The organism is Nostoc sp. 'Peltigera membranacea cyanobiont' 210A (genome assembly GCF_002246015.1).
Classification (GTDB): domain Bacteria; phylum Cyanobacteriota; class Cyanobacteriia; order Cyanobacteriales; family Nostocaceae; genus Nostoc.
Window position 1 is genome coordinate 1 of record NZ_NOLJ01000004.1, and the last position, 115,343, is coordinate 115,343.

107 protein-coding genes, 1 tRNA gene and 4 pseudogenes (1 of these 112 running past the window's edge) are annotated in these 115,343 nt (G+C 42.2%); 59 read left to right on the forward strand and 53 right to left on the reverse strand.

Going from position 1 to position 115,343, the window contains the following annotated elements:
* Positions 1 to 337 precede the first annotated feature (337 nt).
* Positions 338 to 418: pseudogene (locus CDG76_RS36130) on the reverse strand (bleomycin hydrolase); the annotation flags it as partial.
* A gap of 147 nt (positions 419 to 565) precedes the next feature.
* On the opposite strand from CDG76_RS36130, the gene CDG76_RS12875 reads away from it, so the two are divergent.
* The 3 genes from CDG76_RS12875 (at position 566) to CDG76_RS12885 (ending at position 2,910) form a co-directional block, all read left to right on the forward strand.
* Positions 566 to 1,183, forward strand: a complete 618-nt coding sequence (locus tag CDG76_RS12875; RefSeq protein WP_094349981.1) for a phycobiliprotein lyase — start codon at positions 566 to 568, stop codon at positions 1,181 to 1,183.
* Positions 1,180 to 1,725, forward strand: coding sequence for a hypothetical protein (locus CDG76_RS12880; protein WP_094349417.1), 546 nt, complete (start codon positions 1,180 to 1,182; stop codon positions 1,723 to 1,725). The genes CDG76_RS12875 and CDG76_RS12880 overlap by 4 nt, the downstream gene beginning before the upstream one ends.
* A gap of 417 nt (positions 1,726 to 2,142) precedes the next feature.
* Positions 2,143 to 2,910 (forward strand): phycobilisome rod-core linker polypeptide, encoded by a 768-nt coding sequence (locus CDG76_RS12885; protein WP_094349418.1) that lies wholly within the window; start codon positions 2,143 to 2,145, stop codon positions 2,908 to 2,910.
* 241 nt (positions 2,911 to 3,151) lie between these two features.
* Here the strand turns inward: CDG76_RS12885 and CDG76_RS12890 are convergent, their stop codons facing one another.
* The 3 genes from CDG76_RS12890 to CDG76_RS12900 form a co-directional block, all read right to left on the reverse strand.
* A complete protein-coding gene (locus CDG76_RS12890; RefSeq protein ID WP_094349982.1) occupies positions 3,152 to 4,069 on the reverse strand; it encodes an RluA family pseudouridine synthase in 918 nt (305 codons plus the stop codon).
* A 368-nt stretch (positions 4,070 to 4,437) separates the two neighbouring features.
* Complete coding sequence (locus CDG76_RS12895; protein WP_094349419.1) at positions 4,438 to 4,788, reverse strand: DUF952 domain-containing protein; 351 nt, start codon at positions 4,786 to 4,788, stop codon at positions 4,438 to 4,440.
* Positions 4,785 to 5,267 (reverse strand): KGK domain-containing protein, encoded by a 483-nt coding sequence (locus CDG76_RS12900; RefSeq protein WP_143854082.1) that lies wholly within the window; start codon positions 5,265 to 5,267, stop codon positions 4,785 to 4,787. The genes CDG76_RS12895 and CDG76_RS12900 overlap by 4 nt, the downstream gene beginning before the upstream one ends.
* Before the next feature lie 375 nt (positions 5,268 to 5,642).
* Here CDG76_RS12900 and CDG76_RS12905 point away from each other — a divergent pair, with 375 nt between their 5' ends.
* Positions 5,643 to 6,176 carry a DUF4352 domain-containing protein gene (locus tag CDG76_RS12905; protein WP_094349421.1) on the forward strand — a complete coding sequence of 178 codons (534 nt, stop codon included), beginning with the start codon at positions 5,643 to 5,645 and terminating at the stop codon, positions 6,174 to 6,176.
* A gap of 89 nt (positions 6,177 to 6,265) precedes the next feature.
* Here CDG76_RS12905 and CDG76_RS12910 read toward each other — a convergent pair whose 3' ends face one another.
* Both CDG76_RS12910 and CDG76_RS12915 read right to left on the reverse strand, forming a co-directional pair.
* Entirely contained in the window at positions 6,266 to 7,780 is a 1,515-nt protein-coding gene (locus tag CDG76_RS12910) for a thioredoxin-like domain-containing protein (protein ID WP_094349983.1), read from the reverse strand.
* A gap of 363 nt (positions 7,781 to 8,143) precedes the next feature.
* Complete coding sequence (locus CDG76_RS12915) at positions 8,144 to 8,617, reverse strand: hypothetical protein (RefSeq protein ID WP_094349422.1); 474 nt, start codon at positions 8,615 to 8,617, stop codon at positions 8,144 to 8,146.
* 378 nt (positions 8,618 to 8,995) lie between these two features.
* Here CDG76_RS12915 and glsA point away from each other — a divergent pair, with 378 nt between their 5' ends.
* Positions 8,996 to 9,910 carry a glutaminase A gene (gene glsA, locus CDG76_RS12920; RefSeq protein WP_094349423.1) on the forward strand — a complete coding sequence of 305 codons (915 nt, stop codon included), beginning with the start codon at positions 8,996 to 8,998 and terminating at the stop codon, positions 9,908 to 9,910.
* Here glsA and CDG76_RS12925 read toward each other — a convergent pair.
* Positions 9,887 to 11,590 carry a hypothetical protein gene (locus CDG76_RS12925; protein WP_094349984.1) on the reverse strand — a complete coding sequence of 568 codons (1,704 nt, stop codon included), beginning with the start codon at positions 11,588 to 11,590 and terminating at the stop codon, positions 9,887 to 9,889. The two genes, glsA and CDG76_RS12925, sit on opposite strands and share 24 nt — an antisense overlap.
* A gap of 537 nt (positions 11,591 to 12,127) precedes the next feature.
* Here CDG76_RS12925 and psaA point away from each other — a divergent pair.
* From psaA to CDG76_RS12950, 5 genes are all read left to right on the forward strand, one after another.
* Complete coding sequence (psaA, locus tag CDG76_RS12930; protein ID WP_094349424.1) at positions 12,128 to 14,386, forward strand: photosystem I core protein PsaA; 2,259 nt, start codon at positions 12,128 to 12,130, stop codon at positions 14,384 to 14,386.
* 120 nt (positions 14,387 to 14,506) lie between these two features.
* On the forward strand, positions 14,507 to 16,738 hold the full coding sequence (gene psaB / locus CDG76_RS12935) for a photosystem I core protein PsaB (protein WP_094349425.1): 2,232 nt from the start codon (positions 14,507 to 14,509) through the stop codon (positions 16,736 to 16,738).
* 621 nt (positions 16,739 to 17,359) lie between these two features.
* Complete coding sequence (locus CDG76_RS12940; protein WP_094349426.1) at positions 17,360 to 17,566, forward strand: hypothetical protein; 207 nt, start codon at positions 17,360 to 17,362, stop codon at positions 17,564 to 17,566.
* Positions 17,566 to 17,913 (forward strand): type II toxin-antitoxin system PemK/MazF family toxin, encoded by a 348-nt coding sequence (locus CDG76_RS12945; protein WP_094349427.1) that lies wholly within the window; start codon positions 17,566 to 17,568, stop codon positions 17,911 to 17,913. The genes CDG76_RS12940 and CDG76_RS12945 overlap by 1 nt, the downstream gene beginning before the upstream one ends.
* Positions 17,914 to 18,154: 241 nt before the next feature.
* Positions 18,155 to 19,060: a DNA-methyltransferase gene (locus tag CDG76_RS12950; protein ID WP_094349428.1), complete on the forward strand. Its 906-nt coding sequence runs from the start codon at positions 18,155 to 18,157 to the stop codon at positions 19,058 to 19,060.
* A gap of 97 nt (positions 19,061 to 19,157) precedes the next feature.
* Here the strand turns inward: CDG76_RS12950 and CDG76_RS12955 are convergent, their stop codons facing one another.
* Together CDG76_RS12955 and CDG76_RS12960 are read right to left on the reverse strand one after the other, a co-directional pair.
* Positions 19,158 to 19,370, reverse strand: a complete 213-nt coding sequence (locus tag CDG76_RS12955) for a hypothetical protein (RefSeq protein ID WP_094349429.1) — start codon at positions 19,368 to 19,370, stop codon at positions 19,158 to 19,160.
* 205 nt (positions 19,371 to 19,575) lie between these two features.
* Positions 19,576 to 19,764, reverse strand: a complete 189-nt coding sequence (locus tag CDG76_RS12960; RefSeq protein ID WP_094349430.1) for a helix-turn-helix domain-containing protein — start codon at positions 19,762 to 19,764, stop codon at positions 19,576 to 19,578.
* 556 nt (positions 19,765 to 20,320) lie between these two features.
* Between CDG76_RS12960 and CDG76_RS12965 the strand changes: the two genes are divergently transcribed.
* Positions 20,321 to 21,376 (forward strand): SGNH/GDSL hydrolase family protein, encoded by a 1,056-nt coding sequence (locus CDG76_RS12965; RefSeq protein WP_094349431.1) that lies wholly within the window; start codon positions 20,321 to 20,323, stop codon positions 21,374 to 21,376.
* A gap of 114 nt (positions 21,377 to 21,490) precedes the next feature.
* The gene (locus tag CDG76_RS12970; protein WP_094349985.1) at positions 21,491 to 21,847 is read left to right on the forward strand and encodes a DUF4864 domain-containing protein; all 357 of its coding nucleotides are present in this window, start codon (positions 21,491 to 21,493) and stop codon (positions 21,845 to 21,847) included.
* Positions 21,848 to 21,872: 25 nt separating this feature from the next.
* On the opposite strand, the gene larE is transcribed toward CDG76_RS12970, so the two are convergent.
* Together larE and hrmK are read right to left on the reverse strand one after the other, a co-directional pair.
* Entirely contained in the window at positions 21,873 to 22,700 is an 828-nt protein-coding gene (larE, locus tag CDG76_RS12975; protein WP_190240865.1) for an ATP-dependent sacrificial sulfur transferase LarE, read from the reverse strand.
* Positions 22,701 to 22,865: 165 nt separating this feature from the next.
* The gene (gene hrmK / locus CDG76_RS12980; protein ID WP_094349433.1) at positions 22,866 to 24,704 is read right to left on the reverse strand and encodes a hybrid histidine kinase/response regulator HrmK; all 1,839 of its coding nucleotides are present in this window, start codon (positions 24,702 to 24,704) and stop codon (positions 22,866 to 22,868) included.
* 208 nt (positions 24,705 to 24,912) lie between these two features.
* On the opposite strand from hrmK, the gene CDG76_RS12985 reads away from it, so the two are divergent.
* Positions 24,913 to 25,779, forward strand: a complete 867-nt coding sequence (locus CDG76_RS12985) for a branched-chain amino acid ABC transporter permease (protein ID WP_094349434.1) — start codon at positions 24,913 to 24,915, stop codon at positions 25,777 to 25,779.
* A 21-nt stretch (positions 25,780 to 25,800) separates the two neighbouring features.
* Here CDG76_RS12985 and CDG76_RS12990 read toward each other — a convergent pair whose 3' ends face one another.
* Entirely contained in the window at positions 25,801 to 25,938 is a 138-nt protein-coding gene (locus CDG76_RS12990; protein ID WP_094349435.1) for a photosystem I protein PsaX, read from the reverse strand.
* A 189-nt stretch (positions 25,939 to 26,127) separates the two neighbouring features.
* The gene (lipA, locus tag CDG76_RS12995; protein WP_094349986.1) at positions 26,128 to 27,054 is read right to left on the reverse strand and encodes a lipoyl synthase; all 927 of its coding nucleotides are present in this window, start codon (positions 27,052 to 27,054) and stop codon (positions 26,128 to 26,130) included.
* A 234-nt stretch (positions 27,055 to 27,288) separates the two neighbouring features.
* Between lipA and CDG76_RS13000 the strand changes: the two genes are divergently transcribed.
* From CDG76_RS13000 to CDG76_RS13015, 4 genes and pseudogenes are all read left to right on the forward strand, one after another.
* Positions 27,289 to 27,933, forward strand: a complete 645-nt coding sequence (locus CDG76_RS13000; RefSeq protein WP_094349436.1) for a response regulator — start codon at positions 27,289 to 27,291, stop codon at positions 27,931 to 27,933.
* Positions 27,934 to 28,434: 501 nt separating this feature from the next.
* Positions 28,435 to 29,106 (forward strand): annotated as a pseudogene (locus tag CDG76_RS13005) (ATP-binding protein); the annotation flags it as partial.
* A 1-nt stretch (position 29,107) separates the two neighbouring features.
* Positions 29,108 to 29,503: pseudogene (locus CDG76_RS13010) on the forward strand (GAF domain-containing protein); the annotation flags it as partial.
* A 63-nt stretch (positions 29,504 to 29,566) separates the two neighbouring features.
* On the forward strand, positions 29,567 to 29,686 hold the full coding sequence (locus CDG76_RS13015) for an ATP-binding protein (protein WP_094349438.1): 120 nt from the start codon (positions 29,567 to 29,569) through the stop codon (positions 29,684 to 29,686).
* Here the strand turns inward: CDG76_RS13015 and CDG76_RS38285 are convergent.
* Positions 29,684 to 29,809, reverse strand: a pseudogene (locus CDG76_RS38285) (terpene synthase); the annotation flags it as partial. The gene CDG76_RS13015 and the pseudogene CDG76_RS38285 overlap by 3 nt on opposite strands.
* A gap of 654 nt (positions 29,810 to 30,463) precedes the next feature.
* Between CDG76_RS38285 and CDG76_RS13020 the strand changes: the two are divergent.
* The 3 genes from CDG76_RS13020 to CDG76_RS13030 are packed head-to-tail and all read left to right on the forward strand — an operon-like array spanning position 30,464 to position 34,027.
* A complete protein-coding gene (locus tag CDG76_RS13020; protein ID WP_094349439.1) occupies positions 30,464 to 31,783 on the forward strand; it encodes a hybrid sensor histidine kinase/response regulator in 1,320 nt (439 codons plus the stop codon).
* A 42-nt stretch (positions 31,784 to 31,825) separates the two neighbouring features.
* A complete protein-coding gene (locus CDG76_RS13025) occupies positions 31,826 to 32,977 on the forward strand; it encodes an FIST signal transduction protein (protein WP_094349440.1) in 1,152 nt (383 codons plus the stop codon).
* A 6-nt stretch (positions 32,978 to 32,983) separates the two neighbouring features.
* A complete protein-coding gene (locus tag CDG76_RS13030) occupies positions 32,984 to 34,027 on the forward strand; it encodes a sensor histidine kinase (RefSeq protein ID WP_094349441.1) in 1,044 nt (347 codons plus the stop codon).
* Between the two features lie 224 nt (positions 34,028 to 34,251).
* On the opposite strand, the gene CDG76_RS13035 is transcribed toward CDG76_RS13030, so the two are convergent.
* On the reverse strand, positions 34,252 to 35,364 hold the full coding sequence (locus CDG76_RS13035; RefSeq protein WP_094347467.1) for an IS630 family transposase: 1,113 nt from the start codon (positions 35,362 to 35,364) through the stop codon (positions 34,252 to 34,254).
* 707 nt (positions 35,365 to 36,071) lie between these two features.
* Between CDG76_RS13035 and CDG76_RS13040 the strand changes: the two genes are divergently transcribed.
* On the forward strand, positions 36,072 to 36,614 hold the full coding sequence (locus CDG76_RS13040; RefSeq protein ID WP_094349442.1) for a methanogen output domain 1-containing protein: 543 nt from the start codon (positions 36,072 to 36,074) through the stop codon (positions 36,612 to 36,614).
* 86 nt (positions 36,615 to 36,700) lie between these two features.
* Positions 36,701 to 38,089 carry an ATP-binding protein gene (locus CDG76_RS13045; RefSeq protein WP_094349443.1) on the forward strand — a complete coding sequence of 463 codons (1,389 nt, stop codon included), beginning with the start codon at positions 36,701 to 36,703 and terminating at the stop codon, positions 38,087 to 38,089.
* 89 nt (positions 38,090 to 38,178) lie between these two features.
* On the opposite strand, the gene CDG76_RS13050 is transcribed toward CDG76_RS13045, so the two are convergent.
* Positions 38,179 to 39,783 (reverse strand): NAD(P)H-quinone oxidoreductase subunit N, encoded by a 1,605-nt coding sequence (locus CDG76_RS13050; RefSeq protein WP_094349444.1) that lies wholly within the window; start codon positions 39,781 to 39,783, stop codon positions 38,179 to 38,181.
* Positions 39,784 to 39,786: 3 nt separating this feature from the next.
* Here CDG76_RS13050 and CDG76_RS13055 point away from each other — a divergent pair, with 3 nt between their 5' ends.
* Positions 39,787 to 40,011, forward strand: a complete 225-nt coding sequence (locus CDG76_RS13055; RefSeq protein ID WP_094349445.1) for a hypothetical protein — start codon at positions 39,787 to 39,789, stop codon at positions 40,009 to 40,011.
* A 305-nt stretch (positions 40,012 to 40,316) separates the two neighbouring features.
* Here the strand turns inward: CDG76_RS13055 and CDG76_RS13060 are convergent, their stop codons facing one another.
* The 8 genes from CDG76_RS13060 to prfC form a co-directional block, all read right to left on the reverse strand.
* Positions 40,317 to 40,589: a hypothetical protein gene (locus tag CDG76_RS13060; RefSeq protein WP_094349446.1), complete on the reverse strand. Its 273-nt coding sequence runs from the start codon at positions 40,587 to 40,589 to the stop codon at positions 40,317 to 40,319.
* Between the two features lie 78 nt (positions 40,590 to 40,667).
* Positions 40,668 to 41,726, reverse strand: coding sequence for a WD40 repeat domain-containing protein (locus CDG76_RS13065; RefSeq protein WP_094349447.1), 1,059 nt, complete (start codon positions 41,724 to 41,726; stop codon positions 40,668 to 40,670).
* A gap of 111 nt (positions 41,727 to 41,837) precedes the next feature.
* Positions 41,838 to 42,809, reverse strand: coding sequence for a CobW family GTP-binding protein (locus CDG76_RS13070; protein ID WP_094349448.1), 972 nt, complete (start codon positions 42,807 to 42,809; stop codon positions 41,838 to 41,840).
* 474 nt (positions 42,810 to 43,283) lie between these two features.
* The gene (locus tag CDG76_RS13075; RefSeq protein WP_094349987.1) at positions 43,284 to 44,198 is read right to left on the reverse strand and encodes an alpha/beta fold hydrolase; all 915 of its coding nucleotides are present in this window, start codon (positions 44,196 to 44,198) and stop codon (positions 43,284 to 43,286) included.
* Positions 44,199 to 44,306: 108 nt separating this feature from the next.
* Entirely contained in the window at positions 44,307 to 44,747 is a 441-nt protein-coding gene (locus CDG76_RS13080) for a SufE family protein (protein ID WP_094349449.1), read from the reverse strand.
* 489 nt (positions 44,748 to 45,236) lie between these two features.
* Complete coding sequence (locus CDG76_RS13085) at positions 45,237 to 45,749, reverse strand: RNA recognition motif domain-containing protein (RefSeq protein WP_094349450.1); 513 nt, start codon at positions 45,747 to 45,749, stop codon at positions 45,237 to 45,239.
* 631 nt (positions 45,750 to 46,380) lie between these two features.
* Entirely contained in the window at positions 46,381 to 48,663 is a 2,283-nt protein-coding gene (locus CDG76_RS13090) for a M48 family metallopeptidase (RefSeq protein ID WP_094349451.1), read from the reverse strand.
* Positions 48,664 to 48,860: 197 nt separating this feature from the next.
* The gene (gene prfC, locus CDG76_RS13095) at positions 48,861 to 50,489 is read right to left on the reverse strand and encodes a peptide chain release factor 3 (protein WP_094349452.1); all 1,629 of its coding nucleotides are present in this window, start codon (positions 50,487 to 50,489) and stop codon (positions 48,861 to 48,863) included.
* Positions 50,490 to 50,613: 124 nt separating this feature from the next.
* Here prfC and CDG76_RS13100 point away from each other — a divergent pair, with 124 nt between their 5' ends.
* The 4 genes from CDG76_RS13100 to CDG76_RS13115 all read left to right on the forward strand — a co-directional run bounded on the left by CDG76_RS13100 (position 50,614) and on the right by CDG76_RS13115 (position 53,179).
* Positions 50,614 to 50,973, forward strand: coding sequence for a DUF4870 domain-containing protein (locus CDG76_RS13100; RefSeq protein ID WP_094349453.1), 360 nt, complete (start codon positions 50,614 to 50,616; stop codon positions 50,971 to 50,973).
* A gap of 378 nt (positions 50,974 to 51,351) precedes the next feature.
* Entirely contained in the window at positions 51,352 to 52,332 is a 981-nt protein-coding gene (hemB, locus tag CDG76_RS13105) for a porphobilinogen synthase (RefSeq protein ID WP_094349454.1), read from the forward strand.
* 179 nt (positions 52,333 to 52,511) lie between these two features.
* Positions 52,512 to 52,766, forward strand: a complete 255-nt coding sequence (locus tag CDG76_RS13110) for a hypothetical protein (RefSeq protein WP_094349455.1) — start codon at positions 52,512 to 52,514, stop codon at positions 52,764 to 52,766.
* On the forward strand, positions 52,763 to 53,179 hold the full coding sequence (locus CDG76_RS13115) for a type II toxin-antitoxin system VapC family toxin (protein ID WP_094349456.1): 417 nt from the start codon (positions 52,763 to 52,765) through the stop codon (positions 53,177 to 53,179). Before CDG76_RS13110 ends, CDG76_RS13115 begins: the two co-directional genes overlap by 4 nt.
* A gap of 67 nt (positions 53,180 to 53,246) precedes the next feature.
* On the opposite strand, the gene CDG76_RS13120 is transcribed toward CDG76_RS13115, so the two are convergent.
* Entirely contained in the window at positions 53,247 to 53,471 is a 225-nt protein-coding gene (locus tag CDG76_RS13120) for a type II toxin-antitoxin system HicA family toxin (protein ID WP_094349457.1), read from the reverse strand.
* On the reverse strand, positions 53,464 to 53,691 hold the full coding sequence (locus CDG76_RS13125) for a type II toxin-antitoxin system HicB family antitoxin (RefSeq protein ID WP_094349458.1): 228 nt from the start codon (positions 53,689 to 53,691) through the stop codon (positions 53,464 to 53,466). The genes CDG76_RS13120 and CDG76_RS13125 overlap by 8 nt, the downstream gene beginning before the upstream one ends.
* 524 nt (positions 53,692 to 54,215) lie before the next feature.
* Between CDG76_RS13125 and CDG76_RS13130 the strand changes: the two genes are divergently transcribed.
* The 5 genes from CDG76_RS13130 (at position 54,216) to CDG76_RS13150 (ending at position 58,895) form a co-directional block, all read left to right on the forward strand.
* Positions 54,216 to 55,199, forward strand: a complete 984-nt coding sequence (locus tag CDG76_RS13130; protein WP_094349459.1) for an alpha-ketoacid dehydrogenase subunit beta — start codon at positions 54,216 to 54,218, stop codon at positions 55,197 to 55,199.
* Positions 55,200 to 55,360: 161 nt separating this feature from the next.
* Entirely contained in the window at positions 55,361 to 56,773 is a 1,413-nt protein-coding gene (gene secD / locus CDG76_RS13135; protein ID WP_094349460.1) for a protein translocase subunit SecD, read from the forward strand.
* The gene (gene secF, locus CDG76_RS13140; protein WP_094349461.1) at positions 56,770 to 57,759 is read left to right on the forward strand and encodes a protein translocase subunit SecF; all 990 of its coding nucleotides are present in this window, start codon (positions 56,770 to 56,772) and stop codon (positions 57,757 to 57,759) included. The genes secD and secF overlap by 4 nt, the downstream gene beginning before the upstream one ends.
* A gap of 72 nt (positions 57,760 to 57,831) precedes the next feature.
* Complete coding sequence (locus tag CDG76_RS13145; protein WP_094349462.1) at positions 57,832 to 58,245, forward strand: hypothetical protein; 414 nt, start codon at positions 57,832 to 57,834, stop codon at positions 58,243 to 58,245.
* Positions 58,246 to 58,424: 179 nt separating this feature from the next.
* Positions 58,425 to 58,895: a GNAT family N-acetyltransferase gene (locus CDG76_RS13150; RefSeq protein WP_094349463.1), complete on the forward strand. Its 471-nt coding sequence runs from the start codon at positions 58,425 to 58,427 to the stop codon at positions 58,893 to 58,895.
* Here CDG76_RS13150 and CDG76_RS13155 read toward each other — a convergent pair.
* The 6 genes from CDG76_RS13155 to CDG76_RS13180 form a co-directional block, all read right to left on the reverse strand.
* Entirely contained in the window at positions 58,858 to 59,799 is a 942-nt protein-coding gene (locus CDG76_RS13155; RefSeq protein WP_094349464.1) for a sensor histidine kinase, read from the reverse strand. The two genes, CDG76_RS13150 and CDG76_RS13155, sit on opposite strands and share 38 nt — an antisense overlap.
* Before the next feature lie 97 nt (positions 59,800 to 59,896).
* A complete protein-coding gene (locus CDG76_RS13160; RefSeq protein ID WP_094349465.1) occupies positions 59,897 to 60,505 on the reverse strand; it encodes an L-threonylcarbamoyladenylate synthase in 609 nt (202 codons plus the stop codon).
* Between the two features lie 63 nt (positions 60,506 to 60,568).
* On the reverse strand, positions 60,569 to 61,459 hold the full coding sequence (prmC, locus tag CDG76_RS13165; protein ID WP_094349466.1) for a peptide chain release factor N(5)-glutamine methyltransferase: 891 nt from the start codon (positions 61,457 to 61,459) through the stop codon (positions 60,569 to 60,571).
* Between the two features lie 25 nt (positions 61,460 to 61,484).
* Positions 61,485 to 62,303: a Tic22 family protein gene (locus CDG76_RS13170; protein WP_094349988.1), complete on the reverse strand. Its 819-nt coding sequence runs from the start codon at positions 62,301 to 62,303 to the stop codon at positions 61,485 to 61,487.
* Between the two features lie 595 nt (positions 62,304 to 62,898).
* Positions 62,899 to 62,972, reverse strand: a tRNA-Pro gene (locus CDG76_RS13175).
* A 308-nt stretch (positions 62,973 to 63,280) separates the two neighbouring features.
* The gene (locus tag CDG76_RS13180) at positions 63,281 to 63,832 is read right to left on the reverse strand and encodes a GNAT family N-acetyltransferase (RefSeq protein ID WP_094349467.1); all 552 of its coding nucleotides are present in this window, start codon (positions 63,830 to 63,832) and stop codon (positions 63,281 to 63,283) included.
* A gap of 493 nt (positions 63,833 to 64,325) precedes the next feature.
* Between CDG76_RS13180 and CDG76_RS13185 the strand changes: the two genes are divergently transcribed.
* Both CDG76_RS13185 and CDG76_RS13190 read left to right on the forward strand, forming a co-directional pair.
* Positions 64,326 to 65,045: a hypothetical protein gene (locus CDG76_RS13185; protein WP_012410214.1), complete on the forward strand. Its 720-nt coding sequence runs from the start codon at positions 64,326 to 64,328 to the stop codon at positions 65,043 to 65,045.
* A gap of 115 nt (positions 65,046 to 65,160) precedes the next feature.
* Positions 65,161 to 66,078, forward strand: coding sequence for an alpha/beta fold hydrolase (locus CDG76_RS13190; RefSeq protein ID WP_094349468.1), 918 nt, complete (start codon positions 65,161 to 65,163; stop codon positions 66,076 to 66,078).
* Positions 66,079 to 66,113: 35 nt separating this feature from the next.
* Here the strand turns inward: CDG76_RS13190 and tsaD are convergent, their stop codons facing one another.
* The gene (tsaD, locus tag CDG76_RS13195; RefSeq protein ID WP_094349469.1) at positions 66,114 to 67,163 is read right to left on the reverse strand and encodes a tRNA (adenosine(37)-N6)-threonylcarbamoyltransferase complex transferase subunit TsaD; all 1,050 of its coding nucleotides are present in this window, start codon (positions 67,161 to 67,163) and stop codon (positions 66,114 to 66,116) included.
* A gap of 325 nt (positions 67,164 to 67,488) precedes the next feature.
* Between tsaD and CDG76_RS13200 the strand changes: the two genes are divergently transcribed.
* The 3 genes from CDG76_RS13200 (at position 67,489) to CDG76_RS13210 (ending at position 68,970) form a co-directional block, all read left to right on the forward strand.
* The gene (locus tag CDG76_RS13200) at positions 67,489 to 67,983 is read left to right on the forward strand and encodes a Photosystem I reaction center subunit III (protein ID WP_094349470.1); all 495 of its coding nucleotides are present in this window, start codon (positions 67,489 to 67,491) and stop codon (positions 67,981 to 67,983) included.
* A gap of 39 nt (positions 67,984 to 68,022) precedes the next feature.
* Positions 68,023 to 68,172 carry a photosystem I reaction center subunit IX gene (gene psaJ, locus CDG76_RS13205; RefSeq protein ID WP_094349471.1) on the forward strand — a complete coding sequence of 50 codons (150 nt, stop codon included), beginning with the start codon at positions 68,023 to 68,025 and terminating at the stop codon, positions 68,170 to 68,172.
* Positions 68,173 to 68,448: 276 nt separating this feature from the next.
* Positions 68,449 to 68,970 (forward strand): photosystem I reaction center protein subunit XI, encoded by a 522-nt coding sequence (locus CDG76_RS13210; RefSeq protein ID WP_094349472.1) that lies wholly within the window; start codon positions 68,449 to 68,451, stop codon positions 68,968 to 68,970.
* 73 nt (positions 68,971 to 69,043) lie between these two features.
* Here CDG76_RS13210 and gmk read toward each other — a convergent pair whose 3' ends face one another.
* From gmk to tyrS, 6 genes are all read right to left on the reverse strand, one after another.
* On the reverse strand, positions 69,044 to 69,643 hold the full coding sequence (gene gmk, locus CDG76_RS13215; RefSeq protein ID WP_094349473.1) for a guanylate kinase: 600 nt from the start codon (positions 69,641 to 69,643) through the stop codon (positions 69,044 to 69,046).
* A 166-nt stretch (positions 69,644 to 69,809) separates the two neighbouring features.
* Positions 69,810 to 70,076: an extracellular matrix/biofilm regulator RemA gene (gene remA / locus CDG76_RS13220; protein ID WP_041233849.1), complete on the reverse strand. Its 267-nt coding sequence runs from the start codon at positions 70,074 to 70,076 to the stop codon at positions 69,810 to 69,812.
* A gap of 261 nt (positions 70,077 to 70,337) precedes the next feature.
* On the reverse strand, positions 70,338 to 70,787 hold the full coding sequence (locus CDG76_RS13225) for a DUF29 domain-containing protein (protein ID WP_223265230.1): 450 nt from the start codon (positions 70,785 to 70,787) through the stop codon (positions 70,338 to 70,340).
* A 42-nt stretch (positions 70,788 to 70,829) separates the two neighbouring features.
* Entirely contained in the window at positions 70,830 to 71,510 is a 681-nt protein-coding gene (locus CDG76_RS13230) for a hypothetical protein (protein WP_223265231.1), read from the reverse strand.
* Positions 71,507 to 72,238, reverse strand: coding sequence for an orotidine-5'-phosphate decarboxylase (pyrF, locus tag CDG76_RS13235; protein ID WP_094349474.1), 732 nt, complete (start codon positions 72,236 to 72,238; stop codon positions 71,507 to 71,509). Before pyrF ends, CDG76_RS13230 begins: the two co-directional genes overlap by 4 nt.
* A gap of 14 nt (positions 72,239 to 72,252) precedes the next feature.
* Positions 72,253 to 73,443 carry a tyrosine--tRNA ligase gene (gene tyrS, locus CDG76_RS13240; protein WP_190240866.1) on the reverse strand — a complete coding sequence of 397 codons (1,191 nt, stop codon included), beginning with the start codon at positions 73,441 to 73,443 and terminating at the stop codon, positions 72,253 to 72,255.
* Positions 73,444 to 73,616: 173 nt separating this feature from the next.
* On the opposite strand from tyrS, the gene CDG76_RS13245 reads away from it, so the two are divergent.
* The gene (locus CDG76_RS13245; protein WP_094349475.1) at positions 73,617 to 75,542 is read left to right on the forward strand and encodes a transglycosylase domain-containing protein; all 1,926 of its coding nucleotides are present in this window, start codon (positions 73,617 to 73,619) and stop codon (positions 75,540 to 75,542) included.
* Positions 75,543 to 75,650: 108 nt separating this feature from the next.
* Here CDG76_RS13245 and CDG76_RS13250 read toward each other — a convergent pair whose 3' ends face one another.
* Together CDG76_RS13250 and CDG76_RS13255 are read right to left on the reverse strand one after the other, a co-directional pair.
* Positions 75,651 to 75,974 carry a DUF1825 family protein gene (locus tag CDG76_RS13250; protein WP_094349476.1) on the reverse strand — a complete coding sequence of 108 codons (324 nt, stop codon included), beginning with the start codon at positions 75,972 to 75,974 and terminating at the stop codon, positions 75,651 to 75,653.
* Positions 75,975 to 76,100: 126 nt separating this feature from the next.
* A complete protein-coding gene (locus tag CDG76_RS13255) occupies positions 76,101 to 77,033 on the reverse strand; it encodes a DnaJ domain-containing protein (protein ID WP_094349477.1) in 933 nt (310 codons plus the stop codon).
* A 226-nt stretch (positions 77,034 to 77,259) separates the two neighbouring features.
* Here CDG76_RS13255 and CDG76_RS13260 point away from each other — a divergent pair, with 226 nt between their 5' ends.
* The gene (locus tag CDG76_RS13260) at positions 77,260 to 77,634 is read left to right on the forward strand and encodes an NINE protein (protein ID WP_094349478.1); all 375 of its coding nucleotides are present in this window, start codon (positions 77,260 to 77,262) and stop codon (positions 77,632 to 77,634) included.
* Positions 77,635 to 77,648: 14 nt separating this feature from the next.
* A complete protein-coding gene (locus tag CDG76_RS13265) occupies positions 77,649 to 78,182 on the forward strand; it encodes a helix-hairpin-helix domain-containing protein (protein ID WP_094349479.1) in 534 nt (177 codons plus the stop codon).
* Between the two features lie 79 nt (positions 78,183 to 78,261).
* On the opposite strand, the gene lepB is transcribed toward CDG76_RS13265, so the two are convergent.
* Positions 78,262 to 78,834: a signal peptidase I gene (gene lepB / locus CDG76_RS13270; RefSeq protein WP_094349480.1), complete on the reverse strand. Its 573-nt coding sequence runs from the start codon at positions 78,832 to 78,834 to the stop codon at positions 78,262 to 78,264.
* Between the two features lie 1,589 nt (positions 78,835 to 80,423).
* Here lepB and CDG76_RS13275 point away from each other — a divergent pair.
* Positions 80,424 to 81,332 carry a polysaccharide deacetylase family protein gene (locus tag CDG76_RS13275; RefSeq protein WP_094349481.1) on the forward strand — a complete coding sequence of 303 codons (909 nt, stop codon included), beginning with the start codon at positions 80,424 to 80,426 and terminating at the stop codon, positions 81,330 to 81,332.
* A 284-nt stretch (positions 81,333 to 81,616) separates the two neighbouring features.
* Here CDG76_RS13275 and CDG76_RS13280 read toward each other — a convergent pair whose 3' ends face one another.
* On the reverse strand, positions 81,617 to 86,311 hold the full coding sequence (locus CDG76_RS13280; RefSeq protein WP_094349482.1) for a glutamate synthase-related protein: 4,695 nt from the start codon (positions 86,309 to 86,311) through the stop codon (positions 81,617 to 81,619).
* Positions 86,312 to 87,092: 781 nt separating this feature from the next.
* Here CDG76_RS13280 and CDG76_RS13285 point away from each other — a divergent pair.
* From CDG76_RS13285 to CDG76_RS13325, 9 genes are all read left to right on the forward strand, one after another.
* A complete protein-coding gene (locus tag CDG76_RS13285) occupies positions 87,093 to 89,171 on the forward strand; it encodes a phosphodiester glycosidase family protein (protein ID WP_094349483.1) in 2,079 nt (692 codons plus the stop codon).
* A 268-nt stretch (positions 89,172 to 89,439) separates the two neighbouring features.
* Positions 89,440 to 89,859, forward strand: a complete 420-nt coding sequence (locus tag CDG76_RS13290; protein ID WP_094349484.1) for a cupin domain-containing protein — start codon at positions 89,440 to 89,442, stop codon at positions 89,857 to 89,859.
* A gap of 250 nt (positions 89,860 to 90,109) precedes the next feature.
* A complete protein-coding gene (locus tag CDG76_RS13295; protein WP_094349485.1) occupies positions 90,110 to 90,436 on the forward strand; it encodes a HesB/IscA family protein in 327 nt (108 codons plus the stop codon).
* 129 nt (positions 90,437 to 90,565) lie between these two features.
* A complete protein-coding gene (rpsL, locus tag CDG76_RS13300) occupies positions 90,566 to 90,949 on the forward strand; it encodes a 30S ribosomal protein S12 (protein WP_012410236.1) in 384 nt (127 codons plus the stop codon).
* Positions 90,950 to 91,485: 536 nt separating this feature from the next.
* On the forward strand, positions 91,486 to 91,956 hold the full coding sequence (gene rpsG, locus CDG76_RS13305; RefSeq protein WP_069070112.1) for a 30S ribosomal protein S7: 471 nt from the start codon (positions 91,486 to 91,488) through the stop codon (positions 91,954 to 91,956).
* A 136-nt stretch (positions 91,957 to 92,092) separates the two neighbouring features.
* On the forward strand, positions 92,093 to 94,171 hold the full coding sequence (gene fusA, locus CDG76_RS13310) for an elongation factor G (protein ID WP_094349486.1): 2,079 nt from the start codon (positions 92,093 to 92,095) through the stop codon (positions 94,169 to 94,171).
* Positions 94,172 to 94,194: 23 nt separating this feature from the next.
* Positions 94,195 to 95,424 carry an elongation factor Tu gene (gene tuf, locus CDG76_RS13315; protein WP_094349487.1) on the forward strand — a complete coding sequence of 410 codons (1,230 nt, stop codon included), beginning with the start codon at positions 94,195 to 94,197 and terminating at the stop codon, positions 95,422 to 95,424.
* 184 nt (positions 95,425 to 95,608) lie between these two features.
* Positions 95,609 to 95,926: a 30S ribosomal protein S10 gene (gene rpsJ, locus CDG76_RS13320; RefSeq protein WP_008232935.1), complete on the forward strand. Its 318-nt coding sequence runs from the start codon at positions 95,609 to 95,611 to the stop codon at positions 95,924 to 95,926.
* Between the two features lie 310 nt (positions 95,927 to 96,236).
* Positions 96,237 to 96,884, forward strand: coding sequence for an LON peptidase substrate-binding domain-containing protein (locus CDG76_RS13325; RefSeq protein ID WP_094349488.1), 648 nt, complete (start codon positions 96,237 to 96,239; stop codon positions 96,882 to 96,884).
* Positions 96,885 to 97,011: 127 nt separating this feature from the next.
* Here the strand turns inward: CDG76_RS13325 and pheA are convergent, their stop codons facing one another.
* Positions 97,012 to 97,887, reverse strand: a complete 876-nt coding sequence (gene pheA / locus CDG76_RS13330) for a prephenate dehydratase (RefSeq protein ID WP_094349489.1) — start codon at positions 97,885 to 97,887, stop codon at positions 97,012 to 97,014.
* Positions 97,888 to 98,454: 567 nt separating this feature from the next.
* Here pheA and CDG76_RS13335 point away from each other — a divergent pair.
* Complete coding sequence (locus CDG76_RS13335) at positions 98,455 to 99,042, forward strand: DUF1997 domain-containing protein (RefSeq protein ID WP_094349490.1); 588 nt, start codon at positions 98,455 to 98,457, stop codon at positions 99,040 to 99,042.
* Positions 99,043 to 99,216: 174 nt separating this feature from the next.
* Here the strand turns inward: CDG76_RS13335 and CDG76_RS13340 are convergent, their stop codons facing one another.
* The 4 genes from CDG76_RS13340 to CDG76_RS13355 all read right to left on the reverse strand — a co-directional run bounded on the left by CDG76_RS13340 (position 99,217) and on the right by CDG76_RS13355 (position 106,171).
* Entirely contained in the window at positions 99,217 to 99,876 is a 660-nt protein-coding gene (locus CDG76_RS13340; protein WP_094349491.1) for a ribonuclease HII, read from the reverse strand.
* Positions 99,877 to 99,884: 8 nt separating this feature from the next.
* A complete protein-coding gene (locus CDG76_RS13345; protein WP_094349492.1) occupies positions 99,885 to 102,026 on the reverse strand; it encodes an Rne/Rng family ribonuclease in 2,142 nt (713 codons plus the stop codon).
* 940 nt (positions 102,027 to 102,966) lie between these two features.
* Complete coding sequence (locus tag CDG76_RS13350; RefSeq protein WP_094349493.1) at positions 102,967 to 105,693, reverse strand: TIGR03936 family radical SAM-associated protein; 2,727 nt, start codon at positions 105,691 to 105,693, stop codon at positions 102,967 to 102,969.
* Positions 105,694 to 105,841: 148 nt separating this feature from the next.
* Positions 105,842 to 106,171 carry an STAS domain-containing protein gene (locus CDG76_RS13355; RefSeq protein ID WP_094349494.1) on the reverse strand — a complete coding sequence of 110 codons (330 nt, stop codon included), beginning with the start codon at positions 106,169 to 106,171 and terminating at the stop codon, positions 105,842 to 105,844.
* A gap of 471 nt (positions 106,172 to 106,642) precedes the next feature.
* On the opposite strand from CDG76_RS13355, the gene CDG76_RS13360 reads away from it, so the two are divergent.
* Positions 106,643 to 106,843 carry a hypothetical protein gene (locus CDG76_RS13360; RefSeq protein ID WP_094349495.1) on the forward strand — a complete coding sequence of 67 codons (201 nt, stop codon included), beginning with the start codon at positions 106,643 to 106,645 and terminating at the stop codon, positions 106,841 to 106,843.
* 612 nt (positions 106,844 to 107,455) lie between these two features.
* Here CDG76_RS13360 and CDG76_RS13370 read toward each other — a convergent pair.
* Positions 107,456 to 107,821, reverse strand: coding sequence for a hypothetical protein (locus CDG76_RS13370; RefSeq protein ID WP_190240841.1), 366 nt, complete (start codon positions 107,819 to 107,821; stop codon positions 107,456 to 107,458).
* A gap of 295 nt (positions 107,822 to 108,116) precedes the next feature.
* Here CDG76_RS13370 and clpS point away from each other — a divergent pair, with 295 nt between their 5' ends.
* From clpS to CDG76_RS13400, 7 genes are all read left to right on the forward strand, one after another.
* Positions 108,117 to 108,398, forward strand: a complete 282-nt coding sequence (gene clpS / locus CDG76_RS13375) for an ATP-dependent Clp protease adapter ClpS (protein WP_104907504.1) — start codon at positions 108,117 to 108,119, stop codon at positions 108,396 to 108,398.
* A 65-nt stretch (positions 108,399 to 108,463) separates the two neighbouring features.
* Positions 108,464 to 109,288: a CPBP family intramembrane glutamic endopeptidase gene (locus CDG76_RS13380; RefSeq protein WP_094349497.1), complete on the forward strand. Its 825-nt coding sequence runs from the start codon at positions 108,464 to 108,466 to the stop codon at positions 109,286 to 109,288.
* 140 nt (positions 109,289 to 109,428) lie between these two features.
* Positions 109,429 to 109,896: a hypothetical protein gene (locus CDG76_RS13385; protein ID WP_094349498.1), complete on the forward strand. Its 468-nt coding sequence runs from the start codon at positions 109,429 to 109,431 to the stop codon at positions 109,894 to 109,896.
* A 3-nt stretch (positions 109,897 to 109,899) separates the two neighbouring features.
* Positions 109,900 to 110,070 carry a hypothetical protein gene (locus tag CDG76_RS37275; protein WP_190240842.1) on the forward strand — a complete coding sequence of 57 codons (171 nt, stop codon included), beginning with the start codon at positions 109,900 to 109,902 and terminating at the stop codon, positions 110,068 to 110,070.
* Positions 110,071 to 110,323: 253 nt separating this feature from the next.
* Positions 110,324 to 111,262 (forward strand): S1 RNA-binding domain-containing protein, encoded by a 939-nt coding sequence (locus tag CDG76_RS13390; protein WP_094349499.1) that lies wholly within the window; start codon positions 110,324 to 110,326, stop codon positions 111,260 to 111,262.
* A gap of 142 nt (positions 111,263 to 111,404) precedes the next feature.
* Positions 111,405 to 111,632 carry a type II toxin-antitoxin system VapB family antitoxin gene (gene vapB / locus CDG76_RS13395; RefSeq protein WP_094331172.1) on the forward strand — a complete coding sequence of 76 codons (228 nt, stop codon included), beginning with the start codon at positions 111,405 to 111,407 and terminating at the stop codon, positions 111,630 to 111,632.
* Complete coding sequence (locus CDG76_RS13400) at positions 111,629 to 112,063, forward strand: type II toxin-antitoxin system VapC family toxin (RefSeq protein WP_143854083.1); 435 nt, start codon at positions 111,629 to 111,631, stop codon at positions 112,061 to 112,063. The genes vapB and CDG76_RS13400 overlap by 4 nt, the downstream gene beginning before the upstream one ends.
* Here the strand turns inward: CDG76_RS13400 and CDG76_RS13405 are convergent.
* From CDG76_RS13405 to CDG76_RS13420, 4 genes are all read right to left on the reverse strand, one after another.
* Positions 112,038 to 112,271, reverse strand: a complete 234-nt coding sequence (locus tag CDG76_RS13405) for a hypothetical protein (protein ID WP_094349500.1) — start codon at positions 112,269 to 112,271, stop codon at positions 112,038 to 112,040. The two genes, CDG76_RS13400 and CDG76_RS13405, sit on opposite strands and share 26 nt — an antisense overlap.
* A gap of 70 nt (positions 112,272 to 112,341) precedes the next feature.
* Positions 112,342 to 112,980 carry a pentapeptide repeat-containing protein gene (locus CDG76_RS13410; protein WP_094349501.1) on the reverse strand — a complete coding sequence of 213 codons (639 nt, stop codon included), beginning with the start codon at positions 112,978 to 112,980 and terminating at the stop codon, positions 112,342 to 112,344.
* Entirely contained in the window at positions 112,977 to 114,374 is a 1,398-nt protein-coding gene (locus CDG76_RS13415) for a DICT sensory domain-containing protein (RefSeq protein ID WP_094349993.1), read from the reverse strand. The genes CDG76_RS13410 and CDG76_RS13415 overlap by 4 nt, the downstream gene beginning before the upstream one ends.
* 87 nt (positions 114,375 to 114,461) lie before the next feature.
* A protein-coding gene (locus CDG76_RS13420; protein WP_094349502.1) for a photosystem II high light acclimation radical SAM protein crosses the window boundary here: on the reverse strand, positions 114,462 to 115,343 show its 3' portion. Its footprint extends 711 nt past the window's final position; the window shows 882 of its 1,593 coding nt (coding positions 712–1,593); its start codon lies off the right edge, out of view; the stop codon is at positions 114,462 to 114,464.

Sequence of the window (115,343 nt, forward strand, 5' to 3'; positions counted from 1 at the left end):
TCTGAATGGCAAGGCTTACACTTGCATCTGACCGAGAGTTCAGCCTTTTGATGACAGTAATCTGCTGTCAGGCTGGCTTAGTTATGTACGGACTGATTACCGTGATTCACTAGGCAACGAATCGCACAAATCCTCCAAGTTCAATAATTACGAATTACGTTAGCGAGTACTCGAGCGTCATTACGAATTACGAATTACGAATTACGAATTACGAATTATTAACAACAGAGGGACTCTTGGTCAATCACTCAACCTAATACAGGCAAAGCAACAGACTCAGAGTCCCTGAGTTTTAGAGTATGACGATCGCTCGTCTACGTCTAGTCAATCCCTATTACTATGAAAGGGAGTTGATTACGTAGTCAAGAAGAGAGCGGAACTCAACTAACGCTTGAGGAGACAAGTCGCGAGGAGAGCACACCTCTATATATCCCTTTTTAGGGTGTTTATTGAAGCTAGCCGCTAATCGCTGTAATGTTTAGAATGTTTATATACCAACTACTCTAAAAAGAAAGAACTCGTAAAACATCATCCGCAGGAGCAATAAGTAGGAGTCAGAAGATTGATAGACGCAATGGAATTTTTTCAGCTAAGTGCTGGTAAGTGGCGATCGCAACGTGCAACTCATCATCTGGCGTTCAAGCGCTCAGAGATAGGAGAATCAGATATACAGGTAGAAACTCTCGATGCCGATCATCCAGAAATCATTGAACTGTGCCAGTATCATGAGATTGACCCCAGCCTTTCAGTCGGTGGTTCGCGTGTGCGTTGGCTAGGAACAATGGCTTGGGATCGAGAGGGTGAGGAGAATCATCAGGGGAAAACCATATTTGCGATCGTGCCTGATGGTGATAATCCAAGGCAAGGCAAATTACTCCGCGAAAGAGGCTACGCCGAAATAGTGCCTGTAGTCGGTCTTTTTCACATGGATGATGAAGATGGACTGGTGTTGACAACCGAATACGAAACAATGAGTTCCATTGAGCGATTCTGGTTCGCCAGCCCAAATATGCGACTACGAACCAGTACAGTCAAACGGTTTGGTGGCTTTAGCACGGCATCATTTTGTAGTGAAAGCCGCATTGAAACTTCTGTTGAGGTTTCCAGCCCAGAAGAAGTCACAGAAAAACTTGGGACGGATGTTTTGGAAAAAAGACAGTTTTATTCAGTTTTGGGCTGGTGAACTATCTCAAGCAGAGCGATGCTTTTACTCGTGGGCAAGATTATCTGCGTCTGGTACAGGGACTTGCCCTAGAACCGGGTATGGTGGATGTGTTTGATAACCTGCGCGATCGCATCCCCATTTGCACTTGGATCGGCGAAAATATTAACGCCGTAAACGCTCAGATCAACGCCTATCTAGAAGTTTGTCATGAGTGCTTTCATCCCCAAGAGCGTCGCCAAATCCAAATTTTTGCAGTCCCCATAGCTCAATCCTTCGGCATAGATGGGCTATGCAACATTCTCACAAACCCAATCACTATTCTGGTAGATGTTGGTCGAGTTGCACCTAGAGACTGGTTTGGTGTAGTCGTCCATGAATACGCCCATGCCCATCTAGGAGAGTTTGGTCACAATGAGCAGTTTGCTAGTATCCTATCTCATCTATGCTTAGGGCTGGGATTGGAACCACCCTACTGGGAGGCAGGAATGGAAGCAACTTTGCGTAGCTGGCCTTACTGTAAATCAACCATAGATCCTCTGGAATTTTGGATAGGTCGTTGAGTCGCTGAGGGAGGCAGAAGGCAGGGGAGCAGCACTTTGGCTACGCTCAGTGACCGAGGAGAAGTTGCAGTAAATTTTCCCCTCTGCCTCTTATGCCCAATGCCTCATTAATTTCTTTTGCTAAATGTTAAAAATTATTGCTTCAGTTCAAAAAGGTGAAACTGAATCTCTTAATCTAAAATATGTGAATAAAATTTTTTAGTCATTTACGTAGTCATTAAGCTGGAAGCCTGAATCCCTTTTATTGATTAGCTATGGGTTGAATCCAGCAGACTAATCATTTATCCTACGAATACTTACAATTCCCCTTAGTTAAGTTTCGTGAAATTTTATCAGAATCTGAAGTTCTGATACAACTACTCCCTTAATATGTGATTAAAAGTTGTTAACTTTAATTAAGAACATGGAGGCTTTAGAGTGCCACTTCCTCTGTTAGAATATGAACCTTCAAGTCAAAATCAGCGTGTAGCTGGATACGAAGTACCTGGTGATGAACAACCCAGGATTTTCACTACAGACAATATACTTTCTCCGTCAGATTTAGGCGATCTGATTGAAGCAGCATATCGTCAAATTTTCTTTTATGCCTTTGCTGCCGATCGCGAAACATATTTAGAGTCTCAACTCCGTAATGGACAAATTACAGTACGGGACTTTATTCGTGGGTTGGTACTTTCCAATACCTTTAAGAAAAGCTTCTACGACCTCAACAATAATTATCGCTTTGTTGAGCAAGTAATTCAGCGGGTTCTAGGACGCGATCCATACAACGAACGGGAAAAAATTGCCTGGTCAATTGTAGTCGCTACCAAGGGTATTGTAGGCTTTATTGATGAAGTGCTTAACACTGAAGAGTACCTAAGCAATTTTGGAGACTCTACAGTGCCTTATCAGCGCCGTCGGATACTGCCATCCCAATCTGCGGGTGAGTTGCCATTCAACATCAAATCTCCGCGATACGAAGATTATCACCGTGCTAAACTGGGTTTCCCCCAAATCATTTGGCAGGTCGAAGTACGCAGATTCCTTCCACAGGAGAAAAAGCCCAAGGCTGGCGATCCAGCTTTATTCTTGTCTATGGCACAAAATATCAATGCAACTGGCAATGCTCCACAACGGATCTCGTCATACAACATCGATATCGAAAAGTCTGTACCTTATCGGCAACTGGCAGGAATTAGATAACGATTTTTAGTCGGTGGCTGGCTAGTACATCCATTTGATCGTTTTATAGCGTGCATAAGTCTTGGGTTATGTAGGAGTTTTATTTAGATATAACTAAGTGAAACAGACTCTATCCCATGTCTAATGCACGCTAGTTGTTAATTGGTATTGGGCATTGGGAATTGGGCATTGGACATTGGGTATGGTTTTTTATCAATGCTCAATGTGTTTAAAATTGGGGTAGTTTCAGGCGTGGACGAGGTTAAAGTGTAGTTCGTCTTTTTAGCATCTCTAAAAGTTTTGTAAAGTGGGCGGGAGGAGTAGCTGTCACTTCAATCAACTCCTCAGATAGGGGATGCTGCAATTTGAGTCGCCAAGCGTGTAGTGCTTGACCAGGCAAATTTACTCCCACTGAATGGCCAGAACTATAAACTGGGTCGCCGACAATGGGATGACCAATTTTGCTGCTGTGGACGCGAATTTGATGGGTGCGTCCAGTTTCTAATTGAAAGTGAATTAAGGTGAAGTTACCAAGGCGTTCTAATATTTTCCAGTGAGTGACGGCGATTCGTCCGCCTTGTTCAACAGGCATAACAGCCATTTTTTTGCGGTCTTGGGGATGGCGACCAATAGGCAAGTCGATAGTGCCACTTTCAGTTTTTGGCGCACCGTAAACTATGCCCAAGTATTCTCGTCGTGCAGTTTTTGCTTTGAGTTGTGCTTGTAGATGATGATGGGCAATATCTGTTTTAGCGATCGCGATCGCTCCTGTTGTATCCTTATCCAATCGATGGACGATTCCTGGACGTTGGACTCCGCCAATTCCTGGTAAATTGGGACAGTGAGCCAATAAGGCATTTACCAGAGTGCCATCTGGATGACCGGGCGCAGGATGGACAACTAAGCCTGCTGGTTTGTTGAGAATAAGTAACTGATCGTCTTCGTAAAGGATATCTAAGGGGATGTCTTCTGCTTGCAGTTCTAAAGGTTGAACTTCTGGTATTTCGAGAATGATACGATCGCCTACCTTGACATTGATCTTCTTAGATGTACAAACTTTGTCGTTAAGTTGGACGTTACCCTGTTCGATTAACTGTTGGATGCGGGAACGAGATAAGTCTGGTAATTCTTGAGAAAGGTAACGGTCGATGCGATCGCCTTTGGTGTTGACACAGTGTATTGTACTCTTAAGGGGAAGCAAGCTAGGTGTAGCATCCTCAAGTGGAGTTGAGAAGCGATCGCCCTTGGCGTTGGCGAAGCGATCGCTATTTTCTTGGATTTGTAAATTAAATTCGGTCACAATTGCTCTAGATTAATTCCCGTTCTTTAAGTAAAGCGCGAAATACTTTAAAAGGGCGTTATAAATCGCGTCTACCCAAGCAAAACCTTGATTATTACCTTAGCGAACGAGAGTTCGTGTACCCGCGAATTTTATTACCTTAGCTTCATTTTTACTCAAATTTGAGATGTAGCAAATGCTCTAACCAAAAAGCGATCGCTTAAATTATCTCCATCTCTCCTCCGTGTCCTCTGCGCCTCTGCGGTTCGTTATTCTAAATCTATAACTTCTTGCGGCAACTCAAATAAACCATCTTCCCCAGCTTCAAAATCAATCACTTGATACACAGCATCAATATTTAACTCACCATAAATATGAGGAAATAATTCGCCTATTTCAGCAGGTTCATAGCGAATTTCAGCTTGGACTTTTTCAGAATCAATAAAAAGTAGTACCAGTTCTTTTTGATTATCAAAAAATCTTTTTGCAACTTTGAGTATTTGCATTGATTTTGAACAGTGGATAAAGCCTTCAGTGTCGAGTGAATCAGCGCGATAGCTGCCCAAATCTTTTGCTTTTTCCCATTGTTGGCGTTTCGTGATATGTAGGATAGTATTCATGTTGCTTGTATCATTTTACGAAGATCATCTAAAGGCGATTCAGTTTTATTAGGATTATCAGGATAAAATTCTAACACTACAGTAATGTTCAGTTGGCCAGTTTTAAATTTCCTCGTAACTGAACCAGGGAGTTTTTCTAGGTATGGAGGACTAATTTCTGTAGATACTTTTATTCTGAGTTTCCCTGCTTCCCAATCTGTAGAGCCAACTTTGAAAAGTTGACAATCTATGCCTTCGCTAGAAGATTGCCATGTGATATCTTCAGCTTGAAAATAGACTTCGTTTATGCATAGCTTTTGCAAACTTTCTGAAACAGTGACCTGAGCATTCTCTAATCTTGTACGAAATTTCTGCCTAAAATTTTCAGATATCAATTCTTTGAATCTGCTAACGATATATGTATCTTTATTAAATAACAAAACATCAGCATCAAAGTCTAATAGTTGGCATATCTTGTTCATATTAATCTTAGTAGTCAATGTAAATTAGTAATTGTCAGCATTATAGTTTAAAGTAATCAACTATTTTAATCGGCAATTATTAACATCAATTCAGTGATAGTACTGATATTCAAGCTGCTCAAGATAGTTTAGCAATCCTAAATAAGTTACGAACAAAAAGATCCCCGACTTCTTTAAGAAGTCGGGGATCTGAGTCTCTGGATGTTTGCAAATCAAATAGGATTGCTATAATGCGGCTGTAACTTTTGACTGGCTTGGCTTCTTCTCAAAAATTAGAGGTAGTTCAGCTTATTAAATTTGATCAGTTGTTAACGTTGGTTAATTTTTGGGAATTATAATAACGAACCTCTCAAAAGGGTAAAAGAGGTTTAAATATACAACCATAGTGCAACTATGAATAAATTGAAATACTTATCTATTGCAGCATTGTTACTGATAAATTCTGCCTGTACACCTTCTCAGCAAGCCAAATTAGAGCCTTCATCATCTCAAGCAAATGCCGCTGATACTACTAACATTGAACCAGTTTCAAAAGCAGTTAGCGGTAAAGTTAATCGCAAAGGTTGGGAAGTTAGCGTAACAGGCGTTAAATATACAGGGCAGAAAATTCAAGGAAAGTACACAACATACGAAGCGGCTGAAGTTTGGACAGTGGTTCCTGTAACTGTTAAAAACACAAGTGGCAAAAGACAACGAGAGGATGATGCATGGTTCCATCTTTTCTCCTCAAAATTAGTTGATTCAAAAGGTAACAAATATGATTTGAAAGACAGGGAAATAAAATATGATATCGATTTGTTAAATAAACCTTTCTCTTCAGGTGAATCTCGTTCTGTAGATTTACTGTTTGATACACCTAAAGGTATCAAGGCAGATAAATTTATAATTGGGGATGAAAATTTTAAACCTATGCCTTTCAAAGTTTAACCGACAGTAGCACTATTTAATTTACTCTCTTTAAAATCTCACGCAAAGGCGCAAAGAAGAACTCTGTGTCTTTGCGTGATATTATCATTCTACAAATTCGGCGGAATACAAACATCTGGCGCACATAAATCAGGAAATTGAAGCGTTGTCACCTCAAAGCTATCCAAATCTACGCAACGAATAGCATGATTATTGGTATCAGCAATATATAAATAAGAACTCAAAGCGCTCAATCCCGAAGGTTCAAAAAAACGAGTGTTCTTTCCCTGGCCATCTTGTAAACCCGCAGAACCATTTCCCAAAACTGTTTGGCAATTCCCACTGGGACTAACTAATTTAATTTTATGGTTATAGGTATCTGCTACCCACAAAAAATTCTGAGCGTATTCCACTCCTAAACAGTGTTGTAAACGGACATCTTCACCTTGTCCATCTACATCACCAAAACCAAATAAACCGCCACTACCGCAAACAGTTCTTACTTGATACGGTTCGACAATTCCAACACCACGAATTGAACTAACTTCACTGTCAGCTATATATAATTCTTGCCCATTATTAGTAATACCACTAGATTGAGCAAAAGCAGATTCAGTAAGTGAACCATCAATACACGCTTCTGCACCAGTACCAGCATAAGTTTTGATGATGCCAGTTTCTAAATCCATTTGCCAAATTTGATGCGGCCCAGCCATTGCAATAAATAGCGTATTTCCTACTTTCACTAAATCCCAAGGTGAATTCAGTGCGGTTTCTAAACCAGCACCGCCATGAGGATGGATATTGCGACTTTGTTCACCAGTTCCCGCAATAGTTTTGACTACCTGGCGCTTTAAATCAACTCGCCGCAGTGCATGATTTTCTGTATCAGCAACGTAAAGAATCTGATTTTCGGCATCATAAGCCATTCCTTGCGGTGCAAAAAATTGCGCTTCGTTAAAAGCACCATCAGTTAAGCCAGATTGTCCAGTCCCAATTAACTGTAAAATTTCTCCATCAAAGCTACTCATAACCAGGCGGTGATGTCCAGAGTCAGCGATAAACAAACCTGCTTGAGTAGCTAGAACTTTACCAGGAAAAGCTAAAGGTGTAATTAATGGTTGACGCTGTTTTTCTAAAGTTAAGCTTATTTCTTGGAAATTAATTGTGCCTTTGTCTTGGTGTTGCTGAATTAACTTTTGAATCAACTCGTCTAAAGTGTCACGGTTTCCTTCACCAGAAATCTGGCCAATCACGTAACCTTCTGGATCAATAATTATTAACGTAGGCCAAGCACGCACAGCATACTCTTCCCAAATCCGAAAACCTCTGTCAACTACAATTGGGTGTTCAATGTCGTAGCGCAAGATAGCTTGGCGGATATTTTCTGTTTCTTTTTCATTTTCAAATTTGGCAGAGTGGACGCCGATAATAGTAAGACTATCTTTATATTTTTGTTCTAAATATTTTAGGTTTGGCAGAATATGCAGACAATTGATGCAACAGTATGTCCAAAAGTCTAAAATTACGACTCTACCCTTGAGTTGTTTAAGAGACAATGGTTTATCGGTATTGAGCCAAAAGTAATTTTGCGGTAATTCTGGCGCTCTGACACGGGGAATCATACTAATTGGTAATTCGTAATTAAGCTCGACTTTATCCATTTTCTAGCAACTCGATACTCCTGCGGAGTCGTTGCACGAACGCTAATGCTAAAACCTATATCGGGTATTATTTTTACTTTTTAGATTTCACCGTGAATCAGTAACATAGAAAAAATTTTTGCTAAAAAGTTAGGGTTTTTGCTCTATTAAGGAGAACCAAGTTCTTAATTTTGGATAAAGTCGAGTTAACAAAGATGTTTGAAAAGCTTCAAATTATACCACCATAAACGCCACTTTCATTTCTCTCAAAGCATCGATAAGATGCCGCAGGCGGTGGGGTTATTTCTATGTAGCTTCATAAAGAAATGGTATAAACAAGGCAGCTTATCTGTTGGTATTTGTTGACCATACAGGAACATTATCACCTCTATAAATTACCAAGTTTCCATCATCTTGAACTTCGAGACGACAATTAGAACCAAGCCCACCTGTATTACTTGCCCACACAGCGTTTCCACTATAATTATAACTGACTAAATTGCAGTCGGTTTGCATGAGAGTGTAGTAAACTGATGTGTCAAGAACGTTTGATGCCCACAGAGGAGTACTGCCAGCATAAAGAACAAAGTTTCCATCAGATTGCTGGATAGCTTTATATACCCCATTAGGTGAAATCAAGTATTGATTAGTGGCAGCGAATAAGTATTCGCCTGTATAAAGTACAGATTTAAGAGATGTAAGGATAGATATATCAATATCCGCTAGAGCCTTGTTTTGTTGAATCAGCAACGTAGCTTGTGATGAAATTGCAAATGCTGTTGTTAAACCTAGAATTTTAGACAGTTTAGATAATTTCACAAACCTACCTCCAATACAGTTCTGTTGTTTAGAAACAATGCTGAGGTGTGATAAGTAGTAGTGTAAAATTAAATACGGGGCTTCCCGACCTAGTGAGGTACGTTTTTAAAGCTGCTTATTTTGTGAGAAAAGATTTAGGTGTACCTCAGTTACTTAGGAAACGCTATATACATTTGTCATTGTGAATTAAGCGAAGCAAAATGAGACAATTCGCTTACGGTTGGGAATTGTTTCTCTACGAGACGTTACATTTCATGCCGCTTGCAATGACATAAATAATTTAATTTTGCGTAACCACTTAGGGGTAAATTCAGCCATTAATATCAGACTATACTGTTAGTTGCCGTTTAAAAAATAAATTGTTAAAAAGTTTACACTTTGAAAGGACTTGAAAAACTAACTACTACGAAGTTATCAGCCTGGGTGCAGCTAGCTCAAACCCAAGTTGAACGAGGACAAGTTGCCGATCGCATTCCGCAATTAGCTAAAGCTTATCCTAGTTGGTTTGCAGTTCACATCTGCTGTAAATCGGGTAAAACCATCAGTTTTGGGGATACAGCTTGTGTTTTCCCGCTAATGAGCGTGATTAAGACATTTTCCCTACTTTATTTGCTAGAACATCTCGGAGCAGAAACAGTTTTTGGCTGGGTTGGGGTGGAACCATCGGATGCACCCTTCAATTCTTTAGAACAATTAGTTAGCGATCGCGGCCATCCCCGCAACCCGATGATTAATAGTGGAGCAATTACTCTGTCTGATAAATTACCAGGAAATGACGCTAATCATCGCACTCTCTTATTTTGTCAATGGCTCAACCAATTAGCAGGTTGCCAACTAAGTTTAGATGAGGAAATGCTGGCTTCAGTGCGATTAACCCGTTCAACAGCTAATGAAGCGATCGCTAATTATCTCACCCAAGCTGGTCATCTAGAAAATATTGAAACAGCACTTGACACTTACGAGCAAATATGCTGTATTTCTGGGCAAGTTGAAGATTTAGCCCTGTTAGGAAAACTCTTAGCTTTTGACAATGGCTGTATATCACCACAAAACCGCCGAATTGTCAATGCTGTAATGTCAACTTGTGGACTGTATGAAGCTTCTGCCCAGTTTGCAGTCAGAATTGGTCTACCAATGAAATCAGGGATTGGTGGTGGACTTGTAGCAATAGTACCAGGAGAGGGAGCGATCGCTTGTTACAGTCCTAGTTTGGATAATATCGGAAATCCTGTAGGTGCGATCGCATTGGTTGAAGTTTTAGCGCAAGAGTTACAGTTGAGTATTTTTGGTTAATTCTGGTTTTTCTGGATCGGGAGCGGTTGTTTTAGATAACGGCATAGATTCAGAATTTGGCGTTACCTCTGGCTCTGGTTCTGCTGGTGGCGTAATTATTTTTGGTACAGGAGACTCAATAATCTCTGGCAGTGTGGGTGACGAACTAGGAGATGGTGCAATTGTTACTTGTGGAGTAGGTGTCTTACTCGTTAGACGATTAAAAAATCCGCCAAATCTAGATTTTGTTGGCTGAGGCGTTACTTTTTTGGGTAACGGCGTAGATTCAGGAGTTGGTGTTACCTCTGGCTGTGGTTCTGGTGTTGGCGTAATAATTTCTGGTACAGGAGACTCAATAATCTCTGGCAGCGTGGGTGGCAAACTAGGAGATGGTGCAACAGGTGCTTCTGGGGTAGGCACTTTACCAGCCCCACGGTTAAAAAATCCACCAAATCTTGGTTTTGTTGGCTGAGGCGTTACTTTTTCAGGTAAAGGCGTAGATTCAGGAGTTGGCGTTATCTCTGGCTGTGCTTCTGGTGCTGGCGTAATTATTTCTGGTGGTGTCGGAGACAAAGTGGGAGATGGTACAGCCGTTGGAACTTCTAATTTTGGCTGTTCTGGCTGTATTTGGGATTTTTCTGGAACTTCAGTTTCAGGAATAGGCTGTTTTTCTACCTTCGGTTGTATTTGGGGTGTTTTTTCAACGGATGGTGTGGGTATGGGTTTAGGTGCAAGTTTATAATTCGGGTCTACAATACCGCGTACCTCAGCTGCTGTGAGTTCTCCTCTGACAATTCTCGACAGAGTGTCTTTGCCCTTTGGCTGGTAGTCAATCAATCTAACTGTAGTATTAAAAGCATTTTTGACAGCATTTCCTTGATTATCGAGAAATTCTAGCTTTACCCAGTTTTTCCCTGCGCGGAAGCCTTTAAGGTAAACTGCTTGCCAGCGATCGAAAATAAAGCTTTCACCATTAATAGTGGAGCGGATGCGCCAATCACTGAACTCGTCGTTGGGGTTTTCCTTACCAACGAGATGCAAAGGAGCGTTAGTTAGGTAAAAGTCCAGTAAGATTGGTTCTGCTCCGTAGCTGCTTTGAGGACGGCTGTAAGTTAACAGCGGGAATTTAGGATCTGGGGTGTTGTCGTCGGTTTTAGTGAAGACGTAAAATGTTGTTTGGGCATAAGCACCTTCATTCTTAAAGCTTTCATGCCAAGGACGAGAGGCAAAGACGCGCAGGGTATGACTACCTGGAGACAAGTCTGGCAATACCAAGGGCTGATTCAGGTCGTAAACAGGTATATAAGGTTGATTATCCAGAATTACGTGTAAATGTGGCCCCAGTTGTAATTGTGGGTCTTTAAATATTGGTAGATCCTTAACCTGAAAACTGGCTGTTACTTTGTTGTCTTGAAGAACTTCATCAAATTTTGGAGTAACAATTGTCACTTGTGGCTGATAAACTTCCAAAATTGGACGCAGTTCTTGAATAACAGATGGAGGGGAAACTTCCGAAAATTGCTTTGAAATTTGAGAAATCTTTGGGGAGTTTTCTTTATAGCCAGTAGATACTTCCTGGCTGTCGGCTTTCTCGCCGCAACTGGTCAAGCTTAATACCAGCACTAATATCATTACCCACCTGAGAATCGAGAACCTCTGAGGGAGGAGCTTCTCTAACACCCTTTTCTGCCACGAGTTCATGCGTTGCATCCAGTGATAGTCTTCGACAATTGACAGATTATTTTGGCTTAAACTGTCCATCTGGAACTATAGCCCAAAAGGTGAAATCTGCCTCACATCACATAAGTTTTCCTTGGTATGCTCATAAAATTTTAAAAGAAATCATAATCTTTACAGCGTTTTACTTGCAAAAATTGAAATATGACATAAATGTTCATGAGTAATAGCAGTAAAAGTTGGGACATGGGCTACATACAGCCAAACCATAAATTTTACGAATTGTTATTCTTTGTAAATTAAATAGATAAACTATTGACTTTTGGACAAAAAGTTTGAAGTTAAAAGCCAGTTAAGGCATGAATTCCAGCAATATTTGAGCAAGTTTGAATTATTGTTAAAATATCTCTAACAATGTACAAGTGAAGACTCTATAATTCAACGAGAAACAACAATCCACATAGGTCTTCATCGCGGCTTCAGTAAAGTTCTGGAATTTGCGGTAATGGTTAATTTTGTGGTATTCATGATTCCTCATTCCTTATCAAGAGAGGAGGTCGAATGACAATAAGTCCTCCGGAGCGAGAGGAAAAAAAGGCAAGAGTAATCGTCGATAATGACCCAGTTCCAACCTCATTCGAAAGATGGGCGCAACCTGGACACTTTGACAGAACCTTAGCCAGAGGTCCCAAAACCACCACATGGATTTGGAACCTGCACGCACTCGCCCATGATTTTGATACACATACAAGCGATTTAGAAGATATATCCCGCAAGATATTCTCAGCCCACTTCGGCCACTTAGCCGTAGTGATGGTTTGGTTGAGCGGGATGATTTTCCACGGCGCAAAGTTTTCTAACTACGAAGCTTGGTTAAGCGACCCGTTGAACGTTAGACCTAGTGCTCAAGTAGTTTGGCCCATTGTGGGACAAGACATTTTAAACGGTGATGTTGGCGGTGGTTTCCACGGTATTCAAATCACCTCCGGTTTGTTCCAAGTATGGCGTGGCTGGGGGATCACAAATTCCTTCCAACTTTACGTAACTGCGATCGGTGGCTTGGTATTAGCAGCATTATTACTATTTGCCGGCTGGTTCCATTACCACAAACGCGCTCCCAAACTGGAATGGTTCCAGAATGTGGAGTCGATGCTGAATCACCACTTGCAAATATTGCTAGGTTGTGGTTCCTTGGGATGGGCAGGTCACATAATCCACGTATCCGCACCGACCAACAAGCTTTTGGATGCAGGCGTTGCTCTCAAAGACATACCCTTGCCCCACGAGTTCATCTTGAACAAAGACTTGTTGACCGAGCTGTATCCTAGCTTTGCTGCTGGTTTAGCACCTTTCTTCACCTTGAACTGGGGTCAGTATGCTGACTTCCTCACCTTCAAGGGCGGTCTAAACCCAGTAACAGGCGGCTTGTGGATGACTGATATTGCTCATCACCACTTAGCGATCGCAGTTATCTTTATTATTGCTGGTCACCAGTACCGTACCAACTGGGGTATTGGTCACAGCATTAAAGAGATCCTGGAAAACCATAAAGGTCCTTTCACCGGTGAAGGTCACAAAGGTCTCTACGAAAACCTGACCTCATCTTGGCACGCTCAGTTGGCTACTAACCTAGCCTTCTTGGGTTCGCTGACCATCATCGTCGCGCATCACATGTACGCGATGCCTCCCTATCCATATTTGGCAACTGATTATGCTACACAGTTGTGCATTTTCACCCACCACATGTGGATTGGTGGATTCTGTATAGTCGGCGGTGCGGCTCACGCTGCCATATTCATGGTGCGGGATTACGATCCGGTTGTGAACCAAAACAACTTACTGGATCGGGTGCTTCGTCACCGAGATGCGATTATTTCTCACCTTAACTGGGTGTGTATCTTCCTCGGCTTCCATAGCTTTGGACTTTACATCCACAACGATACAATGCGTGCCTTGGGGCGTCCCCAAGATATGTTCTCTGATACTGCAATTCAGTTGCAGCCAGTGTTTGCTCAGTGGGTACAAAACATCCACACCCTAGCTCCTGGTGGCACTGCTCCCAATGCGCTAGAACCCGTTAGCTATGCTTTCGGCGGTGGGATTTTGGCTGTAGGCGGTAAGGTAGCGATGATGCCTATTGCTTTGGGTACGGCGGACTTCTTAATCCACCATATTCACGCATTCCAAATACACGTTACTGTCCTAATTCTGCTCAAAGGTGTACTGTTTGCCCGTAGCTCTCGTCTGATTCCAGACAAGGCAAACCTGGGCTTCCGCTTCCCCTGCGACGGTCCTGGTCGTGGCGGTACTTGTCAAGTCTCTGGTTGGGATCATGTGTTCCTCGGACTTTTCTGGATGTACAACACAATATCCATTGCAATTTTCCACTTCAGTTGGAAGATGCAATCAGATGTGTGGGGAACCGTAGATGCAGATGGTGCTGTGACTCACATCACCGGTGGTAACTTTGCCCAAAGCGCCATAACCATCAACGGTTGGTTGCGAGACTTCTTGTGGGCACAAGCTACACAAGTCATCAATTCCTATGGCAGCGCGCTATCTGCCTATGGTCTACTCTTCTTAGGCGCTCACTTTGTCTGGGCATTCAGCTTGATGTTCCTGTTCAGTGGTCGCGGCTACTGGCAAGAACTGATTGAGTCCATTGTTTGGGCGCATAACAAACTGAAGGTAGCACCAGCAATTCAGCCTCGCGCTCTGAGTATTATTCAGGGTCGGGCTGTAGGGGTAGCTCACTACCTCTTGGGAGGAATTGCCACAACTTGGGCATTCTTCCATGCACACATCCTTTCAGTAGGGTAGCAATCAGTTATTGAGTGCTGAGTACTGAGTGCTGAGGCAAAACTCAGAACTCAGGACTCAGAACTCAGGACTCTAGACGCTGATATTTGATGGCTAAAGGTCAGAGGATTTATTAAACCTATGGCGACAAAATTTCCGAAATTTAGCCAGGATCTCGCACAGGACCCGACGACTCGTCGGATATGGTATGCGATCGCTACAGGCAACGATTTTGAAACCCATGATGGCATGACGGAAGAAAATCTTTACCAAAAGATTTTCGCAACTCACTTCGGTCACTTGGCAATCATCTTCCTGTGGGCATCCAGCCTCCTGTTCCACGTAGCCTGGCAAGGTAACTTTGAACAGTGGATTAAAGATCCCATTCATATCCGTCCCATCGCCCATGCGATTTGGGACCCCCACTTTGGTAAACCAGCGATCGAAGCTTTTACCCAAGCGGGCGCTAGCAATCCGGTAAACATTACCTACTCTGGTCTCTACCATTGGTGGTATACCATCGGTATGCGGAATAACGGCGAACTGTACAACGGTTCAGTGTTCTTGCTGTTATTCGCTGCTGTATTACTGTTTGCTGGTTGGCTGCATTTGCAACCCAAGTACCGTCCTAGCTTGGCATGGTTTAAGAGCGCTGAACATCGCCTAAACCACCACTTAGCAGGTTTGTTTGGTGTTAGTTCATTGGCTTGGGCTGGTCACTTAATTCACGTTGCTGTCCCCGAATCTCGCGGTCAGCACGTAGGTTGGGATAACTTCCTATCCACCCCACCCCACCCAGCAGGTTTGACACCATTCTTTACAGGCAACTGGGGTGTTTACGCTCAAAACCCTGACACTCCGGGGCATATATTCAGCACATCCCAAGGTGCAGGGACTGCGATTCTGACTTTCTTGGGTGGTTTCCATCCCCAGACAGAAGCTTTGTGGCTGACTGACATGGCTCATCACCACTTGGCGATCGCAGTTATCTTTATAGTTGCCGGTCACCAGTACCGGACTAACTTCGGAATTGGTCACAGCATCAAAGAAATGCTGAACTCCAAATCCGGTTTAGTACCTGGTACAAAGAGTGAAGGTCAGTTCAACCTGCCTCACCAAGGGTTGTACGACACCTATAACAATTCACTGCACTTCCAGTTGGGTATTCACCTAGCTGCTTTAGGAACCATCACCTCTTTGGTGGCACAGCACATGTACGCCATGCCTCCTTATGCATTTATTGCTAAGGACTACACAACTCAGGCAGCGCTGTACACGCACCATCAATACATTGCTGGTTTCCTGATACTTGGTGCTTTTGCTCACGGAGCTATATTCTGGGTACGTGATTACGATCCAGAACAAAACAAAGGCAACGTCCTTGAGCGCGTGTTGAAGCACAAAGAAGCGATTATTTCCCACCTCAGCTGGGTATCTCTTTTCTTAGGCTTCCACACCCTTAGCTTGTACGTTCACAACGATGTAGTGGTTGCTTTCGGTACTCCTGAAAAGCAAATCCTGATTGAGCCAGTGTTTGCCCAGTTCGTCCAAGCTGCTCATGGTAAAGTACTCTACGGTTTAGATACCTTGTTGTCTAACCCAGATAGTATTGCCAATACAGCATGGCCCAACTACGCTAACGTTTGGTTACCAGGCTGGTTAGATGCCATCAATGCTGGTACTAACTCCTTGTTCTTGACAATTGGCCCTGGCGACTTCTTGGTACACCATGCGATCGCTTTGGGTCTGCACACCACCACCTTGATCTTGGTCAAAGGTGCTTTGGATGCCCGTGGTTCTAAGCTGATGCCCGATAAAAAGGACTTCGGCTATGCCTTCCCTTGTGACGGCCCCGGTCGTGGCGGTACTTGCGACATCTCAGGTTGGGATTCCTTCTACCTCGCTACATTCTGGATGCTCAATACCCTTGGTTGGGTTACCTTCTACTGGCATTGGAAGCATCTAGGTATTTGGCAAGGCAACGTAGCTCAGTTCAATGAGAACTCTACATATCTCATGGGCTGGTTCCGCGATTACCTCTGGGCTAACTCTGCTCAGTTGATTAACGGTTACAACCCTTACGGCGTGAATAACCTGTCTGTCTGGGCTTGGATGTTCCTATTTGGACACCTAGTTTGGGCTACTGGCTTTATGTTCTTAATCTCCTGGAGAGGTTACTGGCAAGAGTTGATTGAAACCCTTGTTTGGGCACACGAACGCACTCCTCTAGCTAACCTAGTTCGCTGGAAAGATAAGCCCGTTGCTCTGTCTATCGTTCAAGGTCGTGTAGTTGGTCTAGCTCACTTCACTGTTGGCTACGTCGTAACTTACGCAGCATTCTTGATTGCTTCTACGGCTGGTAAGTTCGGTTAATTCGGCTGCTAGTTTTGTAGATAAGTAATAAAAATCCCCTGCCGCAATGGTGGGGGATTTTTTGTAGAATTAGTTAAGTTTAAAATTACAGTAATAGAAGTTGAAGGTGCTATAAAAATAAATGGAAAGAAAATGCAATTCCAACAAAAATCTATTATCAAAGAAAATTGGTGGCTGATGTAGTGTAGTTTTCCTAACTTAAATTGGGCAAGGTTAAGAACCTACGATGATTTACAGCAGTTTTCTTTTGCATGAGGTACAAAGTCACTGGTTTTGAGGCAGGAGGCAGATCGCTTTTAGCGTCTCCCCTTGGGAGAAGGCAGGAGGCAGGAGGGAGAAGAATAATTTGATTTGTGAATCCTTCCTTGGTTCTGTACCTCATTTAGCTGCAAACTGCTGTATCCACTGAGATATTAGATTGTGATGGTTCTAAATACACATTTTCTAATGAACAAGAAGCACGTTACTTCTTAATGGAGGATGAATTCACCCAATTTGAATTACTTGACCAAGAAGATGAACAAGAACTCGGTATCTCGTTGTGCCTCATACAGATACCAAAAGGAAAAAACGAAAAGGAATTAATAGAAAAAATGTATGTAAAACAAACCGAAATCTGAAATGAACACTAAACTTGTTGAATCACTGTTGCAAGTTATCCTATCTCTCTCTGATGAGGAGCGATCGCTTTTGGAAGAAAAACTATTTTTCGATTCATCAGAGCCTTCAACTCGTGATTTAATGCTATTTGCCCAGACTGGAGGAGCCTTTAACTTTCTTGAAAATGAACCAGACATATACTCCCTTGACGACGGGGAACCTATCTAATGTCTCTTCAAAAAGGTGATATCGTCTTGGTTCCATTTCCATTTACAGACTTGAGTGGAACAAAGCTACGCCCTGGTTTAGTTTTATGGATAGACACCATAGGCGATGATGTCACTTTATGTTTTATTTCATCTCAAAATACAAGTAGTTTGAGTCCAGAAGAGTTTATTTTAGAACCTTCAGATCCAGATTTTACTAATACTGGATTACGGGTTGCTTCTAAAGTTAGGGTGACTCGAATAACTACCATAGAGCGTAGACTGATTACCAGAAGGATAGGTAAATTAGGAGCAAATCAATTACAGCAGTTGAATACAGTAATGCTTCAAGCTTTGAAACTGATATAATCTCAAGTCTCTTATCAAGCTAGTGAAAACCGCAAATTTTTTAAACCTCTGTACTGACTTGTCACCAAATATTTCAGGAGTATATTCTCATGTACAGAGATACAAATTTAATATAGTCCTCTGCGTTACTTTGCGCTTCTCTCTGTGTCCCTCTGCGTTAAAAAAATAACTTTTAAAATTAAATCCTTGAACAATACCAAAACAAGTTATAACTAGAAAAAATGAGATGATTTTATAACTCTTGCAAGAAGAACCAATAACGCCACCAAAAGAAATAATTTTTAATCCTTTTTATACCCAGCATAACGGAGCAGCATATTTAGGTGATAGCCTTAAACTTATTAAATTTATTGATGATAATAGTATTAATTTAATTATCACATCACCTCCATTCGCACTGACCCGAAAAAAAGAATACGGTAACGAAACTGCTGAAAAATATATTGAGTGGTTCCTACCTTTTGCATCCGAATTTAAAAGAGTTCTCGCAGATAATGGCTCATTCGTAATAGATTTAGGCGGCGCTTACCTACCTGGTAATCCCGTGCGGAGTATCTACCAATACGAACTTTTAGTCAGATTATGCAAAGAAGTAGGTTTCTTTCTGGCTCAAGAATTTTACCACTATAATCCGGCTCGACTGCCAACCCCTGCTGAGTGGGTGACAATCAGGCGGATTCGTGTCAAAGACTCAGTAAACACAGTTTGGTGGTTGTCTAAAACACCGCATCCTAAAGCAGATAACAGAAAAGTTTTAAAGCCCTATAGCCAAAGTATGAAACAGTTACTCAAAAATGGCTATAAAGCAAAAATACGTCCTAGTGGACATGATATTTCTGATAAATTTCAAAAGGATAACCAGGGTGCAATTCCGCCGAATTTGCTAGAAATTGCTAATACTGAATCGAATAGTGCTTATTTACGACGCTGCAAAACAGCAGAAATTAGACCCCATCCAGCACGGTTTCCTCAAGGTTTCGCCGAGTTCTTCATCAAATTCTTAACTGATGAAGGTGATATAGTATTAGACCCATTTGCAGGTTCTAACACAACCGGCTTTGTCGCTGAAACTCTGCAACGCCGATGGATATCTTTTGAAATTAATGAAAATTATGTAATGGGAAGTCGTTATCGATTTAGCCAATAACCAAATTAAGTAAAGAGTCAGGAGTGAGAAGTTAAAATTGATAACCCTTCGGCAGGCTCAGGGCATCGCTTATAACTCTTAACTCATAGCTACTCAATTAAATTTCTCCATTTACCTGCATTTGATGAACTTGATCGGCTAGCTCTTGACGACCTCGATCATCTAGTTTATCAATAGCTAACATCCCCATCAGAATAACTTCTTTCAGGGTCAAACGTGTGGAATGTGCCTGTTTTTGCACAATCTCCTTAATAATGGGACTGACACCAATCGCTGTACTAGCTCTTGCCACAGAATAAAAGGAAAACACTAATGATTCAGCCTAAATCTTAGCACTTTCAATGAGGTTATTCTCTAGAGTTAAAACTTAATTTAAATGTGTTTCAACTCATACTTCAATTAGTAAACATAAATTTTAAATTACGTCTATTGAGTTATCAAATTCTCAGTATGGCAAATCTGATACTTGCTCATTGAGGACACGTTATCGTATGATATCAATAATCTCAACAATCTCAACAGTTAGAATTTTGCCTATTTTTTTCCAAAATTTCTACTAAGTCCTCAATCGTCATATTAAAGATATGAGCTAATTTGGATATAGCAGAAAAGTCAACTTTTGTCATTTTGTGACTATGCGCATAAATTGTAACTGTGCTGCAAATTACCCCACAATGCTCAGAAATTTCTTTTAGTGACCACATTTTCACTTGTGCTACTTCTCGACGCTTTAATCTGAACTAATCACATATTTAATAACTGGTGCATTTGCACTGCTTAGTTTCACATGACAAAACGAAAAATCTAGACGTATTTGCATCTTGTAGAGAAACGGCTTGTAGAGCTAACTTTTATGCGATCGCGACAATTGACTACAATCTAGAAACCTAAAATCTGATGCTTATTTCACATATTAGCAACATCAAAAGCAAAAACCTTTGTCCTGAGATCCTCAAAATCACTCACTAATCGCCTAGTTTGCAAACACTTTCAATATTTGTGACAACTGAGTTATGAAAAGTAGTCGACTGAAGAAAACAGTGCCCTCAGTAGAAGTATTCGCATAAACGAGACTTGTATACCACCGGGAAAACCGTACTTTAAAGAGATCGTAAATTGTCAAATATAATCTCATGAACACGCTTTACAGAACTATACAGCGTAAATAAGAATAATAACTTAACCGAAGTAAAATTTTCCTGAATACAGGCAATTAATGCCGTCATAAGGAAAAGCAGTGAGTAGAGGAGAGAGAAAGCGATGAGGGACCCTTATCTGTTGGCAGCAGGCTTGTTAACAGGATTAGCAATACCAGCATCGGCTCTTCCACATCTGTCAATTGTCCTGCCAGAAAGTTCTAGATTCCTGTGGGATTTAAAACAAGGTTCACAGACAATAGTCAGTACAAAAATTATCAAGAGCGTTGATCTCTCCTTACCCGAACTCAGCGGCCAAGCGTTCCAACCCCTAAAAAGTTCGCAGCCAATAGTAAGTGAGAAAAACGTCCCTAGCGTACCAGAATTCAGCAGTCAGGGATTACCAGTATCAACAGAGTCATCACTCAACCCCAGCACCCAAGCAACTAGCCTCTTATTGACATCTGGAAATCAACTTTACTACCAAAGATTGGCAGCTCTGAAAACAGGTCAGATTTATACACGCGTAAATAGTGATAATTTGCAATCATTGTGGGAGTCGATCAAGAAACGTCAGCTAACTTATGATGACTGGAAAAGTTTATTAACTTTAGAAGCTAGAGCGATCGCTCAAGGTCAAGGTGCCAATCATCTAAGTATTTTAGTTGGTGATTCTTTGAGTATGTGGTTTCCGAGAGAAAAACTGCCTGCTGGTAAATTGTGGCTGAATCAAGGTATATCTGGAGATACTTCTAGTGGCGTTTTAAAAAGATTGGGGGCATTTTCAGCAACGCGCCCAGATGTTATTTACATCATGGCTGGGATTAACGACCTACGAAAAGGCGCTAGTGATGAAACAATTTTGCATAATTATCGCCGGATTGTCCGGCGTTTACGCCAGACTCACCCCAAAGCTCAAATCATTGTCCAATCAATTTTGCCTACTCGTCTACCAAAAATTTCTAATAGCCGTATTCGTCATCTCAACATCCAACTAACCGTGATTGCCAAACAAGAAGGCGCTAATTATCTCAATATTTATAGCTGGTTTACGGATATGGAAGGCAATTTGCGCCCAGAATTAACCACAGATGGGTTGCACCTGTCTCAAGAGGGATATGATGTCTGGCGAACGGCACTACAGCAGATAGAATACACACTCACTCAGCGTGAGAATTGAGCGATCGCTTTGCCGACACTTGGAGCGATGTCTACGATGGTCACTGAGCTTATTGTACTGAGCGCAGTCGAAGTATGCCGAAGTGCGGGCTGCGCCTACGCAATTTTTAAATTTATGGAAGTTACTGATACTGATGCCATCAATATACGTTCTGTAATTGAATACCAATTGGCAGCCTTTAAAAAAGATGATGCCCAAAGCGCTTTTGCCTTTGCTAGTCCAGCAATTCAGGCGCAATTCGTAACCCCAGAAAATTTTATACAGATGGTAAAGACAAGCTATCCAGCAGTATACCGTCCTCGTTCTGTCTTTTTTGAGAAGATAACAACCATCCAGGAAAATATAACTCAACCAGTGCTGCTACTTGCTCCTGATGGAGCTCCCTTGAGGGCTTTATATTTTATGGAAAAACAGCGCAATAATATCTGGAGGATTAACGGTTGCTTTCTAGTTTCTGTAGAAGGTAAATAAACTTTATATTTATAGAACTAAAATCCTATACTTTAACGCCCAAGGCTTCCCTATTTAAAACCTGATTTAACTTACCGCTACGATAACCTTCTAAATCTAAGGTTACGTAGATAAATCCAAAATCTTGAAATGCCGAAACTAATGTTTGTAAATCGTTAGTCAACACAAACTCTTTGATTTGTTCTGGTGGTAATTCAATACGTGCTGTATCCCCTTCCGATCGCACGCGTAAATTCTGCCAACCTAGCTTTCGCAGATAAATTTCTCCTCTGCCAACTCGTTGCAACTTAGCGACAGTAATCTCTTCACCGTAAGGAAACCGGGAACTGAGGCAAGGTTGAGCAGGTTTATCCCACCAAGGTAAACCGAGTTGTTGCGAAAGTTGGCGAACTTCAACTTTGGTGACACCTACTTCTGCTAAAGGCGATCGCGCTCCTCTTTCCTTAGCCGCCTGAATTCCTGGGCGATAATCATGCAAATCATCAGCATTCACCCCATCCACCACGTAAGGATAACCCAACTGTAAAGCTAAGGGTTTGAGAGTGTCGTGCAACTCACTTTTACAGAAATAACAGCGATTAACCGGGTTAGAAGTGTAATTGGGATTTTCCATCTCGTGAGTCTGGACGATTTTATGAGGAATCCCAATGGTTGCAGCTTGAATTTTCGCGTCTTCCAATTCTTCTGGTAATAGCGAAGGAGAAACAGCCGTGACAGCTAAAGCGCGATCGCCCAACACATCATAAGCAATTTTGGCAACCAAAGTGCTATCAACACCACCAGAGTAGGCAATCAACGCCTGCTCCATTTCTCTAAATAAGGCTCTCAATTGCTCAAATTTTTCTGTCAGCATCATTTTCCAATCCTGCCAAAACCCTATAGCACCCAACAATTTATATTGTAGTCATTTGTTATGGGGCATTGGGCATTGGGCATTGGGCATTGGGCATTGGGTTATTTATTCTCCTCGCCTCCACTGCCTCCCCTGCTTTCTGATCTCCCCCTGCTCCCTGCCTCTCTATATTGCCGGTTTGCTGTACTTGGCTACCAGACTGGCTAAAAGTGGTAAATCAATTGGTTTAGAAATATAGTCATTTACTCCGGCATTTAGACAGGTTTCGCGATCGCCTTTCATCGCCATTGCTGTTTGAACAATTACCGGAATCTTCCGATATTGCTGATTTTCTCGCAGTTGTTGCACCAAGTTAAGACCATTTCCATCTGTCAGACAAACATCCATTAAAATTACTGCTGGATCTAACTGTGTTAGAGCTTCCCACATCTCGGCAGCATTCTTAACCCAAGTCACTTGATATCCCAAATTACGTAGATAAATTTGCATCAAATTGGCATTGGGTAAATCATTTTCTACCAGCAAAACTTCTACAGAATAACTAGGTGTCAAAGGCAGAGGAAATGAGGAAAATTCTGCTTCCCCTGCTTCCTCATCTTCCTCTCCACCCTCATCTCCTCCTACTCCCAGTTCTTGCTTAAGGGGAAGTACAAGAGTAAAACGGGAGCCACGATCTATTTCCGATTCTACTTTCACCGAACCACCGTGAATTTGGGCGAGTTTCTGAGTCACTGCTAAACCCAAACCAGTACCTTCAATACCATCTGCTACGGCCTTGGCAATTTGGAAATATGGCTGAAACAGTTGAACTTGGTCTTCTTGGGAAATGCCAGTGCCAGTATCCCAAACTGTAAAATGCACAAATACACCTTTGGAAGCAATCTGTAAGCCAACACTTCCTTTACTGGTAAACTTTAGGGCGTTGAAGAGTAAATTCAACAACATTTGCTTGAGTCGTAAGGGGTCAGCTACTAGGGTTGTAATATCAGGTTCAAGTTCTAGGCACAGTCTCAAACCCTTATTAGCGGCTTTCTCTTTCACCAATGCTAAAACATTGCTACATAGCAGTTGCACATCTACTGTTTCCCACTGTACTTCTAGCTGATTTGCTTCAATTTTAGAGAGATCCAAAATATCATTAATCAGAGCTAGTAAGTGTTTACCGCTAGACTGAATGATATTTAAATACTCTTGCTGACGTTCTTTACTTGGTTCGTACCCTGGAGCTAAAAGCAGATGGGTAAACCCAATAATGGAACTAAGCGGTGTGCGAATTTCGTGGCTGGTGTTTGCCAGAAACTGATTTTTCAGTTGATTAGTGCGCTCCAATTCTTGATTAGAGTTACTTAACTGTTGACACCGTTGCGGCCAAGACAAGATGTGTCTAAGTTGTACCAAGGCTGTAGTACACTGCTTGGCAGACCTTGCCATCAATTGCGATCTGAGTTGAGCTTGCGATTCTATGAGCGACTCATGATGAGAACTTAGGGGCGGTGTGGCGATAATTAGCCAGCCTATAACGCTGCCAGAATCATCCGCCAACCGCCAAGCGCTTGGTAGTTGTTGATTCTCAAGCTGTTGCAGATCTTCAAGTTTTATCACCTCTTGCAATCTCAACAGCAGCTTGTTTTCTGCTGTCAGCACTTCTAGAAATAAAGGCGCTGAATGTGGGGACGAAGAACGGGAAACATAGCAAACTGTGGCAACAGTTTCTTGTGGTTGACACATAGCGATGCCTACGGCACATTCTGTAAGTGCCAGATTACTGCTATTAACAGCACTGTTAATCTCGTTAACCACGGTTTGGAAAATTTCCGCTTGTGCTGCTTCTGGCTGTGGGACCGTGTTACAAGCAGAAAGCAAGCAATCATTAAGGCGACTTTGCAACTGGTTTAAGCTGCTCTCCAGCCACAGCTGCGCGCGAAGTTGCTCAATTGTTGTCAAAAGTTTTGGCGTTACATCTATCAGTGAGTTCTGGTCTGGTAAGCTTGAATACTGCTGCATGGTCAACTAGACCGTTGAACAAGTTTAGCTACGCATAAAAATCCCAACAGGATTTTATGTATATTAGCGGACAATTCTTTTTTATTTATAAATTACAACTTATGTTGTTATAAACCATAACTTATGATGTCGAGTTTAGCAGCTACTCCAAAAAAAAATTATTGTATGAACCACTAACCTAAAATTTTTTAAACCCAACTGAAGACTTATGGATACACAATTAGCCCAACTAATCGTTAATGGGATTGCGGTGGGGAGCATTATTGCTCTAGCCGCAGTCGGACTGACTCTTACCTATGGAATTTTACGGCTATCTAACTTTGCTCATGGTGACTTTCTCACTTTAGGAGCCTATCTCACCTGGTTGATAAACACCATTGGAGTCAATATTTGGCTGTCGATGATCCTAGCTGCGGCGGGAACAGTAGCAGCAATGCTGTTATCGGAAAAGTTACTGTGGTCAAAGATGCGCTCTATTCGTGCTACTTCCACTACGCTGATTATTATTTCTATCGGACTTGCCTTATTTCTTCGCAATGGGATTATTTTTCTCTGGGGTGGCAAGAACCAAAATTATAATTTACCTGTTACTCCGGCTTTAGATATTTTGGGTTTAAAGATACCGCAAAATCAATTATTGGTATTAGGATTGGCGGTGCTAGCAATTTTGGCGCTGCATTACCTGCTGCAAAATACCAAAATTGGTAAGGCGATGCGAGCAGTTGCGGACGATCTGGACTTAGCCAGGGTTTCAGGTATCAATGTTGACCGAGTAATTTTCTGGACTTGGCTAATAGCTGGCACTCTTACATCATTGGGCGGCAGTATGTATGGATTAATTACAGCCGTGCGCCCGAATATGGGATGGTTCTTAATCTTACCATTATTTGCCTCAGTAATACTCGGTGGAATTGGCAATCCCTACGGTGCGATCGCAGCAGCTTTTATCATTGGCATCGTCCAAGAAGTCAGCACTCCTTGGCTGGGTTCCCAGTATAAACAAGGTATCGCACTGTTGATCATGATTTTGGTGCTGCTCATTCGTCCCAAAGGTTTATTCAAAGGAACGATTTGAGCAGCACCACTCCACTTCTAATTATTCAATAATGTGGAAATAGTAGGCTGCTACCAAGAAATTGATCGCTAATAAGAACAGTGCCCAGCCTGTGCGAAAGGCGTAGGGAGGTTTAGCTCCACTGTCGGCAACTGGTAAATCTTTGCTTTTAGCAGTCATAATGCGATTCTCCTAATGTCAGGACTTTTTAAGAAATACCAAACTGGCGTACCAAATACTCAAATTCTTCAAGAATATTTGTGTGAAGTTGGGAATTGAGAAGAGGCAGAGGGGCAGGGAGCAGGGTGAAGAGGGAAAAGAGGTAATTTTTTATTCTCCCCCTTGCCCCCTGCCCCCTGCTCCCCTGCTTCATCCCCACTCCCCACTCCCCACTCCCTCCTCTCCAGCATGATAGGAACTGCGAACCAGAGGCCCAGAACGAACGTGGTTGAATCCCATTTCCCATGCTAATCTGCCAAGCCGATCGAATTCCTCTGGAGTCCAATATTTTTGGACTGGCAAATGTTCTAAAGAAGGACGCATATACTGCCCAATAGTCAAGCGATCGCATCCCACAGCCTTTAAATCAGCCATTGCTTCAAGAACTTCATCAAGTGTTTCTCCGTGTCCCAGCATCAAACCTGATTTGGTGGGAATTGTCGAATCGATTTCTTTAACCATAGCCAGCACCAAGAGCGAGCGATCGTATTTGGCTCCCCGGCGCACTGGGCCAGTTAACCGCCGCACTGTCTCAATATTGTGATTGAAACAAGCTGGTTTGGCTTTCACAATCATCTCTATCCGCTGGCGTTGACCTGACTCCCCAACACCAGCACCACCCCAAAAATCTGGGGTTAGCACTTCAATTTGAGTCTCTGGGTTCAATTGGCGGATAGTCGCGATCGTCTCTACAAAATGCCCTGCACCTTGATCGGGCAAGTCATCACGGGCTACAGAAGTCAGCACCACATAACGCAATCCCAAAAGCTGCACCGCCTGGGCAACCTTTTCAGGTTCCTCTAAATCAAGAGGCATTGGTGCATGACCTTTATCTACTTGACAGAAAGCACAAGAGCGTGTGCAGGTAGGCCCCATTAGCAAAAAAGTTGCAGTTTTTTGGGCATAGCACTCCCCCCGGTTAGGGCAGCGTCCTTCTTCACAAATCGTGTGAATTTGGCGCTGCTTAATAATGCGTTGTACGGTAGAGATTTCACTGGCTTTACCAATTGGGCGACGTAACCAGCTAGGCATTGCCTTAATTTCAGACTTTAGTTCGGCTTGTTGTGACGAAATCATAGACATCCAAGCAAGATGCGGATATAGATGTAGTGGTCTGTTGATTAAATATCACAATGACACAAATTTAAAAGAGCGCAAGCAAAAGTTTTGCAAAACACCTCTAACAATGTCATTTATACCGAAATATACTATCCCCCAATTGCTAGAAATTATGTATATAGTGGGAGGATTCTCAAGGACAATCGGCAAAACCGCTATTTACACTTATAGTTTCTGTTAGAGCAAACAGTCGTGGCAAGCAACAAGATTTTAGTTATCGATGACACTACAGTTGTCAGGGTAAAAGTACGAGAAATGTTGCCTCCGGGCAATTTTGAGGTACTAGAAGCAAAAGACGGTTTGGAAGGACTAAATTTCATCCTTCAGGAAAAACTCAGCCTGATTATGCTGGATTTCCTGTTGCCTAAAATGAGTGGCTGGGAGGTTTTCCAGAAAGTCCAAGCCGATCCGGAGTTAAGGAAAATTCCTTTAGTGATCATGTCTGGTCGCAAGGAAGAGGTGACTGAGAAAATCACAGAACCATTTGAATATTTTGAATTTTTGGGCAAGCCTTTTGATCAGAAACAACTAATTGGCGCTATTAAGTTAGCTATGGCTAAGGCGAAACAGCCACGCCCAGAACTAGTCGCAGTAGGAGCAGGAGTTTCCGTAAAAAACAGCACGTTATCAACCTCTGCTGTCGCCAATGGTACGGTAGTAGCCCCTAGCGTTGCAACCTCTAGCGTCGCAACCCCCACAACCCCCAGTAGTGGAGGAGTCTCCGAGGCAGAAATTAATGCATTGAATGAGAAAATTGTCAAAATGCAAGCAGAAATTGATGGTTTGAAGAAACAGCTAACTCAGGTTGTGACTTTTATTAAACAAAAAATCAAGTAGTATTTGTGCTCGTTATTATTATCGCAGCCAAAAATACACCATATATCCTGGTGTCCGATTAAAAGCGGATAAAAATAGTTAGTTCAAAAACACTTATGTTGACAAATCATCATTATTTAGTGAGGTACAGCTTTACCGGGCTAAGGTCAAGCTGTGCTTTATCTTCCCTCTTCGTAAGTTCGGAGAGGGGTTCTGGTTGAGGTTTTAATATGTACTTAACTTAATGAGGAAACGCTACAATTCAAGATTCAGATATTTAGTAAAAAAATATATTAAAAGTCATATTTTCTAATACATATTTTCTAATACAAATTAAACAAAAAATCCTATTTTATGATGAGGATAGTCTTGGCGCGGGAATAATAAGCCATAGAAACAATAATTATGAGCATAATCCGCAATGTTAATAGTATTGGATACATTATATTCGTTTCCTGGTTATCGCATTACTGAACTATCTGGCAGCGCTGCCCAAAATCGTTTCAATTTATTGTTTCAAACCAAAAAGTTTTGAAACTAGCTGCCTGTATTGGGAATTAATTTGACTTAAAAACTCTGGCGATCGTTAATGAAAAATATGTAGTAGATACAGCATCAGACTTGTGGCAAGCATTACTTGATGGGCTAGTTTTACCACAGACTGAAAATTACAACATTTTTTCAAAAGATAATACTAATCAAGAATTCATTGTTGATGGAATAGAATCTACACAATTTTCAAATTCTAATTTACAGCTACCTAAGTATAAATTTGTCCATGACCGAGTGCAGCAAGCCGCTTATTCTTTAATTCCTGAAGAACAAAAAAAGCCAATTCACTTAAAAATTGGGCTACTGTTATTGAACAATATTCCTGTTGCAGAACAGGGAGAAAAGATTTTTGAGCTTGTCAATCAGTTTAATATCGCAGTAGAATTCATCTCTCCTCAAGCTAAACGAGATGAACTGGCCCAGATGAATTTAATTGCTGGACGAAAAGCTTTAGCATCAACAGCTTATCCCGCTGCTGTTAAGTATTTAACTATCGGCATCCAATTGCTGGCAAGTGATAGTTGGGAGACTAAATATCAACTAATCCTAGCTTTGTATGAGACAGGAGCAGAGGCGGCGTATCTAGCTGGCGACTTTAGGCAAATGGAGCAATTAGTAGAAGTAGTGTTGGCACGAGCAAAACTACATTGAGTTTCCATCAACTTGCCTTGAATCAAGCTACGATGTTCCCATTACTTTGATTAACTATGTTAAACGCTCTAGAGAAATCTTGGTTATTGATGATCCAATAGCTGTTTCTTTTCTAGCAAGTGATAGTTATATAACTAATGAAGAACCTAAGAGCTTATTGTCTATACCTCTTCTAAATCAAGGTAAATTGATTGGGATTCTTTACCTAGAAAATCGTCTGACAACAGGAGCATTTACACGCGATCGCATAGAAGTCCTCAAACTTCTTACCACTCAAGCAGCAATATCCTTAGAGAATGCTATTCTTTATAAAAACTTGGCACAAGCTAAAGAAAGCTTGGAGGAATACAACCATACCCTAGAGAGAAAGGTTCAGGAAAGAACCCAATAACTCACTGAACTAACAGATTCTAATACGGCGATAATTCGGATTACTGATAACGGTTATGGCATGACAAAAGCCGTGCGGCAGAAAATATTTGACCCGTTTTTTACCACTAAATCAGTAGGAAGTGGTACGGGTTTAGGGTTGTCGATTAGCTACCAGATTGTCGTGGAAAAACACAACTGATTCATTTGCCAGTAGGTTAAAACGAGTTACCCATTCTAGAGCATACTCTTCTAAAACATCAACATGCTTATTGATATGCGATGAAAATGGGCAATATAAATCAGAGGAAAGTAGTTCCTTCATAAAAACATATTAGTTAGAAGCAGCGAACATTAATTACAGGAGAACAAAATCAAGAGACTCACGGAGAGCCTATGACAATTTTTTGAAAAAACTTAACTTACTAAAACACAACATGTTATACAGTGCGTAAATTATATTTACGTCACTGTAGTGGTGTCTAAATCTAGATGAAGGTTTTCAAACTTAAGTAATATTGTTCAATATTTTTTTAAATAAATAACCGTAATTATCTGTGACTATATTTTTTTATAAAAGTTTTATAAAAAAAATTACATTTAGGGATACTCATGGTAAACACTGTTGACTAACTGAAAATATTAACTTAGAGCATCAAGAAGATTATTCTTAGCTAGCGTTAATTTTCTAATAAAACAAGGGTGAAAATAACTAATTTCAGAGCGATCGCCTTCATAAAAGAGGATTTTCTACTTTGGTGAAAATTAAAATTGGTGATTGATGTCCATTAGCGATCGCCCCAACCCAAAGTTATAGGCAATTTAGCGTGAAAATGTTGCTGTTATCAGAGTTTTTGGGAACTATAGGATTGTCAGACGATAAATTTGCAGTCTGTCTACCAATAAAATAGAGGGGACTTAGCGGCGATCGCAGGGCAAATAGGGAATAACTAACAATGAATAAAATTAATTTAAATATATGAATGAACAACCAGATGTAAAAATACTTTATACCCCAGAAGATAGTTTAATCTTAGTTGTAGATGATACTACTACTAATTTAGAAATTGTTTTTGATATATTAACTAATGTCGGCTTTAAAGTTATCACAGAAAATGATGGAAAAAGAGCAATTAAGCAGCTTGAATTCCAGCTTCCTGACTTAATTCTATTAGATGTGATGATGCCTGGAATAGATGGGTTTGAAACTTGTAAAAGACTGAAAGAAAATTCAGCTACTTGTGATATACCCGTAATTTTTATGACAGCTAATTCGGATACTCCTAGTAAGGTAAAGGGTCTAAATATAGGAGCAGTTGATTACATCACAAAACCCTTTCATGAAGAAGAATTATTAGCTAGAATTAAAACCCATCTTCAATTACGAAATCTCACAAAAACTTTAGAAAAACGAGTTTTAGAAAGGACATCAGCATTATCTAGGGCATTAAAAGACTTACAAGAGTCTCAACTTCAGCTTGTACAGACAGAAAAAATGTCTGCCCTTGGTCAATTAGTAGCAGGAGTTGCTCATGAAATTAATAATCCAGTTGGTTTCATTCATGGCAATCTTGGACACGCTTCAGTATATTTCCAAGACATGATTAAGATTATTGACCTCTATCAGCAGCACTATCCTAATCCAGTTCCAGAAATTCAAGAGGAAATTGCAGCGATAGATTTGAAGTATATACTTGCCGATCTACCTAATTTAATTTCCTCAATGAAAGAGGGAGTTCAGCGCATTCGTAACATTAGTACCAGCTTGAGAACCTTTTCTCGAGCAGATAGCGATCGCAAAGTGTATTGCAATATTCATGATGGCATAGACAGTACAATTATGATTCTCAAACACCGTTTAAAAGCATCCGAAGATCGACCCGATATTCAAGTAATTAGAGATTACGGTGTATTGCCAGAATTAGAATGTTTTATCGGACAACTCAATCAGGTATTTATGAATTTATTAGCTAATGCTATTGATGCTTTAGAGGAATCTAATGTAGGACTTACCTATATGGAGATTGAAGCAAATCCTAATCAAATTCTGATTCAAACTATTCTCACTGAAGATAAAAATTATATCTTGATTAGGATTAAAGATAATGGCGTAGGAATGTCGGCTGATGTCCAACAAAAAATCTTTGACTATTTATTCACCACCAAGCCTGTGGGTCAAGGTACAGGATTAGGGTTATCAATTGCTAGTCAAATTGTTGTCGAAAAACATGGAGGAACTCTAGAGGTAAGCTCATCAATAGGGCAAGGTTCAGAGTTTATCATTAAACTTCCCATTTAATAATTATAGTAAGTTCCGTTTACCAACATAATAAATAAATTTATGTTCAAGGCAGTAGTAGGTCACAGTAACGATCCAGATTCTCTAGCAGCAGTTGAAGAAGTTCTTCAGCAATGTACCAGTTCTCTTGCAGGAGACATACCAAAAGCTGGGATTATTTTTGCTGCAATTGATTTTGATCATTCTCTCATTTTGCAGCAAATCGATCGGGTTTTTCCGGGGATTGAGTTGATTGGTGGAACAACAGATGGAGAAATTTCTTCAGTCTTAGAGTTTCAGCAAGACTCAATCACTTTGATGTTGTTTTGCTCAGACGTAGTTGAAATTCATGCAGGAGTTGGACGTAAAGTTTCAGACGATCCAATTACTGCAACTAAACAAGCTGTGGAGCAAGCCAAAGCAAAAAGTACCGCACCTCCAAAGCTATGCTTAACTCATCCAGAGAGCCTCACAACTAGTGGTGTCTCTATATTAAATGGCTTAAAGCTAGCTCTTGGTCAATATGTGCCAATATTCGGTGGTTTGGCAGGCGATCAATCAAGATATCAAAGTACGTATCAATTTTTTCAAACAGAAGTATTAAGTGATTCTGTACCAATTCTACTTTTTTCCGGCACAATATTGTTTTCCCACGCTGTTGCAAGTGGTTGGCATCCCATTGGTCAAACAAGCAAAGTGACTAAGGTAGATAAAAACATAGTCTATGAAATAGATGGTAAACCAGCTTTAGATTTTTATCATCATTATCTAGGTTTGCTTCCACCGTCAATGGAATATCCACTAGCAGTGTTTGATGAGAATGAAGACAATTTTTATATAAGAGCACCTATTGCTTACAATCAAGAATCTAGTAGCATAACCTTTTTTGGAGATATTCCCAATCAAGCAATTATTCAAATTTCCGAAGCAGATTATGAAGATATTTTGGCAGCTTCCAAAGCATCATTTATGAATGCCTTAAATAATTATCCTGGTACAGAGCCAAGTGCTGTTTTATTTTTTTCATGTGTAGCTCGTCGGCAAATACTTGGTACTAGGGCACAAGAAGAGTATCAGAATACAAAACTTTGTCTGACTGACTATTTACCTGCCTGTGGATTTTATTCTTATGGAGAAATTGCTCCTATAGATGGAATTAGCCAAACGCAATTCCACAATGAAACTTTTGTAACTTTAATTTTGGGAAATCAGTAAAAATTAATGGAAATATTAGATTATCAACAAGAAATTAAGGAATTAAAAAAAGCCAATCGAATTATCCAAAAGAAATTAGAGCGTTCTGAATCAGACCGGAGAAAACTTGAAGAAACAAATCGAAAAAAAGAATATTTGCTCAGAAGAGTAATTGATGAATTAAAGGAATATCAAAATAAATTAGAAGAAAGAAGCCATGAACTAGAAATGATGCTGCTTAATCTTCAGATAATGGAGAATAAGATGTCTACTTTGGGAAGTATGGTAGCAGATGTAGCTCATGAGATTAATAACCCAGTTGGGTTTATTGCAGGTAATCTGACTCCAGCAAAAGAGTATATTGAGAATTTATTACATCTAATTGACCTCTATCAGCAGACCTATCCCAAAGCATCTCAGCAAATTCAAGAAACAATCAAAATGATTGACCTAGAATATGTGCGCGAGGATCTACCTAAACTCATTTTCTCAATGAGAGAAGGTACAGATCGTATTTCCAAGATTAGCGACAGCCTGCGAATTTTCTCTAGAGCAGATATAGAACAAAAAATTCTGTTTAATATTCATGAAGGCATTAACAGTACTCTCCTCATTCTCAAGCACCGTTTACAAGCTAATAAGACTCGTCCTGCTATTCAAGTAGTTCAATCTCACGAAGAATTTACCCTAGTAGAATGCTTTCCAGGACAATTGAATCAGGTATTTATGAATCTATTGGCAAATGCCATTGATGCTTTAGATGAATCTAATGCTGGCCTGAGTTTTAATGATATTAAACTAAATCCTAATCAAATTACAATTCATACTGCCCTCACTGAAGATAAGAATCATGTCTCGATTCGGATTCAAGATAATGGGGTGGGAATATCGGCTGATGTTCAGCAAAAAATATTCGATCATTTATTCACAACAAAATCTGTGGGAAAAGGAACAGGATTAGGGTTATCAATTGCTTATCAAATAATTGTCCAAAAACATAAAGGAACTCTAGAAGTAAATTCTGTGTTAGGAAAAGGTTCTGAATTTATCATCAACATACCTATTTATTAAAATATCAAACATATACAGCAGTTTTCTTTTGCATGAGGCACAAAGTCACTGGTTTTGAGGTAGGAGGCAGTGTTTCGACTACGCTCAACAACCAGGCAGGAGGCAGGAGGGAGAAGAATAATTTGATTTGTGAATCCTTGGTTCTGTACCTCATTTAGTTGCAAAGCGCTGTAAGTTATTTAAAGTATTTAAAAAAATATCCAAGATAATAAGCTATTCCACATTTAAGTTGCAATAGTAATATTACCCTTATTCTTAATTTTTCTTCCCCATTTAATAATTAATTCTCCTTGATTTAACAGCTTATCAAGTAAATTTTTTAGTTCATCGACTGATTTAAATAACCTGTGGGCTACATATTCTTTAGCTGAATGCCATACCAATTCTACTAAATTCATATCTGGGCTATATGCCGGCAGAAAATATAGTTGAATGTTTGGCAACTCTTTCTCAATTGCCTCTATAATTACTTTCTTTTTATGGTAACTAGCGTTATCCAGAATAATTAAAATTACTGGGCCATTCTCGGAAAAATTAGATTCTAGATTTCCTGCTAAAACCCATTCTTTTTTCACAAATTCATTTAATTTTTTTAACTGCGCATAAAAAATTTCACCATTCCCTTTCTCAATGAAATAACACATTCTCTTGCTGTCGTGATATCTTACTCCTCCCATTATATTTACACGCCCGCGACTCCTCTGACCTGTTACTTTTTTACTCGAACCTTTTTTGCTCCAATTTTTACGTCTAATTACCCTGAGACTAAAACCACTCTCATCCCAAAACCAGACTTGTAACCTTTCAGGGCAAGACTTTGAAGCTTCTAGATATCCAAGCAGTTTTTCTTTAAAGACCTCTCTTTTTATCGGATCTTGCTTATCCTCTAGACTGTATTTTGCCCAAAGGTAAGCATACTTTTTTTGCTTTAATATTCTCCTGACTTGTTCTCCGCTTAACTTAATATCAGTTCTTTTGTCTAAATATGTAGCTAATCTTGCTGTTGTCCATCGTCCAAATTCATAGCCTAATTCACTTGGTTCTTTGTCAATAACTTCCATTAATAATTCAATATATTCATTTGTTGCTTTCTGGTAATTTCCTTTTCTCCTGCCATCTTTTAGACTTTCTAAATTGTCTGGATCACCATGAACACACCAATATGCTACACTTCTACATGAACAGCCTAAAAATTCACTTATCTCCTGATAAGTTTTTCCATCATTCATCAGAAGTAACATCAATATTCTCTGTATAAATTGAGAGCGATCGCTATCTTTTAAAGCTTTTTGTAAATTGTCTTTTTGAGATTGAGCTAGAAACCCTTTAGCAGGCATGATAACGCTATAGACACGGATATATCTATTTTACCATTTATGCAATTTAAATGTGGAACAGCTTAGCAAGTTACAGTGATGGAATTTTTCGACTTATTACCTTATAATTAATTAAATTTTCAAAGCAAAACTTTATTTATAAAAAATAAAAAATTTATATCCTGGTTGCAAACAAGTAGATTTTTGTGCGGGTTGATAATAAAATATTTTTAGTGTTAACAATATTTTGCCCCAGAAGATTCTCCCAACCCAAGCCCACTACTCATGGGGAAAACACTTAATATTTTACTAGCTAACTTTTTAATAATCGATCTAATTCCCCACTTTTTAAGGAGGGTTAGAAAGGATAATGGGGACTTAACCTAGAAGAAATTATGCAAAACCGTAAACTGTCACAACGATAAGGCTCAGAATTTGTTATGGAGATTATTTTTCATTAGAACCAAAAGAAACATTAAATTTTCAGAATAAAAATATTAAGTAGTTACTTTAGAGACATTTTGGGGAACTCTAAGTAAGTCGGTGAGAATAAATCAAACTAGATTAAGTAATGTAAAAAATATTGAGATTAGTTCGTAGTGTTCACGCAGCCCTCTCTGCGAGACGCTTCTTTACGAGAGGCTCCGCCAACGCGAACACTACAAACCTTGAATTATTCACACCGCTCTACTTACAACTGTACTTATTAGATTGTATCCTCAAAATTTATGATCAATGTACCCAAGCAGTCAATAGCTACGCTTAATCTTTCTTTAGAACGCGATATATTTTTACGTACACTAATCAGAGAATTATCTGGTACTTTACAGGATGTAGTTGGTTTAGAAGAAGCTTCGGGATTTATTAGCGTTGTTGGTGAAAGGATGGGAAGGCAGATTAACCAAGATTATAAATCTGCCCTGGAAATCTCTAACCTTTCTCGTAAGCAGGTAGCTGATGTCTTGATTGATTTAAAAAAACGAATCCAGGGCGATTTTTATGTCATTGAGCAGAATGATGAAAAAATTGTCTTTGGCAACCGTGTTTGCCCATTTGGCGACAAAGTACTTAATCGCCCTGCCATGTGCATGATGACTTCAAACGTTTTTGGAACGATCGCAGCCAATAATCTAGGATATGCGAAAGTAGAATTGCAAGAGACGATAGCAGAAGGTTATTCTGGATGTAAAGTTATTGTTTACTTAAAACTTACAGAAGAGGCAGAAGATGCAGAAGGTCGAGAATACTTTAGGGGACTAGAATCTGTGTAAATCCTTCACCATCAAACAAAATAACTCCAGGATTAAGCTTAGTGCAGATATGTAAAGTAGAGTCAAACCGTGAAAGTGGAAGCTCCATGACTCCTGAACAATTTCTTGAATTTGCCAGAGTTTTACCAGAACCTTTACTTCTGGTAAGTGGAGAGGGTCAGTTGTTAGCGATGAATCAACCATTAGCAGATATGCTGGGGTTACGCCGTCAAGAACTGCCGGGAAGAATGCTCTTTGAACTCGTAACTGAGTCTAGCAACGATATTGTAAAGTATTTACAAGCTTGTTCAAGTAGTAGGGCAATGGTGATTGGCTCTTTGACTTTACGAGTGAATGATGGACAAACCTTAATATGTCGTAGTCAAGGAGCAGTTATTCAACCTTGGTCTCCTGAATCTTCAGCTTTAATTCTCTTACGCTTGGAAAATAGAGTTTTAGCCAGTAGTAATTTCGTTCTGTTGAACGAAAAAATTGATGAGTTAGCCAAAGAAGTTCAGAGACGAAAACAAGCAGAGGAAGCGCTTAAGAAAGCGAATCAAGAGCTAGAAATTCGGGTCGAGGAACGTACAACTGCTTTACAAGACACACTAAATGAACTACAGCTTACCCAAACTCAGCTTATCCAAGCTGAGAAAATGTCTAGTTTAGGTCAGATGGTCGCTGGTATTGCTCATGAAATTAATAACCCTGTGAGTTTTATTTACGGGAACCTTCACCACGCTCATAAATACACTCAGGATTTACTGAAATTGGTGGAAGTTTATCAACAAGCTTTTCCAAATACTCCTCCAGAAATCCAACAGCAAGTAGAAGAAATAGATTTAGATTTTTTGATTCAAGATATAACCAAACTCTTCCAGTCAATGCAAGTGGGAGCAGAACGCATTCAGGAAATTGTTAAATCACTACGTAATTTTTCCAGGCTGGATGAAGCAGAACTTAAGCAAGTCAATATTCATGAAGGAATTGATAGTACTTTAATGATTTTGGAGCATCGCCTGCAAGCTAGGCATGAGTACCCAGAAATCAAAGTTATCAAAAAATATAGTCAACTGCCGAATGTAACTTGCTATCCTGGTCAACTCAATCAAGTGTTTATGAATATTATTGCGAATGCAATTGATGCATTGGAAGCATCGGTACTCAACAGTCAGTATTCAGAAGTAAATACACAAAAAACTGAAAGTCAAAAACTGATAAATAATAATCCCCAAATTCAAATTAAAACTGAGCTACTCGATGAAAAATGGATAGCGGTTAGTATTGCCGATAATGGTTTGGGGATAAATGAACAAGTTCGCTCAAAGCTATTCGATCCGTTTTTCACCACTAAAACTGTGGGCAAAGGTACTGGACTAGGGCTATATATAAGTTATCAGATTATAGTTGAAAAACATAACGGGCAACTTAATTGTTTTTCTGTTCCAGGAAAAGGTGCAGAATTTGTAATTAAGATACCTATTAACTCAGTATAATAAAATTTAACTTAAAAGATATGACAAAGCCTGTCTGCTAATTAGCAAACAGGCTTTGTCTTTGAGGACAAAGTATGGTTGAGACTCTGTTATATCTTGGCAGTAGAATCAACTGAGGATTCAGACTGACTAACCGAATCTGATTTTGGTAAAAGCAGGAGATTTTGTGCTTTTACATTACTGTTGATTGTTGCTTGCAAAAATGGGGTATGGGAAACGGAATTGTTAGCCAATGTAAACAGTGGATTTGACAAAATCCCTGCTACGGTAGTGGCAATTAATGTTACTACCAACCCAACCTGCAAAGGTCTTAGCCCAGGCAAATCCCAACGCACTTGTGGATAATTCTTCACCGCGTCGGACATTTCATGGGGTTCTTTGACTACCATCATCTTAACTACGCGAATGTAGTAGTAGATGGAGACGACGCTGGTAACTAAGCCCAACAAAACTAACCAATAAAGTCCTGCTTGCCAACCAGCCCAGAATAAGTAAATCTTGCCGAAAAACCCAGCCAATGGTGGAATACCACCCAAGGAAAGCAGGGAGATACTCAACGCCAGTGTTAGGAGTGGGTCTTTTTGATATAAACCAGAGTATTCGGCAATCTGGTCGGTTCCCGTGCGTAGTGAGAACAGAATGATGCAGGTAAAACCACACAGGTTCATGAATAAGTAAACCAGTAGGTAAAATATCATACTGGCATATCCTGCCTGTGTACCAGCAATCAAGCCAATCATCACAAACCCAGCTTGGGCAATGGATGAATAAGCTAGCATCCGTTTCATGCTGGTTTGAGCTAGGGCGACTACGTTACCCAAGATCATGCTGAGAACGGCTAGAGCTGTGAAGACAAACCTCCACTCGTCAGCAACAAGTGGGAAGGCTGTTGTCAGCAAGCGGATGGCTAGGGCAAACCCAGCTGCTTTGGAACCGACAGATAAAAAGGCGATGACTGGGGTGGGAGCGCCTTCGTAAACGTCTGGTGTCCACTGGTGGAAGGGTGCAGCAGAGATTTTGAAGCCAATCCCGGCGATCGCAAAAACTAGGGCAATCACTAAACCTAAAGATTGTCCGACTTTCGCTGTGGCAATGCCATTTGCGATCGCACTAAGTTCAGTTTGTCCTCCAGATAGTCCATACAGCAGGGATACACCGTACAAAAATATTGCTGTACTGGAAGCTCCAATTAACAAGTATTTCAGCGCCGCTTCGTTGGAGCGGGGGTCACGCTTGGTATAACCTGTCAATAAGTAAGAGGAGATACTCAGGGTTTCTAATGAGATGAAAATCATCACTAACTCACTAGCCCCGGATAAAAACATCCCTCCTAAAGTAGCACTCAGCAAAATAGCGATGAATTCTGCCAAAGCAGTGCCGCTCTGCTCAACGTAGCGAATTGACATCAGTATAGTGGCGATCGCAGACAAGGCAATAATCCCGCGAAAGACAATACTCAGGTCGTCACTGTTAAAACTACCGGTAAAACCGATGGGATTAGGAGAGTCCCATTGAAAGTATAGGGCGATAATCGAAGCAAATAAACCTGCGATCGCCAGATATCCAATCCAGCGTGCGGATGTACGCCCCAAAATCAAATCAACAATCAAAACCCCCAAGAGGGTGAGAATAACAATCCCCTCTGGTAAAATCGTTCCAGCGTTTAGCTGGGATGCAATATTAGCAAAATCCATGAGATGTATAGGTTTTGGCGATTAGACATTAAGGCTAACTCTGTTCACTCTAGCAAGTTTTCTAATCCCCGGACTAGCTCTTTTAACAAGAGCTTAACAGCTTGGATGCAGATGGCGATTGCACCAACCTTACTACTTTACCAGCAGCTTTCTCAGTATCCAGGGATTCACTTAACAACTTTCCTACTTCGTTTTTCAGGCGTGACTTTTAGCGAATATCATCAATAATTATGCTGCAACCAGTGCAATAGTTACGTACAAAAAGCTTATAAAATTAATAAAGGCACAGGATTGCTCATTGGTGTCAACTTAAGCTGAAACTCCTTTAAAACCTCGTTTCTAGCCTCTGGCTGGAAATGCAACTCAAAAGCGGCTCTGCCGCCAGGAAGAGAGGCGGAGGCTCAAAGACGAGCATTCCCAGTCGGAGACTGGGAACGAGGCAATCTAAAAGCTAGTTCTAGACTTGCTTTCACGTTAAGTTGACACCAATGAGCAATCCTGTGCCCCTACAATATTCATAACTCCTAACTTTATTAAAAACCGACTGATGGCAGCTTGCCTTGTAGCGACTGAAATTTAGACTGAACACAGTTGGCACAATTGCAACCAACTCGATCAATTATCGGATTAGATGTTTGAATCAAGTTTGGTGTTGCCAGATCAGAAATTTGTTGTGTAGATACTACCGTCATAATTTGGGTAGCGTATAAAGATTTCAGGCTGGATGCGTTTGCTGGATTGACTATCAGCAGCATGGATACCAGAAATGCGGGACAGGCAAGTAAAATCAGTTTGACTATGTTCATAATTTACACAAAGATAGCTTTGCTGATACAGCATAGCTAATAAATTGCCCAGCTTCAATTTTAATTACCAACTACTGCTTAACTACGCCCGAATCCTTGACCCCGCAAAACCTTTGACCATATAAGTAATTCGCCCTGTTCACCCCCTGCGGCCAGTAGCTTACCTTGGGGATGCCAAGCTAGGGTAGAAAATCCTGCTGAGACACCTGTGATAATTTGGGATACTTCCTTGGCTTTGTTCCACAAACATAACCAGCCGTCAGCAGCAGCAGAAGCGAGAAGGAAGCTTTTAGGTGCAAAGGCGATCGCATTGATCGTACCCACATGATTGGTTAATACTCGCGCTTCCCAACCTAAAGTATCATCCTCTAGCTTTTCCCACACTACAATACCTTCAACGCTAGAAGATGCGAGTATTGGCGCACCTACTTTGGTCATAGCTTCTGACCATGCCAATTGGCGAATTTTACCAGGGAAGCCGCGCATCACCCAAGGGTCGGGGTTGTTCCATTCTAAAACGGTAACACTGCGATCCATGTTGCCAGAAGCCAGGAATTTGCCATCGGGCGACCAAGCCATCGCTAAACTGACAGTAGTCATATCTAAGCTGTATGGTTCTTCGTCCCAGTTTTGACTATGCCAAATTTTGACTCCCTTATAACCACTAATGGCTAAGTATTGTCCATCAATGCGCCAATCTATACCCAATACTGAAGAGTTGTCGAAATTCAGCGTTACGACAATTTCACAAGTATCTGCATCCCAGACTTGCACGTAACGCCCCAAACTAAAAGCCAGTTGGTTACTGGTGTAATTCCAAGCTAGCTTGTCAACCCAAGCGGGGGCATTTTCCAGCGTGGCGATTAATTCAGTATTGCGCCAAATTTTTACTTGTCCATCTTGTCCACCAACGGCTAAAAATTTGCCATCTGGTGAAAAGGCAAGACAGTCTACTGATTTACCATTACCAGTTTGTAAGTTGGTGAGTTCACCATCATTCCACAGAACTACTTCCCCAGCGGCAGAAGTTGCTGCTAAAGTTTTACCTTGTGGCGACCAAGCGATCGCAGTTACATAATCTGAAAGTGTCCCGGAATAGTGTTGTTCAAATTCCTTAGATTTGGTTGTGGAGTTCATAGTTATTGGGTAATGGGTACTGGGGACTAGGGATTAGGGACTGGGGACTGGGAACTAAGGACTAAATTCTTCCCAATACCCAATACCCAATCCCCAGTCCCCAATCCCCTTTTAAGCAAGACAGGCAAGAAAGTCTTGCTTGAGTTGGGCTGCATCAAGGTTGCGACCGATAAAAACTAGTTCGTTTTTGGGGGTTTCGCTTGGTTTCCAGGGGCGATCGGGTTTGCCATCAAAGATCATGTGTACTCCTTGGAATACAAATCGATTATCTTCTCCTGCAATATTTAAAATACCTTTCATCCGAAAAATATCTGGCCCTTGGGTACGCAGTAACTCCGAAAGCCAAGTGTTTAATTTTTCTCCATCGACAGCACCCGCTTCTACTAAAGCCACAGAGAAAACAGTTTCATCGTGTACATGGGCATCTTCGCCTAAGAAATCTGGATCAATTTCTAATGCCCGATCTAAATCAAAAGCTTTGACACCTAATAAAGCATCCATTCCTAGTTCAGAATTTTGGGTACGGTAGATTTTTGCGATCGCATTCATCGCCCGAATCCGTTTTTCTAATTCATCTAACTCTTCTGGTGCTACCAAATCTGTTTTATTAAGTAAAATTACATCGGCAAAAGCAATCTGTTCTTGTGCTTCGTCGGCATCCCAGTGCTGCCAAATATGCTTGGCATCTACAACTGTCACTACCGCATCTAGAGACAGTTGACTTTGTAAATCTTCATCAACAAAAAATGTCTGAATCACTGGTGCTGGATCGGCTAATCCAGTCGTTTCAATTACTAAATGATCAAATTTATCGCGCCGCTTCATCAAATTGCCAATGATGCGAATTAAATCGCCGCGCACCGTACAACAGATACAGCCATTGTTCATTTCAAATATTTCTTCATCTGCATCGATAATCAATTGATTATCAATACCCACTTCCCCAAATTCATTGACAATCACAGCAACTTTTTTGCCGTGTTCGTAGGTGAGGATGTGATTGAGTAGAGTCGTTTTACCTGCTCCCAAATAGCCTGTAAGAACAGTAACGGGAACTGAATTGTTGATTACGTCAGCCACCATACTCTAAATTCCTCTTATCTCACCTTATGGATAATCATTATCGCCCATGATAAATCTTTTTATATTTTTGTGCGAACTTGCTGTGATTTTGAGTTTCAGCAAAATCATCATATAATTTAGTCACAAAACATTTTATTTTTATGCATCTGTAATAAGTTATAAATATTCACAAGTTGGGGTAGCTAGTAGGAATATTGCATACAAGCCGACCCACAGTGCGGCCAATGCGGTTGGCTTAAAGTTAGCACTCTTTATCAAAGTCATTTTTTTAACGTAGACGCAAAGCGGCTTGCCGCAGGCTACCGCAGAGGCGCAGAGAGCGCAGAGAGAAAAAGTGCCAGAACTGCATTTGCTTCTCTCTCTGTGTCCTCTGCGCCTCTGCGGTTTAAAAGAATTTATTGACCAATATTTTTACCCATCTTGAAAGGGCTAGTTCTATAATCCTAGTCTCGCACCAAGGTGCAATCTAAAGATTTAATTTTCTGGAGAGAACAAAAAATCTTGAACTGCTTCTAAAACAACTGTTGGGTATTCTTCATGCAGCCCCAGAGAACCAGGTATGACAAAGCTTCTCACTCCTGGTAATGCTGCCAAAGCGTTCATTTCTTCTCGTGATTTGGGGGGGCTGGATTCTCCAATTACTACCATGAGCGGTACGTTTAAAGACTGCACAAGTCCCAGAAAATCCGATTGTTCGTGTACAGCATCGAGATTACCAGTTACAAAGGCAGCAGATGCAAATCGCGCTCCTGGTTGTTGAGTTGTGTGCCATTTCTTCTCGATGAAACTGGGTGTAATTTTAGCCGCGTCAGTAAAGACATGACGGCGATACATCAAACTTAAGAAGGATGGGGTAGTGTTGAGTTTGTAGAGAGCTTGACCAAGTATAGGCGATCGCACCAATTCTCTCACAAAGCCAGCTATTTGCTGACTTGCGCCCATTGTCGGCAAAGGCCCACGCCAAGTAGGAGCTAACAACAAAATTCGTGAGAAAGTAGCAGGTTGTTTGACAGCTAATTGTAAAACGTAACTAGCAGCATGACCAGCCGCCACTACAGTAATGCAAGTATTAAAAACAGCTTTGACAAAATCTTCCAAAAATTGCTGATATATTTCTGGTCGGTAATTCAAACTAGGGCGAGAAGATTCACCAAAACCTGGCCAGTCTATGGCCACAACTTGAAAATAGGGAGCTAATAACTTGGCAAGTTCGCCGACTTCCAAACGCGTTGAAACACTGCTGAAAGATGGTAGCAGCAATAGCGGTGAACCTTTACCAAGGGTTTCATAAACAACGCGCAATTCCTGATTTTCCCAGTTCCAGAGATATTCTTGAACCACTCCACCAAAACCAATAGCAGCAGAGGTAGATAATACATTGGTTGACATGACACTAAATTTTGGTAGTTGTACCTTATTTGTCATTTGTCCTTTGTCCTTTGCAAATGACCAATGACCAATGACCAATGACTAATGACTAATAACCAATAACCAAGTTTAGCTAGGCAAATCTAACTTACATTCCAATGCTTTTTTTTGCATGGTTTTAAAAATGTTGTAAAAACCATTAGCACGGGAAGGTGTCAGACTAACGTTTAAACCTGTTTCTTGAATAAAATCTGGAGTAAGTTGGACAATCTCACTTGGCGTTAGTCCATGTAATCCTTCAACCAGAAGCCCTACTAATCCTTTGGTTAACTGGGAATCGGAATCGCCCTGAAATACAACCTTACCGTCATCCAAGGCTGCTGTGATAAAAACTTGAGACACGCAACCAGGAACTTTATTTTCGGGTAATTTATCAGCTTCTGGGAACTCATTTAGCTTCTGAGCATACCAGATTAGCTGTTCGTAGCGCCGCTTCGGTTCGGAAGCGCGTTGAAAGCGCTGGACAATTTTAGCGAGCGCAGATGGCAAAGAATCTAGAGTTGAGGACATAACAGAAGCTGAAAACGATCGGTATCTCCTTGAGTGTAGATTATCTTTAGAGCGATCGCGCCTCCGGTTCTCTTGGCATTATCAAGCTTGCCATTACTGACTCTAATTTATCAAATCAAGATAATGACTGCGTAGGCGCAGCCCGCAGCAGGCATCGCATCCCCATCGTCCAGGTTTTTTAATGCGTCTAATCACAAAAACTTAATTTTATTCTAAGTAAAATTTTTATTATTTTGTAGCATATTCTCTGCGTGCCTCTGCGCTTACCTTCTCTACGAAACGCTTTGCGAATGCGTTCCTCTGCGTTTAAATTTGAACCCTCAATTCTCCACGATTCGACAATTCGATGCCTACGGCTGGCTGCGTCTACGTACTTACAAAATTAGCTGCAAGTTAATTAAACTAAGCAGCTAGATAATTATCAACAATTAAAAATTAAAAATCAAAAAAAATTCTGATTTTTAATTTTTAACTTCTCTCCCTTAAGGATTAATTCGTAGTTTGTGCAGCTAGCATCTGCTTCAGCTTTTCTAATTCCGAAGCCCAACGAGGATCTGGACGAATAGCGTCTGAATCGGTGGTTGTAGTGCTGCTTTCGCGAGAACCGCCGCCACCGCCGCCACGACGAGGCTTCTTAGAGCTTTTCTCACGACGGCTACCTTCTCTGTTGGGCGTAGGAGTCGGCGTACTATTACTAGTACTAGCAAGAGTAACTGGTTTAGGAGCTTGCTCGTCGCCCTCTTCACCCTTTGTCCGAGGTAATGCCTTCTCTAGCTTAATGGGAGTGTCTTTGAACATCTGACCATTATACTTTTCAATAATTTCGTCAGCTTGTTCGTCATTGTTGACTGTAAGAAAACCAAAACCACGGCATTTGCCAGTTTTGCGGTCTTTAATTAATTTAGTAGTTACAGCATCACCTTCTGCTGCAAAAACGGCTTGCAGATCTTGACGATCTATTTCATCTTTAGGCAAATTACCTATATATAGGCGAACGGACATGAACTATACCTCCAGAGTTGAATGAACATGGCAAGGCAAGAAAACAATCACTTAGCTTTGGCTTTTAAATAAATGCTATTGACCAAGACTGCCATAAACCAATTTTTTTGCTCGAAACTGTCAACCTATACAACAATACAGTTTTTCGTCGGGATCAAGCTTGTTTAATCCAAAGGCTCACACTATGGTGAGCTAATAACACCTTAATTCTAAGAATTGTAAATTTAATAGCCTATTGCCTGCTAAAGTACACGCTTCCTTTTATGCCCTTTTTCGCAGAATCAAATACCATTCCTTACATTACCACGGTATTTTCTACGTAGCTAGTTTAGCGCACACATTTTCGACTTTAGTATTACTGCATCGTAACATAAAACACATTTTTTTATTCAAGTGAGCATATTTTGAAACAAAAACCAGCCAGTGGCTGGTTAATTTGCTGCTGTGTTGGGAGGATAAAAAGGTATAGAGCGGGGAAAAAGCACCTAAGTTCACAACTAAGCGGTGATGCTGAGTTATGTCAGTTGCTCTTGTTTGTGTAAATAAATGTAACACTTGTTAAGAAAGCCTGCAACTTTTATTTACATTCCAATTTGTTCTTTGTCAATGACTAATGACCAATGACTAATGACTAACCAGTGAGAAAGACGTATGCGCCCCAAGCCTGTGCTGCAACAGCTAAAAAAGTAGACCAAATGGGATGAGGGCTATGAATGGTTTTACCACTTTGAGTTTCTAGGGTTTGGATATCGATCCAAGGTGTTGCTCCTCGCCGGAACCAACCTGTGACGATAATTTGCCGCCCGATTAGATCCTGGTGATTGACTGACTGTCCTAGCCAAGAAATGTGGTGTAATTTCACCAAACCCGCGCTGGATTGCAAGATTAAATCTTGCGCTAGGGTGTTACTAGTACCTTGACGACCTAATAATTTGCCCACTAGACGCACGCTGACGCTATCAATAGGTAAGGCAGAAGGGTCAGCTAACAGGTTGGGTAAGCTGTCGTCAGTTTGTACGGTGGCAGGTTTAATATCGGGGAAGAAAGAATTAATCCGCATCACAGTACCGATGCTAAAGCCAATCAGAAGGCAGCCTGTAATGAAAGACCAATCTTCATATATCCACTTTAGATTTAAAAACTTGAGTGTGAATGCTAGTTGCCAGGTTAGCCAGACGAAAGCTGCAAACAGAACCCCTAGAGGAATTCCCAACCAGGGAGCGACTTGTAATAGAAAAGACTGACGCTTAACCTTTGATGGAACGCTAGCAAAATGTAGTTCGGTGTCTAGATGCCAGTGACGAGCTATTTGGCAGAGGCGTTCGATGCGATCGCCCATTAAAGGATGGCTATTATTAATCGTAAACCATCGGCGATAGGGATTGGCAGTATCCCACTTCAAAAAGGATTCAAAAGATAAATTACTGGCAATAGTACCCAAAGATAAACTCTGTTGGTAGCTGACTGGTGTTAAAAGATTTAAGCTTTCTAGTTGCCAACTGGTGTGTTCTTGTTTTTGGATATCAGCTGCAATGCCAATGGCGATTTTGAGTAAAGCGCGAATCAGGGCATTGGGATTACCAGTAATTTCAGCGGCGACGCGATCGCTATAATAAAGCCGCAACCGCGACAACCACAATGCAGTTCCAGTCAGCAAACACCAAATTCCATAAATTAGACTCGCCAGAATTGTCACTGGCCAACGCCAAATTTTCGCTGATATTTTGTCTCCCAACTCCGACACTTGCTGATATAGCTTATAAGTTGGTAGTGTCACCAGCAGCAACAAAGACATTACAGCAAAATCCCAGTGAGCAATATGCCCTAGCTGCGTCGCGTAAATAATGGCGATTTCATCATCTGCCAGCTGCTCTAATAGCCCTTGACTCACAACAATCCTGGCATTACGTGGTAAACTACCATAAGTCAAAATAATTGGTGCAGCCGTTGGTAAAATCCGCAGTTTGGGTAACGGCCAGTGCCGCTGTTGGGAACAACGTTGTAGCACCCGAACGGCTTCGCGGCTATGGGTATTCAATACATCTTTCGGAAATTCTCGCTGACCATACAAGTTCGCCAGTAGCAGATCCAGCAACCAAGGTGATACTCCCATTAAAATCACCAATGCGATCAGCAACAGTTGAGTAGGATCGTGGTATAAAACCTGTATCGGCTCCAGATAAGGTAGTTTGACTAAAGTCTGATTGATGAATCCTAGTGCTAACTTGAGGATTTCTCGTATTACCCAAAACAGGGCGATGAATGTTCCTGCCGACAGTAGCCGTAAGGGAATTAATTTTGGTTTACGTAGTGGTTGCCATGCTCTGGCGCGTTGTGCTTGTCGCCAATAAATAACGCCGAATAGTTTGGCTTGGGTGCGGGTAACGGAACCCATGAAGCCGCTTAGGGGTGTAGCCGGTGGTGGTGGCGGTGTCGCTAATGTAGCTTTGAGTCTAGCTAGTGGCACCATCGGCGGGATGTCGTCGCTTTTGGTTTCTATTACTCGATCGTCGTTAGGCTTTTCCTCTGATGTAGGAGTTTCCGGGGGAGTAATGGGGGTTGAATCTGGTGTTGAATCTGGCGTTGAATTCTCAAAGGGAATAAATCCAGTTTCGACTTTTTTTGATTCTCGATCGGATTTTTTACGTTTTGTCAGGTGTTCGAGAGCGCGTGTTGCCCACTCTTGAACTTGCGGATTGTTACTCTCAATGAGATTCTGGGAAATAGCGATCGCATTGGCAACTTCGCCAGTGCGAGCATAAGCCATCACTAAACCAACCTTGGCTTGCAAGCTAGCAGTCCCATTATTTTGGCTGCTAGCAATAGGTTCTAGTTGGGCAATCGCTGTTTGGTAATTTCCCTGCTTGAGGGCAACTAAACCAGCCTCCAAAGACGGTTTGGCATGTGAAGGCATACAAATTCTGGCACTCCAATCTCTTCTAAATGATCCACGTTTGTGCAAAAGCGCGAACCTCGGATGCCGTGGAAATCAACCGCGCTCAAGTTTTGTTTGTCAAGTGAACGATAAAGGTTGAATTCAGGAGTCAGTCGTCAGAATTCAGTTGAGCCTTCATCTGAATTCTGGATTCTGAATTCTGTATTCTTCTTTCTTCACTCCTCCACTGGTTGTTGACTAGAAAATACTGGAGCGATCGCGCTTAATTTTAACTCTGGATGGTCGCCCAGTAACTGTTGACAATTCCACTCATTGCGGAATAGCAACACTGGCCGTCCCATACTGTCTTTAACTGTAGTGGTATTGAATATTCGTCCCACCTTTTCTAATGCTTCCCAACCACCCTCAACCCAACGGGCGACACTGTAGGGCAATAAATCTAATATGGTTTCTACACCATACTCATTTTGTAAGCGAAACTGTACTACTTCGAATTGCAACTGACCCACCGCCGCCAAAATTGGATCGCGCTTGGCTTCATCAATTGAATACATAATTTGCACAGCACCTTCTTCTCGCAATTCCGCAACGCCTTTTTGGAATTGTTTAGACTTTGAGGGGTTGGGATTCCTCAGAGATGCAAACAGTTCCGGCGAGAAATACGGAATCCCCTCATATTCGAGCTTTTGTCCCGTGTAAATTGTATCCCCGATCGCAAAAACACCGGGATTATTCAAACCGATCACATCGCCAGGATAAGCCACATCAATCGATTCTCGCTCTTGAGCAAAGAGTTTTTGCGGGCGAGATAGACGGATGAGTTTACCAATGCGAGCGTGATTCACCATCATATCTTTTTCAAACTTACCAGTGCAAACCCGGATAAATGCGACGCGATCGCGGTGTTTCGGGTCCATATTCGCTTGCAGTTTGAAGACAAACCCCGAAAACTCCGGGTATGTAGGGGGAACTTCACCAACACTACTGATATGAGAACCGGGTTTGAGGGCATAGTCGAGGAAATACTTGAGGAATAACTCGACCCCGAAGTTAGTCATGGCGCTACCAAAGAACACAGGCGTCATTTTGCCTTCGTGTACTAGCTGCAAATCTAACTCTGGCCCAACTCCTTCTAAGAGTTCTAGATCGTTTTTCAGTTGGTAGTACAGGCTTTGTTCTAGCTGTTCTTCTATTCTCGGATCGCCTAACTCCACTATCGTATCACGGGCTTCTCGGCTACCGTGGGCGCTGCGTTCAAAGAGGTGTATTTGTTGTTTGTGCCGATCAAAAACACCTTTAAAGCGATCGCCCATGCCAATCGGCCAGTTGACTGCATAGGTTTGCAATCCCAATTCTTGCTCAATTTCATCCAAAAGTTCCAGAGGTTCTCTTCCTGGGCGATCGAGCTTGTTGATAAATGTAAAGATCGGGATACCCCGCAACTTACACACTTCAAACAATTTGCGGGTTTGCGGTTCCAAACCTTTTGCCGCATCAATTAACATTACTGCATTATCGGCAGCGGCGAGGGTACGATAAGTATCTTCACTGAAATCTTGGTGTCCGGGAGTGTCTAATAAATTGATTTGACAGTTCCGGTATTCAAATTGCAACACTGTAGAGGTAATGGAAATACCCCGTTGTTGCTCCATCGCCATCCAGTCAGAGGTTGCCTTACGCTGTGCCCGTCGCGCCTTAACCGCCCCAGCTTCGTGAATTGCACCCCCGTACAGGAGTAGCTTTTCAGTTAGTGTAGTTTTACCCGCATCGGGGTGAGATATAATCGCAAAGTTGCGGCGAAGTTCAACTGCTTGAATAAGTTCAGACTGAAGTTCAGTAGACATAAATGTATTTGTTTGTTAGCTAGCTTAATTTTTTTTGACTCTGGTAAGTCTTTTAATCTTAAGACAACGATGCTCATGATAGGGTCGTAGTATAACCAACAATCTGACTAAATAGGAGAAAGCAATGTACGACACAGACAAGCGAAAGCTTCTATCTGCCTTGTCTCATGGAGCGATTTTTTTCAGCACAACATTGGTATCTGTAGGCATACCTATCGCCATACTGCTTGTATCTGACGATCCTGTTGTTAAAGAAAACGCCAAAGAATCGATCAATTTCCACTTTAATGTCTGGTTTTATGGTGCAATTCTGGGAGTGTTATTTTTTCTATTCGGTTGGTTAGTATTACCTCTATTATTGCTGGGGCCACTAGCTGGTCTGGGATATCTATTACACTGGGGATTAACAATTTGGGCGCTCACTGGAGTTTTCAGCAATCCTGATATACCCTTCCGTTATCCCTATATTTTCCGAGTTTTTTAGCATAGATTATGGGCATTGGGCATTGTCAATGATTTGTTACCAATTACAAAATTTAATTAATTCGTAGCGAATTCTCTGCGTGCCTCTGCGTTTTCCTCTGCGCAACTTTGCGTTTAAATTTCAACCCTCAATTCCCCACAATTTTGCCAACAGACAATCTGATCATTTTGAATTTCTTCATAATGTTGTTTTTTTTCCAGTCCGTCGGATAGGTGCAACCAAGCTGTAGAATACAAAATTGCCCCACAACTTGATTAAGAGTAGGGCAAAGGACAGTTAAGCACTGTTTGTAGTCTGTCTGACGGCAGGAAAATTTTAGCCTGCATTTGTGACGCTTTGTTTTGTGTCTATCTGCGTTGTTTTTCTTCATAAAATTTTATGTTTCCTACACATCGCCCTCGTCGCCTGCGTACTCATCCCCAACTGCGCCGGATGGTTCGTGAAACTGTTTTGACAACAAACGATTTAATTTACCCACTATTTGCTGTACCGGGTGAGGGAATCGCTAATGAGGTGAAATCGATGCCCGGAGTCTACCAACTTTCGGTAGATAAAATAGTTGAAGAAGCAAAAGAAGTTTACGACTTAGGAATTCCTTCGATTATTCTATTTGGGATTCCGGCTGATAAAGATGTGGATGCCACTGGCGCTTGGCATGATTGCGGTATCGTCCAAAAAGCGGCGACGGCGGTAAAAGCAGCAGTACCAGATTTGATTGTAATTGCCGATACTTGTTTGTGTGAGTATACTAGCCACGGTCATTGTGGTTATCTGCAAGTTGGTGATTTAACAGGACGAGTTTTAAATGACCCAACTCTGGAATTGTTGAAGAAAACAGCGGTTTCTCAAGCGAAAGCTGGTGCCGATATCATCGCGCCTTCGGGAATGATGGATGGGTTTGTACAGGCAATTCGCGTGGGTTTGGATGAAGCAGGATTTCAAGATACGCCGATTTTATCTTATGCTGCTAAGTATGCTTCGGGTTACTATGGCCCATTTCGGGATGCAGCAGACTCGACACCACAATTTGGCGACAGAAGAACTTACCAAATGGACCCAGGTAACGCCCGCGAAGCGATTAAAGAGATTGAATTAGATATCGCTGAAGGTGCTGATATGCTCATGGTTAAGCCAGCCTTGGCATACATGGATATTATTTGGCGGGTGAAGGAAGCGAGTAACTTACCAGTTGCAGCTTACAATGTTTCTGGTGAGTATGCGATGGTGAAAGCTGCGGCTCTCAATGGTTGGATTGATGAAGAGCGGGTGGTTATGGAAACTTTAACTGGGTTTAAACGCGCTGGTGCAGATTTGATTTTGACTTATCATGCCAAAGATGCGGCGCGATGGTTAAAGTAAGGTGTGCGATTGAGTAAGTATTTAAGAAATCTCACGCAGAGGCGCAAAGACGCAGAGTTGTGTTTTGGTGTTTGGGCGTGAGATTTTTGTATTTTGGTTTGATCTGGTGCGAAATTCAAAAAAAATTAACTAATCCGCGTTATACTTGTCATACGCGTATTGCAAGAACGATAAAAGTTATGCTCAGTGTCAGGCTGGACGAAGAAACAGAACGTCAGTTAGCCGATATCTTAGCTCACGAGCAAACTGACAAGAGTGAGTTGATCCGACGCTTGATTGCTGAACGCTGGCTAACCTTACAAGCGGGTAAAACTTTGATTGAGAGGCGGGGTGGACACCCTGAACATCTGCTACAAGATGCACCAACGGATTTATCGGAACGCTCAAACCGTAAAAAAGCGATCGCTCAATATCTCAATAAGCGTCACCCATGACGTATTATCCGCTTATACTCGCGGATAGCGGGTTTTTATTTGCGTACTACAGCGCTAAAGATCAGCATCACCAACAGGTGCGTCGTTTTTTTGAGAACTGTACTTCTAGGCTAGTAACTACGCCCATTTGTATTGCAGAAGTGGTGTGGTTGCTGAACTTTGATTGGCGTACACAAAACGAGTTTCTTCTAGATGTTGCTAAACAACTCTATGAGTGTGAGCAAATATTACCGCAAGATTTTTCGCGCATTGCTAAGTTGAATACTCAGTACAGAGATTTACCAGGGGATTTTGCAGATTTATCCTTGATTGTTATTTCGGAACGCTTGGATATTGCTGCGATCGCCACCTTAGACAGTGATTTTGATATTTATCGGCGTTATCGGAAAAAGCCTTTTGAGCGGGTGTTTTAGGGATGCGATGTCTACGACGGGCTACGCCTACGCAAGTTCAGTATAAAGCTAAAAAGGCTTTTTCGGTTTAAGTAACTTCAAATAAAACACGAGGTAATCCTGACTGACGAATGATAGATCGTAAAGTACCAATGCGTAACTCTTCGTAATTAGGGATAGGAACAGTAATTGTTGAGTCTTCGGTTTGCATCTGCATCATAATGTGACTACCACGCTGGCGCACTTGTACAAAGCCGTTCTCTTCCAGAATGCGGCAGACTTCTCTAGCAGAAAGAACACGCAGTTTACCCAATATTTACCTCTAGGCGTGTAACAAAAACTTCTGTGTGCAACCTTTGCTGAATTTCAGAAGGATCTGCTGTCTCAAAAAATAATTCTAATGCCTCAATTAGGTTATTCCGTGCTTCTTCAATTGTGTCACCTTGGCTGGCGATATCGAGTTCGGGACAGAGGGATACATAGCCATCCTTTTCGCGCTCAATGATAGCAGTGAATTGTGTTGTTTGCTTCATTTTTGTCTTGAGTGCAGTAGATATATCAATCTTGATAGTAAGCTACTTTAGGCAGTATATTGTCAAAAGCCTTTTGAGCGGGTGTTTTAAGGATGCGATCGCTACTTAATTATGATTTTTTCGGTGGACACCACTAGCTAATATTCCTAAAATTTTATTCACATCTTTAAAGATAATATTCACTTAAGTCTATTTGGATAGATTGCCCTTCTAATTTTAAAAATTGCATTCGTCGAACTCACGTTGAGTTGGTATTTTTCAAAAGTAAAGATTAATTTTTTATACATTAATTCTAGGTTTTATTACATAATTCAATCAGCCGTATTTGCCAGAGTGAGACGCGATCGCTCATAAAACATCTAAAATCGGAATTAAATAGCTTTGATATAGTTATGGCAATCACTCGCTCTATGCTAGGGGCCGTTTATTTAAAAAACCTAAACTCTAACTAGTGCGATCGCTCACTGTATTTGTGACAGCAGCACGATAAAATTCTAAAACCATAATCGTACTAAAAGGTCTAAATGGCAGAAACACTATTCTTCAACGCCTTACGGGAAGCCATTGATGAAGAAATGGCGCGTGATTCCAGCGTATTCGTTCTCGGTGAAGATGTAGGACATTACGGCGGTTCCTATAAAGTTACCAAAGACCTGTACCAAAAATATGGCGAACTCCGCATTCTAGATACCCCCATTGCTGAAAATAGCTTTACCGGGATGGCTGTGGGAGCCGCAATGACTGGGTTGCGTCCGATCATTGAAGGTATGAACATGGGCTTTTTACTGCTCGCCTTCAATCAAATATCCAACAACGCTGGGATGCTCCGCTATACTTCTGGCGGTAACTTTAAAATTCCAATGGTAATTCGCGGCCCTGGAGGTGTAGGACGGCAGTTAGGGGCAGAACACTCCCAGCGACTAGAAACTTATTTCCAAGCTGTGCCAGGGTTGAAGATTGTTGCCTGTTCCACACCAAGAAACGCTAAAGGACTGCTGAAATCCGCTATCCGGGATGATAATCCAGTGTTGTTCTTTGAACATGTTTTACTTTACAACTTGAAAGAAGATTTACCACAAGAAGAATACCTGCTTCCCCTAGATAAAGCAGAAATTGTGCGTGAAGGGAAAGATGTAACCATTATTACTTACTCGCGGATGCGCCATCATGTGCTGCAAGCGGTAAAAACTCTTGAAAAACAAGGATACGATCCAGAAGTTATCGATTTAATATCCCTCAAACCATTAGATTTTGATACCATTGGTGCATCAATACGTAAAACCCATAAAGTCATTGTCGTGGAAGAATCGATGCGAACTGCGGGTATTGGAGCAGAAGTCATCGCCTCAATAAACGATCGCTTATTCGATGAATTGGATGCGCCAGTACTCCGCCTTTCTTCCCAAGATATTCCCACACCTTACAACGGCAATCTGGAACGACTAACAATCATCCAACCAGAGCAAATCGTAGAAGCTGTGGAAAAAATGGTGGCGTTGCGAGTCTAAAAGTTAGGAGTTAAAAGTTAGGAGCGAGGAGTTAAGAATTCAAGATTGAATTTACAACTCCTAACTCCTAACTCTCAACTACTAACTCCTAACTCTCAACTCCCAACTCATAACTCCTCAAAAGAACGCTATTATAGCGTTTGTCAGTTGCGAGTTATGGTATGCAAAGACAGCGATCGCTATTAATTTTGATTTTAGTCCTGATAATCGCCGCTATTACGGTGATTGCCACAATTCCGATACCTCTGGGGCTGGACTTGCGTGGAGGTTCACAGCTCACAATTCAGGTGAAACCATCAGCGGATATTCCCAAAATCACCGAACGAGAATTGGAAGGTGTGAAGAAAGTTGTCGAAGGGCGGATTAATGGTTTGGGTGTTTCTGAGCCAGTAATCCAAACAGTCGGCACAGATAAAATATTGGTACAATTACCAGGAGTTAACGATCCAGAACAAGCTGAACGGGTGCTAGGGGGTACAGCACAGTTAGAATTTCGTACCCAAAAGCCGAATACAGAAACTCAACTGCTTGCTTTTCAAGCATCAAGAGCCGAATTGAAATTCAAGCAAGAAGAATTAAGAAAGAGTACCGACAAAGCAGCAATTGTAAAAAATCAAGAAGATTTACAGAAAAATAATCAAGCGATCGCAGAATTGTTTGAAAGCACCGATCCACCACTAATTGGCAAATACCTCAAGGATGCCTATGGTGAACCCACTCAAGGTAACAACTGGAATGTTGCCATTCGCTTCGACCAAAAGGGTGGTGAACTGTTTGCCAATTTAACGAAAAATCTCGCCGGTACTGGGCGTAGCATTGGTGTTTTTCTGGACAATGAACTAATCAGCGCTCCCACCGTAGGTATAGAATTTGCCGCTACTGGTATTACTGGTGGTTCTGCCGTGATTACAGGACGGTTTACCGCCCAACAAGCCAATGACTTAGGCGTACAGTTACGCGGTGGCGCATTACCCGTACCAGTAGAAATCGCAGAAAGGCGGACAGTCGGAGCAACCTTGGGTAGAGATAGCATTCAAAGTAGTATTTATGCTGGAGTTGGTGGTTTGACTTTAGTATTAATATTCATGGTGATTTACTATCGACTACCAGGATTGATTGCGGATGTATCACTAGTGATCTATTCCCTCTTAACTTGGGCAACCTTTGCTTTATTGGGTGTAACCCTAACTTTGCCGGGAATTGCTGGTTTTATTCTCAGTATTGGGATGGCAGTTGATGCCAATGTGCTAATTTTTGAAAGGACGCGGGAAGAATTGCGGGCAGGTAAATCTCTATATCGTTCTGTAGAATCTGGTTTTTATCGGGCATTTTCTAGTATTTTAGATAGCAACGTCACTACATGGATTGCTTGCGCTGCCCTGTTTTGGCTGGGGTCAGGTTTAGTCAAAGGCTTTGCTCTTACCTTAGCTTTGGGGGTAGCTGTGAGTATGTTTACCGCAATTACCTGTAGTCGGACATTGCTATTTTTGGCAATTTCAATTCACTCTTTGCGGAAGACAGAACTTTTCTGTCCAAACCTGCCAGCATCAAAGAAGGCAGAGGTGACTCCATGAAACTGAATATAAACAAATCGCGATCGCTTTGGTGGACTATTTCTGCCGCTATCATCCTGGCTGGGATCATCTCAATGGTGATTTCTTGGCAACAACCGAATATTCGCGCACCCTTACGCCCCGGTTTAGATTTTATCGGTGGTACGCGATTGCAGTTTGTCCGAGATTGCACCAAACCCGGTAACTGCGACAAACCAATTGATATCAACGCTGTCCGGGAAGTAGCAAAAGCACAGGGACTAGGTGATAGCAGTATCCAACTTGTCTCAGAAAATGGTGTAGAAAATGGTGTACTAATTCGGTCAAAAGATTTGGGTGTCGATCAGCGTACCAAATTACAAAACGCTTTGAGCGAAGAAATCGGCGTTTTTGACCCGCAAAAGAACCAGATTGACTCCGTTGGCCCCACCTTGGGAAAAGAACTGTTTACATCCGGGATGTTAGCTCTGATAGTTTCCTTCATCGGTATTACTATCTACATGACTTTCCGTTTCCAGTTAGATTATGCTGTGTTTGCGATCGTTGCCCTATTCCACGATATCTTGATCACAGTTGGGGCTTTTTCAATTTTGGGTTTGGTGGCGGGCATCGAAGTAGATAGCCTTTTTATCGTCGCCTTACTTACCATCACAGGTTTTTCAGTCAACGATACAGTGGTAATTTACGATCGCATTCGGGAAACCATTAAAATCCATCCCGAACAGCCGATTGCCGAAATTGTAGATGATGCGGTTAACCAAACATTGACAAGATCGATCAACACTACCTTAACCGTATTACTGACATTATCTGCAATCTTTCTATTTGGCGGAGAAACACTGAAATACTTTTCCCTGGCTTTGATTATTGGCTTCACAATGGGAGCTTATTCGAGTATTTTCATCGCCAGTACTCTTCTAACTTGGTGGCGAGAGCGTAAAGGGGAATCCCAGGTGTTAGACAACGCTGATTCGATTGATACATCTCCCAGTTCCCAAGATAGTTAAACTTGTGTATATTTCACAATTGGGTGAAAGCATTTTGAATTGCTTGCCCACGCCTTGCAATTTTATTCCCCTATGGATCAACCGGAAGAACGATTAAATACTGTCCCAGACTTTGAGAAATCAGACCCATCGTTTGCTCAACAAGTACAAAGACTACATCATCTGACAGTATACGGCAGGTGGCTATTTGTAGGCTGTTTATGGCTGACCATTGCGCCTGTCTCCTTGTGGGGTCTACGTGCAGAAATTGCTCTGTGGCAGCAATATTTTACCTGGGTGGCAGTGAGATTTGGATTATTCTACCATCCACTGTCTACCTTCGGTCTCGCCTTTTGTCTTGGGATGACTGCTGCTGTTTTAGTTTGGCAAAGTCGGAATATTCTACTCGGACTACCACAGCAGGAAAAACAACGTTTAGAAAAACAAGTTTATCGGATACGTCAACAGGGAGCAACTCATCCTCTATGGAAGTGGGTTTGTCATTAAATTTTCTTTCTCTACACGTACAGCAATTTATAGCAAAATATGACTTAACCATACTAGACATCTGCTGAAAAAGAATGTAGAGACTTAGCAGTGCTAAGTCTCTACAAGATTTCTGGATCATGCATATTTAATTTCACCAAATGTCTGCTCAAAGATACTGCCAAAAGTGGATGCCATACATGAACGATCTTCAGATTAAGTTTAGCGATCGCAAGTCTGAAATTGACCTTTATCAACTCCAAGAACTGTTAAACGTTTCCGCTTTCTGGGCAAAGGGACGCAGTATTGAAGACTTAGGTATAGCTATTGCCAATAGTGAGCCAGTGATTTCTCTCTGGGATCGCGATCGACTCATTGGCTTTGCGAGAGCAACATCTGATGGCATCTATCGCGCCACAATTTGGGATGTTGTAATTCATCCAGAGTATCAAAATAGTGGCTTGGGAAGCAATTTAGTCGAAACCGTTTTGAGACATCCTCGCATGAAGTCGGTTGAGCGAGTTTACCTGATGACTACTTACCAACAGGGTTTCTACGAAAAGATTGGTTTTCAAACCAACAGCACCACTACGATGGTGCTACACAATCAAGCTAACCGTGCTTTCGTTTCTGCTACAGAAGTTCAGCTTCAGGAATCACTAGGGGGATAGAGATTTGTAGTCTAGTAAGCTGCTGAAGTGGTTCCTTGACAATGGTCGAGGGCAAGATTTCTAACTTTCCTCCCATAACTTCCAGCAGAGTCTGGTTAATTAACAGCCTCATTCCTGGGGAAAGAGCAGTCTTGTTTTGGTCAATTTGGCTCAACCGATCTTCAAATTTGAGCAAATCAATCGGCTCGCTCCAGGATACAGCATGAGTTGGTAAATCTAGCCAAATGTTTACAAAATTGTTTGTAGGTAGAGTGCTAGTGGAAATACAAATGCTGCCTTCCTCCATTTGAGTAATGGCAGTGTCTATTAAACTTATCAATACTTGGCGGAGCCAGAGGTAATCTGTCAAAACATAAATTTCTGAGTCGGTGGGTAATAATTTTAAGGGAAAATTGCGATTTGCCGCCAGCATATAAGTTAAGTCATGAACCTCATCTAAAATTTCGGCTAAGGGTCTGGGCTGAATATCTAATTTATTAGTGCCGTGTTCAGCTCTAGCAACGTTGAGAATTTCATCCATTAGCTTCAACAGCTTCAGCGTTCGCTCGTGAGCTTGGGCAATAAATTCTCGCTCTTCAGCTGGATTTTCACACAAATCTGACAAAATTAATTGATGTAAGCCAATCAAACCATTAAAAGGCGATCGCAATTCATGGGTAGTCCGCGCCAAAAAACCAGCTTTAAACTGGCTCATTTCCCTTGCCATCAGGTATGCCAGCTGTGTTTGCTGTAGCTGTTGCAATATTGGTGGCATATCCTGTTCAGCTGATGGCGCTACTGGGGATGAGCTAGATGAAACATTTGGCGATGCCTGCTTTGGGCGTAGCCACCGCCCAAATAACTGAGGGAAAACCATACCTAGTGCTATTCCTGCTCCTAGATATATCCAGTTGCTCCAATTCATATCTGGCAATTATTAATTTGCTAATTAAGTACAACAGCGCAAACTAAAGTTTCAGATTTCTCTGTTGTTAACACCACGAAAACAACATTATAGCTACCTATACTTGGTTATCACTCGATAAATCTAACTCGATCGCACCTTGCCGCAATATCTGCCAATTTATCCCTGTCCATTTCGCAACAGTGGAAGGTATACCCATCCCTGGTATTTCACCCTGGTATTCTGTCGTTGCTAAAGTTAGAACCTGGGGAAACTGAGTCTCAATTTCTGTCATTGTTTGCAAAGGCGGCTGACCAGAAAAATTGGCGCTAGTGGTGGCAAGAGGGCCTGTTTGCGCCAAAATAGTTTGAGCGATCGCACTGTTTGGTACTCGAATCCCAATTGTTGTTGGATCGATGGGATTCATAACTTTTGGTAAGCGTTCACTCGCTGGCAAAACTAATGTCAGCCCTCCTGGCCAATATTTCTCTGCTACTTCTTGCCAAACTTTATATTCATTCTCACTACCTTTGACATACGGCCACAAATCTTCAGCACTAGCCGCCATCAAAATCAAAGGTTTGTCTTGACTACGTTGCTTCGCCGCAAAAATTAATCCTGCTTTTTCTGGTATCGCTGCAAGTGCTGGAACAGTATCCGTAGGAAAGCTCACCAAAAGACCAGCACGTGCGCCACTAATTAGATTTGTTAGAGAAACTTGGGTCATGTTTACAAAGTTAGGAGTTAGAAGTTAGGAGTGAGGAATTTCATAACTCATCACTCATCACTCCTAACTTTTGTAGGCCAGGGCAAAACGTTCTATTCCTGCTAAATCAGCGTGAATTTGAATCTTACAATAGCTACCTTGATTTTGTAAAAGTTCTCGCACTGCACCCGCTTGTCCAGCCATCATCTCAATTAGCCACACGCCACCCGATTGCAAATAACTAGGGGAGATTTCAATCAAATGACGAATGCAATCTAAGCCATCAGCGCCACCATCCAAAGCCAGATGTGGTTCGTGGTTAACTACTTCTGGTTGCAAAGTAGGTAAGGTGCTGGTGGGGATGTAAGGGGGGTTCGACACCATACCACTGAACTGACCTTTTAAGAACGTCAGTGGCTCCCACCAGGAACCTTGATAAAATTGAATCCGGTCAGCAAGACCCAAATTATCAGCGTTGGATCGAGCGATCGCTAGAGCTTCTAAACTGTAATCAACAGCATGAATTGTGGCTTTTGGCAAGACATCTGCTAATCCCAGTGCGATCGCACCACTCCCAGTACCCAAATCTGCCCAGTGTCCTGAAGCATTGCTAGCAGATGCTTCAGCTAAATCGATTAAACACTCTGTCTCTGGTCTAGGAATCAAAACCGCACTCGACACTGCAATTTTAAACTGACGCCAAGTCGTAGCTCCCGCAATATACTGCACTGGTAAGCGGTCATTTAATCGCCTCTGCCACAACTGTTCTAACTCTTCTAGCGGCAATTGCAGTTGAATTTGCGGCCAGTTTTTAAAAGACTCCAAACGTAGTGCCAAACGGTCTAACCCAGCAACTTCCAGGAGCAGCCAATCTACCTCCATTGGTGGGACATCAGTGGCGATCGCTGCTTTGAGAGCTGCATTCCGCCACTGCCAAAGTTGTAAACCAGAAACTATCAGATGTTTCTCCCCCATAGCTCAACCTTGGAGCGCATATCCGTTATTTTTTCGGAGCGGCGGCAGGAGCTGGCTTGGCCCCTGGTGATTGATTTGGCGCCAGGGAGCGAATAAAATTGATCGACTCCCGTGATGGATATAGAACAATTTTATTGATACTAGGGTCGCTGCTGCTATTGAGAGCTTCCATAACACCGTACAAATCTACCACCTGAATTTCAGTATTGGCTCCTTCCTTTGGCACGGCTTTTTTGAATTCCTCTAACAGAGCCACTGCTTGTTCTTTCTCAAAAAAGAAAGGGATGTATCGCTCATTACCTTTAGCAAGGGGAATAGTCAGATAGCTATTATCTTTCTTAAATTTTGGTACAAATAGGGGAATACCATTGAATTGCTCTCCCTTTTTACCATTTTGATTGAGCATACTTGTTGCCGAGGCTACTTGCTGTTGCGTCGGAACTAAAGTATAAATCACAGAATCTGATTTCTTTTTGCTTTCTTGGACTATTTTATAGTAGTCTGCCAAGGATAAAGGTCTAACCTGTAGAGTGCTTGCTAACTGGGGATTTTCTTTTTTGAGCCGATTGTCAAGGAATTTTTGAGCATCTTGCTTGCTAATAAAAAATCCCACTTGTGACACCGGCTTGGATGCGTTGTTTCTCGAAAGAACTACGAATTCGCCTTTAGGATTGGTGAGCGTGAATACAGGCACTTCTTGGAGCTTTTTCACGACCTGATCTTGTGGCAGAGCGATCGCCTCCAGATTGCCCATTCCTGGTAGATTGCCTATTCCTGAAAGCCCCGTTAAAAATACACTACCAGCTATACCCAATGTTGCGCCTAAGCGAATAAATGATTTCATGACTGCTCCTCGCATCAATAGTCCAATTAAATTAAACAAATGGTTGGATTTGCACAGCACCAACTAGCTTTAGTTATATAGCAATCTATTTCAGTTGTGAAAAATTCATTGTGCGCGTTGAGGTTGAGTGTTAAGCGTCAACGGTCAAAATCCAATGTTCCCTAACTATTGAGAGTTGCTGTAGTATCGTTTTCACAAATTGACTGTGCTAACGTCGTGTTTTTCTAGGTTTCGCTTCGTTATTGACCGCGAAATGCCGTAGATGCTTATTATATGTCTTCTCAAACAGCAAAAAGCCTCTCCATCTCTCCAACCTTGGAGATGATAAATGCCATTTTATCGGCTTTTTCTAATATTAGTTGACGCTATTAGTTAATCAATCGTTCCATCTGCGATTGCTTTAATATCTTCTCAAATCTATACAAAGCTCAGTGTTAAAAATCACCTTACTACTTAATCACGAAATTTCCTATTAAGCTTCGACAGCAGAACAGCCTAATTCGTCTTCTGCATAAATATATCTACTTAAATTGCAGATAGATGTTAGTAAATAAAATCTACCTAACTGCTCTAACTGTTAACTATATTAATTAAATCGGGATGACAGGATTTGAACCTGCGGCATCCTGCTCCCAAAGCAGGCGCGCTACCAAGCTGCGCTACATCCCGTTATACTCATCCGCTTTTTTTGGTTTAGTTTTAGCTTCCCATCAAAGCGATCGCGCTTTCACAAAAGCGTTAAGGCAATCATATCACATAACACCGCTCATGCCTAATATATTTATATCTTCTGCAAATACTAGCTAGATTAGATATTTGGACTGATAAAGGTTAAAGGTTTGTCTGCCGACTTAGTTTTACAAGAGATATTACTTGTGTGTTCGTCGGCTAAACCTTGTCAAACCAAACTTAAATAATAGATTTGTACTACTATACCTGATTTTATTGTGCGAATCGGGTTTTATTTGGATTGAGCATTAGTGAGGATACCAGAACATACCTTTGATGCCTTCTGGATCAGCCATAAACCCCATAGTTCGGTAGAAATCTACAACATGGGGATCAGCGAAGAGAGTGACATTACTAATTTCTTCACTCCTAAGTTTTTTGAGAACGTATTTCATCAGCGCCTTGCCCAGCCCTTGACTTTGAAAGTCTGGGTGAACCACTACATCCCAGATAGTGGCATTAAACGCGTGATCTGAGGTAGCACGGGCAAAACCAATGAGCCGCTTTTGGTTTCCTCTCACTTGCCACATTGAGGCAACGAGAAAACTATGCTCAATAGCTTTTTTTACTTTTCTTAGAGGGCGACGCGACCAACCAACTGCATCACAGAGTTCTTCTAGCTCATATAGGTCAATATCTCGTTCCGTACTGAAGACGATCCGAGCCTCCTTTGAAGCAGCTTCGCTAATACTACTGGGGCTGGAGTTGCCCGCAGTTTCCGCTGTATGCTCTTCAAAGGGGTTTGTCCTACTTGTCCCTACAGATTCAGGAGTACTAAACCAAGTTTTCCAAAAACCCATGCCAACGCGGTTCGGGTAGTATAACTGAATTGGTTTCCACTCTTAGGAGTGTTGATTCACTTTTAACATCGCTACCCCCATTCATTACCCTTTACACTCAAAGTTTTTCGGTTGTTTTCGGGATTTGCAATGGTAGCAGCTAGTTAGAGCGTGTTTCACACCAATCATTTTCAACTTTAGCATTTTGTTGTAGAGGCTAGGAGAAATTCACCAAAACGGTAAGGATATAAACAATTCAAAATTCAAAATTCATAATGGAAAAACCTAATCTTGGCAATTGCTCGTATAGAGCTTAAATGCACGTTAGCTTAGGAATGAATTGTATACACGGGATTGGGCATTGATAAAGAGGCAGAGGGGCGGGGTGTAGGGGGAGAGGGTAAAACTCTTCTCCCTTGCTCCTTCCTCCCAATCCTCAGTCCCCATCCCTTAACACCCAAACCCCAACACCCAGCCCCCAGATGACGAAAGCAAGCGAGTCTTACCTTTAACAATGGCTTCTGGTTTAAAATCTTCGACACTGGAACTCCTAAAGCGCTTTAACCGAGCGTTTCCCCAGTTTTATGAGCAATTCGTCAGTAGTGAAATTCAACTGCAAAATTTGCGGTTAGCCTACCGTCTCTATAAAACTAGACGCGCTGTTATTGAGCTGAAACCGGAAGGTAGCAAAAGTGCCCTGCATTTTGCTTACCGCAACCAGTCTTTTCTCCTCAGCGATATTTTTGGTGTACTAGCAGCTTATGGGTTGACTATCCACGGTTTAAGTCTATACGGTCAAATCCGTCCGCCAATGTTAGTTTTTATCAAACTGTTGGTATCTCGTGGTAGTAAAGCCTTGACCGAGAAAACGGCAGAAAATGTTTGTCGCGCCATTCGGGAGGCTTTAGGAGGTCGGTTTGAGGTAGAAGAGATGCTGGCAGTAGAATTTAATCTTGACACTGGCTTAGAGCAGGTACAAACTGAGTTTTATGTCGATCCGGTCTTTCATCTCCCTGCCTTAGTGATTGAAGCTGATAATCAACCAGGATTATTCTACAAAGTGATGTACGCCATCTGGCAGGAAGACCTGCTGGTAGTCAATGCCAATTTACTGGTTTGGCGCGGACGTACACGGCTAATTCTCTACTTGTTGGGGCCAAATGAAAGCCTGATTCCTGAATATCTGGGTCACAAAATTGCTGAAGGGGTGCGACAGAGGTTGCTGGGTAAATGAAAAAAGTGAGAAGTTATGAGTTATGAGTTATGAGTTAAAAATTTCTCACTTCTAACTTCTAATTCTTTCCACTTTAGTATTTAGTCGCACCCGTCCTTAAGGGTACGATACAAGTATGGCAACTATCGAAATCTTGGGCGTTCCACACGCATACGAGCTAACGGCTCCCACTTCCTGCCCCCATGCTTTAGTATTTATCCACGGTTGGCTCAATAGCCGTGGATATTGGCAACCTGTGATTTCCCGCCTATCAGATGATTTGCAGTGCCTGTCCTATGATTTGCGGGGTTTTGGTGAATCCCAATCCCAGGTAAAAACTGATTTTAGTCGAGCACAAACGTCTTTGAGTCTGACACCCATCTCCAGTAGTGTGGATGGCTCATCTTTTGATTCTCTTTATACTCCTGCTGCGTATACTCAGGATTTAGCAGCTCTCCTGAAACAGCTAAATATTACGAGTGCTTGGCTAATTGGTCACTCATTAGGCGGGACGATCGCTCTTTGGGGAGCAGATCAAATGCCTGAGTGTGTTAAGGGAGTTATCTGTATCAACGCTGGCGGTGGTATTTACCTCAAAGAAGCCTTTGAGCAGTTTCGCTCGGCGGGTCAGAAATTTTTGCAAGTCCGTCCGCGCTGGCTGTCTCAAGTGCCTTTGATTGATTTGCTGTTTACCAGAGCTAGTGTGGCTCGTCCTTTAGAGCGCTATTGGGCACGTCAGCGAGTAATAGATTTCGTTGTGGCTGACCCAGAAGCGGCTCTGGGAACTCTGTTAGACTCCACAACTGAAGAAGAAATCAATCGTTTACCTGAGCTAGTATCCCAACTGAAGCAGCCAGTTTATTTTTTGGCTGGCGCGGAAGACAAGGTTATGGAACCCAAGTATGTGCGCCATTTAGCCAGCTTTCACAGACTTTTTCAATATTGTGGTGACAATGTTCTGGAAATTCCTAATTGCGGACACCTGGCTATGTTGGAACAGCCGGATGCAGTGGCCGATCACATCCGGGCAATAGTCAATAGTCATAGGGCATAGGGTATAGGTAGTTACAAATGACCAATGACAAATGACTACTCAATAGGTTGATACAACTTCATCACCTGAGTAAGCCCTAGCCTAGACTCAACGCCTAGTGTAAGGGGGGACGTATGACCACGGGATAGATGGTCAGCGGCGGCACAGCCAATCATGGCGGCGTTATCGGTACAGAATTTTAGAGGTGGGAATAAGACGCGTAGGTTATGTTTAACGGCGGCGGCTTGGAGGTTTTTTCTCAACCCGCTATTTGCTGCTACACCGCCACCAATGGCAATTGTGTCTAGACTATAGTCAAGGGCACAGGCGATCGCTCTTTTAGTTAGCGATCGCGCTACCGTATCCTGAAAGCTAGCTGCTACGTCTGCCACTGGTACTTGTCCACTATCTTTCTCTAACTGCTGCACCAAACGTAATACAGCCGTTTTTAACCCACTAAAACTCGCATCATAACGATGAAACCCCCCACCGGGTAGAGAAACTCTTCCTTCCGGTAAAGCAAAGGCTTGAGGATTACCCTGCTGTGCCAACTTGTCAATCACTGGCCCACCGGGATAACCCAGCTTTAACAATCGCGCCACTTTATCAAAGGCTTCACCCGCAGCATCATCACGGGTTTGTCCCAGAGTTTCGTATATACCACAATCTTTGACATAAATCAAGCTTGTATGTCCGCCTGAAACCAGTAAGCTAAGAAAAGGGGGATTTAAAGTTGATTCGCTCAAGTAAGTTGCGTAAATGTGACCTTCGAGGTGATGAACTCCCAAAAATGGCTTGTTGTGTACCATCGCTAGAGTTTTGGCAGCAGTTAACCCCACCAATAGCGCTCCTACAAGTCCAGGGGCACAAGTGGCGGCAATTGCGTCAATTTGTCCCCAATCTAGTTGGGCTTGCTCTAAGGCTTGTGCGATCGCTTCATTGATGGTTTCCAGGTGCTGGCGAGAGGCGACTTCTGGCACTACTCCGCCATACTGTTGATGGACTGCAATTTGCGAGGCTACAATACTGCTGCAAACTTTACGATTGTTAACAATTGCGACGGCTGTTTCATCACAACTGGTTTCTATTGCTAAAACGGTTGTCATTGAGAGTGCTGAGTCCTGAGTGCTGAGTTCTGAGTTCTGAGTCCTGAGTTCTGAGTCCTGAATAGTAGAGAAAAAATCTTGCTTCTTTACTACCCTACAACAACAATTCTTATACTCGGCACTGGGAACTCAGCACGGGCTAAACCCTAGCTATCCGCTAACAGCACTAATTTTGGTTGAGAAGCTTTAACTTTTATTGACTTAAACTTTACTCGGTTCCCACCCAAGAGTATGATGACTTCCTAGTTATGCAAATAAACAACTGTACAAGCCGCTTCGTTTTGTACAAAAAACTTCTTGTTTTGTAATAAAAGGAAACAACTCTATGCGACGATTGTTTGCTTTGATGTTAGCGATTAGTCTTTGGTTCAACTTTGCCCCCCCAGCGCAAGCTTTAGGGGCTAATTTGACACCGTGCAAAGACAATCCCGCTTTTCAAGAGCTAGCTGCTAATGCCCGTAATACCACCGCCGATCCCGAATCTGGGAGAAAGCGGTTTGAGCGTTATTCTCAGGCGCTGTGTGGCCCTGAAGGATATCCTCACTTGATTGTTGATGGTCGTCTAGATCGTGCTGGTGACTTTTTGATCCCCAGCATTTTGTTTCTATATATTGCTGGTTGGATTGGCTGGGTAGGTCGTGCCTATCTGCAAGCGGTCAAAAAAGACCCGAACACTGAACTAAAAGAAATCCAAATCGATCTTGGTTTGGCACTACCCATAATGGCGTCAGGCTTTACTTGGCCAGTAGCAGCAGTCCAAGAATTGCTCTCTGGAAAATTAGCAGCCAAGGATACAGAAATACCCATTTCCCCACGCTAAATCAGCTTAACTAATTCATTCGTTTTGGAGACTAAATTCATGGCAGACAAAGGCGATCAATCAGCTTATTTGATTAAATTCATTTCCACAGCGCCCGTGGCCGCTACGATATGGCTGTTCATCACAGCAGGTATCTTGATTGAATTCAACCGCTTTTTCCCCGACCTACTTTTCCACCCACTACCATAAGTGTCAAATGGGATTTAGGACTGTTGAATCAATGTCTTGTTTTTTGCTTAATATTGTGTAGTTGATTTTTTCAGCTTAGTTAGGCAGAATTATCACTAAAATAGCCGGCAAAAATAGTTTTTTGAAACTCGTGATACTGTTTACAGATCGCGAGTTTCACGGTTTTAAAATAAGCTAAATTAATTTTTCTAAACTTCCTAAACAAAATGCTTCTTGAGCGACAATTATTATTAATATAAAAATGCCACCATTTTAATTTAGAGGCGAACATAAAATATGGCACAAGCAGTAGATGCATCAAAGAATCTTCCCAGCGATCCTAGAAATCGGGAAGTTGTTTTTCCCGCATTTGGCGATCCACAGATAGGCAACCTAGAAACCCCGATTAATTCTTCTCCCTTGGTCAAGGGGTTTATTAATAATTTACCTGCTTATCGCCCAGGTCTGGCTCCTGCTAGACGCGGTTTAGAAGTTGGTATGGCTCATGGTTACTGGCTATTTGGCCCCTTTGCCAAATTAGGCCCACTGCGGGACACAGATAATGCTAACTTAGCTGGGTTACTGTCAGCCATTGGCTTGGTTGTAGTTCTCACAGGGGCTCTATCGCTGTATGCAAATAGCAATCCACCCAAAGCACTTCCTAGTGTTACCGTACCCAAGCCTCCAGCAGATGCTTTTAACTCTAAAGAAAGCTGGAACAACTTCGGCAGTTCTTTCTTGATTGGTGGTATTGGTGGTGCAGTAGTTGCTTACTTTTTGACTAGTAATTTGGCACTAATTCAAGGTCTATTTGGTTAATTACTAGGAGTTAGGAGTTAGGAGTTAGGAGTTAGGAGTTTAAATTCATGACTTCTAACTCTTAACTCCTAACTTATTTAAACAAAACAGCTTCAATATCATTTAAAGCAGTTTCAAAATCGTCATTAACGATTTCAATATCAAATTCATCTGCGGCTTGAATTTCTTCTTGGGCGCGGAGCAGACGACGGGCGATCGCTTCTTCAGAATCTTGGGCACGAGAGCGTATTCGTTTCTCTAATTCATCAAAGGAAGGCGGTAAAATAAAAATGCTGAGGGCACTGGGGAAAGAAGCACGAATTTGTCTTGCCCCTTCTAGTTCAATTTCCAGCACCACCAACTTACCGGAATGAATTTGGTTAAGTACAGCTTCACGGGGTGTGCCGTAATAGTTACCAGCAAATTCTGCCCATTCTAAAAATTCACCTTCAGCAACTAATTGCTCAAACTTACTGCGGCTGATAAAGTAATAACTTTTGCCATCGATTTCCCCTGGACGGGGAGAACGAGTTGTCACGGATACGGAATAATAGAGTTCTGGATGACGCTCTAGGAGCGATCGCATTAAAGTGCCTTTACCAACCCCACTGGGGCCAGTTAAAACAATTAACCTGCCTAAATGTAAGCATTCTTCGGTAGTCGCACTACTCTGGATGGGTAAAACTGGCATCATCCCTTCAACCTGTGAATCAATCAATACATATTATTCATTAGTCTTGTGTTCCTGGTCTAGTCCACTAGTGACTAAAGAATTTGTAGCAAGAGTGACAGACAATTTGTCTAATTGACATGGTACTACCGATACAGTGCAAAGAGGAGTGGGAAAAACCCACTGCTACTCAATTATCTACAGTTTGATGCTCGCGAGAAATCACAAAGCGATTTGCTACCGTTTCCGGCTGAATCGCTGACAAAATTACGTGGCTCGAATCAGTGATAATTACAGCTCTAGTCCGACGACCGTAAGTTGCATCAATCAGTTGACCTCTGTCCCGTGCATCGGTAATAATCCGCTTAATCGGGGCAGACTCTGGACTGACAATGGCAACGACTCGGTTGGCAGACACGATGTTACCAAAGCCGATGTTGATTAACTGAATGTCCATAAAAAAACTGACGCTAAACGCGGTTTGATAAAGCTTGAAATAAACTTCTTTCCATGTTATCGCCAAAAAACGGGAGTTACAACGCTTAAATTCAAGCCAATCTGCGTTTTTAAATAATGTCTGCTTCTTTTAGCTATTTATTAGCTATTTTTACTAAAAATCTTCCTAAAGATACAGGCAAAATCAGACTGATACAAGCTAATTAGGTGATGTATCTTTACCTTTATAAAAGGAAAAGGGACTAGTACCGCAAAACGGAATTCAAAATTTAAATGGTGGTAAATAATCCACATCTAAAATTTGCTCAATGCTATAAGCACAAGTTTGCGGAAAACAATTCAATCCACTTTTCTTTTTTGCTTGTCGTAGCGCATCAATGTAGACTTCCTCAAGCACTGTGAGGAGATAGTTGTAGAGGTTTTTAGATTTAGTTAATTTCCTGAGTTCCACCCGAAAATTATCAATTTCCACTTCCCAATGATTTTTACATTCAGGGAGGCTCCAATGTTGATACAAAAGCAAATGTTTGAGAAGTTGCAGTAAATAACTTTCGAGCTTGTGCTTCTGTTCATTACCCAATCTTTCAATCTCTTCAATCAAATGATCCCAATCAAGATGCTCTAAATCTCTTTCTTGCAATTGTTTCAATGTAGTTTCTAACCACAAGTGATAATCCTGTTTATAGAGAATTTGAGTGAGTATTTTAGACATTATTTAATATTCTCCTAATTTACGAAGATTGGGAATTAGGTTTTATTGACGTAAACTTCCAGCTTCACAATCGCGCAACCAAGCTTTAACGCCTTGGGCAACAGTACCGTTACTACTATCGCGTGGCGGGGATAGTGGCTGCTGTTGTGAATGGGAACCAGCTTGAGAAAACATCATCACTAGTTGCCAACCACTTTTAGTTTTAGTCAATAACAGCCAGTGAAATTCTTGTAATTCTACAACTTTCTTATCTATATATTGCCGCTCCAAGGTAGTAAAGAAAACTTGCTCAACTCCTGATGCAGCACTTTTAGACGCATCTGCGCTATATTCTTCAAGGTTAAGGGGCAGAGGAGTAAATTCAGGTTTTCCTGCCACTAGCATATAACTATAAACCTGACTGCTTCTACTGAGGCGGCGGGCGCGTTGAGTAGCGCGATTGGTATAACTAGGTAATTTTTGCAGTAGCTGTATAGTTAATGTTTCTAAATTTTGCTGAGAACACAAAGACCTTGCATCACTGTTGACATTTTCCCTTTCTGCTAGCGCCGAGAGTTTAGGGGTGGGGTTTATCGAAAAGGCTGGGTAAGCAAAGCTATTTGATACTACAACCCAGAAGCCACAAGCAAAAAGGAAACTATAATTTTTCTGACTGAGCGAAGAGGCAAGATTGTTCTCCCCTACACCCTGCACTCTGAGTGTCTCACTAACTGTTAGCTTCATGCCACCGTGGTTAACTCCTCAGAAATCCTCTTCCAGGCTAACTCAGGCTCAGTAGCAGTGGTGATGGGACGCCCAATCACTAGATAATCTGCACCGGCTTTAATGGCTTGGGCTGGAGTGAGCGATCGCTTTTGATCGCCAATATCAGCCCAAGTTGGTCTAACCCCCGGACAAACAAGCAAAAAGTCATTTCCACAAGTTTGTCGTAGCTGTGCCACCTCTTGAGGCGAACAAACTACCCCATCCAAACCAGATTCTTGAGCCAGCAAGGCCATTTCTAGAGCATATTCTGGCAATTCTAGGGGTATTTTTAAATCAAATGCCAACTGCCGAGCAGAAATGCTCGTTAGTAGAGTAATAGCAATTAACTTTGGTGGCTGTACACCTGCTTTTGCAGCCCCTTCCTGTGCCGCTTCAGTTGCGGCTTTCAGGGCATCTCTACCAGCAGTAGCATGAATTGTCAGTAAATCAACTCCGTATCTAGCTGCACTGCGGCAAGCACCAGCAACGGTATTGGGGATATCATCAAACTTTAAATCTAAGAAAATGCGCTTTTGCCGAGACTTTAATACTTCCAGAATTTTTGGCCCAGTGCTGGTAAACAACTCTAAACCGACTTTCCAGAAACTAACTTGCGGTAGCCGATCTATAAGAGCGATCGCAGCTTGCTCATCCGGCACATCCAAAGCCACAATAACTCGTTGTTCTAACTGTTCCCTATTCCCCATTCCCCACTCCCCATTTAAGGCACTAAGCGCACAAACTTATTTTTCCCAACTTGTAAAACTTTACCTTGTAATTCACCAGGAGCATCGAAAGTGGTATCAGCATCAGTGATGCGATCGCCATCTAGGCGCACTCCACCCTCTTGAATTTTCCGCTTTCCTTCCCCTGTACTTTTGCACAAGCCAGTGACATTGAGAATATACGCTAACTTACTAGGAAATTGCTGCACGCCAGCTAGAGAAAATTCTGGAACAGCACCTTCTTTGCCGCCGCTTTGGGCTGCTTCTTTCGCCTCTTGGGCTGCTTGTTCGCCGTGGTACTGTTTGACAACTTCCCATGCTAAAAGTGTTTGGCGATCGCGGGGATTTTCTGGCAGTTTATCCAAAGGTAAATCCGTCAACAGTTCAAAATACTGTTCTAGGAGATTATCGGGAACTCCTTGCAACTTTTGATACTTTTGTCCTGGGTGTTCTGACAATCCGATATAATTACCTAAAGACTTAGACATTTTTTGCACGCCATCCGTGCCAATCAAAATTGGCAACAGCATACCAAATTGGGGCTTTTGACCAAAATGGCGCTGCAAATCTCTACCTACAGCAATATTAAATTTCTGATCGGTGCCGCCTAATTCCACATCTGCCTCAACTGCAACCGAATCAAAACCTTGCATTAACGGGTACAGGAACTCATGGATAAAAATCGGATTCTCTTTTTTATAGCGATCGGCAAATCCTTCTTTCGCTAACATCTGCCCCACCGTCATCGTGGAGAGTAACTCCAAAATTTTCTCTAAGTTGAGCTTAGAGAGCCATTCGGAGTTATAGCGCACCTCTAATCTTCCTGGTGTGTCAAAATCCAAGATAGGACGTACTTGATCTAAATAAGTCTGAGCATTTTTAGCTACATCTGCTTCTGTAAGCTGACGACGCACTTCAGATTTACCAGTTGGATCGCCAATACGCGCTGTAAAATCGCCAATAATTAAAACTGCTGTATGACCTGCATCTTGAAAACCTCGCAGTTTTCGTACTGGTATGCTATGACCTAGATGAATATCAGTACCAGTAGGGTCAATCCCTAATTTTACCCTCAAGGGTTGGTTTGTAGTTAGTAAGAGCCTTTCTAGACTTTCGCTGTTAACATCAACTGATTGTGGGAATACTTCTACTACACCACGACGCAACCAAGCAAAATCTTGCGTCATGCTAACAGATTCATTATTAGCTATGTTTTGCACACTAGAAGTTAAGTTGGTTATAAACACTTGCAATTTATCCACTTTCTCATCTGCCAAACTACTATAATTGCAAAAAACTAACCGCCTTGCTTCACCCAATCAATTACAGTTAAATTTACAAATGAGGAAGTGAAATAGCCGTGTCGTCGTCTAGGACTTTTGAAGATAAACAGCCACAGCGTCGGGCTTCATCAGGTTTTGAGTTTTTGAAAGGAGTCGGTCAGGTAACTGGCGGTACTCTCCTCTCAATCACCATGCTGGCAAGTTCCATTGTAGCCGGAGGACTGGTTGGTTTAGCCATCAGTTTCCGTAATTTGCCAGATGTGAGACAGCTACGTAACTTCTTTCCCTCAGAAACGACTTACATTTATGACGTTAAGGGCAAACTCTTAACGAGTATTCACGGGGAAGCCAACCGGGAAGTCGTACCCCTAGATAGAATTTCCCCGAATTTAAAACGGGCAGTGTTGGCAAGTGAAGATAGCCACTTCTACGATCACCACGGTATCAACCCTACTGGTGTTGGACGTGCTGTAGTAGTTAACGCTGTAGCAGGTGGAGTCAAAGAGGGTGGCTCTACTGTTACTATGCAATTGGTAAAAAACTTATTTTTGTCTCGTAAGCGCGCCTTTACCCGAAAGTTAGCAGAGGGGGTGCTAGCAATCCGGTTAGAGCAAATTCTCACTAAAGACCAAATATTAGAAATGTACCTCAATCAAGTTTATTGGGGTCATAACAATTATGGTGTACAAACGGCAGCCCGCAGTTACTTTAATAAATCATCAGAATATTTAAGCTTGGGTGAGTCAGCAATGATGGCGGGTTTGATCCAAGCACCAGAAGAATTTAGTCCGTTTGTGAGCATGAAGCTGGCAAAACAGAAACAAAAAGAAGTGCTAGGACGGATGCTGGAATTGAACTGGATCAACCAGTCAGAGTACGACAATGCCCTCAAACAGGAAATCAAACTTGGTAGAATCAAATCTTTTCAAGGTAGTGCCCTACCTTATGTAACCAACACCGTAGCGCAGGAGTTGGCTAAAAAGTTTGGGCGGGAGACATTACTCAAAGGTGGAATGCGGGTGCAAACTACAGTTGATGCCAACTTCCAAATCATGGCTGAGGAAACTGTCGTTAAGTGGCATAAAACACTTCTGGGGCAAGGATTATCTAAGAATCAAATGGCCCTAGTGGCAATTGATCCGCGCACGCATTTTATTAAAGCACTGGTGGGTGGTATAGATCCTAAGACCAGTGAATTCAATCGTGCGACTCAATCTCAGCGCCAGCCCGGATCTTCTTTTAAACCGTTTGTATACTATACTGCTTTTGCTACTGGTAAATATGCACCAGACACAACGGTGGTAGATGCTCCAGTTAGCTATCGAGATGGTAACGGTTGGTACTTTCCCAGAAATTATGATAATAGTTTTAGGGGAGCGATGCCAATCCGCACAGCTTTAGCCCAATCGCGCAACATTCCCGTGATCAAGATTGGTAAGGCTGTGGGGATGAATAGAGTCATAGAAACGTGTCGTACCTTGGGCATTATGAGTCCAATGGAACCTGTTAGCTCCCTGCCTCTAGGTGCAATTGGTGTTACTCCTCTGGAAATGGCTAGTGCTTATGCTACCTTTGCCAATTATGGCTGGCAGTCTCCACCCACTGTAATTGCCCGTGTCACCGATAGTAGTGGTAATGTGTTACTAGATAACACCCCTAAACCACAGCTAGTTCTCGATCCTTGGGCATCAGCCGCAATTCTAGATGTGATGCGATCGGTAATCACTGAAGGTACAGGTAAAGGTGCTGCTCTCGGTCGCCCAGCCGCAGGGAAAACGGGAACAACATCATCAGAGAAAGATATTTGGTTTGTTGGGACTGTCCCACAGTTGACAACTGCTGTCTGGGTAGGGAGAGATGACAACAGACAATTAGCTGACCATGCCACAGGTGGTGTCATGGTTGCTCCCATTTGGAAAGATTTTATGGAGAAGGCACTTAAGAATACACCAGTAGAAAACTTCAAGCCACCTTCGCAGTTTTCTCGTCCCAAGTCACAATAATTTAATTTTAGATTTTGTATTTTGGATTGCCAATGAATCCAAAATCTGTTTTGGAAAGTTGGAGCGCCGACTTCCGGCGATCTGACTTTCCGCAAAATCTAAAATTAACTAGGGCTGTTTTTCTAGCTCGGCTTTCATCCGTTCTAAAGTCAGGTGCATTTGGTCAAACATTTGTTGCGGGGTGACACCGAACTGACCTAATTGCGTTTTCAGTTGTTCTACTGTCATTTGTGCCATGAAATCTTCTGATAGCTCGAAGCGCTTCATAAAGATGCGGTACCGATCCATCATGGTTTCCATTTGCTCAATAAACAGCTTTTTACCATCGCGGTCAAATTTGCCGTAGCTGTTGCCAAGCTTGATCAGCGCTTGATAATCCTCAAACAGCTGTTTTGCTTCTTGCTGAACTATTTCAGAATCGAAGAATCCCATATTGCTTATATTAAACTGAGCGCCCAGACTCAGTAGCTTAATAGTTTTACTTCTATTTATTATTTTAGTCTAGGGGAGTAATCTAGTCACGAAGCTTCGGTTTTGGTACGGTTTGTTACCGAAATTTCAACACTTGACTTGAGAACTTTTCCCCTTGTTAAATCGACTTAATAAAGTCGCAATACTCAGAGCTTTAGCCATTGATTTCGGATTGGTATTTTCACCCGGTTCAATTTTCAGCCTGGTAGCGTATTTCAAAGCTAGTGAATCTTGCGGGTTAAGTTTTAATGCTTGACGGATGTAAACCCTGGCCATGCCGATAAATTTCTGTTTGAGATGTACTAAACCTAATAAGGCATAATAGTCGCTATTATTTGGCTCTAACTTGATAGCATCGCGCAGTTCTTGCACAGCTAGGGCCCAATTGGCTAACCTGACGTACTCAATAGCTCGCTGGTAGTGACGTTGAGCGTAGTTTGTCAAAACTGGTTCGACATTAGTTTTTTCATTTAATGTCAATTCAACTGGCTTGACTTCTATTTCAGAGGTGATGCGACCAGCTTTTTGCGGTAGAAACAGGTCAGGTTTATGCAACTGTAAATAAACTAAATTCAGTATACTAATTTGTTGTGTAACTTGATAAAACTGATGAAGTGATTTGTATTGAGCTTCTGCATAGGAGGCGATCGCTTCTTCGTAAAACAATTCTGCTTGGGGTGCAGACATTTCTATAATTTCCTTAGCTATGGTACTTTTCCCACACAAAGCTTGCTGCTGTAATACTCTTGCGTCCGATCGCAGCATGGCTATAGCAATCAAACACTTGTGTCGATTTTTGAGTTGTTCGTAAGCTGGATTGATTAAATAGCTCAGTATTGCCGTTGCTAATCCTTGCTCTGGATTGCAGCTTTTAGCATAGCGATCGGGATGTAGCAGTTTCGCTAAAGTGTGATAGCGTTTAAAAATCTGGCGATCGTCAGCACTCACAGAAATTCCTAGCACAGCGTAAGGATCGCAAAGCTGTTTAAACCATTCTGGCGGTAGGAAGGTCTGTGACATTGCAGTAATCTGATCCGTTAAAAACTTAAAATTAACATCAAAGCTCAATGCACAGTCATGTGAAACTTACTCAAATTTCTTCAAATATTAAATTGTGGGGCTTACCACTCAAAAGTTGGAAGGACAAAACAGGGTAGTTGACTAAAATGAGTGAGTTTTGAATTGTCTGTGTGCCTTTTGGCTGTCTTATTGTAGGAACTATGGTATTCGTATATTTATTAGAAATATGTTAACTAAGCGCAAAAGTCGAAGTGTTGCCGCTGTTTTAGCTTTTTCTGGCACGCTAACAATTTCAGGATTACATAAATTCTACCTGGGACAGCCGTTGTGGGGTGTTTTGTATGTATTGCTTTCCTGGACACCGATCCCCAAGGTAGCTAGTGCGATTGAGGGAGTTTGGTATTTAGCCCAAGACGAAGAAGCTTTCGATCGCAATTTTAATCTCGGCAAGTCAGCGGCAAGGACTTCACAAAAGGTGATTAATCAGGTAGGAGCGCTCGCTAACGCAATGCGGGAATTAGATGCTTTGCGCCAGGATGGACTGATTTCAGAGTATGAATTTGAACAAAAGCGTCGCCAATTGCTAGACCAGATTTCTTGAGGTAAGCAACAATCATGAATAACTGGCTACCTTTAAACTCCAGACTGCAAAAACTCCGCGCCAAGCTCCTCAACGATCCCTACTATCGCCTACAATCTGGGGAAGAAATTCAGATCGCGGCTCAATTAGGTATCCGAATTGATGCCAATCAAGCGACTGTAGATGATTGGTTACGCCTACCAGGGTTGTCAATTCACCAAGCGCGATCGCTTGTGGAACTTTCACATTCGGGTGTGAAATTTTACTGTATTGAAGATATCGCTGCGGCTTTGGGTATACCAGCGCCGCGCCTAGAGCCATTAAAGCCTCTGCTGAATTTTATTTACTATGACCACGAATCTTTAGAAAATCCTACCCATTTAGTCAACCCGAACACAGCAACCGTTGAAAAATTAGTACAAATTCCATTTATAGATTTGTCTCTAGCGGAAGCAGCAGTGCAAAATCGGCAATCAGCCGGGCCTTACCGTAACCTGGCTGATTTCCAGCGACGGCTGGAGTTAACTGGTGATGCGATCGCCCAGATAATGTATTATTTGAGGTTTTAAGTTAAAAGTTAGAAGTCTTAAAATAACTCCTAACTCTAGCAATTTTGGATTGAAAGAAAAATCTCAAATCCAAAACTGATTAAATGAACCCAATGCGATCAAGAGGCCAAAAGCGAAACGCTGCCCGACCGATGACATTTTTTCTGGGTAAAAAGCCCCAATAGCGAGAGTCATTACTATCGTTGCGATTATCTCCCATAACAAAAAATTCGTCTTCTGGGACTTTTACTGGTTGGTATGGCTGATTTGGAGGTTCCGCGATGTAGTCTTCTGCCAAGGGTTGACCGTTAAGGTAGACTTTGCCAGAAGCAACACTAATTACCTCACTAGGCTGGCCAATAACTCGCTTGATAAACGCTTGGTCTTTGGGATATCCTCGACGTTGTAGTTCTGCGGGTGGCTGAAAAACAATAATATCGCCAGTTATGGGAGGGTGAAAATGGTAGGAGATTTTTTCAACTACCAAGCGATCGCCAGTATGTAAGGTAGGCAACATCGAGTCAGAAGGTATATAGCGCGGTTCGGCGATAAAAGTCCTGATTAAGAATGCCAAACACAGTGCGATCGCAATTAAAATCAGATTTTCTTGCCAACTACGCCATACTTTTAACGACGCACGCTCTTCTTTTGCATCACTTTCGTGAGGAATCATAAAAGTTTCTAGCCAGTTTCAGAAGTGAGACAAATACTTTGATTATTTTGACTCAAAAGGTATATTAATAGGAAAACAGGGTTTAGGGTCAACCTATACAGACATTAAATAATACACTTATCCATTTACCAAAGATAAGCAAAAGTACTGTAAATCAACTATGACTTGTCTAAGGTAATATAAGCTAATAATTAGGATTGCTAAATAGATTATTAAAAATAAAAATTCTAATTGCTGTAATTATAAGGTAAGTTATGAGACAATTATAATTCTTGTTTTTTACTGCAAAAGAAGCTAGTTACAGACTGCTAGAGCGATACAAGCAGTAGGTTTTTTCTTTAAACAGAAAATTAGTCGTAGAGTTGCAAAATAGATATACCTCATGTTTGACAGTATCTACCTCACTTTACTGAAAAAAGGCAGAGGCAGTCTTGCTGGAGATTGAGTTGCAAGAAAATATATTGTGGTCTGTATTCTTAAGTGATATTACATAAAGTTAGCCCAAATATAAATGTATTTTTCAATGCACAAATTTGGTTAAAGTAAGCATTTTTAGTAAAAAATACTACTTTTAAAGATGAAATATAGACTTTATTGCTTTAATAGATAGATGCCATGCTATTGTAATTTTAATCACTTGCCTATATGTACGAAATTAATTTCCGTAATTACACGGTGACAGTGCATATTAAACTGTACTATTAATTAAGATATAAACATACTTAATGATCGAGAAAAACATTCACAGATAAAAAGCTACTAGCAATTTCGGCTAAAGTATCAGCATCCGAAAGAGAAGTAAGCCGCTGATAGAATTATGTTTGTTGAATGAGTCAAAGGTGACTAGATTTAAACAATAAATGCCCCTTGGCAATAAGAAACTATATTGAATCAATTTTCGTCTGCTCTATTTCATAGAAGGTACAAGGTAGGATTCTGTCAGTTGAAAATTTAACTTTTTCTTAAAAAGGAAACAATGGCAACAGGCAGTAAAATATATCCTATCAAGAATAGAACTAATAGTTTACCAGACTCTTTTTTAAAGAGATCCCGCCCTTTTAAGTAGTATTGTATGTTAATCAAACAATTCACTTAAGTTGTAAATTATACAGTTTTACTGTCAGAAAGTCTGGCTAAAAGTGCAAATTATAGGTATGACAACTGAGTTCATCTTATTTGAAAAGCTATAAAACTTGAAAAGATAATGCTGCCTTAGCGGTGAACTGAAAAACAGCAACTAATTCATAACTCCTATTTAAGAGGATTTTGGGGTGTGGTTAATTATCTGATTGTGTTCCTCTCCTTCTTAGAGCTAGCGGTAAGAATGTGGAAGCGCAAAGCTTACCTTTTGTGACTGGGTTGAAATTAAACAGTACCAAATATTGTATATTCAACGCTGTCCAAATCTAGAGCATATAGATTTCAGTTAAAGCAATATAGTCTGTCTTATCAATTCTGAATTCTCGTTAGTACCAATTCCAATTTTCATGATTACCAGAAAGCAACTGGTATCTAAATATTTAATAAAAATGTGCTATAACGTACCGTCATAATCGTGGTGATGGTTCGATCTTTGAAGGAGCTATGAGGTGGAAAACAATAAGTCGTTTCTGTGGCCAGAAGGAATATTAATTGCACTACTTGCTTTAGGTGGTGTTTTTAGTCTTGCTTTTATGATGCTTCTAAGGCCAAATGCTTCGGATGCTCAGAGTAGACCTATAAATATCAAGGATGTATCTGCAAACGTAGGAACTCAGCAGCGCATTGAGAAATTAAAGGCGGCGATGCTTACAAGTTGGCAGCAAGAAGCACAAACAAAGGGTCTAGCCTACCCCATACCATCACGTTTTCAAGGGGCAATCATTAAGGCTGCAAAGCTTACTCAGGGAGAGAAAGTGATTGCTCTCACCTTTGATGATGGCCCTTGGCCTGAGACTACAGAGCAAGTGCTAAGTATTCTGAAATCAAATAATATCAAAGGGACGTTTTTTGTAGTCGGGCAGAACCTAAAAAATTATCCAGAGTTAGGAAAGCAGATTGTCGCTCAAGGTCACGTCATTGCCAACCATACTTGGCATCATTGGTATCACTTCTTTAATCAACAAGCTGCTGCTTTTGAAATTGAACGCACAGCAGACTTAATTTATCAAGTTACAGGTGTTAAAACAAATCTGTTCCGACCGCCTGGTGGCATCATGCACAATGGATTAGTTGCTTATGCTAAAGGACAAAAGTATGCTGTGGTAATGTGGTCGGCTGACTCCACAGACTACAAGTTACCAGCTGTACCAAAGTTGATCGATAACGTGATTAAAGATTCTAAACCTGGTGGCATTGTGCTAATGCATGATGGTGGTGGTAATCGTTCCAGAACTATTCAAGCTTTACCAGAAATTATTAGCAACTTTAAAAAGCAAGGCTATCGCTTTGTGACTATTCCAGAACTTTTAGAAATAGAAGATACAGACCAAAAGTTGCTAGCTAACAAGAAACAATAATTATTAATTATGGGTAATTAGTCAATACTAATCTGCGAAAAATTAAAATTATATTTTTTGGTTAAAATGGCTATTTTCACGTTCGGTTAGAGACTGATAATTAAGGGCACTCTAGCAGTGAATCAAAGCATTTTTCTCCAAAGAGCGATCGCCCAAATATTGATACTGTATTAATATTATTACATGACTATTACGAAAATTTTTTGGCGCTGAAAACCTTGTTTTATTAAAAGGCAGGCCTTCTGGCCTGCCTCACAAGATTGAATTTATTTGTTGTCAGTCTCTTAATGACTGCTTACTAAACTGAACTCAGTTGTTTTTTCAGGATTGGCTTCTGCACTATCAGCTTCAGAAGGCGGAACTAACTGCCAGAATTTCGGCAAAAATTCTTGCCAGTTTTGCAGAATTTTCTTCGCCTTTAGTGAACCAGTGCGTTCTGCATGAGTTTGGATTAATTCTTGCAGTTGCTTTGCACCTACTTCTGTAATTACCCGCTGAATTTTGACAATTTCTGGGTTGACTAACTCACGAAATGAGTCGTCTTCATCCAAGAAGTATGCGAGTCCACCAGTCATTCCAGCGGCGACGTTACGTCCTACTTTACCGAGGACGACAATTACACCACCTGTCATGTATTCACAGCAGTGATCCCCAGCACCTTCAATCACTGCAATGCCTTTGGAGTTTCTCACAGCAAAGCGTTCTCCTGCTAGTCCGTTGGCAAATAATATGCCGCCAGTAGCACCATAGAGGCACGTATTGCCAACTATCACGTTTTGTGATGCGTTATAGGTAGCATCAGTTGGAGGTTTGATGATGATTTCACCACCATGCATCCCTTTTCCTACGTAGTCGTTTGCTTCTCCTTCCAAGCTCAGAATTATGCCGGGGAGGTTGAAAGCACCAAAGCTTTGTCCAACACTACCTGTGAAGTTGAGATTAATTTGTCCTTCAAAGCCACTGTCACCGTATTGAGAAGCGATCGCACCCGCTAATCTTGTGCCTACTGTTCTGTCAGTATTGATAATTGGGTAAGTCTTGGTGACAGTAGACTGATCCCTAATAGCAGCCTGAATCTCAGGATCGGCAAGGAACTTGTCATCCAAAACCACGCCGTTGCTGTGGACTTCTTCATGCACCAACCAGCTACGATTGTCTCTGCTATTTGGTAGCTGAAGTAAACAGTCGAGATTCAGCGATCGCGTTTTGGTGAGATTTACCTCTGGGCGCAGTTTTAACAAATCTGCACGTCCAATGATTTCTGACAAAGAACGGTAGCCAAGTCGGGCTAACAAACTCCGCACTTCTTCGGCAATAAAGTAGAAGAAGTTGACAACTTGTTCCGGTATTCCCGTAAACCGCTTGCGGAGTTCTTCTTTCTGGGAGGCAACACCGACGGGGCAATTATTTGTATGGCAGATCCGCGCCATGATACAGCCTTCAGCAATCATGGCAATGGAGCCGAAACCAAATTCTTCACCACCCATCAATGCACCTATTACCACATCCCAACCACTCTTAAGTCCGCCATCTACGCGTAAAATCACGCGATCGCGCAAGCTATTTTCCATCAAGACGCGATGCACTTCACTTAAACCCAATTCCCAAGGGGAACCAGCGTGTTTAATCGAACTGAGTGGCGATGCACCTGTACCACCATCATGACCAGAAATCTGGATGATATCAGCGTTTGCCTTGGCTACACCAGCCGCGATCGTGCCAATGCCAACTTCTGAAACTAGCTTCACCGACACCTTTGCTTTCGGGTTAATTTGGTGCAGATCAAAAATCAGTTGTGCTAGGTCTTCAATAGAATAAATATCGTGGTGCGGTGGTGGCGATATCAGTGTCACGCCTGGTTTGGAGCGTCTTAACATCGCAATGTATTGGCTCACCTTCGGCCCTGGCAGTTGTCCACCTTCCCCAGGCTTGGCACCTTGGGCAATTTTGATTTCAATTTGTTTGGCGTTGACTAAATACTCTGGGGTGACACCAAAGCGTCCCGATGCAACTTGCTTAATGGCACTATAAGCTCGATCGCCATTCCGCAACCCTTTTAAATGAGGTAGGGTTGGCGAGTGACCCAACTCATCTACATCATCTAAAACTGTGTAGCGCACTGGATCTTCGCCACCTTCTCCAGAGTTCGATTTACCACCAATGCGGTTCATGGCGATCGCTAAAGTTTCATGGGCTTCTCTTGACAAAGCGCCTAAAGACATACCCCCAGTGCAGAAGCGTTTGACTATTTCATATACCGATTCCACTTCTTCTAGAGGAACCGACGGGCGGTCGCCTTGGAAGTCCAGCAAGTCCCGCAAGGCTGTTACTGGTCTGCCTTGGAGGTGCTTTTTGTAAACTTCGTAGTGGTCGTAGTTTTTGCCATCTAGAGCCTTATGCAGCGCCTTAACCATTTCGGGGCTATTCATGTGGTACTCGCCGCCAGGACGGTACTGCACAAAACCCAAGTTTTCTAACTTCTTGGTCGTTACTTCTGGGAAAGCCTTGCTGTGGAAGGAAAGCACTTCATCAGCAAGTTCGGTAACACTCAAACCACCGATGCGGGAAGTCGTCCCACGGAATCCCAGGTCGATTAAATCTCCACCGATGCCAATAGCTTCAAATATTTGGGCTGCTTGATAGCTGGAAAGCAGAGAAATTCCCATTTTGGAGAGAATTTTCAGCAAACCTGACTCTACTGCTTTGCGATAGTTTCCTAAAGCTTGTTCTAGCGTGAGGGTGGGAATTTTTTGCACACCCATTAACTTTTGAGTTTTGGGATCAGACCACCAATCACGCACCGTATCTAAAGCCATGTATGGGCAAACTGCACCAGCACCATAGCCAATCAGACAAGCAAAGTGATGGGTACTCCAGCATTGAGCAGTATTCACAATCAGGGATGTTTTCATTCGCAACCCCTCACGAATCAGGTGATGATGCACCGCACCCACTGCTAATAGGGGAGGAATGTAGGTATGTTCTGTGTTGATACTGTCATTGACCCGATCGCTTAATATTAAAATCTTTGCACCTGCGCGAACTGACTCAGCTGCTTGTGCTTGTAAAGATTGCACTGCGGCTTTCAGTCCTTCTGGACCGCTGGCGATCGCAAATAGGGTTGACAACTCAGCCGTGGCAAATCCTGACAGCTTAATTGCCTCTAATTCACTATCAGTTAACACTGGCGATTCGAGTTTTAATCTCCGAGCATATTCTGGCTTAGGTTCTAATAAGTTACCCCGTTCACCCAGTTCAACTTTTAGAGACATTACTAACTTTTCTCGCAGGGGATCGATCGCTGGGTTCGTCACCTGAGCAAAGCGCTGTTTGAAATAGTCATAAAGCAGGTGGGGCTTTTGTGACAGCACTGCTAAAGGAATATCATCACCCATGCAGAAAGTCGGTTCTGAACCTGCGATCGCCATTGGATGAATCACCATTTCTACATCTTCTGTGGTGTAGCCAAAGGCAGTTTGACGCTGAAGTAAGGTTTGCTTGTCAATTTTGTCAGTTTGACTATGCCCGTTACCATTCTCAGCAGCCAGATGTCCATTTCCATTCACATGTGACGACTGACTACTGACAATTTGTTTAAGTTCTTGACGGTGCTGTTGCAGCCATTCTCCATAAGGGTGCTGTTTGGCGATGCGCCCCTTTATGTCCCAATTCTTCAGCACTTCATGATTTTCTAAATCCACAGCAATCATTTGCCCTGGTCCGAGTCTACCTTTCTCGACAATATCGGCTTCTGGAAAGTCCACTACACCAGCTTCGGAAGCTACAACAATGTAATCATCTTTGGTGATCACGTAGCGAGCTGGTCTTAAACCATTACGATCTAGAGTTGCACCAACTTTTTTGCCATCGCTGAATACTAAAAGTGCTGGCCCGTCCCAAGCTTCTTGCAAACCACTGTAATATTCGTAGAAATCAACAATTTCTGGATATTCACGTAAAGAAGGCTGATTTTGGTAAGCTTCTGGAACCATAATCATTAAAGCTTCCAAGGGGGTGCGTCCAGAGCAAACCAGCAATTCCACTACGTTGTCTAAAGTAGCTGAGTCGCTGTTATCAATATGAACTAATGGCTTGAGTTCCTTGATGCGATCGCCCCACACAGGATGATTCAGGCTAGCTTCTCGTGCCATCATCCAGTTGATGTTACCCAATAAGGTATTGATTTCGCCGTTGTGACCCAAAAGCCTCATCGGTTGCGCTAGGGGCCACTTGGGCATGGTATTGGTACTAAAGCGGCGATGATAAACAGCAAAGGCGCTTTTGTAAGCTGGATTTTTTAAATCGTCATAAAAGCTGCCCAAGACAGCAGAACGCACCATGCCTTTGTAGACAATTGTGCGACTTGACAACGAGCAGATATAAAATTCTTCTGAGATGTTAGTTGCAGCTTTACTAATTCGGCGGCGGGTAATATACAACTGCCGTTCTAATTCATCACCGCTTTTGTCAACAGAAGCTAACAAAACTTGTTCAATCTGGGGCTGATTTTCTCTTGCTTGTACCCCCAGCAAATCAGATTGCACTGGCACTACTCGCCAACCCAATACAATTAATTTCTCTTGGGCAGCTACTTGCTCGACAGTCACCCTCGCTTGTTGTGCAGCTTGCTGGTCTTGTGGTAGAAATATCATCCCCACAGCTATGCGATCGCTAGATGGAAATTCCTTCCCCCTTTGGGCAAAGTCTTGTTGGAACAACTCCCAAGGGATTGCTGTCAATACTCCAGCACCATCACCAGAGTCGCGATCTGCGCTACAACCTCCTCGGTGTTCTAAGCAGGTTAAAGCAGCTAAGGCTTTTTCGACAATTTCATGGCTGGTATGATTTTGGCGATGAGCAATAAAACCTACACCACAGGCATCTCGTTCCTCTACTAACCACTTTTGCCCCTGATAGGTATCTCTTGAATTAATATCCGCTGTGATTTTTTGGTCTTGATTCATCGGTTTATTATTCATACCCTGTTCCTGAAGTATTGAGTTACCAATTTTGCCACGACATTGTGGGAAAAAATTTCTAAATTCAGCGATGGAAAAATATATAAGCACCGAAATTTAGGGAAAAAAAATTTTAACTTCGGTTTTACTTTCTTAGTTCACCCGTGTTAAAATGATTGCGTGTTTTTATGTGTTTATGCGGTGTTAGACAAGTTACCTCCGCCAAGACATTATTTTTGTCCTGACAGTTTCTTTTTTATATTTTGAAGTTAAGTATTTTCTCAATCCCTTTTTTCCAGATGCACACTAGCTACTCATAGAGCCTATTTTTTGGCTCACCTGAAACAAACAAAACTAAAACTAAACGCTGTACTATGTTCTAAAGCCAAAGTCGTCCCGATCCACCAATAAAATCAGCGTATTACAATATATACCCATTTGACAATTCCCAAATATTGTTGTTGTCTAGAATTTTGCCGCTTACCACTTGCCGCATGTATTACTATTAACTAGACATTACTTAAGTAATAACAGTAGCAACGTTCAGTTAGGATTAAATATCTTAATCCAATTTTGATAACCAAAACTACCGTATATAGTGTGGTTAGAATTAGTGAGAGTTAAAAAGCTTGATTGCAGTGGCTTTAGCGTCTAAATAAATTAATGTGTGCCTAAAAGAGATAAGTAGCCAATATATAGATTACCATATTTATTCAAAAATAAAGTCATGTTTCCTTTATATTTCCAAATAATTGGTTAGTTTAAACCTTGGGTAATAGTTTTCCAAAGTACCTAATAAATTATGGTAAAAATGCCGAATTGTTGCCAATCAGAGATTAGCGATGGCTCTGCAAACGCCAAGGGCGATCGCAGATTTTTCCGGGCTACTGTGTCACCAATACTTTTAACAGTGCTGTGCTTAACGACTACTTGTGCTACCAACGCCCAAGAGTCCCCGAAAACCACCAAATTTATACCCAGGTTAATCTCACAGTCACCTGCACCTCCTTTAACAGGTGTAGCATCCTCTGGGAATCAAATTTCCCTCAATGGTCGTACTTTACCAGGAACTTGGTTACAGCGACCTGGAAAATCTGGACAGGTGACAACCAATATTAGTGATGGGGCATTTAGGCAATTAATTGGAGTAAATTTCTTAAACAGTAGTAATTCAGCGAAGCAACCAATACAGTGGTTTTCGTCGGTGACAAAGCCACTGGTATTAGCCACCAGCCTACTAGGAGCATATCGTTATCTGGATATCACTAATTTTGCTCAAACATCTGGCTGGCAAATTCAAGCTAATGGCAACACTTTGGTGATTGCTACCCCAAAAACACAAATCACAAATATTGTTCAGAGTCAGGAACCTCCAGAAGCGAGTACCCCTTTGCAACAGTCTCGGATTCTTGTCGATTTAGATCGTCCCACTCCCTGGCAAGTTGCACAAGGGTCAGCGATCGCAAAACCGCAAACTCCATCTTCCGATCCAGATACGCCAACCCCAAAATCTACCACACCGCCAAATCGAGAGTGGACAATTACTCTTGATGGAATCGCCAATCCCGTTTTGATAGAACGCTATACTCCCCAGCCACCAGCAGCACCGACAGCACCACCAACATTGTTGCCAAACTTGCTCAAACAATTATTACCAGTTACACCAACACAACCAATACCAGCAGCACCAGCCCCAATCCCTGAACCACTGATTCAACAAGTAGAGGTGGTGAAAAACCAAACCATTATTAGTCTGAGCGTTCCCTTTGGTTTATCACCTCAAGTTAGTACTGTAGATAACCCCAATCGCCTGATTATCGATATTCGACCCGATCCCCTAAAAGAACGAGATATTACTTGGGCCCCCGGATTACTCTGGCGACAGCATTATGTCAACTTAGGCACACAACGCTTTCCTGTGGTCTGGTTAGAAGTTAATCCTCATAAATTTGGGCTAACCTTGAAACCTATGTGGGCTAGTCCTGATGGACTTGCGGGTACTGCTCCCTTAATTCAAACAGCACAACGTTACTTAGCAGTAGCTGGAATTAATGGTGGTTATTTTAACCGTAATAATAAATTGCCATTGGGTGCGATTCGTCGGGATAATCAGTGGTTATCAGGCCCCATTCTTAACCGAGGTGCGATCGCTTGGAATGATTCAGGCCAATTTTACTTTGGTCGTCTCACCTTAGAAGAAACTTTAATCGCAGCAAATGAGCAGCGCTTACCAATTCTGTTTCTCAACAGTGGTTACGTCCAGAGTGGCATTGCTCGTTACACCTCAGCTTGGGGATCAACTTATATACCCCTAACAGATAACGAAATTATCTTAGTGGTACAGAAAAACCAAATTACTCAACAGTTACCAGGCGGCAAAGTTGGTGCGACAGCGGTTCCCATTCCCCAGGATGGCTACCTGCTAACTTTACGCGCTAACGCTACTAGTGCTGCCTCCCAGCTACCTATTGGAAGCGCAGTAAGCATTTCCAGCGCCACTACTCCCGCTGATTTTAGTCGTTATCCCCACATTATCGGGGCTGGACCGCTACTAATCCAAAATCGTCAAGTTGTCCTTGATGCCAAAAGCGAAAAATTCAGTAATGCCTTTATTGCCGAAAAAGCTATTCGTAGCGGTATTTGCACAACAGCAACAGGCACACTAATGATTACTGCCACCCATAATCGTGTCGGCGGTTATGGGCCTAATTTGGCAGAACATGCTCAATTGATGCAACAGATGGGCTGTGTGGATGCTTTAAATTTGGACGGTGGTAGTTCTACCAGCCTTTATTTAGGAGGGCAACTACTCGATCGATCGCCCAGTACCGCTGCTCGTGTTCACAACGGAATTGGTATTTTCCTGCAACCACGAAAATGAGGTAATAGGGAATAGAGAAAAACTCAATTACCAATCCCAAATCCCCAGTCACTTTTTAAAGTTTAGAACAAGCTGTCATTTTGCTTGATGAAGACTTGGTGTAGACATCAGAATTTTAGTAGTGATGGTTTACACCATAAGGTTTGATTTTGCTATGTTTATCAAAGTGCGACAAAATTGCTGATTTTCAAGGTTGCAAGATAGCGCCAGATTTTTTATCAATAATTAAGAGTACCAACGGTTTGTTATGTCTTCAAATGAGGTAACTATGGCTCGATATCAAGAAACTACACAGACTGAAACTCTACACCTCCCTCCAATCATAACTTCGAGGGGCGTTGCTGCAACTGAATTACGTCCTTGGGGTGCTTTTACAGTTTTAGAAGAAGGGCGCGGATACAAAATTAAGCGCATCGAAGTTAAGCCTGGACACCGCCTCAGTCTACAAATGCACCATCACCGCAGTGAACATTGGATTGTCGTCTCTGGTACAGCTAGAGTAGTTTGTGGTGAGAAAGAAGTACTACTGAGCAATAATGAGTCAACATACGTACCCCAATGTACATCTCATCGTTTAGAGAATCCTGGCGTCATCCCCTTGGTGTTGATCGAAGTCCAAAATGGCGAATACTTGGGAGAAGATGATATCATTCGCTACCAAGATGACTATGCCCGTACCAAAGATTAAAACCAAAAGAAAGCTATTAAAGCTCTAATCCCAAAGCTGAATACATTTTTGTGTAAACCATCTTTGTAAACGAACTACTACACCCCAGAAGTCCCTACCTAGTCAAGGTGGGGACTGAATCATGTTAGTGTTATTAATGTAGTAATAGCGATCGCGCTCATGCCTTTGGTGATTTGGAATTTTGCACAAGCAAGGGTCAACCTATCTGTAAAATGGAAGATGGGGTATTCAATTGCAAAAAACGAGTTCCATGATTCATCTGAGTCAAGCAGCCGTAAGTGAGATTGGGCGAATAAAGTCCAAGCAGCCAAATGTCTTGTTTCGATTGGCAGTAAAACCAGGTGGTTGTTCCGGGTTCTTTTATGATATGTCCTTCGATGAAGCAATAAAAGTAGACGACCAGGTTTTCGACTTGGATGAGATTCAAGTGGTCATAGATGCCGCAAGCTTAAATTACCTCAACGGTTTGAGAGTTGATTATTCAGAAGACTTAATGGGTGGTGGTTTTCGCTTCCACAATCCCCAAGCGATCGCTACCTGTGGCTGTGGCAATTCCTTCTCCTTGAGTCCTGAGTGATTGAGCATTAGTCAAAAAACAGATGTTCAATCATTAAGGAAAAATAACAATTGACATAAAGCCATAAAAAAAGATATAATCAGGATTTGTTAAAACTTAGACCATAAGCAGCTTTACGCGCTGTAACTCATGCCAACAATACAGCAGCTAATACGAAATGAGCGCGAACAAGCGCGTCAGAAAACCAAGTCCCCTGCTCTGAAACAATGTCCCCAACGTCGGGGAGTTTGTACCAGAGTATACACGACCACACCAAAAAAGCCTAACTCAGCCCTACGTAAAGTAGCAAGAGTCAGACTTACCTCTGGATTTGAAGTCACAGCTTACATTCCAGGCATTGGTCACAACTTACAAGAACACTCAGTTGTGATGATTCGTGGCGGTCGGGTTAAGGATCTACCAGGCGTGAGATACCACATTATCCGTGGCACCCTAGATACAGCCGGAGTCAAAGACCGTAAGCAAGGCCGTTCCAAGTATGGAACCAAGCGTCCTAAAGAAGCGAAAAAATAGGATTAGGCGATTAATCGCATCCAACACGATTAATCGTCTACCTTAAAAACGTTGAAGGGCAAAAGAAGAGCGGCATCTTTGTTCTAACAGTAGTTATGAAGGCTGCTAAAGTCTGTTTCAAAAAATCAAGCAAGCTACATCTACACTAAGCGAGCAAGTGTAGAAGTTCTGAGGAGAAGACTGTAACTGACAGCGAATTTCTCATCTGAACATTAAAGTTTATAATCTTGTCGCATTTAGTATTTAGTTGCAGGTAGCAAGTCAAACAAACAATTTTAGATTTGCGATTTTGGATTAGTCGAACCCACAAGGGAATTAGGCTTACAGGCTTTTGAATTGTTCAGATCCTTGCGATCGGAATATATACCAAAAACTTTTAATCAAAAATCAAAAATCAAAAATTGGCAGTAAATAAGTCACCCTTGCTGCAACGGTCGAAAAAATTGAGGAAGTCTGAGGGTTGGATTCTACCGTTTTTAGTTTCCGGTGTCTGATAGCATATAATTTCGTTGCCAATTCCGAATTAAAGGTGAAGTATGTCTCGTCGTGGTGTTATTCAAAGGCGCCCAGTTCCGTCTGACTCCGTATATAACAGTCGCCTTGTGAGCATGATTATCAGACGGATCATGCGTCATGGCAAAAAATCACTTGCCGCACGCATTGTTTATGATGCATTAAAAACTATTGAAGAACGCACTGGTGCTGGTGCCTTAGAAACCTTTGAAAGAGCAGTGCGAAATGCCACGCCTTTAGTAGAAGTAAAGGCTCGGCGAGTTGGTGGAGCAACCTACCAAGTACCAATGGAAGTGCGTACAGAACGGGGCACTACTTTAGCACTGCGTTGGTTAGTGCAATATTCTCGGTCTAGACCAGGCCGGACAATGGCCAGCAAACTGGCAAATGAGTTAATGGATGCTGCCAACGAAACTGGCAATGCCATTCGCAAACGCGAAGAAACGCACCGGATGGCGGAAGCTAACAAAGCATTCGCACACTATCGTTACTAAGTAAAAAAGCGATATATCGCCTTGCCGAAGCGGTCTATCGTGGATTTACAAAAAAGACGGTTTTCCGTAAAAGTATAGAATCTTAACAAAGAGTAATATACAAGATATCATGAGGCAAAAACTATAGGAGGTAGCTGTGGCACGCACGATCCCGCTAGAGAAAGTACGCAACATTGGTATTGCGGCGCATATAGATGCGGGCAAAACAACAACAACAGAGAGAATATTATTTTACTCTGGGATAATTCATAAAATTGGCGAAGTTCACGAAGGAACTGCTGTCACAGACTGGATGGAGCAGGAGCGGGAGCGGGGAATTACCATTACTGCTGCTGCGATCAGTACCAGTTGGAAAGATCATCAAATTAACATTATCGATACTCCGGGTCACGTAGACTTCACAATTGAAGTTGAGCGTTCCATGCGCGTGTTGGATGGTGTAATCGCAGTATTTTGTTCTGTGGGTGGCGTGCAACCGCAGTCTGAGACAGTGTGGCGGCAAGCAGAACGCTACAAGGTTCCTCGGATAGCCTTTATCAACAAGATGGATCGCACCGGAGCGAACTTTTATAAAGTTCACGAGCAAATCCGCGATCGCCTGCGGGCAAATGCGATCGCCATTCAACTACCAATTGGTAGTGAAAACGACTTCCGAGGTATCGTTGACCTAGTAGGGCAACGTGCGTATATTTACGCTAATGACCAAGGAACCGATATCCAGGAAACTGATATCCCAGAAGAACTACAAGCGCAGGTAGACGAATTCCGTACCAAGCTAATAGAGGCTGCGGCAGAAACCGATGATGCTCTGATGGCTAAGTACTTCGACGGCGAAGAACTTACAGAACAGGAAGTTCGGACTGCCCTGCGTAAAGGCACAATTGCGGGGACAATTGTACCAGTACTTTGCGGTTCGGCATTCAAAAACAAAGGCGTACAGTTGATGCTGGATGCCGTTGTAGATTACCTGCCAGCGCCTAGTGAAGTACCACCAATTCAAGGCTTACTGCCCAATGGCGATACTATTGAGCGGCGGGCTGATGACAACGAACCCCTAGCGGCTCTGGCATTCAAGATTATGGCTGACCCTTACGGTCGCCTGACATTTGTTCGCGTTTATTCTGGTGTCCTGAAAAAGGGCAGCTACGTTCTCAACGCTAGTAAGAATAAAAAAGAACGGATTTCCCGCTTAGTTCTCATGAAGGCAGACGATCGGCAAGATGTCGATGAACTGCGGGCGGGTGATTTAGGAGCAGCTCTGGGATTGAAAGACACCTTGACAGGTGACACGCTCTGTGATGATGGATCGCCAGTAATCCTGGAATCCCTATTCATTCCTGAGCCTGTGATCTCGGTGGCGGTTGAACCCAAAACCAAGAACGACATGGACAAGTTGTCCAAAGCTCTGCAATCTCTCTCAGAAGAAGACCCCACCTTCCGTGTCCGCGTCGATCCGGAAACAAACCAAACCGTGATCGCGGGGATGGGAGAGCTACACCTAGAAATTCTAGTAGACCGAATGTTGCGAGAATTCAAGGTGGAAGCGAATGTAGGTGCGCCACAAGTAGCTTACCGAGAAACAATTCGGAAAGCTGTGAACAAAGTTGATGGCAAATTCATCCGCCAAAGTGGTGGTAAAGGTCAATACGGTCACGTTGTGATCAATTTGGAGCCTGGAGAACCCGGTACTGGCTTTGAATTCGTTTCCAAAATTGCTGGCGGTACCGTACCTAAAGAGTACGTTGGCCCCGCAGAACAAGGGATGAAAGAAAGCTGCGAATCCGGTGTTCTAGCTGGATATCCATTGATTGACGTTAAAGTGACGCTAATTGATGGGTCATACCACGATGTAGACTCTTCAGAAATGGCTTTCAAAATCGCTGGCTCAATGGCGATGAAAGAGGCTGTGCTGAAAGCTTCACCTGTCATCTTAGAGCCTATGATGAAAGTTGAGGTTGAAGTTCCTGAAGACTATATGGGGAACGTCATTGGCGACCTAAACACCCGCCGAGGGCAGATTGAAAGCCAAAGCACCGAAAAGGGACTCGCTAAGGTAACATCCAAAGTTCCACTAGCGAGCATGTTTGGCTACGCCACTGATATCCGGTCAAAAACGCAAGGTCGGGGTACCTTCACGATGGAATTCAGCCACTACGAAGAGGTGCCTCGCAGCGTAGCTGAAACTATCATTGCAAAAAGCAAAGGGAACGCTTAGTTAAAATAAGGAAATGAGCATTCATGGCACGCGCAAAGTTTGAAAGGAATAAACCCCACATTAATATCGGTACAGTTGGCCACGTTGACCACGGTAAAACTACCTTGACAGCAGCCATCACCATGACCTTGGCCGCTATGGGTCAGGCTGTAGCTAAGGGCTACGACCAAATTGATAATGCCCCAGAAGAAAAGGCACGGGGTATTACCATCAATACTGCTCACGTAGAGTATGAAACCGAAAGTCGGCACTATGCTCACGTAGACTGTCCAGGACACGCTGACTATGTGAAGAACATGATCACCGGTGCTGCCCAAATGGACGGAGGTATCCTCGTAGTTGCTGCTACCGATGGTCCTATGCCCCAAACCCGCGAACACATCCTGTTGGCAAAACAGGTAGGCGTTCCCAGTCTGGTTGTCTTCTTGAACAAAGAAGATTTGATGGATGACCCAGAACTCTTGGAACTAGTAGAACTAGAACTGAGAGAACTGTTAAGCAGCTATGATTTCCCTGGCGATGATATCCCCATCGTCAAAGGCTCTGGTTTGCAAGCTCTAGAAGCAATGACTAAGAATCCCAAGACCAAACGCGGTGAAAATCCGTGGGTAGACAAAATCTATGAACTGATGGATGCTGTAGATTCTTACATTCCTACTCCTGAGCGGGATGTTGATAAACCCTTCCTGATGGCTGTAGAAGATGTGTTCTCAATTACAGGTCGTGGTACTGTTGCCACCGGTCGGATTGAGCGGGGTGTAGTCAAAGTTGGCGATAACGTTGAACTAGTGGGTATCAGAGATACTCGCGCTACTACCGTAACTGGTATTGAGATGTTCAAGAAGAGTCTCGACCAAGGTATGGCTGGAGATAACGCTGGGGTACTACTCCGGGGTATCCAGAAGGCTGATATTGAACGGGGTATGGTCATCGCCAAACCTGGTTCGATTAAACCTCACAATGAATTTGAAGGTGAGGTTTATGTCTTAACAGAAAAAGAAGGTGGTCGTAAGACTCCATTCTTCGCTGGCTACCGTCCCCAGTTCTACGTGCGGACAACTGATGTAACTGGTACCATCAAAGCCTACACCTCTGATGAAGGTAAAGAAGTAGAAATGGTAATGCCAGGCGATCGCATCAAGATGACAGTAGAATTGATCAACGCGATCGCGATTGAACAAGGAATGCGCTTCGCTATCCGCGAAGGTGGTCGCACCATTGGTGCTGGTGTCGTTTCCAAAATTATCAAGTAGCACCTTTTTGCTCATAACAAAGGAGCAGTAGATGGTATTTATTGTGCCTCTCTGCTCCTTTCTCTTCCCTCTATAAATAAGGTAATAGGTTACAGGGGACAGGTAATAGTTTTCTGTAACCTATAACTTGTAACCTTTAACCTGTAAATACTCCCCTAATTACGCAGAACCTGGAAAATTAAAGATGGCAACTCTACAGCAGCAGAAGATTAGAATTCGCTTACAAGCCTTTGACAGGCGTTTATTAGATACATCTTGCGAGAAGATTGTAGACACGGCTAACCGCACCAACGCTACAGCTATAGGCCCAATTCCTTTACCAACAAAACGCCGAATCTATTGTGTGCTGCGATCGCCTCATGTAGATAAAGATTCACGGGAACACTTTGAAACCCGTACTCATCGCCGGATTATTGACATTTACCAGCCCTCTTCTAAGACTATTGATGCCCTGATGAAATTGGATCTACCATCGGGTGTAGATATTGAAGTCAAACTTTAATTTAGTCATTAGTCACTTGTACTGAGTTTCGACTGCGCTCAACTACCGCGTAGTCGTTGGCGTGGTCACTGAGCGTAGTCGTTCGCGGAGCGTCTCGTAGAGAAGTGCAGCCTCTCCAAGAGTTGTATTGGTCATTTGTCATTAGCAAAGAACAAAAGACAAAGGACATTAGTATGAATATTTACACAGCCCTGAAGAAATATATCTCAGGGCTTTTATTTAGCTAGAAAACAAATGATAGAATGTAGATAAAGTACGGGAAAAGCAGAGAAAAAGAAATTTTAAAGATTAAGTTTATACCAAAGTAACAATGACATCATCTTCTAAAATTGCAGTTCGCGAACTACCTCTGTTCCCGTTACCCGAAGTAGTTCTGTTTCCTACCAGGCCATTACCCCTGCACATCTTTGAATTTCGCTACCGAATCATGATGAACACGATTTTGGAGAGCGATCGCAGGTTCGGTGTTTTGATGTTTGATCCAGTCAAAGGTACAATTGCAAACACTGGTTGCTGTGCCGAAATCATTCATCACCAAAGGCTGCCAGACGATCGGATCAAGATGATGACTTTAGGGCAGCAAAGATTTCGTGTATTAGAGTATGTTCGTGAAAAGCCATATCGCGTTGGACTAGTTGAGTGGATTGAAGACCAACCACCCACTAAAGATTTGCGACCTTTATCAACTGAAGTCGAACAACTACTGCGAGATGTTGTGCGTTTATCAGCAAAATTAACCGAACAAAACATCGAACTGCCAGAAGATTTGCCCGATCTACCAACAGAGTTATCTTATTGGGTAGCCAGTAACCTTTATGGTGTTGCCGCAGAGCAGCAATTATTGCTAGAAATGCAGGATACTGTAACTCGTCTAGAGCGGGAAGCAGAAATTTTAACTTCTACTCGGAATCACTTGGCAGCTCGTGCTGTTCTCAAAGACACATTTAGTGAAAAGTGAGGATTTACGAGAGACGCGATTAATCGCGTCTGTACTGAGTTAGGAGTTAGAAAAAAATAACAAAAAATAAAAGATTGACAACTTATAATTTATAGTCTCTAACTGATAACAGATAACTCCTAACTTCTTAAGTAACGGTGCCGATCGGTAAAACATTGTAAGCGCCAAGAATTTTTAAAATCTCTGTGTGGATAGTTAATTCTGCTAAAGCAGATTGCATTTGTGCTTCCTTGGCATCTGCTTCTAAATCCATGAAAAACAAGTATTCGCCTAGCGATCGCTTCGTCGGACGAGATTCAATCCGGCTGAGGTTAATCCCTAGTTGAGCAAATATTTGCAAAGGTTTGACCAATGCTCCGGGTGTGTTGGCAGGCATACTAAAAGCCAGCGATGTTTGACTAGTAGGCGCTTTTGTTGTCTGATATCCAGCGTCCACTTCACCCTGACTTACTACCCAAAAACGAGTAAAGTTTTCTGGATAGTCGTTGATGTTACTGGCAAGTATCGGTAACTTATAGAGTTGAGCCGCTCTGCTAGAAGCGATCGCTGCCGTTGTTGTCTCTTGCTCCAATCCCTGTAGTGCTTCGGTCGTGGAATTGCTGGGAATAATCTGTACAGTCGGCAAAAACCGCTCTAACCATCCCTGACATTGTGCCAAAGCTTGCGGGTGAGAGTAAACAGTTTTAATACTATCTAAATTAGGCGCGCAAGAAATTAACATGTGGGCAATGGGTAATACCAAAGCCAACTGAATTCGCAAACTGTCCAACTGCCAAAGTGTATCCAGTGTTGTAGTAACGCTCCCTTCAATAGAATTTTCCACTGGTACAACAGCCAACTGCGCTTGACCGTTAGCAACGGCGTGCAGTGATTGAGAAATGCTGGGATAGGGGCATAATCTAGCTTCAATTCCCGTACTTTTGCTCAACCAGTTGACATAAAAAATAGTTGCTTGTTCTGCATAAGTGCCAGGAGGCCCTAAATGTGCGATCGATAAAGTCATGCTTTTAGCCTTAAGTTGCGAGTTTAATGCGTAAAGAGAGATTATGATATTTTGATTTGGTAAATATATCCAACATCTACTCTTACTAAACACTGTTATCTCTAAAATTTACGCACTAAAGGGATAGAAGAAAATATGTATCCGAGAAAACAAGTTATGGAAATCAGTCTTATAGCAGATAAATTTCATTGCAGTTTTTTTTGCTAAATCCCTCTGAAGATTTAAGAGCAATGATATTGATTTCTACCTAAACAAAAAGCATATTCTTGATTTTATGTCAAGAGTTAAATACTCATCTATAGGAATCCGGTTTGAATTTTGAAAACATACTGAGACTTAAATGCATATCCAGCAAGGATTTATCTCTAAAATCCGTTCAAAAATCAAATAGGAGTCCTATATATTTCTTGAACTAACAATAGAATGAGCGTACCAAGTTTTTGCTAATGATGTATAGCTGATAAGCAACAATCGTTTTTATAGTCAATAAATTTTGTACTTTTCTAATAATCAGAACTAAGTTGTTAAAAAATATTAAAATTAAGAAACAGATATTTTTATCAGCTCATGGCTACCCGGTTTACTGCCTCCCAATCGGTTGAAATCGCTGTTCCAGAGCAGCCTATTCCCATTCAGCACTACTTGCGTCAGCCTCAACGTCTGGTTAAGGCTTTGGTTGACAATAGCCGGATTCAGCAGCTTTCTGAGGAAGTATTTCGCTTGAAAATGCGTCCGCTAACTTTTATGTCATTGAGTATTCAACCTACTGTAGACATGAGAGTTTGGGCAGAATCAAACGGAATAATTTATTTGCGATCGCTAAACTGTGAAATTTTAGGTTTCGAGTATATTAACCAGCGCTTTGCTCTCAATTTAAAAGGGTATTTGTCTCCCAAAGAGTTTAGCACTGGCACTCGCCTGCAAGGAAAAGCTGATTTAGAAGTGGTGGTGGATTTCCCACCACCATTTTCCTTCACTCCTAAGCCGATTTTAGAAGCTACTGGCAATGGTTTGCTTAAAAGCGTGCTGTTATCGGTCAAGCAACGGTTATTAAATCAACTTTTGACGGATTATCGCTACTGGGTGATGTCACAAACTAAAGATAGAGGACTTGACGGTGATAGTACTGAATTACCAATCCTGAATGCTGAGTAATTATTTAACAAACAGAATTCAGGAGTCAGGAGCCAGAATACCCTTTCAGGGAAGCAAGTTACAGAATTGAATTCTGTAATTAGTAGAAGGTCTGTAAGCTTGCTCCCGCAGCTTATCCCCTACTAAACTAATTGATTCTGAATTCTGTATTCTGTATTCTGTATTCTTCTTCAATCACTCAACACTCAGACCTTTGATTTGGCAAGGGCGAAAAGACTGACGATGCAGAGGCGAGGGCCCGTATTGTTGCAAGGCCAGCAAATGCCGCTGGCTACCATAACCCTTGTTACACTCCAGGTTGTACATAGGGTATTTTAATGCTAGACGCATTACCAGCTCGTCACGCCAAATCTTAGCGACAATACTAGCAGAGGCAATAGCGAGCGATCGCTCGTCCCCTTTAATTATTGTTTGTTGCGGCAATAGCAAATCTTTGATTGACTGATTGCCGTCAATCAAGCAGATTGCAGGCTGTACCTTTAACTTCAGCACAGCCCGCTTCATTGCTAACAGCGTTGCTTGCAAAATATTTATCTTGTCAATTTCGGCAGTAGAAGCAAACCCAATTTTCCAGTCTATAGCCAGCGCACAAATTTGCTGCGCTAGTTGAGTTCTCCGAGAACTAGACAACTTTTTACTGTCTTTGATTTTAGCTGCCATCAATATTGGCAAGGCGCGATCTGGTAAGATCACTGCTGCCGCCACCACAGGGCCAAATAGAGCGCCTCGCCCTACTTCATCAACACCTGCAACCAACCCTGGAATCTCTGACAACAAGGTAGAAAACTCTAACCAAGTGGATTGTTCCAAAGGTGTTGGCGATGTTTCTACCATAAAGTAAATTAATTATCCTCGATCGCTGAGGAACGGCGGCGGCGACGGCGACTGGCAGTACCGCTGCTATTAGCTTCACTTTCATCTGCGATCTCGTTCGCAGCGGCGGCTTTTGCAGACAAGCGTCCCGAAGGATTTACAGTTAACTCCGGTGGTTCAGTTGTCTCTTCGATCAAAGATTTTTGTTCTGGCTCAATAACTTTTGGTGTCGGTATTTTGCTTGCAGTTATTTCAGGTGTTGCCTTTTGGGCAATAGTGATTATTTCAGGTGTTGCTTTTTGGAGAATAGTTGATTCTGAGGTTGATTCAATTGGGGTCGTTGGTTGTTGACCGGGCTGAATCACATTAATAATCACAGACTTGGTATTTTTAACCTCTTGCTCTAACTTCACCAAGGGAGATATTCCCATCAAGGCAAATATATCCTGTTCTTGGAGGCTCATTTCTACAGTTCTAATCTCCGGTGGTTCTACCACTGGCTTAACTGGTTCTGCCTTGATAATTTTAGTGCGCTCTACTCTTTCACTCCAGCCTGGTTTACCAAGGGTGGGCGAGGCAATTTCTGGTGCAACTCCTAGTTCTGGTTCTACATCCAGGTCTAAATCTGGCTCGTTAACAAAAGCTAGGGGATTGGGAACAATCCGAGCTTCATCTTTCCCGTTTAACCCATTGACACCAATTCGACTGCGGCGAGTGCGGGTACGGCGCTTATCATTAAGTTCTTGATAACTAGGATGATTGATCAGATTGAGGTTGCTCAATTCCGAGTCGCCGTCAAATGCTTCCCCAAATCCATCATAGGTTTCTCGTGGTTCCGGGATGCGGGCAGATGGCTGACGTGGTTCTCGGTGAGGCAAGGATACAAAACGTTCGCGCTCTGGTGTCTCTGCCGGTATTGGCAATCGGTTTTCGATTTCTCCAGGCAGACGCAGAGTATGTCCTAAACCGCCGCAGGTGGGGCAAGTTTCACCAAATAATTCATAAATATTTTGACCCTGACGTTTGCGGGTCAATTCTACTAAACCCAGTTCGGTAAGTTGGGCAATTTGGGGACGAGCTTTGTCTGCTTTGAGTGCTTTATTAAAGTGTTCGAGAACTTGTAGTTGGTCACGTCGCGATTCCATATCGATAAAATCAACAACGATCACCCCGGCGATATTTCGCAGGCGCAACTGGCGAGCAATTTCTGTTGCCGCTTCGCAGTTTGTCCACAAAACTGTTTCTCTAGCTGTTGCCGATCGCGTGAAGGAACCTGAGTTAACATCGATTACGGTTAATGCCTCCGTCGGTTCGATGATAATGTAACCGCCAGAAGGGAGGTCTACTCTCGGCTTCAGGGCTTCTCGAATCGCAGCAGTGATGCGGAAGTATTCTAAAATTGGGGAGCGATCGCGATGATGGTCAATCAACAATCCCTGCGGTGTTTGACCGCCACTCCAATTCTGCAAGTACTGTTTGACGCGCTTCAAACCAGTACTAGAATCTACGACAATCCGATTGACATCCGCGCCGTACATATCCCGCAATACACGCTGGATAAAGTCATCGTCTCGGTTGAGCAGTGCTGGAGCACGGGTGGAATGGGCTTCCTGCTGAATGGCTTCCCATTGCTTTTGCAGCAATTCCAAATCTTCCATAATCGCTTCTTCGGGTTTACCTTCTGCTTCTGTACGCACAAGCAAACCCATTCCCGCTGGCTTGACCAAAATCGCCAGCGCTCGCAAGCGGTTGCGCTCACTTTCACTTTTAATCCGTCGGGATAAATTTACGCCCCTACCGTAGGGCATCAGTACTACGTAGCGTCCGGGTAAGGTAATATTACCCGTGAGCCTGGGCCCTTTTGTCCCCGTTGGCTCTTTCATTACTTGCACCAAAACTTTCTGCTGTGGTGCTAGTAGTTCTGTAATTGCTGCTGCGGTACGCTTGAGCTTCAATGGCCCCAAGTCGGTGACGTGAATAAAACCGTTCCGCTCTGGGTCGCCAATATTGACAAAAGCCGCATCTATCCCAGGCAATACGTTTTCTACTACTCCTAAGTAGATATCACCTATTTGATGATGACCCGTAGCAACAACGAGTTCCTGTATTTGATCTTCAGAAAAAACCGCAGCAATTTGGTGCTGCTCCGCGATGATAATTTGTTTCGGCATTCAATTTCCTCAAAAATTGGCAGCACTTACAGGTTTGAGGTTTGTTGTATCAAGTCCGGTTAATTACTTAATAATTCAAAACTAATTGCGTCTTTGCGTCAGTTTTGATTATCAGTGTTTTCTCGGTTTGATATTATACTTTTGCTGCCCTCGCAACCCTCAAAAGGCGCTACTGATAATAAAAATCGCAAATCTGAGCTTCTAAGTTAAATAGCTATTGGCGCTCTTAAGAGCGTTTTTACGGCTGATTATTCCAGAACTGCTGCATATCGTTTAAGCAATTAAATCAACCGTCCGTGGTTGATTTGTGATGCAATACCCTCAAATCTTGAGAGTTCTGAGTTGAAAGTTCTAAATCCTGAGTGAGCATTTTAACTCAGGATGCTTTATTTGAGAGTAACCTACTGAATTTGTTAAGAAAAAGAAACTATTTCTATTTTCCATTCCCCGGATTTATCTTAGGGTTATACTCAGCTACGCCAGTTGCTAACCTGCCTTGAGCTGCTCTAGCCTAAGACAAGCAGCGCTTTGCGCGTCTCGAGAACGTCTACAACAGGTCGGCATAACCGACAGCAGTTGCTTTAACTCTAAAAAAGTAATGCACTAGCTCTTGGGCACTACTTGGATTAGACATTCAGCAGTTGTTTAAAAGCATGGATTTAGAGAAGCTAACCGAGCCTGCTGTTAGTTACTGATTCACAAGGTAGCTATAGAGAGAGTGTGCATTCATTAATCTGCTTTTTGTTTGTCTAGGATAAAATCCTAGAAGTTGCACTCTAATATCTTTGCTTTCGTCCCCTGAATACCAGGGTAGTGAACCAGCTAATTCAATGCAGCGCCAGAAAATTTCTCTTCACCCTATTCTAACGCAACCTTGCTAAAAATCAATTCCTATGATCTGCCATCTTAGGACAACTACTAGCAAGTTGCCCTACAGGGATTATACCCCTAAAATTAGCCGATTGCGGTGGATGTGGAGGAGTTGAAATTCTACACCAGCCACTGTCTCTAGCATAAACAGGATTTGTTCGGGACGCAACAGCAAACCGTCCTGGCGATAGCTACCTAGATAACGGATTACAGATGACATAGATTCTGCAATGCTATTGTGGGTTTCTACTAATTCCAGTTCAAATAAGCGATCGCGCAGATTTATTAACTGGCTCTTGCCTGATTTAGTTATTTGCTCGTACCAAAGTTCCTCTTTTGCTTTGATTGTATCAATCCAGTTTTGCCATTGTATGGGTGTTGTTTCTGCAAGTGCTGTTACAGTAATTAAATACTCTGCGGTCTCTAGCAGTTGGGTAGCGGCACTAGCTTTTAAATCTATCTGCTCCACATTATATATAGGTATGTCTGTGGGCATTTCACGAGCCAACTTTTCTCGGAAAGCATCAACTTCCACTGGCACAGTTAACTCAAAATCTGCAATTTCACCGCTGCTAGTAGCCCCTAAAGCCAAAGCAGTTGCTAGAGAAATGCGTGGCATTGGATGAAACCCACCAGTAAAAGCAATTGGTAAGCTTGCTCGCCGCACAACTCGGTCAAACAGACGGATTAAATCAAGATGGCTCATTAAAGCCATATTACCTTGTTTCCCAAACCAAACTCGCAGTCTTTGCGCCTTAGTTGTGTTGGGGACAAATTCACCTGCAAATTTTGGGATAGCAGGTGATTCAATCACCACGTTATGCCCAAAATCGGTGCCACAGACGCCACAATGAGAACAACCTTCAAAAGAGCAGTCTGGTACAATTGCAGCTTCTAGAGCGCGTTGCAAGTCTTCTTGGAGCCACTTTTTCTCAATCCCGGTATCAATATGATCCCAAGGTAGGGGAATATCGAGGGAGTGGGGAGTACTGAGTGGGGTATTGTCCTCTGCTTCTTTGCCCTTTTGCGCCTCTACGTGAAACAAATTCCATTCGCCATTTTCTACTTGGCGGTATTTCCAATCTAAATCGGCTTGGGCGATCGCAGATCCCCAAGCGCTAAAAGCTCGATCTAAATTTTCATACCAGGAATCCATACCTGCACCCAATTCCCAGGCACGGCGGACTACTTTGCTTAAATTGCGATCGCCTCGTCCCACAAAATCTTCCATTGCCGAAATGCGGACATCGGTAAAATTTACCTTCACTGCCTTGATTCGGCGGAATTCTTGCCGTAACAGGTTTTGTTTGCGCTTAAATTCAGCGGTAGAAACTGAGTGCCACTGGAATGGTGTATGGGGCTTGGGCGTAAAGTTAGAAATTGTCAGGTTAAAGTTTAGGGGTTTTCTACCCTTACCTCGACATTCTCGCTGTAGCCAGCTTACTGTTTCGGCAATGCCCACAACGTCAGCATCGGTTTCACCCGGCAAGCCAATCATAAAATACAACTTGATTTTATCCCAGCCTTGCTCCCAAGCGGTTTTCACCCCCCGCAACAATTCTTCATTCGTCAACCCCTTATTCACAATGTCTCGCATCCGCTGAGTACCAGCTTCTGGAGCAAAAGTCAGTCCACCTTGCCGCGTACCTCCCAGGATGTTGGCAATTTTCTCATCAAATCTGTCTACCCGTTGGCTTGGTAGAGTCAGAGAAATATTTTCATTTTTTAAGCGATTTTTGATTTCCATCCCCACTGCTGGTAGGGACAAATAATCAGAACAACTCAGAGATAGTAGGGAAAACTCATTGTAACCAGTTGCCCGCATCCCCTGTTCAATTGCTTCTACAACCTTATCGGGTTCTACATCCCGTGCTGGTCTAGTCAGCATTCCTGGTTGACAGAAGCGACAGCCACGAGTGCAACCACGCCGAATCTCAATGGTCAAGCGATCGTGGACTGTTTCTACGTAGGGAACCAAACCAATAGAATATGCTGGTATGGGAGTTGCAACCCGTCGCAGAATTCGTTTTGGTACGTCTGGGCGCCGAGGGTGAACTGAGCCATCCTCTGCCATATCGTAAAACTGAGGCACATATACGCCTGGTATCTGTGCCAAATCCAGTAACAGATTTTCCCGACTTAATCCTGCTTGTTTGCCTTCTTCTAATACCAAACCAATTTCTGGCAGCAGTTCTTCTCCATCTCCAAGGGCGATAAAGTCGAAGAAGTCAGCATAAGGCTCAGGATTTGATGTCGCTGTTTGCCCACCAGCGAAAATCAACGGAAAGGATGACTGGGTATTGGTAGATTCTCTACCCCCCTGCCCCTCTGCCCCTCGGTCACTGAGCGTAGCCGTTGGCACAGCCTCTCGTAGAGAAGTGCTGCTCCCCTGCCTTTCTCGCCACGTCAATGGAATTCCAGCTAAATCCAACATTTCCAGGATATTAGTTGCACCCAGTTCGTAACTGAGGCTAAAACCTAAAATGTCGAATTCTGTTAGCGATCGCTTTGACTCTACCGCAAACAAGGGCGTATTAGTTTCGCGTAGTTTGGCTGCCAGGTCTTTTCCTGGGAGGTAGGCGCGATCGCATAATTGACGCGGTTGGGCATTCAAGACGTTATAAAGGATGATGTGCCCTAAATTAGATGCACCGACTTCATATACTTCTGGGTAGGTTAAAACCCAACGTATTGCTGCCGTATCCCAAGGTTTGTGTACCGCTAACAGCTCGTTACCCAGGTAACGTGCTGGTTTTAAAATATCCGACGTTATTAATTTTTCAACTGCAACAACCACTGTGCTATCTTCTAGCTACCTTAATTACAGCTACCTAAACCCAACATTAGCATTGAATTAGGTCTTCTAACAGATTTTATAGTTGCAACTTACAACTCCTTTACATAAAGTCCACTTATTGCCTCAACCTTTGTGCTTTTACATAAAGTTATGTTTGGGCCAATTTGGCTTCAGCGTCTAATATTTCAAATACCCTATCGAGTTGCGTCAGTTCAAAAATCATTCTAATTTGTGGAGCAACAGCGCAAAGTTGGCAACTTCTTCCTAAAGTAAGAGCCAGCTTGTGTGTAGATAACAATGCCATCAACCCAGCGCTGTCTAACGATTCTACTGCTGCGAGGTCTACTACCAAGGTGGAAATACCATTTTGCGCCAACGCTGTAGCCATATCTCGTTCCAATTCCAAGGCGTTTGCAGCATTTAAGCACCCTTGGGGGCGAATAACTGCAATTTTGGGATAGTTAAGCACTGCCTGCATAGTTACATCCTATTAAGAATTTTGAAGCGTCAAGCTAAGGATTATTTGAACATAAACTCTATTTTGTTGCATCGACCATACGTCTGAGCTCTCTTTGCTGAATCTTTATTGCTTTAGTATGTCTGTTTAAAGATTGTTATAATTCCAGGTTAAAATGTGTTTATATATACTTTTTTTTTATGTCACTTCAAAAACAATCAACTATAGACGGTCATAGAGCAGACAAATTATAAGTAACTATGCTGAGAAACCTTGCTTAGTCTATAACTAAAGCTAATTTAGCCAAGTCTTAACGTTAGGTTAAATCTCCCACTTTAGCGTTGCTGATGGCATACGGCAAAGTCATAGTGAATTATCTATCTAACTAATTAAATTGTGATATATATCACTACTAAGTTAGTATTTGGATCACTCTTTATACTGAGGCTGATCTGGGATGATTAGTGTCATATTACAGTTGGGTTATTACTTATGAGAACTCAGTACGCTATTCGTAAATTGGTAGAAAAAGCTCTTGACATTAAAAAACTAACTCCTGAGATAGAGAATGAAATTAACTCAGAACTGACGGAACTGGGTTATATTTCTGATGTTGATTACGAAGCCCTAGAATTATTAATGGCAGAGATGGATGCTGGGCGAATCCAGTTGGTTCCTAGTCTGGGATTTTAAAATAATTCATAATGACGCTTTCTACGTTCGCGCAGGTGTTGCAGACAGAAGTTCTGTGTAGCTTGCTGCTCTGTAAGGATACGAGGACTCCCTAACGTAATTCGTAATTAAATCTAGCAGGGGGATAAAAGGGCGATATGATTAGCTAGTATTTTTCTATGAGGTTGATTATTTAAATACTTAAGGTGGCGTAAACTGTGCTACTGAATCTCTACATTGTGCATTGATCGAAAATTTCCATACAGTTCGCTAAACGCCTAAAAAAATTCCTCCCAATCTGTTTGCTGAATTTGTCCACAAGCGGAATGAACTCGTTGCTAAGGGAGTTGATATCATCAATATGGCTACTGGCGAGCCAGATAAACTGACTTCTAGTCATATCCTTCAGGTGATGCATGAGGCGATTGACGACGCTACTAACCACAATTATCCACCTTACGAAGGGACGAAATAATTTCTGGTGCCAAGGATGTAGCAATCGAATTTCACAGTCTTCAACGTATGAAAAATGCTGGGAATTAGGGACTGGGGACTCGGAAGACAAGGGGGATAAGGAAGACAAGGAAGAATTATTCAAGAAGTTTCTATGTTGTCTATTTCCAATGCCCCATCCTAATCCCCAATCACCAATCCCTCTTGATAGGCTTGCCAAAGTTGGTGAATAAACTGATTAAGTTGCTGCTTTGCGGCGGAATCAGGTTCAGTTTTTGGTTCTTTCGCTAAAAGTTGGCTCAAGAAGGTAATTACTTCTGTGTCTAATGCTGGGCGAAATAAATTGGCAGGCCAAAGTAAGTCAGATGCGTCTCGCAAATCGGTAATTAGGGGTGATTCTTCTATGAAAGTAACCATTAATAAAGGACGCACCCAGCACAACTGGCGAGAAATTACAAATTGAATGACTTCTGCATACAGGTTCCTGTCGCCATACTCTAGAGACACAATTTGTCCCGGTTGAAGAAAATCTAGGCTTATGTCCATCTTGGGCAAGGGCAAGGATTGTTTTGCTTGCAACTTTCTTAATCTTAAAAGTGAAAATGCGCTACGTTTAAGAAAAGCTTCTGTAAGATTAGGGTAGCACTCTTACGGCAGCCATGTCTTAGACGTGTGCCTTATCAAGTGGCTACGCAAAACTAATACAACCAATCCCTGCCAGCAAAGGGTTTTCCTAGCATAGTATCTGAGCAGAAATACTATAGAATAGGTAAACAACTGTTGAGCGATCGCAAAACAGAGACTTTGTTGTAGTGAAGTAACGAGAAAAGAGCAAAGAGCCGTGTCAGTTGAAACTATTGAAAAGCCTTCCACAACCCGTAAGCTCGCGCCTCGGTATCGCGTTTTGCTCCATAACGACGACTACAACTCTATGGAGCATGTTGTACAGTCGCTAATAGCCACTGTACCCAGTCTTACCCAACCCCAAGCTGTGAGTATTATGATGGAAGCCCATACTAACGGGCTAGCTTTAGTCATTACTTGCGCTCTGGAACACGCTGAGTTTTATTGCGAAACATTGATAAGTCATGGTTTAAGTAGCACGATTGAACCTGATGAATAGTCATTAGTCATTGGTCATTGGTCATTAGTCGAAGTATAGAGTATTGGCTGGTGACTTACATTGGTATGAAAGAAAACCTTGTCCGTTTAGCTGAACGCCCTGCCCCTATCAGGCTGGGCTGTTTTATTTTGACTTTATTGTTGCTATGGTTGCCATTGGCTACACCAATATACTTACTAGTCCATGATTCAAACTTAGAAAGTATATTGACATTGGTATTGTTATATGTAGTATTTATTTTTCTCCTGAGATTATGGGGTAAATATGTCTACCAGCAGCCTCAAATTCTGCGGCATTATGGCTTAGAATTCACGCGGCAAAACGGTGTGGATTTGCTGCGTGGGTTGGCTCTGGGGATAATTAATATTCTGATACTTTTTGGGGTAGAAAGTTTGTTGGGTTGGTTGGTGTGGCAACAACCGAAAGTTTTTTTGCTGAAAGTGATTTTAGAGGGTTTACTTGTTGGCTTAGGTGTTGGATTTGCTGAGGAATTGTTATTCCGAGGCTGGTTGCTAGATGAATTACAACGAGATTACAGTCCGCGTGTGGCACTGTGGACTGATGCAACTGCGTTTGCTACATTGCACTTTATTAAACCGTTGGAGGCAATTATTCATACACTGCCGCAATTTCCAGCTTTAGTACTGCTGGGGTTAACGCAAGTATGGGGAAAGCGTTGGCGGAGGGGACGCTTGGGTTTTCTAATTGGTTTGCATGGTGGTTTAGTTTGGGGTTACTACATTATTAATGTAGGTAAATTAGTGAAATATTCTGGTCAAGTTCCTGATTGGGTAACTGGTGTGAATAATAATCCCCTGCAAGGAATGATGGGGGTGTTGTTAATGAGTGTACTAGCTTTGTGGATACGGGGGCGAACAGTGAAAAGTTAAAAATAGGTAATGAACTTGTAGAAAAATAAAATATCGGCTAAAAAGGAACTACATTAATATTTCATTTAGGCAAAGTGTCAGAGTGTAGCCAAAAAGTTTTTAGAGATTCAACATCAAATAAAGATTTAGGCTTATAAATAATGGATTGTACTCGTCTGGAATATATCAAAAATGTCAATGATGATAAAGATTGGGCGTATGAAAGCTATCCTGTTGGAGCTTACTTTCAGTTAAACTTTAAAGAGAGTGAGGGTACAGGTGTAGATAATCACGCGTTTAACTTACCAAAAGGATCTCTTATCATCCTTTCTCAAAAACCGCAGGGGTACGACGAGCGATACTTGACGCACGTAGTTGAACTGGTTAATGAGGGAAGTCAAGATAAACCTCAATGGGAAACAAGTACATGGGGTATTTTCCGATGGGTTAAGGTTCATTGGATTGCTGATTTCACAGATGTCAGCCGTATTCCTCTTGATCGGAAGGAAATGAGAGCCAATTGGAGTTTTCAGAACACTAAAGCCAAATTGTTGTCTAGTCCAAAGTTGATGGAGCAGTGGGGTAGTATTGATGCATTAAGAGCGCACTTAGGAGAAGTTTTTAATTAAACGATGACGCAATCTAACACCATTAAACAGCAGCGATCGCAAAGAATATTAGAACTATTTGCGATCGCACGTCAGCGATATTTAGATGCAGAGGGAAATCCTCGACGCACCCCAACGGGACTTAAGGGAGATGATTATATGACAGATGAGGAAAGGCAAGAAGCGTTGGTATAGGACTCCTATTTGATTTTTGAACGGATTTTAGAGATAAATCTTTGCTGGATATGCATTTAAGTCTCAGTATGTTTTCAAAATTCAAACCGGATTCCTATATTAGGAAGGCAAATTTTCCCACAAGAATATATTGATAATCGCAAATCGCCAAAAATGTACTAGATGACTGCATGGGTGTCGGCTACAGCACACAGCATTAAAAACACGCTTACTAAATTGTTTCTATAATGGGTTATGTTAAGCCCACTATGCTATGAGCTTTAGTTTAGATAGCTTTCAAGTTGGCGATCTCATCACTGGAAAAATCATTAAGCTGGAGCCTACAGGTGTTCTAGTTGATTTTTATACCGTTCAACTAGCTTATGTTCCACTACTAGAGCTATCACTCAATGAGATTCAGTCCCCAGAAGAAGCTGTGCAACTGAATGAAATCCGAGAATTTCTGGTTGTAGGAAATTACGATGGCGAACACGATATTTTCTTCTCGCATTGTTCACCTGAGACACTGAAAGATAGCGATCGCTTGTACGAGGTTGCATTGGATCTCGCTTCTGAAAAATGTGGTCATCCCGTAAATAGAGAAGACCTAATCGTACAGACTAAAGTTCTTGCTATTCATAGACACGGCTTATCAGTAAGGATTTACTGGTTCTTGTGTTCTCAAGAGCATCCACCAACGGTTTCTTTTTCAATTCGCAAACTAGAGATGCGAAAAGCATGGGAACGGGTACGGCAATTGCAGGCTGAGGACGTAACAGTATATGGAAAAATCCTTAATAAAACTTCGAGGGGTGCATTAGTGAAAATAGAGGGTTTATATGGCTCAATTCGTACTTATGTTGATAAGCAGAGGGAAGAATTGGTAGGAGGGGAGGAACTTCCACTAAATATTATACAAGTTAGAGAGGAGTATAATCATGTAGTACTGATCCAACGCTCTGTTTCAATCAGACTCAGGCACTTGCAGATTGGTCAGGTTGTTAGCGGCATTATACGGGGTATCAAAAACTATGATGTGTTTGTTGATATTGGAGATTTCTATGCCTGGTTGCCAACCTCAAAAATGTTCCATCCATCTGTTGACGATCCAAACCAATTCTTCAAAATTAATGACCATTTAAAGGCAACGATCATTAAAATAGATCCTGAAAACGGTCAAGTTGTTCTAGAGAGTTGTGGAAGTTCGGTATAACAACACAATTCTAGTGCAACGGACTGCTAAAAGCCTCTGATACTGAGTTCAAGTGCTTATCCGAACCGTATTAAAATGTATTTGACATTCAAACAAATATAGCTGTGATGTTTTTCATAAAAATTGCCAAGGAGAAAAAACAATGATACAGCCAGTCATTTTAGAAAAATTAGAAGAACTCCCTGAGTCTCTTCAGACAGAAGTGCTTCATTACATTGAGTTTTTGATAGAGAAGCACGCTAAAAACTCTACCGAAGAAAAGCAGACAAACAAGCGTCGCGTTGCTGGAACAATGAAAGGAATGTTTGTTCTGCCATTGCCTAATGACTTTGATGAGCCGCTTCAAGACATGAAAGAATATATGGAATGAATAGATTACTATTGGATACTCATGCTTTTATCTGGTTTGTCTCCAATGATGCCACCCTGCCAGTATTAACTAGAGAAAAGATTGAATCTGCTGAGGCTGTTTTCTTTAGTATTGCAAGTCTTTGGGAAATGGCGATTAAACTCAACATTGGAAAACTATCCCTACAGGGTGCTTTTGAAGAGATTGAACCTAAACTAATTGCTGCGGGTATAACGATTCTCCCTATTACCTTTACCGATACTGTTCAATTCCGTTATTTACCACTGCATCATCGAGATCCGTTTGATCGTATTCTGGTGGCACAGGCGATGAATCATTCCCTTGTTTTGATTAGTCGTGATTTGGCTTTGATGCCTATAATATTCAGCGGGTTTGGTGATGAAAAAGTGGCTACGGCACGCAGCATCAAATATCCTCCCGTGGAAAGCTAGCCCATTCTTCACTACGGGCTATATCGATTTCATCTGCGGAAGGTGCATTTCCTAAATCAACACATAGTCCCCATAAGGATTGGCGGGGAAAGGTAGAGAGTTTATCTGTTAACTCGCGTTCTATATCAGGAGCAATTTGCTGGATCAAACGTACTTTGTCCACAGTTGAAAGCTGCTTTGCTAGTCTGATAATTTCTTGTAAACTCACAAATTTTCACCTGCTTCATCTGCAAAAATTTTAACAATAGCTAAGAATACTGGGATTTTTGGTGCAATGTTTACGCAAGCGTCTCAACCACAGTACCCACCACACACGCTTTATTCAAATTAACGCCGCTCAAATTTGTACCTTCTAACTCTGCACAAAGTAAATTCGCTCCCGTCAAATTCGCCCCTGCCAAATTTGCCCCCCGCAAGTCGGCTTCTTCCAGGTTTGCTTCACTCAATAAAGCACCTTGCAAATCGGCGCGACTCAAATCTGCACCTTTGAGATTTGCCCCAGTTAGGTTTGCACCACGCAAGTCAGCACCGCGCAAATCAACGCCTTGTAAGTTGACGTTCATCAAATTGGCACCACTCAAGAAAGCACCCACCAATGACACATCACTGAGTCTTGCTCCCATCAAGTTAGCGCCACGCAAATTGCTACCCCGCAAGTCAGCGCCCGTTAAATCTGCTTGCATCAGGTTGGCTCCCATCAAATTCGCCCGTAAGTCAGTTTCTTGGAGGTTGGCTCCCATCAAATTTGCCCCCTCCAAATGTCCACCTTCGAGCTTAGAACCAGCAAAATTAGTGCCGACAAGGGTAGCGCCAGCAAGATTAATCCGGCTTAAATCCAGTCGGGAGAGTTCCTCGTCTTCTAAATTTGCCCCTGGAAGTTGTTTGAGTTTTCCTAATCTAATGGCTTCAATATTCATGTAAAGTAACTACCAATCTCTTCACTGATCTTGCTGTGGCTATCCCATTGGGAATCGAGTATCCAGATGCCGGCGCTGAATTTGGGTGTCATCAAGGGTAAGTCGAGTCCCTGTTGTAAACCCATAACTAATAAAGCTAGGGTATCTACAAGTTTAGGGTCAAAGCGCGTAGATTGTTGCTGTCTGCACTCATCTAAAGCTTGAGTAAATATCTGTTCTCGACTTTGATTTGACGATTTTCGCTGATTGAGTCGCCACTGAAAATCTGCTAATAATGCCAAAATTCTCGACTCTAGGGGAATTTCATCTCCAGCTAAACCTGCTGGTTCCCCTGTGCCATTCCACCACTCGCTTTGGTGAGTAATAATTTGGGCAACTGCTCGCAGTCGTGGCATAGTTCGCAATACTTGTGCCCCTGGTACTAAAGGACAAGTTAAGGGACAACTGGGGGCATCTTCTTGGTAGCGTGTGGATATACCACCTGTGAGAACGCTTTCTGCTTTTTGTAACGGATCTATGCGATGTAACAAAGCCGCTAGCCGCAATCTCTTAATCTGCCATGCGGGAAGATCCAAAAGCTGGGCGATCGCTTCAGCAAGAACTACTACTTCCGCAGCTGCCATTGGATTGTTGACATCTGCCATATCCATCAGTTGCGCCATTCGCAAAAAGGCTTGGATTTCGTTAGAAACCAAGTTGCGATCTAGGGTTTGTTGCTGAAGCGCTGTGGGGATGGATAAATTATCTTGCCCAGTCTGGAGGTAATCTACTACACGGGAGACAACTGCACCTAAATTTTGGGATCTGTCTATTGACGGTACAATTTGTTCTTTATCGCCTGTGAGTTTTTGGGCCAGTTCTGGGTTGTATTTTTTGATGTGAGCGATCGCTATTTCTGCTGTCTCTCGCACTAACTCTGGCTCAAATGTCCACAAGCCATAAAATTTACGCTCTAAATCTGATGTCGGTACTCCAGCGCTGCCATAATCAGCCTCAGATAATTCTTGACAAATTACCATTGCTGTGTACTTAGGCGATAAAATAATTAAGTGCCACTCTTGCGCCACTGGATCGCCTGCATCTAATCCTACTAAGTCTACATTGGGTAGTTGGCTGGTAGGATGTTCAGCAAAGCCAGATTCAGCGGCTGCCATGATGGCAATTTGGCAACTACATTGGGCGATGTCTGCATATCGCCCGGCTTCTTGTAGATACCATTTACCTTGTTGGAAGGCAGCGATGACTAAGGGTGTACCGTCATCGGTTAAGATATGGTCTTCTAAAGCGTGGCACAGGGCAACTAAGGTATTTTTGTAGTAAACACCGAATCGAATTGGCCTGGTGGTGTGGCGATGAGCTGCTTCCAGCTGTTGTAGGATTGAACCTTCTAACATGGGATTTGGTAAAAATAACCGCAGAGGCACTGAGGAAGATAGAGGGAGAAATTCAGAATTCTGAATTTCTTCACATTTTAGTGTTTTCTAGGATACACCTGCTAACTGTTTTTCTTTCGTCTCTAATGGTGCTGTCAGTGCTGCTTCTAAGTCAGCGCAACCCAGCTTTTCTTCTAAGATTTTCATGACTTCGCGCCCGAAGTCATTGGGGTTTTGTTGCCAAGCTTGCAAGCAGACTTCGCCGAAGAATGAACCAAGGGGTTCAGGATTCCAGAGAAGTTTTTTGGCTGTCCACGGCATCAAGCTCATTGGATCATACCCTGGTTTGAGGATGCCTTCTTTGAAAGCGTATTCTTCTAAATGGGTATGGGGTTGTAGTCCAATAAAGAAGATGGCAGGTTCGACTTTATCTGCACCAAAAATCCGTTCTAGTTCGCGGTGGTAAGCGATGGTTTGGCGGATGGTTTCGGGACGTTCGTCAATGACGTTAAAGGAGTAGTTGACGGAAACTAAGTCGTTGAAACCAGCGGCTTTTAAGTCACGGCAGTTTTGCAAGACGGTTCGCAAGTTATAACCCATCCGCATTTTCCGCACAAGTTCTTGAGAACCACTGGTAATCCCGATTTCAAAGTAGTTCATCCCGGTTTTTGCCATCAATTCACACAATTCGGGTGTCAAATTGTCGGCTCTGATATATGCTGCCCAGTGGATATCTGTCATACCAGAATCGACGATTTTTTGCAATAGTTCTACAGCATCGGCGATAAATTTTTTCGCGGGGATGAATTGGGCATCGGTAAACCAGAAGTTGCGAATGCCGCGATCGTATAATTGGCGCATCTCCGCAACGACTTCATCTGCTGGGTTGATGCGTACTTGTTTGCCTTCGACAACCGTATAGACGCAATAACAACAGTTGTGAGGACAACCACGTTTAGTTTGTACACCTATATAAAAGTCTTGCTCTTG

Coding starts and splice junctions, on each gene's coding strand:
- CDG76_RS13125 (WP_094349458.1), bottom strand. CDS start 53,691: ATGAAGCAAACAACACAATTCACTGCTATCATTGAGCGCGAAAAGGAT.
- pyrF (WP_094349474.1), bottom strand. CDS start 72,238: ATGGGGAATAGGGAACAGTTAGAACAACGAGTTATTGTGGCTTTGGAT.
- CDG76_RS13390 (WP_094349499.1), top strand. CDS start 110,324: ATGAGCTTTAGTTTAGATAGCTTTCAAGTTGGCGATCTCATCACTGGA.
- CDG76_RS13360 (WP_094349495.1), top strand. CDS start 106,643: ATGAGAACTCAGTACGCTATTCGTAAATTGGTAGAAAAAGCTCTTGAC.
- CDG76_RS13075 (WP_094349987.1), bottom strand. CDS start 44,198: ATGTCAACCAATGTATTATCTACCTCTGCTGCTATTGGTTTTGGTGGA.
- CDG76_RS12970 (WP_094349985.1), top strand. CDS start 21,491: ATGGAAGTTACTGATACTGATGCCATCAATATACGTTCTGTAATTGAA.
- CDG76_RS13170 (WP_094349988.1), bottom strand. CDS start 62,303: ATGAAATCATTTATTCGCTTAGGCGCAACATTGGGTATAGCTGGTAGT.
- rpsL (WP_012410236.1), top strand. CDS start 90,566: ATGCCAACAATACAGCAGCTAATACGAAATGAGCGCGAACAAGCGCGT.
- CDG76_RS13285 (WP_094349483.1), top strand. CDS start 87,093: ATGGTAAAAATGCCGAATTGTTGCCAATCAGAGATTAGCGATGGCTCT.
- CDG76_RS13110 (WP_094349455.1), top strand. CDS start 52,512: ATGCTCAGTGTCAGGCTGGACGAAGAAACAGAACGTCAGTTAGCCGAT.
- CDG76_RS12985 (WP_094349434.1), top strand. CDS start 24,913: ATGGATACACAATTAGCCCAACTAATCGTTAATGGGATTGCGGTGGGG.
- CDG76_RS13030 (WP_094349441.1), top strand. CDS start 32,984: ATGGAAATATTAGATTATCAACAAGAAATTAAGGAATTAAAAAAAGCC.
- pheA (WP_094349489.1), bottom strand. CDS start 97,887: ATGACTTTATCGATCGCACATTTAGGGCCTCCTGGCACTTATGCAGAA.
- CDG76_RS13265 (WP_094349479.1), top strand. CDS start 77,649: ATGAATAACTGGCTACCTTTAAACTCCAGACTGCAAAAACTCCGCGCC.
- CDG76_RS13115 (WP_094349456.1), top strand. CDS start 52,763: ATGACGTATTATCCGCTTATACTCGCGGATAGCGGGTTTTTATTTGCG.
- CDG76_RS13400 (WP_143854083.1), top strand. CDS start 111,629: ATGAATAGATTACTATTGGATACTCATGCTTTTATCTGGTTTGTCTCC.
- rpsJ (WP_008232935.1), top strand. CDS start 95,609: ATGGCAACTCTACAGCAGCAGAAGATTAGAATTCGCTTACAAGCCTTT.
- hrmK (WP_094349433.1), bottom strand. CDS start 24,704: ATGCAGCAGTATTCAAGCTTACCAGACCAGAACTCACTGATAGATGTA.
- tuf (WP_094349487.1), top strand. CDS start 94,195: ATGGCACGCGCAAAGTTTGAAAGGAATAAACCCCACATTAATATCGGT.
- CDG76_RS13150 (WP_094349463.1), top strand. CDS start 58,425: ATGAACGATCTTCAGATTAAGTTTAGCGATCGCAAGTCTGAAATTGAC.
- CDG76_RS12945 (WP_094349427.1), top strand. CDS start 17,566: ATGTCTCTTCAAAAAGGTGATATCGTCTTGGTTCCATTTCCATTTACA.
- vapB (WP_094331172.1), top strand. CDS start 111,405: ATGATACAGCCAGTCATTTTAGAAAAATTAGAAGAACTCCCTGAGTCT.
- gmk (WP_094349473.1), bottom strand. CDS start 69,643: ATGATGCCAGTTTTACCCATCCAGAGTAGTGCGACTACCGAAGAATGC.
- CDG76_RS13160 (WP_094349465.1), bottom strand. CDS start 60,505: ATGACCCAAGTTTCTCTAACAAATCTAATTAGTGGCGCACGTGCTGGT.
- CDG76_RS13155 (WP_094349464.1), bottom strand. CDS start 59,799: ATGAATTGGAGCAACTGGATATATCTAGGAGCAGGAATAGCACTAGGT.
- CDG76_RS13385 (WP_094349498.1), top strand. CDS start 109,429: ATGGATTGTACTCGTCTGGAATATATCAAAAATGTCAATGATGATAAA.
- CDG76_RS13260 (WP_094349478.1), top strand. CDS start 77,260: ATGTTAACTAAGCGCAAAAGTCGAAGTGTTGCCGCTGTTTTAGCTTTT.
- CDG76_RS37275 (WP_190240842.1), top strand. CDS start 109,900: ATGACGCAATCTAACACCATTAAACAGCAGCGATCGCAAAGAATATTA.
- CDG76_RS13040 (WP_094349442.1), top strand. CDS start 36,072: ATGATCAATGTACCCAAGCAGTCAATAGCTACGCTTAATCTTTCTTTA.
- tyrS (WP_190240866.1), bottom strand. CDS start 73,443: ATGACGCAAGATTTTGCTTGGTTGCGTCGTGGTGTAGTAGAAGTATTC.
- CDG76_RS12965 (WP_094349431.1), top strand. CDS start 20,321: ATGAGGGACCCTTATCTGTTGGCAGCAGGCTTGTTAACAGGATTAGCA.
- CDG76_RS13200 (WP_094349470.1), top strand. CDS start 67,489: ATGCGACGATTGTTTGCTTTGATGTTAGCGATTAGTCTTTGGTTCAAC.
- CDG76_RS13325 (WP_094349488.1), top strand. CDS start 96,237: ATGACATCATCTTCTAAAATTGCAGTTCGCGAACTACCTCTGTTCCCG.
- CDG76_RS13185 (WP_012410214.1), top strand. CDS start 64,326: ATGGCTTCTGGTTTAAAATCTTCGACACTGGAACTCCTAAAGCGCTTT.
- CDG76_RS13130 (WP_094349459.1), top strand. CDS start 54,216: ATGGCAGAAACACTATTCTTCAACGCCTTACGGGAAGCCATTGATGAA.
- CDG76_RS12960 (WP_094349430.1), bottom strand. CDS start 19,764: ATGTGGTCACTAAAAGAAATTTCTGAGCATTGTGGGGTAATTTGCAGC.
- CDG76_RS13255 (WP_094349477.1), bottom strand. CDS start 77,033: ATGTCACAGACCTTCCTACCGCCAGAATGGTTTAAACAGCTTTGCGAT.
- CDG76_RS12905 (WP_094349421.1), top strand. CDS start 5,643: ATGAATAAATTGAAATACTTATCTATTGCAGCATTGTTACTGATAAAT.
- CDG76_RS13370 (WP_190240841.1), bottom strand. CDS start 107,821: ATGGACATAAGCCTAGATTTTCTTCAACCGGGACAAATTGTGTCTCTA.
- CDG76_RS13045 (WP_094349443.1), top strand. CDS start 36,701: ATGACTCCTGAACAATTTCTTGAATTTGCCAGAGTTTTACCAGAACCT.
- CDG76_RS13345 (WP_094349492.1), bottom strand. CDS start 102,026: ATGCCGAAACAAATTATCATCGCGGAGCAGCACCAAATTGCTGCGGTT.
- CDG76_RS13080 (WP_094349449.1), bottom strand. CDS start 44,747: ATGTCCTCAACTCTAGATTCTTTGCCATCTGCGCTCGCTAAAATTGTC.
- psaA (WP_094349424.1), top strand. CDS start 12,128: ATGACAATAAGTCCTCCGGAGCGAGAGGAAAAAAAGGCAAGAGTAATC.
- remA (WP_041233849.1), bottom strand. CDS start 70,076: ATGGACATTCAGTTAATCAACATCGGCTTTGGTAACATCGTGTCTGCC.
- larE (WP_190240865.1), bottom strand. CDS start 22,700: ATGCTGACAGAAAAATTTGAGCAATTGAGAGCCTTATTTAGAGAAATG.
- prmC (WP_094349466.1), bottom strand. CDS start 61,459: ATGGGGGAGAAACATCTGATAGTTTCTGGTTTACAACTTTGGCAGTGG.
- CDG76_RS13415 (WP_094349993.1), bottom strand. CDS start 114,374: ATGTTAGAAGGTTCAATCCTACAACAGCTGGAAGCAGCTCATCGCCAC.
- CDG76_RS12925 (WP_094349984.1), bottom strand. CDS start 11,590: ATGAACTCGTGGCAGAAAAGGGTGTTAGAGAAGCTCCTCCCTCAGAGG.
- CDG76_RS13065 (WP_094349447.1), bottom strand. CDS start 41,726: ATGAACTCCACAACCAAATCTAAGGAATTTGAACAACACTATTCCGGG.
- CDG76_RS13145 (WP_094349462.1), top strand. CDS start 57,832: ATGGATCAACCGGAAGAACGATTAAATACTGTCCCAGACTTTGAGAAA.
- CDG76_RS12895 (WP_094349419.1), bottom strand. CDS start 4,788: ATGAATACTATCCTACATATCACGAAACGCCAACAATGGGAAAAAGCA.
- CDG76_RS13055 (WP_094349445.1), top strand. CDS start 39,787: ATGTATAGGTTTTGGCGATTAGACATTAAGGCTAACTCTGTTCACTCT.
- CDG76_RS13250 (WP_094349476.1), bottom strand. CDS start 75,974: ATGGGATTCTTCGATTCTGAAATAGTTCAGCAAGAAGCAAAACAGCTG.
- CDG76_RS13015 (WP_094349438.1), top strand. CDS start 29,567: ATGACAAAAGCCGTGCGGCAGAAAATATTTGACCCGTTTTTTACCACT.
- CDG76_RS13410 (WP_094349501.1), bottom strand. CDS start 112,980: ATGAATATTGAAGCCATTAGATTAGGAAAACTCAAACAACTTCCAGGG.
- CDG76_RS12940 (WP_094349426.1), top strand. CDS start 17,360: ATGAACACTAAACTTGTTGAATCACTGTTGCAAGTTATCCTATCTCTC.
- psaB (WP_094349425.1), top strand. CDS start 14,507: ATGGCGACAAAATTTCCGAAATTTAGCCAGGATCTCGCACAGGACCCG.
- CDG76_RS12910 (WP_094349983.1), bottom strand. CDS start 7,780: ATGATTCCCCGTGTCAGAGCGCCAGAATTACCGCAAAATTACTTTTGG.
- tsaD (WP_094349469.1), bottom strand. CDS start 67,163: ATGACAACCGTTTTAGCAATAGAAACCAGTTGTGATGAAACAGCCGTC.
- CDG76_RS13090 (WP_094349451.1), bottom strand. CDS start 48,663: ATGCCTTCACATGCCAAACCGTCTTTGGAGGCTGGTTTAGTTGCCCTC.
- CDG76_RS13180 (WP_094349467.1), bottom strand. CDS start 63,832: ATGGGTTTTTGGAAAACTTGGTTTAGTACTCCTGAATCTGTAGGGACA.
- CDG76_RS13290 (WP_094349484.1), top strand. CDS start 89,440: ATGGCTCGATATCAAGAAACTACACAGACTGAAACTCTACACCTCCCT.
- CDG76_RS13380 (WP_094349497.1), top strand. CDS start 108,464: ATGAAAGAAAACCTTGTCCGTTTAGCTGAACGCCCTGCCCCTATCAGG.
- rpsG (WP_069070112.1), top strand. CDS start 91,486: ATGTCTCGTCGTGGTGTTATTCAAAGGCGCCCAGTTCCGTCTGACTCC.
- CDG76_RS13355 (WP_094349494.1), bottom strand. CDS start 106,171: ATGCAGGCAGTGCTTAACTATCCCAAAATTGCAGTTATTCGCCCCCAA.
- CDG76_RS13225 (WP_223265230.1), bottom strand. CDS start 70,787: ATGTCTAAAATACTCACTCAAATTCTCTATAAACAGGATTATCACTTG.
- hemB (WP_094349454.1), top strand. CDS start 51,352: ATGTTTCCTACACATCGCCCTCGTCGCCTGCGTACTCATCCCCAACTG.
- CDG76_RS13190 (WP_094349468.1), top strand. CDS start 65,161: ATGGCAACTATCGAAATCTTGGGCGTTCCACACGCATACGAGCTAACG.
- CDG76_RS13340 (WP_094349491.1), bottom strand. CDS start 99,876: ATGGTAGAAACATCGCCAACACCTTTGGAACAATCCACTTGGTTAGAG.
- CDG76_RS13210 (WP_094349472.1), top strand. CDS start 68,449: ATGGCACAAGCAGTAGATGCATCAAAGAATCTTCCCAGCGATCCTAGA.
- secF (WP_094349461.1), top strand. CDS start 56,770: ATGAAACTGAATATAAACAAATCGCGATCGCTTTGGTGGACTATTTCT.
- CDG76_RS13100 (WP_094349453.1), top strand. CDS start 50,614: ATGTACGACACAGACAAGCGAAAGCTTCTATCTGCCTTGTCTCATGGA.
- CDG76_RS13335 (WP_094349490.1), top strand. CDS start 98,455: ATGGCTACCCGGTTTACTGCCTCCCAATCGGTTGAAATCGCTGTTCCA.
- CDG76_RS13070 (WP_094349448.1), bottom strand. CDS start 42,809: ATGGTGGCTGACGTAATCAACAATTCAGTTCCCGTTACTGTTCTTACA.
- CDG76_RS13230 (WP_223265231.1), bottom strand. CDS start 71,510: ATGAAGCTAACAGTTAGTGAGACACTCAGAGTGCAGGGTGTAGGGGAG.
- CDG76_RS13020 (WP_094349439.1), top strand. CDS start 30,464: ATGAATGAACAACCAGATGTAAAAATACTTTATACCCCAGAAGATAGT.
- CDG76_RS12990 (WP_094349435.1), bottom strand. CDS start 25,938: ATGACTGCTAAAAGCAAAGATTTACCAGTTGCCGACAGTGGAGCTAAA.
- psaJ (WP_094349471.1), top strand. CDS start 68,023: ATGGCAGACAAAGGCGATCAATCAGCTTATTTGATTAAATTCATTTCC.
- CDG76_RS13280 (WP_094349482.1), bottom strand. CDS start 86,311: ATGAATAATAAACCGATGAATCAAGACCAAAAAATCACAGCGGATATT.
- secD (WP_094349460.1), top strand. CDS start 55,361: ATGCAAAGACAGCGATCGCTATTAATTTTGATTTTAGTCCTGATAATC.
- lepB (WP_094349480.1), bottom strand. CDS start 78,834: ATGATTCCTCACGAAAGTGATGCAAAAGAAGAGCGTGCGTCGTTAAAA.
- CDG76_RS13085 (WP_094349450.1), bottom strand. CDS start 45,749: ATGTCCGTTCGCCTATATATAGGTAATTTGCCTAAAGATGAAATAGAT.
- prfC (WP_094349452.1), bottom strand. CDS start 50,489: ATGTCTACTGAACTTCAGTCTGAACTTATTCAAGCAGTTGAACTTCGC.
- CDG76_RS13295 (WP_094349485.1), top strand. CDS start 90,110: ATGATTCATCTGAGTCAAGCAGCCGTAAGTGAGATTGGGCGAATAAAG.
- CDG76_RS13035 (WP_094347467.1), bottom strand. CDS start 35,364: ATGCCTGCTAAAGGGTTTCTAGCTCAATCTCAAAAAGACAATTTACAA.
- CDG76_RS13025 (WP_094349440.1), top strand. CDS start 31,826: ATGTTCAAGGCAGTAGTAGGTCACAGTAACGATCCAGATTCTCTAGCA.
- CDG76_RS13060 (WP_094349446.1), bottom strand. CDS start 40,589: ATGAACATAGTCAAACTGATTTTACTTGCCTGTCCCGCATTTCTGGTA.
- CDG76_RS13050 (WP_094349444.1), bottom strand. CDS start 39,783: ATGGATTTTGCTAATATTGCATCCCAGCTAAACGCTGGAACGATTTTA.
- lipA (WP_094349986.1), bottom strand. CDS start 27,054: ATGATTTCGTCACAACAAGCCGAACTAAAGTCTGAAATTAAGGCAATG.